Source organism: Geomonas silvestris (assembly GCF_014193515.1).
In the GTDB taxonomy this organism is placed as follows: Bacteria; Desulfobacterota; Desulfuromonadia; order Geobacterales; family Geobacteraceae; genus Geomonas; species Geomonas silvestris.
This window is the reverse complement of record NZ_BLXX01000001.1, coordinates 172468-287810: the sequence shown is the minus strand read 5'-3', so window position 1 is coordinate 287810 and position 115343 is coordinate 172468. Positions and strand designations below refer to the sequence as shown.

Below are 115343 nucleotides of genomic sequence, written 5' to 3'. Positions count from 1 at the left end.
CCTTGCGAAGGGGGGACAGGGGGGATTTGCCTTGCCCGTTGCACGACGAACTACATCGCCGCCTTGAAGATATCGATGACCTGCTCGAGTGTTGCCTTGCGCGGGTTGGTGAACTGGCAGGCGTCCTTCTTGGCGTTCTCCGCCATGACCTTCAGGTCCTCTTCCTTCACGTTCAGCGCTTTCAGGCCGGTCGGGATGCCGATTGAGGCGGACAGGCTGCGGATCCTGGCGATGGCCTTCTCGGCCGCTTCGGTTACCGAGAGCCCGTCGATGTTCTCGCCGAGGGCGACCGCGATGTCTGCGAACTTCTGCGGGCAGGCGATCAGGTTGTACGCGGAGACGGCCGGCAAAAGGATCGCGTTGCACACGCCGTGCGGCAGGTTGTAGAAGCCGCCCAGCTGGTGCGCCATGGAGTGTACGTAGCCAAGGCTTGCGTTGTTGAAGGCCATGCCAGCCAGGTACTCGGCGTAGGCCATCTTGTCGCGGGCCTCCAGGTCGTCGCCGTTGGCGACTGCCGGGGAGAGGTACTGGGCGATCAGTTCGATGGCCTTGATGGCGCAGGCATCGGTGATCGGGGTGGCGATGGTGGAGACGTAGGCCTCGACCGCGTGGGTCAGGGCGTCCATGCCGGTTGCCGCGGTGAGCGCCGCCGGCTTGCCGACCATGAGCAGCGGATCGTTGATGGCGACGCTCGGGGTGCAGCGCCAGTCGACGATGGCCATCTTCACGTGGGTGTCGGTGTTGGTGATGATGCAGAAGCGGGTCATCTCGCTGGCGGTGCCTGCGGTGGTATTGATGGCGATGAACGGGGGCATCGGCTTGGTGCTCTTGTTAACCCCTTCGAAATCGCGAATCACGCCGCCGTTGCCGATCACCAAGCCGATGCCTTTGCCGCAGTCGTGGGAGCTGCCGCCGCCCAGGGTGATGATGGCGTCGCAGCCGGTTTCCTGGTACACCTTCACGCCGTCGGCTACGTTGAGGTCAGTAGGGTTCGGCTCGGCACCGTCGAAGATCACCACCTGGACGCCGGCCGCCTCGACCTGCTCCTTGATCTTGTCGGCCATACCCATGGCCTTGATCCCCTTGTCAGTCACCAAAAGCGCCTTGGACGCGCCCAGCGCCTTCACCTGCGGGCCGGTTTCCTCGGCCGAACCGATACCCATGAGCGATACTGTCGGGATGAAAAAGCCGTACGTCTGTTTTCCTAATGCCATTGTGTCTGTCCCCCTCGTGTAGTTTCGGATGTCGCCACCCGTGTCTGTCCTGCGTGCTGTGGATTTGTGCATACGGTTTCGTAAAACGGTTTTCTAGGTTATCGCAAACCGCATACCAGAATGCCGTTTAGACGTACTGTTTATGAAAAACGTACAGTATGTCGGGTTGTTAGGTCGAGGCAAGGGCGGCAGGGTGGGGCGGTGGCCGAAAAGGTGGCGCTCCACAATAGAACACTCGCGCTGCTCCAAAGCGTAACGCCTGCTACATTGTGGAACGTTTGCTCTCCCCCTTGCTCCCGATCCGATTTCCCCTCCGGACTTTCCACCTTCCCTCGGATCAAAAAAAACGAAAACCGCGCTGAATAAGGTACCTGGACGCCCTGGCCCGGCCGTTCTCAGGCACCCTCGCGGGATTTTGGCTGCACCTTGGTATCGAAATTGCCATGTACAGGCGGACGACGGTCCGAATGGTCTGGCAGGGTAGGAGAGAGACTGCGGAGGTGCTGACATGGAAATGATCGATGGTTACGGCAGACGCATTAATTACCTGAGACTCTCGGTTACCGACCGCTGCAACCTGCGCTGCCGTTACTGCATGCCGGCGGACGGGGTAGCCAAGCTTGACCACCAGGAGGTGCTCTCCTACGAGGAGCTGTACCGGATGGCCTTTGCCAGCGTGGCCTGCGGCATCCGGAAGATACGGATCACCGGTGGCGAGCCGCTGGTACGCAAGGGGTTGGTGCCGTTCCTGAAGCGCTTGACGGAGATAAAGGGGCTGCGCGAGTTGGTCCTCACGACCAACGGCATCCTGCTTCAGGAGTTGGCGCTTCCTCTGCGGCAGGCAGGAGTGGCGCGGCTCAACGTGAGCCTGGACTCCCTTGATCCGGAAAACTTCTCCCGCATCACCAGGGGCGGCGACCTTTCCCGGGTGCTCGCCGGCATCGAGGCGGCCGAGCGGGCCGGCTTCCCCCCGGTAAAGATCAACATGGTGGTGATGCGCGGAGTGAACGACCACGAGATACTCGATTTCGCCGCCCTCACCAGGAAGAAGGCGTGTACGGTCCGCTTCATCGAGTACATGCCGACCCTTAGGGACGAGGACTGGGACGTCCAGTCGATGCCGGGCGCCGAGATACTGCAGCAGATTGCACAGCAGTATCCCTTGCTGCCGCTGGTGAGCGGCGAGATGGCCGGGCCGGCGCGGAATTTCAGGATCGAAGGGGCGCCCGGTGCCATCGGGATCATCACCCCGGTATCCGGGCACTTTTGCGAGAGCTGCAACCGTATCAGGATGAGCGCCTCCGGCCAGGTGCGCGGCTGCCTCTTCTCCAACCGGTCGGTAAACCTGAAGGCGCTTCTTGGCTACGGTGACTCGGGGCTGCTGCGCCAGACGCTGCGACGCATCGTGCGCGAGAAACCGGGGCAGCACAGACTGGCCGAAGAGGGCGTGCAGACGGCCAGCATCGCGATGTCGCGCATCGGCGGGTAGAGGCATTTTTTTTGCCACGGAGGCACGGAGATCACGGAGAAAGGCGAATAAACGGGGAAAGGCGATAAACGGGGAAAGTCTTTCTGCTGCAGGTCTTTGCCGAGTAGAGCGTTCGGCGCTTTCGATGCCACGGAGAGTACCTGAGAAAATAGCAGGCAAGGGAACACCTCGCCTTGCCTCTCCAAGGTTTAGTGCTTCCCCGAAGCTGGTTTTACTCCGTGTCTCCGTGGCAAAAAAAGATTTGGACGTTTCAGGAGGTCCGCATGCAGCAAGGACGCATCGTAGCGGTAAGTGTCAGCGAGTCGAAAGGGGAGAAGAAAACCCCGAAGGACGCCGTGCACCTGAGAGAGAACTACGGCATCATCGGCGACGCCCACGCCGGGGACTGGCACCGCCAGGTGAGCCTGCTGGCGCAGGAGAGCATCCGGAAGATGCAGCAGCTGGGGCTCTCGGTGGGGCCGGGGGATTTCGCCGAGAACCTGACCACCAGCGGCATCGATCTGGTGGCCCTTCCGGTGGGAAGCCGGCTGGCCGTGGGGCTCGTTGAGATGGAGATCACCCAGATCGGCAAAGTCTGCCATACCCGCTGTGCCATCTACTACCAGGCGGGGGACTGTGTGATGCCCAAGGAAGGTGTTTTTGCCAAGGTAGTGAGCGGCGGGATAATCCGGCCGGGAGACGAACTAATTCTGCTGTGACCACACGGCGTAATCAAAAAAGAGGAGCGGGACCATGGGAGTGCAGCGCAGGATCAAGAGCAATATCGTTTCGATCAGGATGAGCGAAGAGGAGTTCAGTGCTTTTCAGAAAATCATGAACGCAAGGAAAACGAAGGCATCGGCTGTTCTGCGCGAAGCCTTGATGCTTTTCAAGGAACAGTGGGAGCGCTCCAGGCGCCTGGAAACGGCGACAGAGAACTGATCGACCGTTCAGGAGGCAAGCCATGTACGTAGTTGCCTGTATCAAGCAGGTTCCCGACACCACGCAGGTGCAGATCGACCCGGTCACCAATACCCTGGTGCGCGATGGCATCCCGTTCATCGTCAACCCCTACGATAGCCACGCTCTGGAAGAGAGCCTGCGCATGAAAGACCGCTACGGTTTTAAAGCTGTGGCTCTCTCCATGGGGCCGCCCAATGCCGAGGCCACTCTCAGGAAAGCGCTGTCGCAGGGCGTGGACCGGGCGATCCTGCTCTCCGACCGCGCCTTCGGCGGCGCCGATACCCTCTCTACCAGTAACGTCTTGGCCGCCGCGATCAGGAAACTGGCCGAGCAGGACGAAGTGGGGCTGGTATTTTGCGGCAAACAGACCATCGACGGGGACACGGCACAGGTGGGGCCGGGAATCGCGGTGCGGCTGGGTATCTCGCAGCTCACCCTGGTGGACCGGATCGAGCACCTGGATTTCCTTGCCCGCAAAATTCGGGTGCGCCGCAAGCTTGAGGGGCGCTACGAGATCGTCGAGGCCAAGCTTCCCGCCATGATTACCGTGGTGAGGGAGTTGAACCAGCCGCGCTATCCGACTGTTCCCATGCGGCTCAAGGCCGTGCAGAGCGATGTCGATGTTTGGGACAACGGTGTCCTGAGGCTAGATGCCAACAGCATCGGCCTCAAGGGATCCCCGACCTGGGTGAGCCGGATCTTCTCGCCGGAACGCAGCCAGGGTGAGATCGTGGGCAACGGACTCAAGGACCCGTCCGGCACGGCACGCGACCTGGTCCAGCGTCTCCTGTCGCGGGACCTTTTAACCATCTAAAGTCCGATTCTGCCACGGAGGGGGGAGATTGCCGTTGACGTACTCCGTGAGCTCCGTGCCTCCGTGGCAATACAGATTGTAAAGAAGGAATCCCTATGACCGAGGTCACAACCAAGATCAAGAAGCCACGGGGCAAGGTGCGCCTTTTGGAAGGCAAATGCATCGCCTGCGGCGCCCGCTGCCAGGGGAGCTGCCCAGTAGACGGCATCGAGATGAACGCTGCGGGCGAGCCGGAGATCCTGCTTGCCAAGTGCATCGGCTGTCTGAAGTGCGTAAAGGCCTGTCCGGGCGGTGCGCTGGAGATCTTCTATTCGCCGGAGGAACTGGAGATTCTCGCGGCCCTGGACGGCCAAAAGGACCTGGCGGAGGAGGATGCGGACCCGGAGGAGAAGGCCCGTCGCGCACTGGTGGCTCAATACCGCGGTATCTGGGTCTTCGTCGAGCAGACTGACGGCGAGGCCGCCCGGGTCTCTTGGGAACTCCTCGGCAAAGGTGCCGAGCTCGCGACCAAACTCGGCGTCGAACTCTGCGCGGTGGTCCTTGGCGACCGGGTGGAGCACTTGTGTCAGGAGGCTATGTACTACGGCGCTCACAAGGTCTACCTCGTGGACCAGCCGGTCTTGCTGCACTACCGAACCTACCCCTATCTGGACGCCCTCTGCCACCTGATCGAGAAGTACCGCCCGGAGGTCGTCCTTATGGGAGCGACCGGCCTGGGGCGCGACCTGGCTGGTGCGGTGGCGACCAGGGTCGGGACCGGGCTCACCGCCGACTGTACCGGTCTCGACATCGATGAGAACCGCAACCTGATGCAGACCCGCCCGGCCTTTGGCGGCAACATCATGGCAACCATCATGTGCGACCGGTTCCGCCCCCAGATGGCCACCGTGCGCGCACACGTCATGACGCTCCCTGAACGCAGGCCGATCGCCAGCGGCAGTATCGTCCACGAGACCCTCCCCATCAACGAGGCGCTGGTCTTCACCAAGGTGCTCGAGGTGATCCGGGAGAATCGGGGCAACCAGGTGGACATCGCCGGCGCCGAGTTCATCGTCTCCGGCGGACGCGGCATGATGTCCAAGGAGAACTTCGGCATCCTGCAGGAATTGGCGGACGAGCTTGGCGGGGTTGTGGCGGCCTCGCGCAGCGCGGTGGACGCCGGGTGGATGCCCGCGGAGCGCCAGGTGGGGCAGACCGGCAAGACGGTGCGTCCGAAGATCTATCTCGCCTGCGGGATCTCCGGGGCCATCCAGCACCTGGTCGGCATGCAGGATTCCGACCTGGTCATCGCCATCAACCGCGACCCGCAGGCCCCCATCTTCGAGGTAGCAGGCTACGGTATCGTCGGCGACCTGTTCAAGGTTGTTCCGGCAATCACCAGCTACCTCAGGGAGCTGAAGGGCGTCAGGTGATATTGCACCGCGTCGCTCAGCCCAGAAAAAGAGGAACCCTATGCAACCTGATCCCATTGTCTTCGCACCACTTCTGATTTGCGCAAGTCTCCTGTTCTGCTGGAGTTGCTACACCCGCCTGGGGCTGGTCGCCCTGGGGGGCACTGAGGACCGCTTCTCCAACCCCGGGCAGCGGCTCAAGGCGATGTTCAGCCTCGCCCTATTGCAGCGGCGGGTGCTGAGCCGTCCCTTTGGCCTGAACCACCTGCTGATCTTCTGGTCCTTTCTCGTCCTGGCCCTGGCCAACGGCGAATTCCTGCTGGCCGGAATCTTCCCGCCCGCCCGCTTCTCGCTCTTGCCCGCCGCATGGTACGGGCCGCTTTTGACCGTCTTCGACCTGGTATCCCTCGCCGCCTTGGTTGCGGTGTGCGTCGCCGCCTGTCGCCGCGCAATCAATCCCCCCTACCGGGAAGCGCGCAGCCTGGAGGCCTTCGGCATCCTCGCCCTGATCGGCGTACTCATGATCGCCTACTTCGGTCTGCACGGCGCCGAAATAGCAGCAGGGACCGAGCCCGCAGCGGCCGCCATGCCGGTCAGTTCGGTCGCGGGGAGACTGCTCGGCGGCCACCTGGGCGCGAGCCAGCTGAGGTTCGTCGGAGCCTGCTTCTGGTGGCTGCACGCTGCAGCCCTGCTGTTCTTTCTCAACTATCTTCCCTTCAGCAAACACCTGCACATCCTGGCGGCGCTCCCCAATTGCTACCTCAAGGAGCTGGATGGTATCCCGGTACCGCCACGTGAGGAATTCGTTGAAGGCGGGCGGTTGGGTGCCGGTCGAATCGATGACTTCACCTGGAAGGATCTCTTCGACTCCTTCTCCTGTACCGAATGTGGTCGCTGCCAGCAGCAATGCCCGGCAACCACGACCGGAAAGCCGCTCAACCCGCGCCTGGTCATGCACAGCATCAAGGAAAACCTCCTGGTGAGCGGCCCGCTCATCAAGGCTGGTGGCTCCCGCTCCATCCCGCTGGTAGGAGAGGGGGGGCAGAGCGTGGCGGCTGATGCCATCTGGTCCTGTACTTCCTGTGCGGCGTGCCTGGCCGCCTGCCCGGTCTGCATCGAACAGTTACCCAAGCTCACCAAGCTGCGCCGGCACCAGGTCCAGATGCATGCCGATTTCCCCCAAGAACTGCTCTTGCTCTTCGAGAACCTGGAGCAGCGCAGCAACCCTTGGGGCATCGCTCCCGCTGAGCGGACCAAGTGGTCGGGCTCCCTGCAGGTGCCGACCTTCGAGGCGGGCCGGACCGAGTACCTGCTCTACGTCGGCTGCTCCGGTTCCTTCGATCCGAGGAGCAAACAGGTGACCCTGGCGTTGGCGCAGATACTGAACGCCGCAGGCGTATCCTGGGGCATCCTCGGCAAGGAGGAAAAGTGCTGTGGTGACAGCCTGCGCCGCCTGGGGAACGAGTACCTTTTTGACCAGTTTGCCCGCGACAACGTGGCCGCCTTCCATGAGAGAGGGGTGACCAAGGTGATCACTCAGTGCCCGCACTGCTTCACGACGCTTAAAAACGACTACCGGCAGTACGGCCTGGATATCGAGGTGATCCCGCACGCCGAATTTATTGAAGGCCTTATGCGTGAGGGGAGGCTCCAACTTCAGGAGGTCGATGCAGGGAGTGTGGTGTTCCACGACTCCTGCTACCTGGGGCGCCACAACGGCGTCTACCAGGCTCCCCGCGCGGTGCTCGAATTGGCCACCGGGAGCGCGCCGCTCGAGATGCGCAGAAACAAGGAACAATCCTTTTGCTGTGGTGCAGGTGGCGGGCGCATGTGGCTGGAGGAGCACCTGGGCGAACGGATCAACCTGAACCGTGTGGAGGAGGCACTCGATAGCCACCCCGATACCATCTGCGTTACCTGTCCCTACTGCATGACCATGATCGAGGACGGGGTGAAGGAGTTGGCCAGCGGCATGGTCGAGGTGCGGGACGTTGCCGAGGTAGTGGCGCGTGGGCTCGTGGTGACATCGTAAAGCGGGACTTGCCGCACGGTCTGGAAAAGGACCAGTCCCTTTCTGATGCTAAGGGGCAAGCGGTTGCCAAAACCTGGTAACCGTAGTGATACCCGACAACCTGGAGGCCAGGCAGAAGCTGTTAAAACGGCTACGCCTGGCCTTTTTTTGGGGAAAGAGGTCAGGCGTACCGAAACGGTATGGTCGCCGGATGGCCCCCGGGGACAAGCGGCCGGTGCTTGGCAGTTGAGTTGTTTTTACTCGGCTACTGGACGGCGGTCAGGGGGGGATTAATGAGTTGACTTTTCGCCGCCTTTGCTGTATAGACTACTTACCCAATAGGGTAATAGAGTATGGCCGCTGACCAGACCACTGGAGGCCGGGGAACCCTCCTTGGCCTCCTCTTGTCTGAGGCAGCTCAAAACAGTGCAGGGAGTCGGGATGATCACCATCAGTGGGCTTAACAAGCGGTACCGGACCGCACACGGACCGGTTGACGCTCTGTGCAACATCGAGTTGACGGTGGACAGCGGAGACATCTTCGGCATCATCGGGCTAAGCGGCGCCGGTAAGTCCACCTTGATCCGCTGCCTGAACCGGCTGGAAGAGCCGGACAGCGGCAGTATCGTCGTGGCCGGACGCGAGCTTGTTGGCTTGGACCGCGGGGCCTTGCGGGAGGCCCGCAAGAAGATAGGCATGATCTTTCAGCACTTCAATCTGCTGGATTCCCGGACCGTTTTCGACAACGTCGCCTTTCCCCTGGAACTGGCGGGTTGCCCGAAACGGGAGATAGGGCCGCGGGTGGACGAGATCCTCGAACTGGTCGGGCTCCATGGCCGAAAGCAATCGTACCCGTCCCAGCTTTCCGGCGGACAAAAGCAGCGGGTGGGGATCGCGCGTGCCTTGGCCAACCACCCGGACCTGCTTTTGTGCGACGAGGCGACCTCGGCGCTGGATCCGCAGACGACCGCCTCGATCCTGGATCTTCTGGCCGATGTGAACCGCAAGCTCGGGGTGACCATCGTGCTCATCACCCATGAAATGCAGGTCATCCGCCAGATCTGCAACAAGGTCGCGGTCCTGGACCAGGGGCGCATTGTGGAGTCCGGCAGCGTCGAGCAGGTCTTCAACGCCCCCCGAAGCAGCACCATGCAGCTGTTTCTGACGCACAGTGCCCCGCAGCAGGTAAACGGTTCCGGCATCTGATGTACAAATCCCGGCAGGCGCTTCATGCTCCGTCGTTCCCGGGAGTTTGACATCCGTGCCGTCTCACTTTACACGATGAGGTGAACAATGCAGGAAGATCTACTCCCGATGCTCGCATCGGGTTTCGCGGAAACCCTCTACATGGTGGTACTGTCCACGCTGGCCGCGGTTGTGCTCGGCCTGCCGCTCGGAGTCTTGGTGGTGCTCACCGCCCCTGGGCATCTGGAAGATTCCCCGCGTCTGCACCGGGCCCTCGGAACGATCATCAACATCGCGCGCTCTTTCCCTTTCATCATCTTGATCGTGCTTCTCTTGCCGCTCTCACGCTTCCTGGTCGGTACCACCCTGGGGGCCACCGCCGCCGTGGTGCCGCTCTCCATCGCCGCCGCGCCGTTTGTGGGGAGGCTCATCGAAAACAGCCTCAAAGAGGTGGAATGGGGGAAGGTGGAGGCCGCGCTCGCCATGGGTGCCAGCACCCTGCAGATCGTGGTGAAGGTCCTGATCCCCGAGGCGCTCCCCTCGCTGGTGCTCGGCCTCACCCTGGCCATCATCACCATCACCGGCTTCACCGCGACTGCGGGTGCCATCGGTGCTGGGGGACTCGGCAGCCTCGCCATCCGCTATGGCTACATGCGCTACCGCGAAGACGTCATGCTCGCAACCGTCGTGCTCCTGGTGATCTTTGTCCAGGCAGTACAGTGGGGCGGCGACCGGTTGGCCCGTAGAATCGATACCAAACATCACCGGTCTTCCAAAGATCGGATTTAACCCAATGGAGGGATGTTTCATGAAACAGAAGTTGACCGTTAAGACCCTGGGAATCACCGCACTGGCCCTTTCTTTGGCACTGGGTGCGCTCGCGGGTTGCAAGAAGAAAGAGAACACCCCGGCAGGCAGCAGCGCGGCACCGGCAGCAGGTGCTACCCTCAGGGTAGGAGCCGCAGTCGTCCCGCATGCCGACATCCTCAAGTTTGTGGTCCCCAAGCTCAAGGAACAGGGGGTAAACCTCGAGGTGGTGACGCTCGACGACGAGACCAGGCTCAACCCGGCCCTGGCCGAGAAGCAGATCGACGCCAATTACTGGCAGCACGTCCCGTACCTCGAGTCGGTGGTCAAGGAGAAGAACTATCAGTTCGCCGTCGCCGCTTCCATCCACGTGGAGCCGATCGGTTTCTACTCCAAGAAGCTTACCTCGATCAACGACCTGAAGCCCGGCGCCCAGATCGCGGTACCCAACAACCCCTCCAACGAGTACCGTGCCCTGGCACTTTTGGAGAAACAGGGGCTGATCAAGCTGAAGCAGGGGATTTCCAACTTCCAGGCGACCCCGAAAGACATCGTGGACAACCCGAAGAAATTCAAGTTCGTCGAGGTTGAGGCAGCCCAGTTGACCCGCACCCTCCCCGACGTCGACGGTGCCGTTATCAACACCAACTTCGTCCTCGATGCCAAGATTGACCCGCAGAGCGCCCTGTTCCGCGAGGACGCCAAGTCGCCCTACGCGAACATCCTCGTGGTACGTAAAGGCGAAGAAGGGCGCGAAGACATCAAGAAGCTGGTCGCCGCCCTGCAGAGCCCCGAGTTGAAACAGTTCCTGAAAGAGAAGTACGGCCAGGCCATCATCCCGGCCTTCTAGCCACCACTGGGTTGCCGAGCCGCAGGCCTTCAAACGGGGCTGCGGCTTGGCAACTGGCAGCTACGCAGACCGCCCCGGCTCACTAGAGGATCTCGACCCTTTTGGAGGTCCTTCCGCGAGTTCCGGGCATAGGTTTGTGGCATGTAGGCGAGTGATTATTCGCCCTTCTACACATCCCTCAGCGCCGTTTTCCCCTGTGCCTAAATAATTCCCCGCTGCCCCCGGAGGAACAAGTGATCCGCAACGCCGAGACGTCCGATGCTGCGGCCATCTGCCGCATCTACAACCATTATGTTCGTAACACCGTGATCACTTTTGAGGAACAGCCGGTCTCGGAGACGGAGATGGCCTCCCGGATCGAGGAGTACACCCGGCGCTGTCCCTGGATCGTCTACGAAGAGTCCGGCAAAATCCGTGGTTATGCCTATGCCGCTCCCTGGAAGGGGCGCTCCGCCTTCCGGTTCTCCGTGGAGAGCAGCGTCTACCTCGATGCGTCGGCGACCGGGGCCGGTCTCGGGTCGCTTCTGTACCGGGAACTGCTGGCCCGGCTGCGCGGCGCATCGGTGCACGCGGTCATCGCGGGGATCACGTTGCCGAACGCTGCCAGCGTAGCGCTGCATGAGAAATTCGGTTTCCGAAAAACCGGCGAGTTCCGCGAAATCGGCTGGAAGTTCGAGCGCTGGCTCGATGTGGGGTACTGGGAGTTGCTGCTGCCGCAGGAGGGGCACGGGCAACAGTAATCAGTGCCGGCACAGCTTCTTATTGAAATGGCCCGCAAAAGACCCTATAGTCACAGGCGCCGTCTACGCTTGGTACGCTACTACGTCTCGTTTTAGAAGGGCTATCGATGGGCATTTTCAGTAAGTTCTTTGGCTTTAAGCCAGATACTGCTAAGCCGGATGGGGCATCGAGTTCGGTTCCTGCCAGTGTACGGGACGATGTTCCCGCCGACGACCCGGGAAGGATCAAAGTCTTTGACGAATCGGGACGCGAGTTCTTCATCGGCAAGAACCAGTGGCTCGACAACGTGCTGCTGGCGAATCTGGACCGGCACCGCGATCAACCGGACGAGCTGCATTGCTTGCTGGTCAAGGCGCTGAACGACGGCTTCAGCGCGGAACTCATCCCCTACGCCGAACATCTCTACAACACGGATCCCTTGGTCGCCCGCGGGACTACGCTGCTGGGGCTTGTGTATCTGGCGAGCGACAGGGCAGTAGACGCTCAGTTGCTTCTCGAGGAGTACCTGGAAGAAGAGGGGGATGATGCCGCCGTCTCGACTGCGCTGGCCAAGGTGCGCTGCCATTTGAGCGATCGGGAGCGGGCGGAGGAGGATCCCTTCTGCGACTTGGAGTTCGTCTCCGAAACGGGTGACGAATTCTCCTCACTTCCCGAGCTGCAGCCCGAGCCCGATGAGGAACCGGCTCCCTTGGGCGCGGCCGCCGACCCGGTCGGAGCGGCAGGGTTGACGACACTGACCATTGAGGGCCCTCTGTGGATGCGGCAGCGTTCACCTTTTGCGAAGCTGCTGGCGCCGAAAAGCAGCACCGCGCCGCGTTTCATGGTCCTCGGCAGCACCGTGCTCGGAGCTGAGGCTGTTGAGACCGGCCGAGCCACCCGTTTGAGCCGTGCGCTCCCGCTGCTTTTGGCGGAGGTGATACATCTGGCTTCCGATGCCGTCGGCGTCGCCCTCATCCCGTGGGCACAAGGTGAGGGTTTCGCGGTGTTCGACACCCCGTGCAGTGACGACGTGCTCTGCAAGATGGCGGGAAGCGAGGGCGATGCCCCCGATTACCTCCTCGGCGTGACCATCGATCAAGCCTCGCCGAGGGGGACCTTGACCATTCGCCTGGTGCGGACGGTCGATGGCATGCGGCTGGCCGAAAAGACTGTCGCCGTCGATGAAAGGGGTGGGGACTGGATCTACCAGGTGTGCACCGAACTGACCAAGCTGCTTGCTGCGAAGGCCGGGGTGCGGATGACATCGGCACCTTCCTGGTATCATCTGCCGATTGAAGCTCACGTGGCCGACTATCTCATGCGCCTGGAGCAGCAGCTCAGCCTCTCTTGCCTTAACCTCGATTTTCTGGAGGGGGCCGCGCTGCGTGGCGAGCGGGACATCCTGGACGGCGTTTTCCGTCTCTGCATGGACCAGCCGCGCAACGCCACGGTGCGCATGCTCTGCGCGCAAACCCTGCGCCTGATGAACAAGGTGCGCCCGGAGCTGCTCCCCGCCTACCGGGACAGAGCCGGCCGGCTGCAACGTGACTATCCCGTTGCCAGGGAGATTACCGCACTGGTCGACGGGGCACTGTACGAAGTCTTCGGTTAACGGGTCGATTGTCAGGACAGAGGGTCACAGAGTGGGGCGAGAGGTCTTGGATCCGTTGGGGGATGACCATGCTCCCAGCCAAACCATGAAGGCCTGGTCTTGGATGCAAAAAACAAAGGGTCCGTTCCCCTGGGGGGCGGACCCTTTTGTTGTACGGGCTGCGGGCGAGCGGTTTAGCTGGTGAAGATGGAAGCCACCAACTGCTGCACCTCGTGCACGGCCTCTTCGAGTTCGTAGCGGAAACGCTCTTCGTCCATTTTCAGCTCGGGACAGCGCTCCTTCAAGAGTTTCCAGGCCGGCTCCGTGGCCAGGTTGAAGCTCACCCAGCCACCGTAATCGGGGAGGTGCATGCTCCAGAAAAGGTTCGCCAGGTTCACCAGCGCGCACAGCACGGGATCGAGGGTCGCCTGGTAGGGATCGTGGTGGCAGGCGATGACTTCGCAGTAGGCATCCGGGAAGTTCCAGCGCTTGGCCAGGCAGAGCCCGACCTCGCAGTGGCTCGCCCCGAATTCCTCCACCTCGGCCGCCAGGAGATCCGCTCCCTTGTCCAACCGGCTCTGCACCCGCTTGATCCCGTCTCCATGGTAGCTGCTCAAAAAGACGATCCCGATGTCGTGGATCACCCCGGCGATGTACGCCTTGTCCACGTCACGATAGCCGGCTTTCCCCGCGATGACCTTGGCGACCATCCCCACCCCGAAGGAGTGTTCCCAGAAGGCACTGAGCTCTCCGGCCGACCCGCCGTCGAAGATGTCGATGAGCGAGGTGGTCAGTATGATTTCCCGGATGTGCGCCACACCAAGGTAGACTACCGCGGCTTTCAGGGAGGTGATGGGGGTGCTGGGACGGAACACCGGCGAGTTGATGATCTTGAGTGCCCGCGCTGTCAGGATCTGGTCCGCCAGCATCAGGTCCGCCACCTCGTCGAGGTTCACCTCGCCCTGGTCCAAAAGTGCCAGGATCCGCGTGGCGACGGTCGGGATGGTGGGCAGGGCATCGGAATCCCCGACCAGTTGCTCGGCCTTGGCGGCCATCAGCGTTTCTTTCATGTGCAACCTCCTCGATGCATCTACTACTTACAGTAGGCAAAGCCTCCGGGAAAGTGAACCAGCTTGAACAGGTCGTTGACACCGTGCAGCGATTCCGATTGCCCGATGAAAAAGTAACCGTAGGGCTGCAGGTTGTTGTAAAAGTGCTGCACGACTTTTGCCTTGGCGGCCAAGTCGAAATAGATGAGCACGTTCGCGCAGAAGATGAGATCGAAGCTCTTCATAAAGATCATCTTGGTGTCATCGAACAGGTTCAGCTTGTTGAAGGTGACGAACTTCTTCACTTCGGCCGAGAGTATGTACTTGCCGCCGTCTTCCTTGAAGTACTTGCTTTTGAGGTGCGGCGGAACGTTTCGCACCGAGTAGGCGTTGTAGACCCCTTCTTTGGCCTGGGCGATCACCGTCTCGTTGATATCCGTGCCCACGATCTCGATGATCCAGTCCTTGAACAGCGTCGAGCGGTGCTCCAGGATGACCATCGCCAGGGTATAGGCCTCCTCGCCGGAGGAAGACGCGGCGCTCCAGATTCTCAACTTGCGGAAGCCGATCTTGTTCTTCTTCTCCACGATATCCGCGAAAAGTTTCTGTTCCAGCGCCTTAAGCTGAGCGGGATTTCTGAAGAAGTAGGTCTCGTTGGTGGTGATCTCATCCATGAAGAACTTGAGCTCAGTGGCTCCGGCCGGCGAGGAGAGCAGGGCATGGTATTCCGCCGCCGTCTTTATGCCGGTTGCCGCGAGCCGATGCGACACTCTGCTCTCCAGGAAATATTTTTTGGCAGCGTTGAAATAAATCCCGCAGTGGCGGTAGATAAAATCGCGAAGCTGCTCGAAGTCTTTATCGCTGATAGCCATATCCCTTCCTTTTAACTGCGACAACCCTGGCTCGGTTACACTGATTTAACTGAATCGGTGTCAGAGAGAGTCCGGGCGTGCTTTCTGGTAGTATCGGCTGGTATCGGGAAATAATTAGCTTATTGTCTGTGAGATGTGACGGGGCACGAAGTTTGACGTTCTCTGGCGTGAGGATGGTACTTGTCGGATAAGGGAATTGAGAGGTCAGAGGTCACACCGCGAAAGGCCGTAAGGGCTGGGTGAGGTTCCCGCGAAACCGGGGGGGCTCCCGGATGAAGACGTCTGACGCGCGAAACTGCAACGGCAAAGGGTCCTTCCCCTGTGCAGGTCGGACCCTTTCCTGATGTGACGATGCAGGTATCTCGAGCCGACCCGCGCCCTATCGAGGATGCGGTAGGCGCGCCGGCGGGTGCAGGAGGGGATCACCGAGACTGATCGGCTGGGCCATCCCGGGGTCGTAACCATTGCCAGATGGTGGGAAACCTCCTGGATGCCAGGAAGGTCAGGTGCACCGAGCCTTACCTTCGCCTCTAGAGCTTCGCGGCTTTCGGGAAGAGGATGTTGTTTTCCAGGTGGACGTGCTTGTGCAGGTCGTCCTCGAACTCCTCGAGTTTCTTGTAGGTCAGCGCAAAGGTGTTGCAGACGTCGTCCGGGATCTGGTACCCGCGGGCCAAGTCCCTGATGGTGTGGATGGCGGCGCCAATCTCGTCGTGTTCGTGGGTCAGCGCGACCAGCGATTGCTTCAATGCCCCTATCTCTTCCGCATCCTTCGCGGAGCCAGACTTCGCAAGCTCGCTGAGCCTTCTGATGGCAGGGAAGAGGACGTTTTCCTCCTCGCGCAGGTGGGCCCCCAGGTCGGTCGCTATCTTGCGGAAGATCCGGGCGATCTCGATCACCTCGGGGTGATGCGGGCCGTGTACCTCGGCGATCTTGTTGGCGTATCCCACGATGCGGGCGGTGTTCTCCTTCAGATAGGCGTGGTGCGTGTTGACGATGTAGTCGGCAAGGAACGGGAGTTCCCAGGCGCCGTAGTTCTGGCTGCGGTCCACCGGCGTCGAGGTCACCTCTTCAAGTTCCCGCTGCAGCTGTGCCTGATCGATCCCTTTCTGCCTGCAGATCTCCGTGATTTCCACGTTTCCGCCGCAGCAGAAATCGATGCCGAACTTCTCGAACACTTTTGCAGTGCGGTAATCCTGCGCTACCAGATCGCCCACCGTTTTCTTTGCCTTACCCGCTGATTCTGTCATCTCTATTCTCCTTGGTCGCTGGCCTGTTGCCGGTAACGGTCTCTTTGCAAGCTGCCTGCAGGAGGCTCGAGGCGCGCCGTCCCCCCATATCTCCTGTCGCTTATGAGTTCATCCTAGCACCATTCATTTTTTACATCATGATCCAGGTCAAGAAATGACACAAGACCGTGCGATGCGGATTCACGTAGCGGGCGCGAGGTTGCGGCCAGCCAAAAAAAATGTAGCACACGGTGTCCAGCGGCAGACCGACCCCTCCATTGCGCATCCGATGGTGTGTGTTAGCATTCTCCAATGTTTTCTGACTCCAATGGCCTGTCATTACCCAGCAAGGAGAAATGTCTATGAAAACCAAGGAAATGCTGAGTACCCACCCCCAACGCCCGCCCGTGGAAATCTCCGGCCTCACCCAATGCATCGAAGCACTCTGGGACTGCGCCGTCGTCTGCACCTCCTGCGCCGACGCTTGCCTCGGAGAGCGGAAGGTCCAGGAACTCACCCGCTGCATCAGGTTGAACCTCGACTGCGCCGACATCTGCCAGGCCACTGCGCGGGTCCTCGGGCGTCAGACCCAGTTCAATGTGCAACTGGTGCGCTCCCAGCTGGAATCCTGTGTCATCGCTTGCCGCGTTTGCGCCGAGGAGTGCGGGAACCACGCCGAAATGCACGCCCACTGCCGCATCTGCCGCAATGCCTGCCAGAACTGCGAAAGGATGTGCCAGGAGCTGATCTCCCGCTTCGCCGCCTGATCCTGTCCTCACCTGAACCAAACCCGCGTCTTGGCGTCCGAAAACGTGCCTGGAAAGGGGGGAGTCGGGCGCTGGCCTGGCTTCCCCCGACCGGCGCCGGCCGAGATCACACGCGGCGCTCAGGCCCGTGCCGGCGACCGCCGCAGCTCTTTGAGCCTGGCCGGCCCGGGGAGGGCCGTTTTCTTACCGCAAGGTGCCATAACTAACCAGAGGAGGTGTCACATGCCCAACTGCACCATATGGAACCTGATACGCGTAGCCGTTCTTAGCGCCGTCTTTTCCGCAGGGTATCTCTGCGGGTCGGTGACCCCGCAAAACGCCGAGGCCCAGTTGGGCGAAATCGGCAGCGACGTCATGAAGCGCGCCTCGGAGAGCGGCGGGACGGTCGGCACCGTGGCCAAGCTCGGTGGCGCCATAACCGACATGGAGAAGCATCTGAGCGCCATGCAGAAGAACCTGGATACCCTGAAATCGGTGCGTTCCGCCCTGGGTGGCGGAGTCAAAAAGTAGCCGGCAGGTCGTGCCGTACAAGGAGAGACCGCGATGACACGATTCGAGACCTCCAGGGTGAACGAGACTATCGGGATACACATCGGGATGGTGCAGCAGGCGGCGCGGAAACTGCGGATGGGAGATGAAATCCAGCTCATCGAGGCGGACCTGGCCGAGCTGGAAAAGTGCATCTCAGCCTTGAAGGAAGTCCTGGCGAGCGTGCCGCACTATGCCTGACACGGTCTGGGACCTCGATGGGGAGCAGCTGGCGCTTAAAAAGCGGGTGCGCACCTCTGCCGAGGCCGAGGTGCGTCCCGGTGCGGCGCAACGCGACCAGAGCGGAGAGTTTCCCGAAGAGCTGGTTAAGCAACTGCAGCGCATGGGGGTTTTCAGCCTCCCGTTCCCGACCCGGATGGGCGGGGGCGGGCGCGACCTGGCGAGCTATCTGGTGGCGGTCGAGGAGCTGGCCCGGGTCGACGCCTCCTTGACCATCATCCTCTTGTCAAAGCAACCGACGTCTACTTCGTCCCGGCCTGACCGCTGTGTGCTGATCTGAAAGAAGGCAAACGATCTTTCACCTGTCACCTGAAGGCCACTCACTCAAGCCGTTGAAAAGGTGAGACAGTGATGGTCCGCCTTTCCCTGCAAGTGGTTCACCACTGTTTCCGCTTGTCTCCCTCCAAAATGCTCTCTCCGTGTCCTCCGTGTCTCCGTGGCTAATCCCGCTGTTCCGAAAATAGCTGGCCTTGCCCGCGTCAAAAGCGTTACATTGAAGACAAAAGTAGTCCGAATTGCTAACCGAAGTACCGGGTAACGCTATGCGCAGGACTTTTTCTCTAGTGATAGCGCTTCTTTTGAGTGCGGCCGTCGCCCAGGCGGCCGACCTGCAGCAGGTTGGCCTGGTGAAATCGGCAACCGGCGAAGCCTTCATCGTGCGCGACGGCCACCGGTTGGGAGCGACCCCGGGGACGGGGCTTATGCAGGGCGATGCCCTGACAACCGGCGCCCACGGCTCCCTTGGGGTCATCCTGCGCGACGACACCGTGCTCTCCCTCGGGTCCTCGAGCCGTACCAGCATCGAGCGCTTCAGCTACGATCCCGCCCAGGGCTCCTTCGCGATGGTGCTGCGCCTAAGCCGCGGCCTCATCGAGTACCTCTCTGGAAAGATCTCCAAACTCTCGCCGGGATCGGTCCACATCGAGACGCCGGTGGCCACCCTGGGCATACGCGGCACCCACCTCATTGCGCGAGTCGATCCATGAACCCGCTCTCCCGCCGACTGCTTCCCCTTTTCCTCTTTTTCCTGACGCTGGTCGGCGGCTGCGCAGGGCCCAAGGCGTCGTTCATCCTCCTTCCGGAAGAGAACCGGCCCACCGGCGAGGTGACGGTCCAGAACCAGAAGGGGGCCGAACGCCTGACACGGCCTTTCGAGTCGGTTGCGGTCGAGGGGGGAGGCCGGGAGCCCGGCCGCCCGGTGCAACTCGACCCGGCCGCGGTGCGCGAACAGTACCGGGCCCTCCTGGAGGCCCTGCCGCAGCCCCCGGTGCATTACCAGCTCTACTTCGAGTTCGGCTCGGCGCGGCTTCTGCGGGAATCGGAACGACTCCTCCCCGAAATCGCCCGCGTGGTCAACGCCCGCCGCCCCGCCGAGATTTCCGTGGTCGGGCATGCAGATACCGTGGGAACCATCGAGTTCAACTACAACCTCGGCCTCAGGCGCGCTACGACGGTAGCCGAAAAGCTCACGGCGCTCGGGGCGGCTCCGGTCCGGGTTGATGCGGCATCGCGTGGCAAAAACGATCCGCAGGTGAAGACCCCCGACGAGACGGCCGAACCGCGCAACCGTCGGGCCGAGGTCACCGTGCGCTAGCCGGAGGTCCTTACGGTGGCAGCCAGGTCCAGCAACGACATCCCCGGAAACTCCCCCAGCACCGGCTGGCGTTCCCGCTATCCCGGCGGCAGGGCGCCGGCGCTTGCCTTAGGGCTCGCCCTGACCCTGTTCCTCACCCTGGTCTCCCTGCTGAAAATCCCCCTGGTCGGCAACCTGGACGGCCGCTTTCAGGATCACCTGATCCAGAAGGAGCGGATGCCGGCCGGATACCGGCTCCCCGTGGTGGTGGCCCTGGACGACGCCACCCTGGCCCGCTACGGCCGCTGGCCCTGGCCGCGCACCCGGGTGGCGGAGCTCCTGGAGCGGATCGCCGCCCAGCATCCCGCCAGTGTCGGCATCGACATCATCTTCGCCGAACCGGATGCGGCCGGGGCGGCGGGGGACCTCGCCCTGGAACACGCCCTGCGCGCCGGCCCCTTCGTCCTTGGCTACGAGATGGCCTTCGACGCGCAAGAGCGCCGCTTCAACGTCAGGCAGCCGCCCCAGCAGTTAAGCCTCGTCTCCCTCACCGCTCCCGGCGGGGCGAACCCGCTCTCCCGGCTCTGGGAAGCGCGCGGCGCGCTCACCAGCCGTCCCGATTTCACCCGGTGCGTGAGGCGCTCCGGTTTCCTGAACGCCTCCTTCGAGCCCGAAGGGGTCCTGCGCCGCATGCCGGTGCTGATCCGCCAGGCGGACCGCATCTACCCAAGCCTCGCCCTGGCGACGCTGTTACGATCCGACCCGGCGCTGCCGGAACCCGTGCTGAGCGCTTCCTGGTTGGGGGATCTGCAGCTCAAGGCCGGCACACGGATCATTCCGCTGGACGAGCGGGGGCGCCTTTTGCTGCGCTACCGCGGCTGGCAGGGGGTGCAGCAGCCGGTATCGGCCGCGGCGCTTCTCGACGGCACCCTCGCGCCGGATGTGCTCAGGGGGAAGCTGGTCCTGGTCGGTGCTACCGCGACGGGGATGGGGGAGACGGTCACCACGCCAGTCCAGGCGGAGTCGCTGCTCGCCGGGGTGCAGGTGCACGCCATTGCGGTCGAGAACCTGCTGAACGGCGACTTCGTCCGCGGTGCGCCCTGGTTGTTCCGCCCCCTGGCGGTCCTCAGTGCCGGCACGCTGGGGAGCCTGGCCGGCGCGGGGCTCCCGATCCTGGCGGGGACCCTGGTCACCGCACTCGCCGGCCTGGCCGCCTGGTTCGGCGCCGGGGCGCTCTTCCAGGCACAGGGCGTGCTGCTCTCCCCGGTTCTCCCGCTTATCGCACTGGCCGGCGCCCTCTGCGCCGCGCTCCCCGTGAGACTTTTCTTCGGGGAGCGCCGCGAGCTAGGCCAGACCCGCGACCTGGCCGCGACCCGTGAGTTCATCATGACCTCGCTCACCGCCTTGACCGAGATCCGGGACACCGAAACCGGCGCGCACATCCTGCGCACCCAGCGCTACCTTATGGTCCTTTGCCAGGAACTCAGGAATTTCCCGCGCTACCGGCTGCTGCTCGATCAGGAGACCATCGAGCTCCTCGCCAAACTCGCCCCGCTGCACGACATCGGCAAGGTGGGTCTCCCCGATCACCTTTTGCACAAGAGCAGCGCCTTTACCGCAGAGGAGTACGAGCAGGTGAAAAAACACACCGTCTACGGGAGGGACACCATCGCCCGCGCCGAAGAGCGTGCCGGGATGCGGGGCGACCAGCTGCTCGCCTTTGCCAAGGATCTCGCCTATTCGCACCACGAGCGCTGGGACGGCTCCGGCTATCCGCAGGGGCTCAAGGGTGAGGAGATCCCCTGGGCGGGGCGCGTCATGGCCATCGCCGACACCTACGACGCCCTCATTTCACGGCGGGTGTACAAGGAACCCATACCGCACCAGGTTGCGGTGCAGATCATCGTGGCCGGCAAAGGGAGTCTCTTCGACCCCGACGTGGTCGAGGCGTTTCTGCGGGTCGAGCCAGCCTGGTGGGAGATCGCCTGCTCCCTCATGGACGAGGTGCTCTCCACGGGCGCAGAGTAACCCCGTCACCTGAAAGGGATATCGCTTCTGCTGCCGGTAAATGCCACTTGCCTGTTACCGGGAAATACGGTAATAGAAACTCATGATGAACCGGGAAAGCTTGAGGCGGTTGCCACGGAGCCACCAAGCACACGGCGGAAAACTCCGCGACATATTAGGGGTGCGCACCCCATTTGAGTCTCTTTGGTGACAAACCTCAAAAGCGTTTGTTGTTGCTTCTCTCGAATGTGCGGGAGATGATGCCAGCTGCCACTTACTCAAGGTCTTCTCCGTGCCCTTGGTGGCTTCCGTGGCTCATACTGCCGTAGTTCGCTTTGGCAGCTGAAAACCGACCACTGTAACAAAAGGGGTTGCTGCTCAGGCTGCGGCCCCTTTATCATTTAAGAGCAGGCAGGTTATCGCCGATTTCAAAGTAAAGCCATGTCCGAACACGCACCCCTCATAGCCTGTCACGACTGCGACCTCTTGCAGCGCGAGATTCCGCTCAACCCCGGGTGCGCGGCGACCTGCCCGCGCTGCGGCGCGGTCCTGTACCGTAACGCCACCGACAGCGTCAACCGCACGCTCGCCTATTCGGTGGGCGCCGCGCTGGTCTTTTTGATCGCCAACTGGTTTCCCATCTTCGGCATCGAGGCCCAGGGGACGCTGAAGGGGATCACCCTCTTGGATGCGGTGCGCTCGCTGTGGGACCAGGAGATGCAGCTTGTCTCCACGGTGGTCTTCATAACCGCGATCGTCATACCGGCCCTGGAGATCCTCTCCCTGGTCTACCTCCTTTTGCCGCTTCAGTTGGGGATGCTCCCCTCGGGGTACAACCAGCTCTTGCGCCTGATGCGCCTTGCCGAGCCCTGGGGGATGGTGGAGGTCTTCATGCTGGGGATCCTGGTCTCTCTCGTCAAACTGACCGGCAACTTCCGGGTGGTCCCCGGGGTTGCCCTGTGGTCTTTCGCCGTGCTGACCCTGCTCATTGCCGCGGCGGCCGCCTCCTTCAGCACGCGGGACGTCTGGTGCTGCGTGGACCGGATCACCGGCCGCAAGGTGGCGCCATGAGCCCGCTTTCCGGAAGCGCCGCAAGCCTCGGGCTGCGTGCCTGCCACGTCTGCAACCTGGTCTCGCGGGTAAGCCATCCCAGGCAGGCCGCGCACTGTCCGCGCTGCGGGGCGCATCTGCACGCGCGTAAGGTCGGCTCGGTCACCAGTTGCTGGGCCTTTCTCATTGCCGGCTACATCCTCTACATTCCGGCGAACCTGCTCACCATGATGGAGACCGGGTCGCTGATAAGCTACCGCAAGGACACCATCATGAGCGGGGTGGTCCACCTCTGGAAGACCGGCTCCTGGGGGATCGCCGCGGTGGTCTTCATCGCGAGCATCCTGATCCCGCTTTTAAAGCTCATCTCGCTCACCGTGTTGCTTATCTCGGTGCAGCGCCGCTCCACCTGGCAGCCGCGCCAGCGCACCCGGCTCTACCGGATGGTGGAACTGGTGGGGCGCTGGTCCATGCTGGACATCTACGTGGTGACGCTTCTGGCCGCCCTGGTGCAGCTTGGGTCCCTGGCGACGGTCAAGGCGGGTCCCGCCGCGGTTGCCTTCGGCGCCGTCGTGGTGCTCACCATGTTCGCTTCCCTGAAATTCGATCCCCGGCTCATCTGGGATCCCCTGTACAAAGAGAGAGGTCATGAACGAGACGCCCAATAGCCCGGAACTCCCGGAGATCCCCGAGGCGGTCAGCGAACCGCGCCGCCGCTTCTCGATCCAGCTGGTCTGGATCATCCCCATCGTCGCCGCCCTGGTCGGCCTCTCCATTGCCGCCAAGGCGATCCTGGACCGCGGCGAGACCATCACCATCGTCTTCAAGACCGGAGAGGGGATGGAGGCGGGTAAGACCAAGATCAAGTACAAGGACGTGCAGATCGGCGAGGTGAAGGGGCTCGCCATCTCGAGGGACCGCTCGCACGTGGTGGTCACCGCCGAGATGAGCAAGGACGCCCGTGGGCTTTTGGTGAAGGACACCCGCTTTTACGTGGTGAAGGCCCGCATCTCCGGCGGCAGCGTGACCGGCCTGGGCACCCTGATCGGCGGCTCCTACATCGGGGTGGACGCAGGAACCTCCACCGAGCGTCGCGACGAGTTCGTGGGGCTGGAGGCTCCGCCGGCGGTCTCTCTCGAGGTCCCCGGGCGCCAGTTCGTGCTGCACGCCGAGGACGTCGGTTCCGTGGACGCCTCGGCACCGGTCTTCTTCCGGCGCCTGCAGGTGGGGCACGTGATCGGCACCGAGCTCGATCCCGACGGCAAGGGGGTAACCGTACGGGCCTTTATCAGGGCCCCCTTCGACCAGTACGTAAAGACCAATACGGTCTTCTGGCACGCCAGCGGTGTCGACGTGACCCTCAACGCGAGCGGCATCAAGGTGAACACCGAATCGGTGGTCTCCATCCTCTTGGGGGGGATCGCCTTCCAGACCCCGGACGACCGCTTCAACGCGCCGGCCGCCCAGGGGAACTCCGTGTTCCCGCTCTACACCACCAAGGAGGAGGCCTTCAAGCACGCCGAGGTGACTGAGCGCTACACGCTCATCTTCCAGGAGTCGGTGCGCGGGCTCGCGGTTGGGGCACCGGTCGACCTGCGCGGGGTGACGGTGGGCGAGGTGACCCGGATCGACGTCGCGATCAACGCCGCCAATTCGGATGTGGCGATTCCCGTCGAGATACAGCTCTACCCGGACCGGCTCAAGGCCCAGGGGCGCGACAAGAACCGCCAGGCGGTACCGCTCACCTCCCGTGCGCTCCTCGACGCCCTGGTCGCCCACGGCTTCCGGGCCGAGATCAAAAGCGGCAGCCTGGTCACCGGCCAACTCTACGTCTCGCTCGATTTCTTCCCGAAGACGAAAAAGGCCGGCATCGACTGGAGCTCCACCCCGCCGCGCTTCCCGACCGTGCCGGGGTCGATGGGCGAGCTGCAGAAACAGCTCATGCGCATCGTGCAGAAGTTCGAGAAGGTGCCGATCGAGGAGCTGGGGGGCGACGCGCGCAAGACCGTGCAGTCGCTCGACTCCACGCTGAAAAGCGCCGACCGGCTCCTGAAGAACGTGGACCAGGCGGTGGTGCCGGAGGCCCGCTCCACGCTCGTCGAGGCCCGCAAGTCGCTCGAGGACGTGCGCGCCACCCTGGACGAGCTCAAGCGCACCCTGGGGCAGGCGCGCGGCACGCTGGGGCAGGCAAACGGCGTGCTCGCCCCGGACGCTCCGCTGCAACTCGACCTGCGCGATACCCTGCGCGAGGTCTCCCGAGCCGCCCAGTCCCTCAGGGTCCTGGGCGATTACCTGGAGCAGCACCCCGAATCGCTGGTCCGCGGCAAACAGGAGGACAAGAAATGAGGCGCATCTTCTTCGCGGGGGCGCTGGCCCTCCTCTCCCTTGGCTGCTCCAGGTCTCCCCAGGTGAGCTTCTACACCCTCGAGCCGCTCGCCCCGTCGCTCGCCTCCCCGCGTCCCGCCGCCGCGCCGCCTGCCGCCGAGACCCCCGCACGGAGGCTTCCGGGGCGCCCGGTGCCGGCTCCTTTGCCGGCTGCGCCCCCCGTTTCGTCCGGCGCCGAGCCGAGGGTCGCGGTCGGCCCGGTGACCCTTCCCGAACTGGTAGACCGCCCGCAACTCGTGGTGCGGCTTGCCGGCAACCGCGTGGAGATCCTCGAGCAGCAGCGCTGGGCCGAACCGCTCAAGGGGGGGATCGCCCGGGTGGTCGCCGCGGATCTGGGGCGCCTGCTCGGCCCGGGACGCGCCTTCAGCTACCAGGAACATGCCGGCGTCAGCGCCGATTACCGCCTGCTCCTCGATGTGGAGCGCTTCGAGGCGCAACCGGGGCAGGGGGTTTCCCTGGAGGTGGCCTGGACCCTGCGCGGCGCCGCGGAGAGCACCCCGCGCACCGGCAGCGTTCGGCTCGACGAGACGGCGGGGGAGGGGTACGATTCCCTGGTCGCCGCCTTCAGCCGCGCCCTCTCCACACTGAGCCAAAAGATAGCCGATGCGATCATGAAAGCCCCTGCGCCACCCCCTTAAAACCCGCCGCCGCAGCGTGTCCCGCCAGGCCGTCAAAGCAATCGCTTTGGCGGCTTTTTGCTGTCCCGGCGCCACCTGGCGGGCGCTTGCCTTGCCGTTATTTGCCGTTATCATAACCAAGGCGAAGTCCAGCTAAAACTAATGATTGTCTGCCGGGGGGGCCGTATGGGAGAACAAGGGCAAGCTGCACCGGGGTGGCCGGGTGTCGCGGCGCGCTGGACCTCGAGCGCGAAATCCGGCGTGGGTACCGCGCTCAGCGGTGCCAGCCCGCTCTGGTTCACGGTGGGGCACGGAATCGTGAACGAGGTCTACTACCCGCGCATCGACCGGGCCTGCCTGCGGGACCTGGGGCTGCTGGTCACCGACGGGGCGCAGTTCCGCTCGGAGGAAAAGCGCGACACGGTCGCCGAGTTGAGCTGGCTCGCCCCCGGTGTGCCCGCCTTCCGGGTCGTTACCCGCTGCAAACAGGGGCGCTATCTCGTAGAAAAGGAACTTTTGAGCGACCCCCGGCGCCCGGTACTCCTGCAGCAGATCCGCTTCCAGGCGCTCGACGGGGCGCTGCAGCGCTACCGGCTCTTCGTACTCCTGGCACCGCACCTGGGGAACCGGGGGGGAGGGAACAACGCCCGGGTCGGCGAGTACAAGGGGGTGGAGCTCCTCTGCGCCGAGCGCGACGGCAGCGCGCTTGCCCTGGCCTGCTCGGTTCCCTGGCTGGCCCGCTCGGTCGGGTACGTCGGCAGCTCGGATGGCTGGCAAGACCTCATGCAGCACGGCTCGCTGTTCTGGTACTACGGCTGTGCCGACAACGGGAACGTGGCGCTCTGCGCCGAAGTGGACCTGGCCGCCAGCCAGGGATCATTTCTCCTCGCGCTGGGCTTCGGGGAAGGGGCCGCCGAGGCGGGGCAGCGCGCCCGCGCCGCCCTGTGCCAGGGGTTCCCGGCGGCACGCGACGAATACCTGCGGCGCTGGAGCGGGTGGCAGCAGGGGCTCCTACCCCTGGACGAGGTGAAGGACGCTCCGCTTCCCGCCCTGTACCGGACAAGCGCCGCGCTGTTGCGCAGCCATGAGGCCGGGCACTTCCCCGGCGGCATCATCGCGAGCCTCTCCATCCCCTGGGGGGAAAGCCGCGGGGACAACGACCTGGGGGGGTATCACCTCGCCTGGCCGCGCGACCTGGTGCAGGCGGCGGGGGGCTTTCTGGCGCTGGGGGCCAAGGAGGAGGCCGTTCGGGCCCTGGGTTTTCTCGAGGCGACCCAGGAGGCGGACGGGCACTGGGTGCAAAACCTCTGGCTGGACGGAACACCCGGGCAAAGCGGCATCCAGCTCGACGAGACCGCGCTCCCGGTGCTCCTGGTCGATCTGGCCCGGCGCGAGGGGGCGCTTAATGCCGGCTCCCTGGAGCGCTTCTGGCCCATGGTGCGCAAGGCCGTGGGGTACCTGGTGCGGGTCGGTCCGGTGAGCCCGCAGGACCGTTGGGAGGAGGATCCCGGCTACTCCCCCTTCACCGTGGCCGCCCAGGTGGCGGCACTTTTGGCCGGCGCCGAACTCGCCGAGGCCTGCGGCGAGGCGGGAGTGGCGCGCTACCTGCGCGAAACCGCCGACGTCTGGAACGACTCGCTGGAGCGCTGGATGTACCTGACCGACAGCGACTGGTGCCGCGAGTACGACCTCCCCGGCTACTACGTGAGGGTTGCGGTTCGGGATCCCGCCGTCGAGTCCGAGCGCGCCCCGGAACTCGTTCCGCTGCGCAACCGCCCCCCGGCCGAGGCGGCGCTTCCGGTGGCGCACCTGGTGAGCCCCGACGCCCTGGCTCTGGTCCGCTTCGGGCTGCGCGCCCCGGACGACCCGCGCATCGCGTCAACCCTGCGCCTGGTGGACGCGCTCCTTAAACTGGAGATGGACCAGGGACCCGTCTGGTACCGCTACAACGGAGACGGTTACGGCGAGCACGAAGACGGTGCCCCCTTCGATGGCACCGGCCGCGGCCGCCCTTGGCCGCTACTCACCGGAGAGCGCGCCCACTACGAACTGGCAGCCGGCCGCCCCGACGAGGCCAGCCGCCTCCGAAGAACCCTGGAGGCGCTTGCCTCGCCGGGGGGGCTGTTGCCCGAGCAGGTATGGGACGGCCAAGATCTCCCGGGAAGGGATCTCCATTTCGGGGGCCCGACCGGCTCCGCGCAGCCGCTGGTCTGGGCCCACGCCGAGTACCTGAAGCTGGTGCGTTCGTTAAGCGACGGCAGGGTCTTCGATCTCCCCCCGCAGCCGGTCAAGCGCTACCTGAAGGATCGCGTCCGGGCACCGCGTCGGACCTGGCGTTTCAACCACAAGCTGCGCTCCATGAAAGCCGGCCTCGATCTGCGCATCGAGACCCTCGCGCCGGCCCTCATCTACTGGAGCTGCGACGGCTGGGAGACGGTGAGCCACGCCGCCTCGCGCGCTACCGGTCTGGGGCTCGAGGTGACCGACCTGGAGACCGCCGGGCTATCCGCCGGCAAACGGGTCATCTTCACCTTCTACTGGCCTGACGCCGGCACCTGGGAGGGGACCGACTTCCTGGTGCGGCTCGAGGAGGCCGGTTAAAAGGGGGCGGACAAGGAGGCAGTCATGCTGATTCTCGCAGGAGATGTGGGAGGAACCTCGACCCGCCTCGCCTTTTTCCGGGTAAAGGACGGCGCACTCTTGGCGCTTGCCGAGTCCCACTACCCCAGTGCCCAGTACCAAACCCTGTACCAGATCGTGGCACGCTTCACGGCCGAGCACCGGCTCACCCCGGAGCGCGCCTGCTTCGGCATCGCCGGTCCCATCCTCGAGGGGACGGTTGAGACCCCGAACCTCCCCTGGCATATCGACGGCGCCCTGCTCGCCCGCGAGCTCGGGCTTCCCCGGGTACTGCTCGTGAACGATCTGGCCGCCAACACCTACGGCATCGCCGCGCTTAAGGAGGAGGACCTGCTCGTCCTCAACCCCGGCAATCCCGATCCGACGGGGACCATCGCTGTCGTCTCCGCCGGCACCGGCCTCGGTGAATCGCTTGCCTACTGGGACGGACAGCGGCACCGGCCGCTCCCAAGCGAAGCGGGGCATGCCGACTTCGCACCGCGCAGCGACGAGGAGGCGGAACTGTTGCACTACCTCACGGGGGAGTTCGGCCGGGTCAGCTACGAGCGCGTCATCTCCGGTCCCGGCCTGGTCAACATCTACCGGTTCCTGTGCGAGCGTCGGTACGCGGACGAAGAGCCTTCCGTGGCAGCGGCGCTCAGCCAGGGGGACCCGGCCCCGGTGATCACCAGCGCGGCCCTTTCGGGCAGCTCCCCCCTCTGCGCCCGGGCCCTGGAGATCTTCGTCGCCGTCTATGGCGCGGAATGCGGCAACGCCGCCCTGCGCTTTCTGGCCACCGGCGGCGTCTACCTGGGGGGCGGCATCGCGCCGCGCATCCTTCCCAAACTCAAGGAGCCGATCTTTCTTTATGCTTTTCGCACCAAGGGGCGCCTGGGGGATCTGCTTGCCACCATCCCGGTCAAGGTGATCCTCAACGACCGCACCGCGCTCCTTGGTGCTGCCTGTGCTGCGCTTGTCTGACCAATCACAGTATCTGGTTCGCCGCAGCTTGAGAGGAGTCGATTTCCAACTGACAATGGAGAATGAGAACGTTAGGCTAACAATTCTTTACAGCTTGTACCCTGTCAGAAATTTTCCCTTGTGACCCTCAGAGTCACCCGCTTTCGGATCCTGTCATGTATCAAAATGAACCATAGCGCTTCCACACATGGTATAAGCACGACACTCAATCAGCTCTTTGCCACCTCGTTGAGACAACTTTTTTCTTTCTACAGATCCTTTCTGACAGTTATTCTGCCAAATAGCTATTGACATTAGTTTTGTCGCTGTCCATAATCTTTCTCATATATTTTCTATATAAGGAGGGTAGCGGATGGCGACCTTAGTTGAAATCGCAGCACAACTCGTAGCATCGCACGCTTCCAGTACACCGATGACTTCCGACGAGCTTCTCGCCGAAATCGCCAAAGTACATGCAGCACTCAAAGGTCTTGAGGCGGGACAGCCGGTTGAGGGTACCGAGGAGGCCAAGCCGTCGGTGAGCGTCAAGGAGGCCTTCAAGAAGAATGAGGTCGTCTGTCTCATCTGCGGCAAGGGGGGCTTCAAGACCCTGGCCCGTCACCTGAGCACCGCCCACAGCATGAAGCCGGGTGCCTACAAGAAACAGTTCGGCATCTCCAGCAAGCAGGCGCTTTCCGCCAAGAGCTACTCCGAGGCGAGAAGGAAGATGGCCCAGGACCGCGGTCTGGCCGACAACCTGGCCAAGGCGCGCGAGGTCCGCATGGCGAACATCGAGGCCAAGAAGGGTGGGGCAGCCAAGCCCGCAGCCAAGGCCCCGAAAGCTCCCAAGGCAAAGGCCCCCAAGGCGAAGAAATAGCGCGAGCTTGGTAACCAGAACAAGAAAGAGCACCTCACGGGGTGCTTTTTTTACGCCTGGGTCGCTGCGTATCGTGTTTTCCGATTCTGCCGGGAGCACTAAGTACATCTCTACAACGGATAACAGGGCCCGAAGCGCCCCCCCCTTTGCGAAGGGGGGGACAGGGGGGATTTGCCTTTAGATTCTTTTACCGGCCCCCCCAAACCCGCGGCTACCTTTACACAGAGCCGCCGCTTGCTATACTTCGCTCTCATGCGTATGGCATAACTACTTTCATGACACTGGAGACCACGACAATGCGTTCACTCGTCACAGCAGCACTCGTAACGGTGCTGGCCCTGCCAGTATGTGCAGCCGGTCAGGATCAGAACTCGCTTCAAACCGATGATCAGAAGACTCTCTATGCCGTAGGCCAGGTCATGGCGCGCCAGTTGAGCGTCTTCGATCTCACTCCGCAGGAACTGGACATCGTGAAGCAGGGACTCAGCGACGGCATCATGGGGAACAAACCGCTCGTCGAGATGGAGGCCTACAAGAACAAGATCCAGCAGCTCGCCGTGGCGCGCCGCGATGCCCAGGGGAACCGGCTCGCAGCCAAGGCCAAAGAGGTGATCGACCAGGCGGCCAAGGAGAAGGGGGCGGTGAAGACCGCGTCCGGCATGGTCTACGTGCCGGTCAAGGAAGGGAACGGGGCCTCCCCGGCGGCGACCGACAAGGTGAAGGTGAACTACCGCGGGACCTTCGTGGACGGCAAGGAGTTCGACAGCTCTTACCCGACCGGTCAGCCCGTCGAGTTCCGTTTGAACCAGGTGATCAAGTGCTGGACCGAAGGGGTGCAGATGATGAAGCCCGGCGGCAAGGCGAAACTGGTCTGCCCGCCCGACCTTGCCTACGGCGAGCGCGGTTCCGGGGCGATACCCGCGAACTCCACGCTCATCTTCGACGTCGAGCTCCTCGAGGCCAGCAAATAGCACGCTCCGGGTCGCCCCAGCCACCCGGCGGGAAAAAAACGGCGACCCAGATTTTTTAATTGACAAAAAAGTCAGGCTCGTCTATAAAGGAAAACTCCTGAGGCGCACGACGGAAGCGCCGAAGGCCAGGTAATCATTATAAGTTTTGGCGGTTTAGCTCAGTTGGTTAGAGCATACGGTTCATATCCGTAGTGTCCGGGGTTCAAGTCCCTGAACCGCCACCATACAGAAAGCCCCGCAGCGATCATGCTGCGGGGCTTTCGTTGCTTTTGACTGTCAGTACGCTGTTCCCGCATCTCGTAGCCCAAGACGAATCCCGGCCCGCTCTTGTGTCATCTTGGGAGCACTCCATGGCTCATACTGCTCGTGTCTGTCTCTCTCCCTCTCTTCCATCCCTGCGCCACTGCACTAATCCACACACCCTTGACAACTGCCGGCGAGGCTCCTACCATTTTGTATGAAATCCAAGAAGCCGCGCATCGAGGCTCAGAAACCCTCGATGCGTGACTGGATAAGGAGGCATCATGAAGCGAACTGCCAGATTACTTTCAGTAGCGACGGCGCTTGGCATCTGGGCGCTCCCCGTCTGGGCTGCGACCGGGGACCCGGGACAAGCCGCTCCCCAGAAGGACGAATGCCTGCTGGTGGCGATGCTCGATAACGTCAACTGCCCAAACCGTGTGGATTCGGTCGACAACCGGATCGAACGGCTGCAAAAAGAGATCGCCAAGGGGAACCAGGTCTATACCCCGGATGAGTTGACCTACCTGAAGAAGGAATTGAAGCTGTACCAGTCGATGCAGGAGTACCTCGAACGGAACGCCCCCTACGGCGATTACTGAAGCTGTTTCCCGACGAGCAGACACAAAACGAGGCGGGGATGTCACTCCATCCCCGCCTCGTTCTTTTGGGCTCCCCTGCCGAATCTGTGCTGTTTTCTACCTAAGGTCCTTTGTCACTGCGCGCCGCGCGGTTCGGGCAGCGAGTAGATCTGCAGCGCCGCCTTGCGCGAGAAGGAGAAGGGCCCCCCCTCGGGAAACGCGACCACCGTGACCAGGCGCCGCTTTCCGTCGTTGGCCGCCTCCGCCACCCGGAAGTCGGCCAGGTAGTTTTTCTCGGGCTCGGTGTGCCAGGCCTCCTGTACGGTGCCGCCGCTTAGGACCAGCGCCTGCAGCTGGGACTTGGAAAAGCTCCTCACCCGGGAGAGCAGGCTCGCGGCGCTGTTGGCCGGCACCAGGACCTCCCCCCGCTCCGTCGCTTCGAACCGGGCCGGTAGGTAGACGACCCGGGTCTCCCCGCCGGTTTGCGCCTCTTCGTCCATTTCCAGGTGAGATTCGCTCCCTCCCGTTTTGTCCACCGTCTCCCCGAGCTCCCGCCCATCCGGCGTCACGATCTTAAGATAACCGTCGGCAACCAACCGCGCGAAGGAGATCCCGCCTCTCGAGGTTACCGGGGTGAAGTCGTAAAGGTTCGCCTGCGCCGGCCCCGGGATCGGGTCGCCTTCGGTAAGCCGGTCTTCCGCGAGAATCACCCGGAACACCGGGCCGGCGTACTCCCGTCCCTGGATCCCCATCTTCTGAGCGGCCAGAACGTTCCCCTCGCCCGGCAGCGTAATGCGGCGCAGGTGCCAGGGGATCTTGGCCCTGGTGATGCGGTAGGCACCGTCCCGCCAGGCGATGCTGAGCCCCGACGGGTTGCCGGAGCCGGTGACGGCGGAGAGGTAGAGCTGCATCCTGCCGCTCTTCTCGAGATCGGCCCCGTCCAGGTGGTACGCCCTGAGCGAGCGCTCGAACGGCACCACGGCCAGCTGTCGGAGCTCTTCGCCCGCCAGGCGGAAGATCTCAACGCGGTCCCCGAAGGCCACGGCAATCTCCTGCTTCCCGTCCCCGTCGAAATCCCCGATCTCGAGACCGACCGGAGTTCCCTTGAGTATCGGGCCGGTCCAGATGCGCTGCGCGGCTGCGGAACCGGCAGGGGAGGGGGCCGGCAGGCCCGCCGCTGCCACCGTGGCAGGTAGTGCAGCCGTGGCAGGACGCATCATAGGCTCCCCGTCACCGCGAAGAGCCAAGGGGTAGCGGTGCATGAGGGAAAAATCGGGGGCCCGGACCTCGAGTCCCGACCCCGTTAAGATGAAATAGAGCGAGGGCTGCTCGCTCGCCGCGACAGCCGGCAGGGGAGGGCGGCGCTCCTGGGTGGCGCGGTAGTCCTGCCACTGCAGCAGCGGCACCTGGGCCTGCAGCTCGCGGAAGAGGCTCTCGCCGTAACCGGTGTAGTCCCAGAACCTGGCGTCGATGTTCTGGAAGCGTCGGATGGGAGCGCCCCTTTTCAGGGCCGCCGCGGTCCCCACGGCGCGGCACTCGGAGTAGCCCGCCTTCACGCGGGTCACCTGCAAAAGCCCTTGTACCGTGTCCTCGCTGCCGACGAGCGCCTGGGTCACCGGGTGCACGATCGGCTCGCCCGGCGCTACCACGGCGAAGAGGTCGCCGACCGCGACCTGCTGCCGCGCGTCGAGGTCGATCAGGTAGCCATCCCCCGCCGCCCGTACCAGGTACCCGGAGCGCGGTGCGAAGTCGCTGGCGATCTCGGCGCTGATGTTTCCCGCCTGGACCGAAACCCCCGTCATCATGACCAACAGCAGTGCGAAAAGTGACCTCAGTGTGGTGCGCGGCATACTCTCTCCTGCCGGGGTGGCCGCCCGATGCCGGACGTTCTCCCCTCACGTGAAAAAAAAAGGCCCTTGAAGCCCGGGGAAAAAGGCCGGGGGGATCGCTCCCCCCGGCAACGAGGAGGCTCACCAGGGGTGAACCTTCGTGAAACGCGTTAGAAGGTCATCTCCCACTTGGCGCCGGCGGCATAGATGCGCGGCTCCTGCTGGCCCAGGCGGTTGGTCATGTCGTTCAGGAAGGAGAACTCCGGAACGATCCTCAGGTTCTTGGTCACCGCGAACTGGACGTTCGCGAAAGCCGCCATGCGCTCGTCGGCTGCGGTGAGACGGGTGTCGTTGGACTCGTAGGAGGCACCGGCGAACATCTTTACCTTCTCGTTCATCAGGTAGCCGACCTGGGCCCAGCCGCCGTAGGTATAGGCGTTGGCGGTCTGGCCTGCGGTGTTCCTGAAGTACAGGGAGCCGTTGGCCGCACCGGGGTTGCTCATCAGGTTGCCGATGTTCTGCCCGCTGTAGGCGTTGAGCTTGATCTCCACCGGGGCCAGATCGATCTTGCAGTGCGCGAAGGCGAGGTACGAGTAGATCTCGTCCTGGTAGGCGACGGCGTCGTTGGCGGAGGAGGTCACCTTGAAGTAGTTCCCCGCGACACCGCCGCCGTAGCTCACGATCCCCGATTTTCCCTCGTAGCCGACGATGGTCTTCGGTGCGAAGGTGTCGTAGTTCGTGTTGGCTGCCGCGTACTGGGTCGCCGTGTTGGTGAAGGCGGTCCCGTTCCAGTTGTTGCCGTTGACCGCGCTGTCGGTGCTGCCGGGAACCACGATGAGGTCGTTGCCGCCGCCTGCCGCCTTGCCGGTCCCCTGTTTCATCAGGGTGAGGTAGAGGCCGTTACTGGCAGTGACCTTGATCTGTGCGTAGCGCCCGTCCCACAGCGAGCCGTAGCCGTTGAAGCCGCCGTCGCTGTCGAAGGTCTGCTCCGAGCGGAAGACGTACGGGCTCGGGGCGTAGCCGACGCGCAGCTTGCCGGCACCGAAGTCCCATTCGCCGAACAAAAGGCGCAGCTCCAGTCCCGCGCTGCGGTTTTTCGGGTTGTAAGCCCCGATCTCCGCGACGCCGGAGAAGTCCCCTTCCTTGGCGCGGAAGCCGACCAGGCTGTCGCCCTGCAGGTCGAGGGTGAAGTCGCCGTCGTGCTGCGCGGTCCCGCGAGCAGGGCTCGTGGCGCTGGCGGCCGGATAGGCGTAGTAGGTGCTCGCGGTGTACCAGGTGCCGACCCGGACCGCGCCGTAGGGGGTGAGCTCCAGGGCCAGGGCCGGAGTGGACATGGCGAGGGCCGCTGCGATAACCGACGCGCTTAAAAATCTCTTTTTCATCTAGCTGTCTCCCGTATCTATAAAGTTGTGGTGTCCGCAAAAGTGTCGCTGTCCCCAAGGAGGGAAGCGGTGCAGTAAAACCGCCTGCCTAGGGCACGTCGAAGTTGAACGGCTGGTGGCACGGGAGACAGAAATTCTCCGATTTCTTGTGCTGGTGGTGGCAGATGTTGCAGTCGGCTTCGGTGCCGTAGTGCCTGTTTTCGTGCGGGTTGCGCGGCTTGACGTTGGCCGTCTTCTCGGCCAGCTTGCGGGTATCGCCGTGACAGCCCAGGCATTTTTCCATCGGTACCGGCGCGGGGTGTTTCGCGTCGACGTGGCACATGGCGCAGGCAACGCCGGCGCTTGCGTGCAGCTTGCCCAGATCCCCGCCTTTTGCGTCTGCCGCGTGGGCCGCATAGACCCCACCAGCACAGATACCGATCACCAGGGCAACCAGTGCAGGGGCAAACCTGAAGCCCCGTCTTTGTTTGATGTTGTTCTTCATTACTCCTCCCGATTAAATGTCGTCGACGGCTCAATCGACGTATGGCTCAACAAAGGTCAGGCACCCGTCGTTACAGCTTCGCCACGTGTTTTCCCGTCAGGTAGCCGAAGGTGTAGCAGCGCCCAAGCGACAGTCCGAACACGGTGAGCGGATAGTCGACACCGCCGTAAAAGCCGCCGCCCAGGTTGCCGATGGCGTACAGCCCCTTGATCGGCTTGCCGTCGGCATCGAGTGCCTGGTGGTTTTCGTTCACGAGGATCCCGGAGCAGATGGTCGAGACGCGCACCCTGCGGTGGATGCCGTAAAACGGTGCCTGAAGGACCGGGATCAGGCGGTCGGCGGGCTTGCCGAAGTCGCTGTCCTTGCCCGAGGCGACCACCTCGTTGTAGCGCTTCACGCTGGCCACGAAGTTCTTGGGATCGATCTCCAGTTTCCTGGCGAGTTCTTCGAGGGTGTCTGCCACGTGGGTGTTGATGAGGGAATCGAAGACCCCCTTCTTGGGGCTCGGATCGTCGGGCATGTAGTTTTTCAGCCCTTCGGGCGGGACCAGCTTGCCCGGCCACTTGGCGGCCTGGGTCATGTAGTTCGCGTCGAAGATCTGGCTGTAGTGGCCGGCGTTTTTGGCGTCGCGCAGGTAGTTGTTGAAAAGCGACATGTCGACGGTTTCATTGACAAAACGCTTCCCCTCGCGGTTCACGGCCAGAAACGGCATGTCGCACATCGAGGCGGGGCCCGCGTCGAAGTCGTGCAGCATCTTGGTGTGGCCGATGGGCTCGATCACCCCCCCCGCCCAGTACGCCATCGCGAAGCCGTCGCCGGTCCGGTCCATCTGCTTGCGCCCGAAGTGCTTCAGGTCGGGGATGAAGTAGTTGCACATCGCCTCGTTGTTCTGGTAGTCCCCGGTCGCCAGGATCACCCCTTTCTTGGCGAGGAACTTGGTGTACTTGCCGTCCCTCCCCTTGGCGATGACCCCGACGACTTCGCCGCTTTTGCTCTGCACCAGCTGCTGGGCCGGCATGTTGAAGAAGAACTTGACGCCGGCCTTCTCGGCGGTCTTCGCGAGGTGGCGCATCCCGTCGCCGGCGGTGTAAGGCTTCGGCCCGAAGAACGAGGTGACGTAGTTCAGGGTGTAGCCGTTCACCTTGGCGATACCGTGCTGCGGCCCGGTTCCCTGGTCGACCACCGGAGAGCCCGCCTGTTTGGCCCGGTTGATGACCCAGCGCACCGCCTCGCCCGAGTTGTAGGCCCACTGGCGCAACAGCGCGGGGTTGCAGCGGTGGTTGTTGTCTGCCATGAGTTTTGCGACCAGCGCCTCGATGCCGGCCTTCTCGCTGGTGGCGAGGTCGATGCCGGAACCGGTGTTCCCCTGCGAGATGGGCATCGGGTGCTTCTGGATCACCGCCACCTTGGCGCCGTTCTCCGCGGCGGAGAGGGCCGCCGGGACCCCCGAGGCCCCCGCGCCGACCACGATGACGTCGAAGGTCAGGGTGGTTTTGATCTCCTTGTCCGAGATCGGGTTCGGCTTGGGCAGGAAGGAGAGCGTCGCCCCCCCGTCGGAGCTCTTGGCGAACTCCAATGCCTCGGTCCCCTGGGCCGCCTCGGCTTTCTTCGTGCCTAAGCCGGCTACACCAAGCAGGCCGACGCCGGCTGCGCCGAGCGCCGTGCGCGACAGGAAGCTGCGCCGCGAAACCCCGCGCTCAAGAACTTCCTGGGTGTAGCTGTCCATCTCTTTTTCATGCTGCGGAGTGTCTTGATCCATTTTTTCCTCCCGTTTATTAATGACCCGCGTAAACTGGCCGGGTTACTCCACCTCGGACCCCCTTGCAGGCCGAGGCTCCCCCGCTCGCGACGGCTGCGACCGTTTGCCGCCGCGCCGGCTGGCTTGGGAAAACGGTAAGCTCCGTATCCCGGTTAAGAGACGGTGTGAACCGCGTACCGGCATTGCCGCGGACCCGCGCCGGTTCAAATTCCTACAAGGGGTGTTGAGAACAGAGGTAGCAGCAGCTGTGCCAGTGCGGGGTTTCTGTAGGTGCGTGTCTTTACAGTGGTTTCCAAATTTCCTATTGACGAGTTGCCTTAAATTTGCGAAAGGTTTTCTCAGATTTGAGAAGAAAGGCTTATAACCTTTCGTTATTACAAGGATGTCGTATACGCTAACGGGTGCAAACCGATGAAAACGTCCGATCTTGATTTCCGCGAGCTGCTCTCCTTCAACCCCAAGGGGGGCGTCATCCGGTTCCTCGGCCAGCGGGTCTATCTGATGGACGCGGCGGCCCAGAGCCTGTTGCGCAAGGACCTCCTCGAGGTCTTAGGGCCGGAGACCTTTCGCATCATCTTCACCAGGGCCTCGTACGCCCACGGCTGGCGGTTGGCCCAGACTGTCGAGAAAGAGATGCCGGAGGCCTGGGCTGAGGCCAAGCAGGGCGAACTGGGGCCCTTGCTCAGCGCCTGGCACGGCATCGGCGAGATCGTCGGCAGGCGCCGCACCGATGGCCTGGGCGACGAGCCGCTGGTCGAGACCATCATGAAAGACTCCTACGAAGCGGAGCAGCACCTGATGCTCTCGGGACTCTCCAAAGAGGCGGTCTGCTGGCGGCACGCGGCCTTTGCCAGCGGCTACGTGTCGTACCTTGAGGGGCGCGAGGTCTACTTCATCGAGGACAAGTGCATCGCGAAGGGGGACGAGTTCTGCAGGATCAGGGGGAAGTTTCGGGAACAGTGGGGACCGGAGCTGGAGCCGTACCTCCCCTACTACCAGATGAAGCCGGTGGAGTCGATCTGCGACGACCTGCGCAGGAAGCTCCTGGGCACCGAGAAGCGTCTCAGGAACTACCGGCACGACCTGGGCTACCTGCGCAACGAATGCGAGGGGAGCCACTACTATTCCATCTCGAGAAGTGTGGCGATGCAGAAGGTGCTCGAGTTCGCCTCACTGGTATCGGAGGTCGATTCCTCGGTGCTCATTACCGGGGAGAGCGGGGTGGGGAAGGAGCAGATGGCGCTGCAGGTGCACCGGCAATCGCGGCGGGCGAAGAAGCCGTTTCTGGCCGTGAACTGCGGCGCTCTTTCGGAGACGCTCTTGGACAGCGAGCTCTTCGGTCACGTGAAAGGGGCCTTCACCGGGGCCGACCGGGATCGCGTGGGGCTCTTCGAGGCGGCGGCAGGCGGGACCCTTTTCCTGGACGAGGTAGGCGAGGTCTCTTCGGCCATGCAGGTGAAGCTCCTGCGGACCCTGCAGGAAAGGGAAATCCGGCGCATCGGGGAGAACGCCTCGCGCAAGATCGACGTCCGGATCATCTCGGCGACCAACCGGAAGCTGAGCGAGGCGGTAGCCTCGGGGAGCTTCCGGCAGGATCTCTACTACCGGTTGAAGGTGATCGAGTTGAAGATTCCGCCCTTGCGCGAGCGCACCGAGGACATACTCCCCCTGGCCCGCTTCATCCTGGCGCCGCTTGCCAAGGGGATGCACAAAAGGGTCACCGGTTTCACCCACAAGGCGGCGGACAAGCTCCTTGGTTACCTGTGGCCCGGAAACATCCGCGAGTTGCAAAACGCCATCGAGTACGCAGTGGTCTTGTGCCGCGGCAACCAGGTAGAGCTCGAGGATCTGCCGCCCGAGGTGCGCGAGGCCACCTTCAGGCCGTCCACCGCCTTTGGCATCCGCTCCTTGGAGTCCGTGGAGCGCGAGTACATCCAGTCGGTGCTGCATGCGCTGGGGGACAACAAGGCCCGCACCGCGGAGCAGCTCGGCATCAGCCTGGCGACCCTGTACCGCAAGCTCAAGCTGGAGAGTCCCTAGGCACCATCGTTTCTCGGCCAAAGAGCGTCGCGGCAAATGAGCAACTAGCCCCACAACAATCCGTTGAGGGGCTAGTTTTGGTTTCTCCGCAAAAGCTCAGAGTACCCGCCATGAAACACTGCAGCTGACCTCGCGTTCCCCACTTTGAAAAAGGGGGGACAGGGGGGATTTGATTCTGCCCCGTGCCTGTCCCCTGTTGCTTTGCGCTGCCATGACCCAAAAAAAGGCCCCCTGGAAAACCAGGGGGCCTTTGACGTTGGCAAAGAGGACTTCTACTACAGCTTGAACTTCCCGACGATGCTGCGCAGGTTGCCGGCCATGTCGGAGAGCTGCGCGGCGGTGCTCGAGACCACCTGGGACTCCTGGGCGGTCTGCTGGATGATGCTGGTCACCTGCTGGATGTTGCCGGTTATCTCGTGGGTCACCGCGGTCTGCTCCTCGGCCGCGGTCGCTATCTGGTTCACCTGGGAGGTGACGGAGTCGACCTGCTCCAGGATGCTGCGCAGCGACTCTTCGATTTCGCTTGCCTCCTCGATCGCCCGGGCCGATTCGCTTACCCCTGCCTCCATGGAGGACATGGCGGACTTGGTCTCCTGCTGGATGGCCCGGATCATGTCGCTGATCTCCTTGGTCGCCCTGGTGGTCCGCTCGGCCAGGGCCCGCACCTCGTCGGCGACCACGGCGAAACCTCTCCCCTGTTCGCCCGCGCGTGCGGCCTCGATGGCGGCGTTCAGCGCCAGGAGGTTCGTCTGGTCGGCGATGTCCTCGATGGTGCCGACGATGGCGCCGATCTGCTCGGCACGCTCGCCCAACGAGGAGATGGCCCGTGCGTTTTGCTGGGTCAACTCGCCGCGCAGCCGGATGCCGTTCACGGTGCTGGAGACCACGCGGAAGCCTGCCTGGGTGCGATCTGCCACCTGACCCGCGTTGGTGGCGGCGCGGTGGCAGTTTTGGGCGATGTCCGAAGCGGTGGCCGACATCTCCTCGCTCGAGGTGGCCACCATGGCGGTCTGCTCGGCCACCTCTTCGGAACCGTGCGAGATCTGCCCCGAGATGCTGGAGAGCTTCTCGGCGTCGCTGGAAAGGGTAGTCGAGACCCCGGAGATCTGCACCACGATGTCGCGGATGTACTGGACGAAGTGGTTCAGTTCGTTGGCCAGGACGCCGATCTCATCCTTGCGCTCGCCCACGTCGATGCGCCGGGAGAGGTCCCCATCCCCCTGGGCGATGTCGGCGACGCGCTCGCAGAAAAAGCCCAGAGGCTTCAAGAGCCTGCCGATGAAGACGACCACGATGGCGGCGCCGATCCCCAGGAAGCTGAGGCCGATGGTCAACAAGGCCGCCAGCTGCTTGGAGACCGGGGCGAAGACGTCGGCCTTGTCGGTGGTGGCGCACAGGTACCAGCCGGTCGTGGGGATCTTGGCATAGGAGAGGATCTGGGTCTTGCCGTTCAGGTCGTACTGGGCGACCGCATCAGGACGGGCGGCGAACTTCTCGGTCATCTCCTTGAGGTCGGGGGAGAGATCCGCCAGGTTCTTTTTCAGCACGTGCTCCTGCTGGGGGTGGATCAGGATCTTCCCCTTGGCGTCCACCACGAAGGCGTAGCCGGACTTGCCGAGCTTTATGTCCATGACCCGCTTGATGATATCGTCGAGCGCGATATCCGAGCTGAGCACGCCGTTCAGGGTGCCGCCGGCCGACAGCGGGCTCATGAACGAGATGGTCAGTTTCCCGGAAGACGAGGCGATGTAGGGCGGGGTCAGTCCGGTTTTCGGCTCGGCCTTGGTCTGGGTGTACCAGGGGCGCTTGCGCGGGTCGTAGTCCTTCGGGGCGACCCAGTCGTCCGACCAGACCACCGAGCCGTCCTCGTACCCTGCGTAGACCTTCTTGAAGTTCCCGGCGGCGGTCAGCACCTTCACCTGGTTGTGGACGTACTCCTTGTCGGCGTGCGCCGAAAGGTCCGCACCGCCTGCGTCGATAATGGCGAGCTTGCTCTTGATCCAGGTGTCCACGTTGGCCGCGTTGTCGCGCACCAGACCCACCTGCTCGTGCTCGATCATGGTGCTCATGATGCTTCGCGAGCTGAAGAATGCCGCGACGATAAGGGTGAGTACCGTCACCGCAAAGACGATCACTACTGCTGCATTTACCTTAGTTCTTAACTTCATACCGTCTCCCTACTGATGTTGTGTGGCACCACTGGACCGTATCGGAATTCTCCTGCACTTCTTTAGCACTTAATGCACCCGGGCCGTATACTGTCGGAGCTACGCGGGGAAGGCTCGGCGAGGTGCCCGTTCCCCTTTGCTTAGCAGGGTTTCTGTTTCTCGCGGCGACCGGAATAGCAGTGAAATGTTCCGTTGTCGGAAGTGGGTTTTTTCTGACAGGCTCTGTCGGGGTGCTCACCGCAAGCTCCCAAGGTAACGGGTCTATCTCAACATCCCCGCCGGTCATGGGAAACACGAAGGGGACTGGCTCCGCAAGGTGCCAGTCCCCTTTTTGCTGCGACGCGACCAGAGCGCTAAGCCGCCGACCCGAAGCGCCGGCGGCAGAACTCTTTCCAGCCGGGCTTCGAGGTCAAAGGCTGTCCTTGCGGCCGCCTTTACGCTCTTTTCACCACGGGATTTCCTTCCGATCGCGGAACATCTTTCCGGTGACATTCTGATCCGCTTCGGCGGCGAGCCAGACGGCGGTGTCCGCCCCTTCGGCCACCGAGCGCGGGGCGGAGGCGCCGCCCATGTCCGTCTTGACCCAGCCCGGGCACATGGCGTTCACCGCAATGCTGTCCGCTTTCAGCGCCTGCGCGAGCATGATCGTGACGCCATCCAGTGCCAGCTTGGACAGGCAGTAGCTCGGCGCATTGGCCGAAAGCCCCTCGATCTGGCCGTAACCGCTGGAAAGGTTGATGACGCGTGACGGCGCAGCCTTTTTGAGATACGGCAGAAAAGCCTGGGTCAGTTCGAGCGGCCCCAAGGTGTTGGTCTGCAGTGTGGTGAGCATCTGCTCCCGGGTCACCGTGACAATGGAGACCCCTTCATCGGGATAGATACCCGCGTTGTTGATGAGGACGTCCAGTTTACCGATCTCCGCAAACTTTCCGGCAGCTCTGGCGATACTCTGCGCATCGCTCACATCGAGGACCAGAAGCGACACTCTTCCCGTCTTTTCCAGGTCATGCAGCGCCTTTTGCCCCTGTTGTTCGGAGCGCACCCCGATAACAACATGGAAGCCGCGCAGCGCAAGCTGCCGCGCCGTCTCGAAGCCGATGCCGCGATTTGCTCCGGTGATCAGGATCGTTTTCATTGCCCACCTCCCGTAAAGGCCAAACCCCAACGCTCTCCCGCGCCTGTAGCTCTCCAGGCAACCTTTCTCTATGGTACTCCTGCACCTGCAGTGGCACAATGGTGTCAAGAAGAGCGGTAAGGCGTCCTGCCCTTGATCGGTGAGGACTTACGCTGGAACGGATTCGAGCTTCGGGGCGATTCTCCGTTGTACCCGCCACGGGTCAGCTGGCTCACCCTCGCTCCGTTGGCGCCGGATTGCCCGTCCGTAGGATACCGGGTATAACAGTTAGTTGTTAGTTTAGATGGTCCCGGCAGAGACTGCAGCCCTCGAGCGGCAACGCGGCAGCAGGCTTATCCGATTCAGAACATGCGTTAGCAAGGTGTCGAGAAAGGAGGCTGGGATGAAGTTGTTGATGGTTGAGGATGATGACCAGTCACGCGAGCTCAGCTGCCGCCTGATCACCCACGAATTTGCCTATCTCACCATCCTTCAGGCGGACGACGGGAAAAGCGGGCTGGATCTCTTCCGGGAGCACTTCCCCGACATTGTCATCAGCGACATCACCATGCCGGGGATGGACGGTATCGCCTTGGCCGCGAAGATAAAGGCGCTACGGCCCGAAACGAAGATCATCCTGCTTACAGCCCACAGCGACAAGCGCCGCCTCAGCGTCTCGATGGAGTTGGGGATAAACGACTACATCGTGAAGCCGATCGATTTCAAGGCGCTCACCACGGCTATCCAGGCCTGCCTTGACGAAATCGGCCACGAAGTAAGGAGGGGGCACCGGTAGGATCTAAACGTTCCAAGAGGTGCGGCTTAAAGGTGTTCGCAAGGGGGACTGGCTCCGGAAGGTGCCCGTCCCTTTTTTTATCTTCAGGGAATTTCGGGGACGCCTGGCCGGCTTGTCGGTAAGAATCGGCCTGGGTATCTGTGACCTGTAGGGAGAATGGTCATTCGCACCTGCCCATCAAGCCACTGCTGGCTGGCATCACATTTAAGATCGGTGCGTCTGCGGGTTGGCTTCGCTTTGCAGACGTGGTATTGCTGGGAAGGCTTAGCCGGGCAAGGCAGGTTTGAAAGAAGGAAAGGACGCTTCCACGCCGGAAAAACCCGGTCCCAAAAGACTAGAAACGAAGAGGAGCATTTCGATGGAGGTTTTTGAAAAGCTGCAGGAGTTGCTGCAACGGGAGAACGCGCGGTTTAGGGTAATAACGCATTCAGCCGAGGGGAGTTCGGCCCGCGTTGCCGAGATCCGGGGCACCGCCCCGGGGCAGGGGGCCAAGGCGATGCTCTGCCAGGTAAAGGGTGTGCCGGGCCTTTTGGTCCTGGCGGTTCTCTCCGGTGATCGGAAGCTCGACTTCAAGAAGCTGGGGCAGGTGGCGGGAGGCAAGAAGGCGTCGCTCTGCCCGGCCGAGGAGGCGACCGCCACGACCGGTTGTCCGATGGGAGCCGTCCCCCCGTTTTCCCTGTGGCCCGAGGTCCGTCTCATCGTCGACCCGCAGCTCATCGAGCGGCACGAGGAACTAGCCTTCAACGCCGGCCGCCTCGACACCTCGATGGTACTCAACACCCAAGACTACCTGCGCATCGCGCAGCCTCTCCTGGCCGACATCGTGACCGACTGAAAATCGCGACGTGATCAGTGCATGCCGCCCAAGATAAGCGTGGAAATGGTGGCGAACATGAAGGAGATCGACAGCACCAGGATAACCGCGGCCACGATACCTACCGTGATAGCCCAGGTGTGAACCCCGCCGAGCTGCTGGAGGGCGGGGGAGAGGTTCTGCGGCGTCGAGGTCCGTTTCAGGTCGGAGATCTTGCCCAGCACGTGCCGGTAGTAGAGGTAGTTACTGACGATGCCGACAGCGATGTGGAGCAGGAGATTGACGCCGGGAACACAGAAGATCAGGAACGTTACCGCCGACTGCCAGTACATCTTTCGGTACAGCATCCAGACGAAGGTGAAGCCGAACGCCGACCAGTTCCAGGTAGGGGCAAACTCCTCGCGGCCCGTCACCGTGAACTTTTGGAACTGGGCGGTGTAGTAGTCGCAGTTCCTCCCGATGAAGGCGCGGAGTTCCGCGTCGTCCACCGATTCGGCGCTAGATCCGTAGGGCTGGGCGTTCAGCATCGAGCCACAGTAACGGCACTTGATGGCCCCATCGAGAATGGTTTCTTTGCAGTACGGGCAGATCATTGTCCGGAATCCTTTCCTTCCATCGTCCTGTGGGTATTCAAACTGGACGAGGTACTCATCGCATTATCTTCCCTCACGTCGCAAGCATGCAACACGCTATCGGAATCATTTCAGCAAGTCAAGTGTCGTACCTGAACTGGTCACCTTAGAGCCTGGCTGCGTAGCGCGGGCCATCCCCACCTCTGCTGTGCTTTTTTTTGAATTGACAACATGGTGTCAAAATGCCATGGTGCTGTCACAAAGGAGGCCCGATGAAGACCACCCCTTCCGGTATCAACTTTACCAACCTTGTCCTGGAAACGTTTCGCTTGAACGGTGCGCTCATCGCTGCCGGAGACCAGCTGGTCGGGGATCTCGGGCTGACCAGCGCGCGCTGGCAAGTGCTTGGGATTCTGAACCACGGCCCCGCCACGGTGTCCGAGATTGCACGCCGCAGGGGGCTTGCCCGGCAGAACGTGCAGAGGATAGCGGACTGCCTCGTGGAAGACGGGTTTGCCGAGACCACCGCAAACCCTGCCCATCGGCGGGCCAAGCTCTACCTGCTGACGCCGCATGGCAAAGAAGTTATGGAAGTGGTTGATGGCCGGCAGAAGGAGTGGGCCTCCGAAATTGCCGACGGGCTGGACTCGAAACAGATTGCTGAGGCTGTTTCACTGATGTCGACACTGGCGAACCGGCTGGTGCAGAGACTTGAGCAAGGAGAAGAGTGATGCCGATGACTCTCGACGCTTTATGCGCCATCATGGGACTCGATACCCGTCCCGTCGCTATCTACGACGCCCCCGACCCGAGCCGGTTTGCTCCCCTTGCGGAAGCCAAACGCTGCCTGTTCGATCACTACGACGATTGGCAAAGAGGGGAGACGATCGACATAACTCCTGCGACAGCCAAGTGCCCCGGCTGCAGCTATTGGTTGACCGACACCGGGAAATTCCCCAGCCGGGAGGTCTTCGTTAACTTCCTGACGGTGAAGGAAGGGGTCCGGGAGAGCGCCGCTCTCACCAACGCCTGGCTGGACGCCAATCCTGCCTATCGCCCGGAGCACGGCCATCTTCTTGTCGGACCCGTGCAACTGGCGCTGGCAGAGTATCTTAAGACGGTAACCTTCTTCGTCACTCCCGATCAACTGAGTGTGCTCATGTGGGGCGCTTTCCACCACGCTCACCCGGACGATCCCGCCCCGGTCACGGCACCCTTTGGTTCGGGTTGTGGTCTGATGCTTTCCCTGTTCCCCAGTCTTTCGGTACCTCAAGCCCTGATTGGAGCCACCGACATAGCGATGCGTTGGCTACTCCCTCCCGACCGACTTGCCTTTACCGTGACCGTCCCGATGCTCGACCGGCTCCTTTCCCTCGACATCGAACAAAGCTTCCTGGGCAAACACTTCTTGAAAAAACTAAAAGCCGCACGCGAGTCAACCTCGCTGAGCCAACGTTAGACCTCACTGTTGAAGCGACGGGGGGCATCAGGGTGTCCTTCGCCGCTCCCAACGTTCAGAAACATGGACGAGTATATAGGACTTTAGAGGGAATGGGGGCTAGTAGCGTTTCGGATAAACATGAATTGTGGAGCTTTGACCCTAAAGGTGAATCGCTGCTTGATCATACCTTTCTCTCGACGCGGAACAAAGCTTCCCTTGGCGACCACTTCTTGAAAAACCCAAGCACCTGCCGGTTTCAGGATCGCTTCCATCGGTTAGTCCCCGGGTGGGCCGCGCGGATTGTCCACAAAATCATGGTCTTCGAGATGGGATGCAGCTTCTTTGCGGGAAGAGTTCGGATTTTGTAAAAGGTAAAATGTGAAAAAACAAATTAGATTGTATTGACATGACGGCTGGCACTTGGTAACTTTTGCCCGTGGTTGGACAGCTGAGCCGCGAAGGAGGTGATAGTCTTGCTACCTGGTCTCGATCTTCTCGAAATCAACCTGCGGGGGCTAAGCCATGCCGAACTGATCGTAAAGGTGAACACCATCATCGAAATGAGCAGGAAACATCCGGGACTGCAAAACATCTCGCCTGACGTGCCGGGACCCGACCTGCTCGAAAAAATTAACGTCGATTATGCCGCATCGGTCCAAGCCGCCGCGAACGGGGGAGGGCGACGTGCCAACGAGGAACGCGATGAAAAGCGGCTCGAGGTGCTAGAACATGCCATGATGTGGGGGCAGCACGTCGTCATCCTCAGCAAAACGCGCAAGGACCCCAGCCTGCTCCAGGACAACGGGTTCGACCAGAAAAAGCAACAAGGCAGACAGAGCAAAAGCAAGAACGGCCCGACCCCGGTGCCGGAAGCCAGAGTAAAGCATGGCGACACGGGTGAGCTCATCCTTATCGTGAAGCAGATCGTCGGTCGCGGGACGTATGAGGTCCGTTATACGACCACTCCCAACGACCCCGAATCCTTCACCGATGGAGGGCACCATACCCTCTGCCAGATCGCACTGAAAGGGTTTGTGCCCGGAACCAAGTACTTCTTCTCCCTCAGGTATCATGGTCCCAACGGAACCAGCGCCTGGTCGGATCCCATCAGCATCATCGCACTGTAAGAAGTTGTCCCTCGTGGGAGTCGTTTTACGGCTCCCACGTTGTGCTTTTCCTCTCAAGCCTTTCCTACCTCACGTAGATCCCTCTGACGAATTTCCGTCTGTTACAAGGCCTTTTCCAGGTGCAATCGCGCAGGTTAAGCTGCCGATGGTACTGGTTGCGGTGTGGTTGCTACAAGCTGCTCCCCGATCATCGGTCGTTACCAGCGGCAGTTCGGTTGGTAAAAATCTGCTGCCGATGGTGCTAACGGGGAGGCAGTCGGTAATAATCTGCTGCCGATGGTACTAACGGGGAGGCAGTCGGTAATAATCTTCTGCCGATGGTACTAACGGGGAGGCAGTCGGTAATAATCTTCTGCCGATGGTACTAACGGGGAGGCAGTCGGTAAAAATCTTCTGCCGATGGTACTAACGGGGAGGCAGCTGGTAATAATCTTCTGCCGATGGTACTAACGGGGAGGCCGTCGGTAATAATTTTCTGCCGATGGTACTAACGGGGAGGCCGTCGGTAAAAATCTTTTGCCGATGGTACTAACGGGGAGGCCGTTGGTAATAATCTTCTGCCGATGGTACTAACGGGGAGGCCGTTGGTAATAATCTTTTGCCGATGGTACTGATGGCGAGGCCGTTGGTAATAATCTTCTGCCGATGGTACTAACGGTGGGGTAGTTGGTAAAAATCTTCTGTTATGCCCCAGGGGATTGGTCGAAATTGATGCTAGGCGTGATCAACTCTGACCATGATAGTTTCACATGGCTCTTCGTCAAAGTCCATCCAGGTCTTCATAAGAAAGCATGTCCCGTCCATGGCTTTCGCAACCAGGCCCGGTGTTTCTGAGGGTTGTTTTTAGTGTGAAAATGGCGTAATAGTCGAAGGTCTATTTTCCACGCGTGTGCGTGCCTGACCGTTGTGACTGTGCTGCCTGCAGTTCTTCCACTGTTTCCGCTAGTACGGGTTCCGCCAGCGCAGCGGTTCGGCGTAGATGGTTGTGGAAATCAAATCACCAGGAGGGAAGTTAGATGAAGAAAGTTGTTATGGCAGCAATGGGACTTTTGATGACCGCAACTGCCGCTCAGGCCGAGCACAAACTCCTCGTCACCGACGTTCTGGAGCCGAAGCAGGTCGAGATGCAGGCGCTCTACGAGTACTCGAGCATCGAAGGGAACTTGCATGACCCGGTGGAAGGGAACGGCAAGATCAAAAGTCACGCGAGCGAGGCCAACCTCTCCGTGGGCATCGGGCTTCTGCACGGACTCGAGGTGACGGCTTCGGTTCCCTACCTTTTCAACGAGCGCACGAGCGCCAGCTTCGCAAGCGGCGCCGCCGATACCGAAAAGCGCGACGGCATCGGCGACTTTGCCCTGGAAGGGAAGTACCGTCTTCTGGGTGGCGAGGAAGCTCCCGTTACCGTGGTGACCGGTCTGGGTCTCAAGTTCGATACCGCTGGCACCCGCAACGGCGGTACCGGCAGCACCGACGTCAGCCCGTTCATCGCCGCGAGCATGAACCTGCCGCGCCACCACACCCCGTACGCCATCTACCGCGCCAACCTCAGAAGCGGTGAGGCAAATCCGGATACCCACACCCTCTCCCTGGGCCTCGAGAAGGAGGTCAACCATACCTTCACCCTCGACGCGAAAATCGACGCCAACTTCAACACGGCAACGAGCCACGTTAGCTCCAACCAGGACTTCGTGTTCGAACTTTCCAGCTACATCCAGGTGGCGCACAACTTCTACGTGCTGCCGAACGTGGCATACCTGACCGCCACCGACCAGACGCTGAAAGTCACCGACACCAGGGTCACCGGGCAGGACGGCTATCGCGTCGGGGCTTCGCTCTACTACCTCTTCTAGACCGGCAAAAAATAAAGGCGAAAAGAACCCGCCCCTCAGCTCTCCTGCTGAATGGGCGGGTTTGTTTTTGGGGGCAGGAAGGAAGGCGAGGGGGAGCCGGTTCCCTGATCTCCCTTATTGACTTCATCAGCCGTGACCCTTATCTTAGGTGGCCTTCTGACAATGTGCCCTGAATGGGGAGAGCAGATCGCTCCCGTGGGATGACATCAGTCGGAGCAAAATGAAAACGGAAGTACCTCAACTATGACAAGAACTCTGATCGGAACGTCTCTGCAGCATTACGTACTTGGGCTGTTCGCGGTTGCCAATAACGTGGCCGCCATCCCCCTTTTTCTCGCTCTTACCAGGAACCTCTCGCCTAAGGAACACCTGAAGGTCTGCAATATCGCCACCTTGACCTCATTTGCCACGATGGTCGTCTCTCTTTTCACCGGTGTTGCGGTGCTCAACTTCTTCGAGATCGGCATCCCTGCCTTCAGAATAGCAGGAGGGCTGTTGCTGCTTAAGACCGGGTTCTCGATGATGAGCGTCAATAACGAGAAATTCGAGCCTTCGGTTGTGAACAACAGTCTCTCCGATGTGATCTCGACCGCGATCATTCCCATTGGTATTCCGCTCACGACAGGGCCGGGAACCATGTCGACCATTATCCTCTTTTCTTCCTCAAGTACCCGCGACCTCAATAGCCACCTGGTGATTCTGGTGGCGATTGCGATCGTAACAGCAGTAATCTGGCTTTCTTTCCTGAAGGCGCCGATTATCGCCAGGGTGCTCAGATCCACCGGTTTGGACGTGCTGACGAAAATATTCGGCCTCATTACCCTTGCTCTCGGCGTCCAGTTTATTTTGACCGGCCTGTCGACCACCTTTCCTAATCTGCTGGGATAGACCCTCCCCAGGCAATCGTCTCGGTGCTTGGCCTGGATCCTTACTCCCTGGCTTCCTTCAGCTCCGTCCTGGCTTGCGCCCTCTCGCCATTCCCTCGAGTTTCCAACACAGATAACTGTCTCAGGCGTTGCTGCCCTTTTTTGCAAAAAAAGGTTCTTCCGGGAATTCCGGGGAACCGCGAGCTTTCCTTTCCTCGAAGCGCTGTGGCAGATCTCTCGTCCCCCCTTCGCAAAGGGGAGGACGTCAGGCCGACAGCCGTGCTGTAGAGCAACCCTTTCCAGCTTCCCTGAATTTCCCGATGAACCTTTCCCAAGTGGGGGACGTTGGGCTGCCGGCAGTGGTTGATGGTAACCATGTCCACTCTTGCCGGAATTTCCGGCTAAAAAATTTTGCAGCGGCGGGAACCTTTTCCTGTTTTGCCGCATCTATGGTAGTGAGAGGGTTAAAAAGTTTGGAGGTTAGGCCCATGACGGGGAACGGCGGTTTCGACACAGCAGCAATTTCGGATGCGGAGATCGTCCGGCAGGTACTGGAGGAAGATCCACGCCGCTTCGAGCTGATCATGCGCAGGAACAACCGGCGCCTGTACCGCATCGCCCGCGGCCTTCTGCAAAACGACCCTGATGCAGAGGATGCGGTACAGGACGCCTATGTTCACGCCTACCAAAAGCTCGGCGAGTACCAGGGGAGGGGACCGCTGTCGGCCTGGCTCGCCAGGATCACGGTGCACGAGGCGCTGGGGCGCCTGCGCCGCGTAGCTGCCGGCTCCGGAGAGAGTGTTTCCTTCGACGACCCGACTCGCAGCGAGGAGGCGAATTATATGGCTGAACTTTCTTTCACGCCACCCAGCCCTGAGCTGCTCGCCGCCCGGGGAGAGATGCGCAGGATCCTGGAAAACGCCATTGACGCGCTTCCGGAGGCCTACCGCATGGCTTTCATCATGTGCGGCGTCGAGGAGATGTCGCTGGCGGAGACGGCCGAGTGCCTGGGGGTGGAACTTAATACGGTAAAGACCCGGTACCACCGGGCCAAGAAGATCCTGCAGCAGCAACTCCTGGGATTGTTCGATTCGACGGCAGGGGATGCCTTCTCCTTCGACGGCGTCAAGTGCGACCGTATCGTCTACCGGGTGCTGCAGCGGCTGGAACTGGCTGGCAGGGTAGGGCGCCCCGAGTGAGGCGCCCGACCGAAGACAGAAATGCCGGGGGCTGACACTGCCCCGGCATTGGTACAGAGGAGGAATAACCATGTTACGGCATGCTTTTAAAACTATCCTGATGCTGTCGGCGCTGCTGCTCATGGCGGTGTCGCCGGCGCTCGCCAAGGGGCAGGGAGCGGCTGAGTCTCCCACGCTCGTGGCAACCAAAATGGCGCTGCGCGATTTATGGACGGGGCATATCTTCTGGGTGCGCAACGTGGCGTACGCTACCAAGGCGGGTGACACGGCTGCCGCCAAGGTCGCCGAGGAGAACGTGGTCAAAAACGCCCGGAGTATCGCCGATGCCGTCCTTCCCTTCTACGGCAAACCGGCTGCCGACAAGCTGTTCGGGCTTTTGGCAGGCCACTACGGCGCCATCAAAGAGTACATGACGGCGTCCTACGCCGGGAACCAGGCAGGGAAGGACGCCGCGGTCGCCAAGATCAAGGAGAACGCCACGGAGATCGCGACCTTGCTGAACCAGGCCAACCCGAAGAACTGGCCCAAGGATACGCTGGTTGGCCTTCTTTTTGCCCACGGCGCTCATCACATGCAGCAGATAGATGCCTTCGCGACCAAGGACTACGCCGCTGAGGCCGAGACCTGGGAGATGATGAAAGACCACATGTACATGATTGCCGATGCCCTGGCCGGCGGTCTTTCCAAGCAGTTCCCGAAGAAGTTCTAGACAACAAGCCGTCACAAAAAGGAAAAGCCCTATCGCCAATGGTAGGGCTTTTCTCGTCCAGGCTGGTCTACTTGTGCTTTCTCATTACTACTTTTCGGACGATGTTGCCCCTTCAAGCCCCCTTCCTCGGTCTCGCTCAGGGTTTCCTCGATCATGTCGCCGATTTCCCCGGTGGCCTTCGTGGTGCGATCGCCCCCAGCCTGGCCGCCTAGGTGGACAGGAATTGCGGCCCCAGTATACTTCAAAGGTTTAAAAAAACCAATAAACGGAGGGGCTATGCATTGGGAACCCATGACCGTGGATGAGTACGCCGGCTACCGGCTGCGCGAGGGGCTCAAGCTGGTGAAGGTCGATGGCATCTGGTGGATGGAGCCTCGCCCCTGCTTCTTCCTGCCCCTTTTCCTGTTTCGCGAGATCAGTCCCTGGAGCCGGCGCTACCCCGCCAAGGCGCTCCTTGGTGGGGTGATGCACCTGGTACCCCCGGAGACCTCCAGCGCCGCCACCATGAACTTTCACGTCCACGACGACCTCCAAAACTACTCCCTCGACACCCTGAGCTCCCGCCGGCGCAAGATCACCCGCAACAGCCTTTCCCGCTTCACTGCACGGCCGATCGTCGATCTCGAGGAGTTCGTGGAGGCGGGCTACCGGGTGTACCAGGTTTTCTACCGGCGCACCGGGTACTGGTACAAGAAGGAGCGGATCGTCAAGGAGAATTTCCGGAGCTGGGCCGAGAACCTGTACCGCTTTCCGAAGATCTGCAAGCTGGGGATCTACCTGGAGGGGAGGCTGTGTGCGGTAGAGACCTCCTACCAGGTGGAGGACGTCGTCTTCGGCGACAACCTGTTCTCGGACGACGTGAGCCTGAAGCTCAACGTGGTGGACTTCATCACCCATGAACTGCGCCAGGGCGCCGCGCAGACCGAGGCCCGCTATTTCTTCGCAGGACTCCCCAGCGGGGTCCCGACCCTGGACAACTCCAAGTCGAAGAAGGGGTGCAAGCTTTTGACCCTGCCGGCCTACTGCAAGATCAACCCGCTGGCGCTTGCCCTGGCCCGCGTGGTCATGAAGGACGGCTACCGTAAGCTGGTGACCGTGTTGGCCCGCGAGGAGGGGCAAACCGCGCAATCACCGGGATTTGCTTGACAAAAATGCCGTATACCGCTACCGTGCCAGGGACCCTGCCGGGGGAGTTCGACGCGCCGCCCGGCCTTTCCCCGGTTCTCTCGTAGTAGAACGTGGAACCGACCTAAGGCCGTTTGGCACCTTTGCCGAGCGCCACGCCACCTTTTCCCTTTCCTTGAAAGGCCAAAGCTTAAGAAAGGAATCCCATGACCCAACTCGATGAGGCGCTGGTTGAACTGCGCCAGAATATGGACGACCCCAAGTGCCAATCCAAGTACTATGACCTTTTCCTCAACACGACCTTCTTTGTGCCGACCTGGGAGGACGATCAGGATCCCACGCAGGCTGCGGCCCAGGAGGGTGAGGGGCGGGTAGCGCCGCTTATCCTCGAGTACGAGGGGAAGGACTACCTCATGCTGTTCGACACCCAGGAGCGTCTGAACGATTGGGCGAAGAAGGAGGCAACCTACGTGGAGGTGCCGGGGCACGTCCTGGCTGCCACCAGTGCAGATCCGTTGCACTGGGCGCTCAACGTGGACACCGAGTTTGCCAAGCCGTTCATCCCCGAGGAGATCGCCTGGCTCAAGGAAGTGGTCCAGCAGTGCGAGAAACAGGCGGCAGGGAAGGGCGCCTGATAAAAAGTGGAGCACCCCGGTCCGGGGTCCCACGCATCGAAACAGTTGCCGAATTGCAAAGGCGTCTGCACCGTGATGGTTGCAGACGCCTTTTTTTATTTCGCCACGCAGGCACGGAGAACACGGAGAAAGGGGCAAATCGGGTACAAACTAAACACCTCAAAACCGGTTCGGCCTTGAGCGTTACCGCAAAAGGCCGAACCTGGTGGGAGATTAGGTTTTCTCCGTGCTCTCCGTGCCTCCGTGGCAAACATGGTTTTTTTGCTACATAAGGCTCGTCACCAGCTTCGTGAGGGAGGCGGCGGTGGCGCTTCCCAGGATCTTGTAGCGCACCACCCCGCTGCGATCCAAAATCACGGTCTTCGGGACGCCGACTACCTCGTATTCGCGCGCCGCACGGGCATCCTGGTCCAGGTAGATCGGGTAGCTTACCCCCAAACCTTGGAGATAGCTCTTAACCGCAGCGCGGGGTTGCCCCACGTTGATCGCCAGAACCGCCAGCCCCCGGTTTTGAAATTTCCGGTACAACCCCTCCAAGGCCGGCATCTCCTCTTTGCAGGAGCTGCAACCTGCCGCCCAGAAGTGGATCACCACAACTTTGCCCCGCACGTCATCGGGGATGCGCAGGGAGTGTCCCGCAAGGTCGGGGAGGCTCACCGCCGGCGGGGGATCGCCTACCCGCAACGGGGTCCGGGCGCTGGCCGCAGGGGAGAGCGTTCCGGCAAGAACCAGGAAGGCAAACAGTGACAGGGCGGCAGCGCCGAGGCGTCGGCCGCGTGACAGACATCCGAGGCTTCTTAAGCGTTTCCATTCCATGACTCATTCCTCATGCTCGACTCTTCTTTTCAATCTCCTACGGGATCCTTGCCTCCGGAAGGTTGCGGCTGGCCGACAATGGCAGCCAGTACCAGGTCGTCTGCGCTGAGCGCCTCTGCCGCCGGGGTCGCCTTGGCGACGGCACCCTTAAGCTCGAAGTGCCACTTCCAGATCTCGTAGAGTGCCGGGTAGACCAAGAGCTCCAGCAAAAACGAGGTGAAGATGCCGCCGATCATGGGGGCCGCAATGTGTTTCATCACGTCGGCCCCGCTTCCGGTCGCCCACATGACCGGCAACAGCCCCAGGAACATGGTGGAGGTGGTCATGAACTTGGGCCGGATCCTCTTGGCGGCCCCCTCGACGATCGCCTCGTGCAGCTCGGCCAGGCTGTTCAGCCGCCCTGCCTTCTTGGCCTCCTGGTAGGCAAGGTCGAGGTAGAGGAGCATGAATACCCCGGTCTCGGCATCGACCCCCAAAAGTGCGATGAGCCCCACCCAGACGCCGACGCTCAGGTGGTAACCCAAAAGCCACAGGAGCACGACGGCGCCCACCGCTGAGAAGGGGACCGCCAACAGGATGAGGGAGGTCTTCACCAGGCTCTTCGTGTTCAGGTACAAAAGCCCCATGATGAGCAAGAGCGTCACGGGGACCACCATGGCGAGCCGCTCCTTCACGCGCTGCATCGCCTCGTACTGCCCGCTCCAGGAGAGGGCGTAGCCCGGCGGGAGCTCCACCTGCTTGCGCAAAAGCGGTGCCGCCTCGTCGATGTACCCCTGGGGGTCGCGCCCCTGCAGGTCGACGTAGACGTAGCCGGTCAAAAGGCCGTCCTCGTTGCGGATCATGGAGGGGCCGCTTGCCACGCTCACCTCGGCGAGCTCTCCCAGGGGGACCTGGCGGGTGCCGCCGGCCACCGGTACGAGGACCCGGCGCAGCGCCGGGAGGTCGGTGCGGAAGTCGCGCTGGTAGCGCACGTTCACCGGGTAGCGCTCGCGCCCCTGGATCGAGGTGGTCACGTTGTCCCCGCCGATGGCGCTCTGCAGCACGGACTGCGCCTCGTCGATACTAAGCCCGTAGCGCGCCAGTTCCTCCCGGTTCCAGGTGATGTCCAGGAAGTAGCCGCCGCCGGTCCTTTCGGAAAAGACGCTGCGGGTACCCTTGATCGGCCTGAGCGCCGCTTCCACCTGGCCGCCGATCTGCTCCATCTCCACCAGGTTCGCACCGCTGATCTTGAGCCCGAGGGTGGTGCGGATGCCGGTGGTCAGCATGTCGATGCGCCCCTTGATCGGCATGGTCCAGGCGTTGGAGACGCCGGGGATCTTCAGGGCCTGGTTCAACTGGTCCACCAGCTCCTCCTGGGAGAACCGGTCCGGGGTGATGCGGCGCAAGAGCCTCTTGAGCGGCTCGGGCGCCCACCCGGAGTACCAGGTTTCGACCGGCCGCCACTGGTCGCGCGGCTTCAGGATGATCACCGTTTCCAGCATCGAGAGCGGAGCGGGGTCGGTCGGGGTCTCGGCGCGGCCCGCCTTGCCGAGCACCTGGTCCACCTCGGGAAAACCCTTGATGATCCGGTCGGTCACCTGCAGGAGTTTCTGGGCCTCCCCCACGGAGATGCCGGGCATGGTGGTCGGCATGTAGAGGAGGCTCCCCTCGTCCAAGGGGGGCATGAACTCGCTCCCCAGCTTGAGCGCGAGCGGCACGGTGAGGAGCACGAGGAGCAGGGCGGTCCCCAGGACGAGCTGCTTCTGGTTCAGGACCCAGCGCACCACCGGCTCGTAGACCCGGATCAGGGTGCGGCTCACGGGGTGTTGGTGCTCGTCCTTGAAGGGGGCGGCGGTGACTGCGTTCAAGAGCCGGCTCAAGGGGCGCGGACGGAAGGAGAAGTGCCGCGTGGTGGTCAAAAGGACGCGCAGCGCCGGGTCGAGGGTGATGGTCAGAAAGGCCGCGGCCGCCATGGCGAGGGTCTTCGTGTAGGCGAGCGGCTTGAAGAGGCGCCCCTCCTGGGCCTCCAGGGCGAAGACCGGGAGGAAGGCGACCGCGATCACCAGGAGGGCGAAGAAGCTCGGGCCGCCTACCTCTTTCAGCGCGGCAAGCACGATGGCCCGCTGGTCCCCCACCCGCCCGCCGGCCTCCCAGGCCTCGAGCTTCTTGTGGGTCTGCTCCACGACGACGATGGCGGCATCGACCAGCGCACCGATCGCGATGGCGATCCCCCCAAGCGACATGATGTTGGCGTTCACCCCCATCATCCTAAGCGGGATGAAGGAGATCAGCACGGCGCAGGGGATGGTGAGGGCGGGGATGATCGCACTAGGGGGGTGCCACAAAAAGACCACGATCACCAGCATCACGGTGAGGATCACCTCGACCAGCGTCCCCTTGAGGGTGTCGATCGCCCTGAGGATCAGGTCGGAGCGGTCGTAGACGGGGACCACCTTGAGCCCGTGCGGCAGCCCCGGTTCGATCTCTTTCAGCTTCGCCTTGACCCGGTTGATCACCTCGAGGGCGTTGCTCCCTTCGCGCATCACCACGATCCCGGAGACCGCGTCGCCGGTGCCGTTTAGGTCGGCGACGCCGCGGCGCAGGTCGGGTCCCAGGGTCACCGTCCCTACGTCCTTGACCCGGATGGGCGAGCCGCTCTCCTCGTTCACGGAGACGACGATGTTGCCGAAGTCCTCCAGGCTCTTCGCGTAGCCGCGGCCGCGCACCATGTACTCGGTGCCGCCGAACTCGACCAAGCGCCCGCCGCTTTCGGCGTTGCCGCCGCGCACCGCCTCGACCACCTTGTTGATGGAAAGCCGGTAGGACTGGAGCCGGTTCGGGTCGACGTTCACCTGGTACTGGCGCACGAAGCCACCGACCGGCGCCACCTCGGCGACGCCGGGGACCGACTTCAGGTAGTAGCGCAGGTACCAGTCCTGGTAGGAGCGGATCTCGGCCAGGCTGCGGCTCCCGGTAGTGTCGACCAGGGCGTACTGGAACACCCAGCCAAGCCCCGTGGCGTCGGGGCCGAGTTCGGTGCGCACCCCCTGGGGGAGGCGCTGCTGCACCGCGGAGAGGTACTCGAGCGTCCGGGATCGGGCCCAGTAGATGTCGGTCCCCTCCTCGAAGATCACGTAGACGAAGGAGTAGCCGAAGTCGGAGAAGCCGCGCACCGTCTTCACCTTCGGGGCGCCCAGCATCGAGGAGACGATCGGGTTGGTGACCTGGTCCTCGATGAGGTCCGGGCTGCGGTCCCAGCGCGAGTAGATGATCACCTGGGTGTCGGAGAGATCGGGAATGGCGTCCAGGGGGAGGTGCTTCAGGGACCACCAGCCGCATACGGCCAGGACGGCCGCCACGATGAGGACCAGGAAGCGGTTGTGCGCCGAGAATTCGATGACCCTGTCTATCATGGCTTGTGGTCCATCTGCCCCATGTCATGGCCCATGGTGCGGCCCATATCATCACTCATCTGGTGACCCTGGTGCTCCGGTTCGCGCCCCTTCGGGGCCGTCGGGTGCTCCTTGTGCTCCTTGGCCTGGGCGCCCGGCTTATCCGTTACCGCGCCGGGGGGCGCGGCCATGGGCTGCCTGGGGAGCGTTTTCCCGGCCGGGTTTTTCAGGAACTTGTTCATGCAGTCGTCGGAGCAGAAGTAGTAGGTGACCCCCGCGCGCTGGGCCAGGTGGCCGGCGGCCGTCGCCTTCGCCTCGTCGACGTACATGCCGCAGACCGGGTCCTGGTGCGCCACCGTCGCGATGCCGGCCGCCGCGGTCTTCATCCGGCTCTCGGAGTCGAGCAGGAAGGTGCCGGAAAGCGCGATGCGCTCCCCTTCCTTGAGGCCGGAGATGATCTCCACGCGCCCGCCGAAGCTCCTCCCGGTCTCCACCTCGCGCGGCTCGAACTGGCCGGGAGCCCGCTCCACGTAGACCACCTTCTTGAGCCCGGAGTCGAGAAGGGCCTCGGCGGGGACTGCCAGGAGGTTGGGGAACCGGTTGGGGAGCTCGACGTCCACGAACATGTCGGGACGCAACAGGTAGCGCGGGTTGTCGACCTCGACGCGGACCTTCAGGGTGCGGCTGGCGGGATCGAAAACGGGGGGGGTGGCGGAGACCTTCCCGGTGAAGTTCAGGTTGCGGTTGGGGAGGGAGACCTTCAGCGTGCTGCCGGGCTTCATCTGGTCCGCCTCGGCGCCGTAGGTGTCGACGAGCACCCAGATCCGGGAGAGGTCCGCAATCCGGTAGAGCTCCTTGCCGCGCTCGAAGCGCTGGCCGGGGGAGACGTTGCGGACCAGCACCACGCCGCTCCCCGGCGAGGCGATGTCCACGTTCTCCATGTACTTGCGGGTCTTTATCATGCGCTGGATCTGGACATCGCCCATCCCCAGGTTGCGCAGGGCATCGCGGTACTGCTTGAGACTTACGTTGAACTGCTGCATCTGGTCCTTCTGGGCCTGGGTGGCGGCGCTGGTCCCCATGGAGCGGTCCATGGAGGTGAGGGCGTAGATGAGCGCCTGGCCGGCCGAGAGGAACTCGGAGCTGTAGAAGGTGGCCAAAACCTCGTCCTTTTTCACGATGGAGCCGGTGGTGTTGCCCCCCACCCCGGTGATCCAGCCGTCGATGGTCGCGTTGATCACGTAGGTGCGCCGCTCGTCAGGCACCACCCGGCCGGCGAGCCTCAGGGTCTGGTTCGCTCCGCTGCGCTCCACCGTCCCGAGCTTCACCCCGATAAGCTGCTGCTGGCCGGCCGAGACCTGCACGGTCCCCGGCGGCAGCGCTTGCTTCCCTCCGCCGCCGGGCTTGCCGTCGGCGTAGACCGGCTCGAGCGGCATGCCGCAGTCGGGTGCTATCCCCGGCTTGTCCGAGGTGTAGGAGGGGTGCATCGGGTCGACCCAGTAGAGGACCTTGCGACCCGCGGCGGCCCCGGCCTGGGGGGCTGCGCGATGGCTCACCCAGGCGCCGGCCAGAAAGGACGCGGCGACCAGGACGAGCAGCGCGGCCACGGCCAGCAGCCGGCTCATGACACCTGACCCGCCGGTGCAGCGGCCTCGAGCTTCTCGATGTTCCAGACCAGCGCGTCAGCCTCCGGCACCAGGCACACCCGCTCCTCGCTGTAGGTCGCCATCAGCTTGTTGATCAGGATGGTGAGGTTCTCGGCCGAGGGGGCCTCGGGGGGGACGGAAAGGAAGGCGTCCACCAGGTCCTTGAGCGGACCGCCGCAGTCGATCGGTTCGTTGAGGTAGCGCTTGGCCTGCGCGATCAAAAGCGAGGCGTCCAGGATGATCTCGATGGGGGGGAGCTCCTCCTTGCCGAGGATCTCCTCTACAAGCGGCATGCTCTCCCGGATCACCCCGCACATCTCCTCGGGGAGGAGCTCCTGCTGCCAGTGGCAGACGAACCAGTCGCTGGCCGTGCTCAGGGCGGGGAGCATCGGCAGGAACTGCTTCTTGTTCGCCATGGCAGGGAACTGGCTGTTGGTGGCGAACACCGGATGGATCTTTTCGCAGAAGGTGGCGTGCCCCAGTTCGTGCAGGTGGTCGAGATCGCTGCTTTTGTTCTGCTCCTTGGCCGGGACGTACTTGAAGTGCGACTTGTTCTTGTGATCGGACAGGATGCGGATCATCGGCATGTCCGTCCCGCTTTCCAGGATGGGCCAGTCGAGGCTGTCAAAGACCTTCTTGAGCACGTTTTTGGTCGATTTTCGTGTCATGGCATCTCCGAGGCTGAGCTATACGTGGGGTAGATTGGGCTAATGAAAACAATATTGTTTTCATTCACATTTGTCAAGCTTAGTGTGCGGGAATCCAGGAAAAGGGGCCCCGATGCAGGAGCACCGGGGCCAACAGACCCAACCAAGGGGCGCGGGGGGCGCCGGGCGCCCGCCGCCAATGCTCATTAAGCTGTTATGGTGACCGAGGAAGTGAGCCCGGTCGTGGTGTCCGTGACGGTGTAGCTGAAGGTTCCGGCGGCGGCGCTGAAGTCGACGCTGAAGCTGTTCGCACTGTAGCCGATCGGTGCCGGGGCGCCAGCGCCCGGGGTGACCGTGAAGCCGGCGGACCCGGCAGGGAGGGTCACGCTGAAAAGCTGCACCGCCTTGGGAACCGTGCCGCCGGTGGGGACCACGTTGGGGCGCTGCGGGTTCTTTCCGGTTATGACCAACGGGCGCATCATGTCGTGCTCCTCGTGCTCGAGGATGTGGCAATGCCAGACGAACTCGTTGGCCTGGGCGATGATCGGAGCGGCGGCGCTCCCCATCGGACGGTCCGAGAAGGGGACGTCGAAGGGGACGGCCGCCATGTCCCACTTGAAGATCACCGTGGTCACCTCGCCCGGGTTCATCCGCACGGTCTCCTTCCACCCCAGTTCGTTGGGTTCCGGGCCGCGGGGCGCGCCGGTCGGGGTGAAGGTGCCGCTTATGAGCTTGAAGGGCTGGCGGGACACCACCTGGCAATTCTGCAGGTGAAAGTGGATCGGGTGGGTGTCCGCGGTGGTGTTGAAGATGCGCCAGACCTCGGTGCTCCCCTGGGCGATCACCTCGGTGGCCGGGGCCAGGTACTCCATGCCGAACTGCTTGTTGACGAGCCCCATGGCGGTGGTTCCCAGCATCTGGCGCAGCCGCCCGTAGAGGTCGAAGTCCTCGTTCAAGGTGAGGTTGCGGACCACCGCGCCCGCCGGGACGCTGAGCGGGGTCACCCCGCCGGTGCCGGCCGCCAGGGGGGGCGGGTCCATGGGGGGGAGCTGGACCGAGGCCGCCGGGGGCTGCGGGTCGGCGGCGCCGGCTGCCACGATCCTAAAGCGCAGGACGTTCCTGGTGTCCACGGTGGACCCGGCGACCGCCGCCGGGGTGGCGCCGTTGCCGGCGTAGTAGTCGTTGGTCGGGGCGCCGACCGGGTAGGGGCCCGGGGAGTCGCTGTAGAACACGAACTCGCTCCCCACCGGGTAGCCGGAGAAGTCGATGATGCAGTCGGCGCGCTCGGCGCAGCCAAGGACCAGGTTGCCGGCGAAGGTGGCCGGGTTGAAGGGGACGATGTTCCCGGTGGCAGCGGTTGGGGGGGTAGCCGGGAAGACCACCGGTTGCGGGAGGTAGCCCCCTTCGGTGCCGATCTGGATGATCTTGGGACCCGGTACCGGGAGCGTCGCCACCGCGACGTTGTTCAGGTAGTCGAACTGCCCGGAGGGGAGGCCGCTCTTCGGGTTGGTGGCCACCTCGCACCCCGGGTTCACCTGCAAAAGGTTCAGGTTCAGGAACCGCGCGTTGCAGGCGTTCAGCATCATGAAGCGGAAGCGGCGCGCCTGGACCGGCACCACCGGGGCCACGGTCCCGTTGCAGAGCATGGTGTCCCCGAAGAACTCCGGAACGCAGGAGGGGTTGGGGGGGGCCAGAAAGCCGCGGCCGTTTTTCAGCCGGTAGAGTTTCGGGTCGTAGACGTGGGCGTACCAAAGGCTCCCGTCGGCCCAGCTCTTGGTGGGCGCCGCGCTGGTCCAGGTCGGGTCGGTCGCGGTGGTGCCGGCGTTGACGAAGATCTTGTCCTGGAAGACCAGCGGTATGAGCTCGGTGAGCTGGGGGAGCTGGCCGAACTTCGGGCCGTTGGCGTTGCCGGTACTGCCGGTGACCAGGTCGAGCACCGGGCCTGCGGCAAAAGGGGCCTCCTGGGCCAGGTCCAGGCAGAGGTAGCCGGTGGCGACCCCTGCGTAGGCGTTGATCCGGGTGATCCCCCAGGCGTGGTCGTGGTACCACATGAGGCGGGTACTCTGGTCGTTGGTGTAGTAGTAGTCGGCCTGCCCCGGCTGCATGGTGTTGCCGGTCAGGGCGTCGAGGAAGCCCCCCTGGCCGTTTTGGAAGCCAAGGCCGGCGGCTCCGGTCCCCCTGAGCGCGCTGGTCCCGCTCGGGGTGAACCAGTCGAAGGGGCCGCCGTCGCTCACCCAGGGGATGAATCCGCCGTGCAGGTGGGTTGCGGTGCGGTTTTGGGCCTGGTTCGCGCCGGGGATGGTGGTGTCGACCGGGATGATGTGCTGGGCCGGGAGGTTGTTGGTGAAGCGCAGCCTCGAGGCGGTCCCGCGCGCCGCGATGATGATCCCCCCCAGGTGCTTTCTCGCGGCCGGGTTGTTGCTGTCGCGGTAGCCCCACAGGGTGGTGGGCCCCATCTTGGGGTGCAGCTGGTCCTGGAACTCCTCGAGGGTGATGTCGTACTTCATGGTGTTGGCGAAGTACGGGTCCGGGGTTCCGGAGAGGACCGGAATCCCGTTGGGATCGTTCGCGTAGAACGCGCTTTGCGGGATGCTCCCCAATACCGGCCCCGAGAAGGCGAGGCCGCGAAACGGCGTTGCATCCTTTTTCAGCAGGGGGAGGCTCTGGGCGAAGGCCTGGGCTTGGGTCGAACCGATCCAGCGCAGCGGGAGCAGGGTCCCTCCGGCAGCCAGGGCGGTTATCTGCAAGAATCTCCTGCGCGACATCTCCTTGATCATGGCGGTTCTCCTTTTGATGGCATGAAATGGCTACAGGTGCAGCAGGGGCTCCCTGATCCCGGCGCCGCGGGGCGTGCGGGGTCGGAGTCTGCCGCCGTAAGTACAGGAAATGTGCCAAAAGCGAGAAACAGGATCAAAAAGGTCTCTTGGTGCCGCTTCGCAGGCAGGAGGACGCCGGGAACGCTGGGAAAAGGGGTGCTCCGGATAGGCAACGGCCAAACCGGTTCGGCGCGGAAAACCGCGTGCGGCGGGGTAATTTTCGGGGCTGCTCTTTTTTTAGCGCTGTTGCAAAAAAGGTCAACCATTTCAGCCGGTTTGGGATCGGGTGGTGCCGCAGCCTCTCATGAAGGATTCAGGCGCAAAAGAAACCCCGGCGCGGGAAGCGCCGGGGTTTAACGTGCCGATCGGATTATGAAGCGTGCCTACACGGTTACGGTAACCGAAGAGCTGAGGCCGTTGGCCAGGTCCGTGACGGTGTAGCTGAAGGTGCCGCTGGCCGCCGTGAAGTCCACCGTGAAGGAGGTGGCGTTCTGGGTGGCCGGCGCCGGGGCGCCGGTACCCGGGGTCACGCTGAAGCTGTGGCCGGCAGGCAGGGTGACCGTGAAGAGTTGCGCTGCCTTGGGGAGGGTGCCGCCGGTCGGCACGATGTTAGGCCGCTGCGGGTTCTTCCCGGTGACGACCATGGGGCGCATCATGTCGTGCTCTTCGTGCTCGAGGATGTGGCAGTGCCATACGAACTCGTTGGCCTGGGCGATGGCGGCCCCGAGGGCGCCCATCTGGCGGTCGGAGTAGGGGACGTCGAAGGGGACGGCGGCCATGTCCCACTTGAAGACCATGGTGATGACCTCGCCCGGGTTCATCTTGGCGGTCTCTTTCCACCCCATCTCGTTCGGCTCGGGTCCGCGCGCCACGCCGGTCGGAACGAACAGGCCGTTCACCACCTGGAAGGGCTGGCGCGAGATGATCTGGCCGGTCTGCAGGTGGAAGTGGATCGGGTGCGTGTCGCCGGTCAGGTTGAAAATGCGCCAGACCTCGGTCGCCCCCTGGGGGATAATCTCGGTGGCAGGTGCGAGGTACTCGAGGCCGAAGCCCGAGCCGACCAGCGACTTCTTGGTGGTGCCGAGCACCTGGCGCAGGCGGCCCCAGGCGTCGAAGTCTTCGTTCAGGGTGAGGTCGCGCATGAAGGCGCCGGCCGGAACGGTGAGCGGTGCGCCCGGGGTGGTGGCGGTCGCCAGGGGCGGCGGGTCGAGGGGCGGCAGCTGGATCGCGGAGGCCGCGGGCTGCGGGTCGGTGGCGCCGCCGGCGATGATCTTGAAGCGCAGGATGTTGCGGGTGTCGATGGTCGACCCCGCTTGCGCACTCGGGGTGCTGGGGTTGCCGGCATAGTAGTCGTTGCGCGGATCGCCCAAGGGGTAAGGGCCTGCGGCGTCGTTGTAGAACACGAACTCGCTCCCCACCGGGTACCCCGAGAAGTCGATGATGAAGTCGGCACGCTCGGCGCAGCCGATGATCAGGTTCCCGGAGAAGGTTACCGGGTTGAAGGGGACGATGTTGCCGGTGGTCGGGGTCGGTGCCGTAGCCGGGAAGACCACGGGGGCCTGCAGGTAGCCCCCTTCGCAGCCGAGCTGGATGATCTGCGGCCCGACGCTGGGGAGGGCCGGCACGGCGACGTTGTTCTGGTAGTCGAACTGGCCGTTGGGCAGGCCGGTCAGCGGGTCGGTGCTGACTTCGCAACCAGGGTTCACCTGCAGCATGTTGATGTTCAAGAAACGGGCGTTGCAGGCGTTGAGCAGGACGAAGCGGAAACGCCTCGCCTGGACTTGGGCTACCGGCGCCACGGTCCCGTTGCAGAGCATGGTGTCACCAAAGAACTCGGGGATGCAGGAGGGGTTGGGCGGGGTCTTGAAGCCGCGGCCGGTCTTGATGCGCCAGCGGTTGGGCTCGTAGACGTGGGCGTACCAGAGGCTGCCGTCGCCCTGCACCCGTGCCGGTGCCGCGCTGGCCCAGGTGGGGTCCGAGGCCAAGGTCGTGGGGGTGACGAAGATCTTGTCCTGGAACACCAGCGGGATGAGCTCGGTGAGCTGGGGGACCTGGCCGAACTTGGGGCCGTTGGCGTTGCCCGTGGTGCCGGTCAGAATGTCGAGCACGCCGCCCGCTGCGAAGGGGGCCTCCTGGGCGAGGTCGAGGCAGAGGTAGCCGGTGGCGATACCGGCATAGGCGTTGATGCGGGTGATACCCCAGGCGTGGTCATGGTACCACATGAGCCGGGTGCTCTGGTCGTTGGGGTAGTAGTAGTCGGCCTGCCCCGCGGCCATGGCGTTGCCGGTCAGGGCGTCGATGAACCCGCCCCTGCCGTTTTGGAAGCTCATCCCGGCGTAGGCGGTCCCCCTGCCGGTGCTGCCGGTGCTGGTGCCGGCCGGCGAGAACCAGTCGAACGGCCCGCCGTCGCTCACCCAGGGGATGAACCCGCCGTGCAGGTGGGTCGCGGTGCGGTCCTGGCGCTGGATGGCCCCCGGGACCGAGGTGTCGACCGGGATGATGTGGGTCGCGGGGAGCTGGTTGGTGAAGCGCAGGCGCGAAGCGGTGCCGCGAGCCGCGATGATGAGGCCGCCCAGGTGCTTCTTGGCCGTCGGGTTGTTGGTGTCGTGGTAGCCGTACAGGGTGGTGGGCCCCATGCCCGGGTGCAGCTGGTCGGTGTACTCGCCTACCGAGATGTCGTACTTAAGGGTGTTGGCGAAGTACGGGTCGGGGGTGCCGGTCAATACCGGGATCCCGCTGGGGTCGTTGGCGTAGAAGGCGCTGGGCGGGATGGCGCCCAGGACCGGACCCGAGAAGGCCAGACCGCGCAGCGGATAGGCCGTTTTCTTAAGCAGCGGCAGGCTTTGCGAGAAGGCCTGCGCCGGGGAGCTCCCCAGCCACTTGAGCGGCATGGGGAGCATGCTGGCGCCGGCGGTCAGTGCCGAAATCTGCAGGAACTTTCTCCTGGATATATCTTTCATGTACGGCTCCTTTTCGGGCGGTGCCCGTAGCGGATGGAACGTTGGTGTCGTGAGTTAAGAGCTGCATCTGCCCTAGGCGGTGCGGCGCCGCAGGTAGCCGAGGCCGGCGAGGCCCAGGCCGAGGAGCAGGAAGGTGGACGGCTCGGGAACCGGGGCCGCCGCGTCTTCCACCGGGAAGTCGATGAGATTGCCGAGGATATCGGTGGCGAAGATATCCGGAACAAGGATGCTGCCGTAGACGGTGGTCGGGGAGGTGGGGAGGCCGTCGGGACCGTAGCTGACCGGCTGGCCGTTGCTGTCGATGTAGAGTTGGTTCACGTAGACGTTCCCGTTCGCCACCGGAAGCGCGTTGGACGCCACGACGCCGGGGTAGTTCGGGTCAGCGGGGAGCGCTGCGAAGGAGAGCTGCAGCATGTCGCCGGTGAGATTGCTCCCCAGGGTGAAGTTGCTGCCGGTCAGGTTGAAGTAGAACTTGTCGATCAGCGCGGAGCTGTAAAGGACGGCCGGGTTCACCAAGTTCCGGCTGCCGTCGCCGTTGGCGGCGAACAGGGTGAGGGAGGCGGAGAGGCTGGTGTTGTTGTTGCCGGTGAGATCGAGGCTGTAGTAGCCGTTTAGGCCGGTATCGCCGCCGAGCACGGCGCCGGTTACCGGGTCAGTGACCAGGAGCGAGGCGGTGTAACCTGTGATGGTGTAGTTGGTCGCCAAGGCCGGTGCGACCCATAGTGCACAGATCAGTGTTAACAGCGCTAAAACGGTTCCGGTGGTCTTCTTCATTTTTGCCTCCTGTTTTAGATGTAGTTCCTGCCGGTGACAACAGGACCGGGTAAGTACTGCAGAGATCGAATAGATGCCGAGAACTGTGAATACCAATCGATCCGAGAACGAGTAGAAGTTGCCAAACCCGAGCAAGTTCGGTGCCAAGTGTAAAAGTTCTTTTAATTGTATTGGGTTAAATGTAAGGAATGGTGTCCGGGAGGGCGCACTGGGCATCCGTACCGGGGGGGGTGTCAATTTCTCCGACAGTGGGTCTGGCCGCCTAGGCCGTACTGGTGCCGTTCTCTGGAAGTTTTCCTGCGAAGAATCAGCAAGTTAGTGGAGGGGCTTCTAGGGGGAGGACTGCTCTGTCTGAAAAGATTGGTGGGAGGACTCTTACGAATTGTCGATTTTCTTTACAAAGGGTCACGCCGGGAAAGTAGAGGTAAAAAACAGGGAGTAGGTAAATTCAGGATGCAACGATGCGCAGTATCTAATTAAAGTAATTAGAATTAGGAAATGCTTGGATTTTGGCGTGAGCGGTTGGTGAGAGGCCTCTGGAGACGTTCTTGAGGGCCTTTGCTGCGCTGTCGAAATTCCTTACACTGCTCGTGGTGCCGGGGGGATGGGGCGTCAGGGTCGAGGACCGGCGGGAAACGGGCACGCTGCTCAAACTACAACAAGCGTGCCATTGGCCGGTCGGTTCCTAATGGGCTGAAACTACGGGACTTTAATTTTCGTCTGCCTGTACTCCAACGGCGGGAGGGGTGTCTGTTCGGCGACGGCCGACCCTCCCTGAAGGCCGCTAACTCATGGCATTTCCGCGGTTTTTTCAGGTGCTCAAAAAAAGCAGCTGTCTCAAAAGGAGCAGGACCCCTCCCGCCGGCGGGTAGGGCGTTCCCGGCGGAGTCCTCTGGTACACTGAAGCTCGGACACGGGACAGGGGACCGCAGGCAAGGGGGAGAACCATGAAGCAGGGAAGCTTTGGAGGGACGTTGGGAAACCGTGGCCTGTTGCAGCTGCACAAGACGGCCTTTTTTGCCTCGCACGACGCCCCCGCCGGGCTGACCGTGCTGGCGCGGGGGTGGTTTGAGAGGTGCTGTGGGGGTGGGGGCTGTGTCATCTCCGGGTTCCAGACCCCCTTGGAGAGGACCCTGCTCGGCTGGTTGCTCGAGGCCGGGCACCCTCTGGTTTTGGTGCTGGCCCGCGGGCTCCCCCTCGCCTTGGCACCCGGGCTGGAACGCGCCTTGGAGCGCGGGGAACTGCTCGTGCTGACCCGTTATGCCGCGAGCGTGACCCACGCCTGCCGGGACAAGTGCCGCCAGAGAAACCGTCACGTTGTGGCTCTGGCCGACGCCGTGGTGGTGGCCTATGCTGCACCGGGAGGGGAGCTTGCGAGGCTGTGCGCAGAGCTCCCGGCGGGAAAGCCCGTCAGCTATCTCTGCGAAAGTCCAGGCGCCCCTTAAGCGGCGGCCGGTCTACGGGGAGGCGCCTGCTAGCAGGGAGCGCAGTTGCAGGGCGTTGCGCGGCGCGGCGCCGCCGGCATCGTTGTTGTAGTAGATGAAGACGTCCCGTCGGTCGGCCAGGTAGCGTCGGATGCGCTGCGCGTCCCGTGCCACCTCCTCCTGAGAGTACTCGCCGAGGTAGTTTCCCTGGGCGCCGTGCCGGCGCAGGTACACGAAGTCCGCAGTAACCGGCGGCGCATCGAGAAAGGGCGGGTGGTCCGCCATGCAGAGCCCCACCCGGTGTTCCCGGCACAGCGCCACGATCTCGGGCTTAAGCCAGCTCTCGTTGCGGAATTCGAAGACGTTACGTACCGGGTAGTTGGCGAGCTCGCCGAGAAACTCCCGCAATCTCTCCGGCTCGCACCTGAAGTCCGGCGGCAGCTGCCACAATACCATCTTCAGTTTTTCTTTTAAGTGCAAAACCGGGGTGAAGAAGCGTTCCAGCGAGTTTCCGGTATCGACGAGCCTTTTCAGGTGGGTTAGGTACCGGCTCCCCTTGACGGCGAAGCTGAACCCGGGTTCGCTTTCGGCGTACCACGTGTCGAAGGTCTCCTGGCGCGGGGTGCGGTAGAAGGTGACGTTGAGCTCGACCGTGGAGAAGACGCTGCGGTAGTGGGCGTACCAGTTTTTGGTCGGCAGCGACTCCGGGTAGAAGGTGCCGCGCCAGTGGCGGTAGCTAAAGCCGCTGCATCCGATGTAGAGTTCTGCCATGGGCTCACCTCCCGGGATTCCGGGGACGGCTTCGAGGGCGACCGCGCGCTTGGGGGCCCCCGGACGTGAGAGACCTGCTCAAGTATACGCGCGCCTGGGGGAACAGGCCAGCGAGCGGCCGGCGGTGCGGGGGAGGGGCAGAAACGAAAGAAGCGGGGCCCCTGGGGGCCCCGCTTCTTGGTGTCGAACCAACCTGATTCGCTCAGGTTACATCTTGTGGCACTTCTCGCAGTCGCCTGCGGCGCTGAAGGCGTCTTTGCCGTTGTGGCAGGCACCGCAGGACTTGCCGTGCTCCATGTCGCCCATGGTGAAGTGTTTCACGCCGTGCTTGTAGGGGAAGAGCTTGGTGTGGCAGTCGGCGCACTTGTAGGCTTCCAGGTGGAAGTCGTGGCTGAACTTGGCGTCGCCGCTGTCGGTTTTGAAGATCATGGCGCCTGGCTTGAACCCTTTGTGGCACTTGTTGCAGTCGCCCGCCACCGAGAAGGCATCCTTGCCGTTGTGGCAGGTCCCGCAGGACTTCCCTTTCTCCATCTCCGCCATGGTGTAGTGCTTCGCACCGGCCTTGAACGCGAAGACCTTGGTGTGGCACTCTTTGCAGCTGTAGGCGGAGGTATGGACGTCGTGGCTGAACACCGCCTGGTTTATGCCCTTCATCTTGAAGGCGATGTCGTGCGGCTTCATCCCTTTGTGGCAGTTGCCGCAGTTGCCGGCGACGGTGAAGGCCCGCTTGCCGTTGTGGCAGGCGCCGCAGGTCTTGCCTTTCTCCATCTGGGCCATGGTGACACGGCCGTCCTTGCCGGTGATGATCTTGCTGTGGCAGGCCTTGCAGTCGTTGTTGAGCTTGCCCAGGTGGTTTGCGTGGTTGAACACGATCTCGCCGGCACCTTTTACCTTGTAGGCGATGTTGCGCGGCTTTCCTTTGTGGCAGCGGTTGCAGCTCTTGGCATCAGCCACGCTGAAGGCCTTGACGCCGGTGTGGCAGGCGCCGCAGGATTTGGTCTTCTCCATCTCGGCCATGGTGTAGTGGTGCTTGTCCTTCAGATTGAAGATGGCGTTGTGACAGATCTTGCAGTTGTTGTTGTAGGCTTTGAGATGAACGTCGTGGCTGAAGGTGACCGGATCGGCGTTTTTGATCGGGAACTTGATATCTTTCGTCTCAAGGGCCCAGCCAGAAAGCGGCAAAGCACAAAGAATGAACAGCGTTAGAACGGAAAGGCGAAACTGCATGGTACACTCCTTCTGACGTTGATAGTAATATTTTGCTTTGCCGACCCGGGCAGAAGCCGCCATAATATACACACGGATCACAGCAGCGTCAATTTAAAAGTCTTTATCGTTTTTCATGTTTAGCCTGTTTTTTCTTTAACTGCTGCATCTTGGAGGGTGACATGAAACGTATCTTCGTCGTTATGTTGTTACTGTGGGGCTTTGCGACTTTGGGAGCCCAGGCCGCCTTCTACACCTGGGTCGATGCCCAGGGAGTCACCCATTTCACCGACAACCCCGAGCACATCCCCGCCAAGTACCGCCCCCACGCGAAGGAACTCGACATTGCCGATGAGCCGGCCGCAACGAAAGGGGCGCCCCCGGCTCGGCCTGTCATGCGCCCCCTGCAGGCCGCTCCCGCCCCCGGGGGGCAGCCGTCCAGCTACGCCGGGAAACCTGCCGGCTGGTGGCGCGACAGCTTCGCGATGCTGCGGGGGGAACTCAAGGCCCTGGAGAGCGGGCTTGCCGAAAAACAGAACAAGCTCGCCGAACTACGGCGCAAGCGCATTATCTACACCCGGGTTCAGGACCGGTTGGCGGTGAACAGCATGCAGGCCGAGGTTTCCGCCGACGAGCTGCGCATCGCCGAATTGCAGAAACAGTTGGCCGATCTCGATCGTCAGGCAACCCAGGCCGGGGTGCCCTCAGAGCTGCGTCAGTAGCGGCTTGCCCGACTCTATTAGCGGTTGCGGGCTTGGTTAAGCTGTGCTATAAAAAACTGCCGCTTTAGACGAGGGAGACGCCCAAATACATGAACGGAATTGACAGGATAATTGAAGTAGCACTCGCCGAGGACATTCACACAGGCGACATCACCACCCAAGCCATGCTCCCCCAGGCCCGCCGCATGCGGGCCCGTCTGGTTGCCAAGGAACCGCTGGTTCTTTCCGGCCTCTCAGTAGCCGCGCGCGTCTTCGCCCGGCTGGATCCCACCGTAACGTTTCAGGCCTCGTTCGAAGACGGCGCCCGGGTCGAGCCGGGTACGGTGATCGCCCGCATCGAGGGTGACGCCGCCGCGCTTTTGCAGGCCGAGCGGGTCTCGTTGAACCTCTTGCAGCGCATGTGCGGTATCGCCACCCAGACCGCGGCCTTCGTGAAGGAGCTGGAGGGGACCGGCGCCCGGGTGGTGGACACCCGCAAGACGACCCCCGGCTTAAGGGTACTGGAGAAGTACTCGGTCCGGGTGGGCGGCGGAACCAACCACCGCACCGGCCTCTACGACGGGGTGCTCATCAAGGAGAACCACATCGCCGCGGCCGGCGGGATCGCCGAGGCGGTGCGCCGGGCGCGCGCCTTTATCCCGCACACCCTGAAGATCGAGGTGGAGACCGAGACGCTTGACGAGGTGCGTCAGGCCCTCGAGGCTGGAGCCGACATCATCATGCTGGACAACATGACACTCGAGCAGATGGGCGAGGCGGTGGCGCTGATCGCCAAGCGCGCACTGGTCGAGGCTTCGGGCGGGGTGAGCCTGAAGACCATCCGCGCCATCGCCCTTACCGGGGTCGATATCATCTCGGTCGGCGCGCTCACCCACTCGGTCAGGGCCGCCGACATCTCCATGCTGATGGAGGAGTGTTGCTAGAGGAGAGCGTCGACGCGAAGATCCTGGAGATCATGCGCGCCGGTGACGGGTTCGCCTCGGGCGAGGCCCTGAGCCGGGAACTCGGGGTGTCGCGGACCGCCGTCTGGAAGCACATCAAGGGGCTGCGCGGCCAGGGGTACCGGATCGAATCGGTGCCGGCCAAGGGGTACCGGCTGGTGACCGCGCCCGACCTGATCACCCCGGCGGAGTTGACCCGCGGCCTTGCCACCAGGCGGGTCGGCGGCCGGGTGGTCTGCCTCAAGGAGACCGACTCCACCAACGCCGTCGCCTTCAAGATGGCCGAGGAGGGTGCCGTCGAGGGGACCGTGGTGATCGCCGACACCCAGTCGGCCGGGAAGGGGAGGCTGGGGCGCATCTGGCTCTCGCCCCCCGGGGTGAACCTGTACTGTTCGGTGGTGTTGCGTCCCCCGATCTCTCCGGTTGCCGCCTGCCAGCTTACCTTTCTGTCCGTGGTCGCCGTGGCCCGTACCATCGAGCGCGAGACGACGCTCATTCCGCAGATCAAGTGGCCCAACGACATCCTGGTTGCCGGGAAGAAGGTTGCGGGGCTTTTAAACGAGATGAACGCCGAGACCGAGAAGGTGAACTTCGTGGTGCTGGGGATCGGGGTGAACCTGAACATGCGCCTGGAGCAGCTGGGGAGCACCCTGCGCCACCCCGCCACGTCCCTTCTCGAGGCCTCCGGCACCCCGGTGCGCCGGATCGCGTTCGCCCGCACCCTCCTCGAGGAGTTGGACGGCCTCTACGACCGGTTCCTCATCGAGGGAGAAGCCCCGATCCGTGCCGAGTGGCTGGAGCGCTCGGCGATCGGCGGGCGGCGGGTCAAGGTGAATACCGGAAACGGCGAGTTCCGGGGAACCGTGCAGGGGGTGGATGCCTTCGGGGCGCTGCTGGTCCAGTCCGATCAGGGGGCGCTGGAAACCGTGCTTTCAGGCGACGTCGCACTGCTGGACGGGGATGCATAAACCCCACACCTTGAAAACCAAAGTAACAAGGATGAATGGGATACACGGGATGGAAACAAAAAGCCGTGAGAGTTTCTAAGGCTTAGACTGAGACTTAAGCTTTAAGCTCAAAGTTGCGATTTTCGTTTCCAAAGGTTCAGGTTTCATCCCATTCATCCCTGTTAAAGATCGTTCCCGTTTTTTTGTGTCCTATATATCCCTGTTTGGAGGGTTTTGTTTTGCTGCTGGTCATCGACGTTGGAAACAGCAATATCGTACTGGGTATCTACCACGAAGAACGTCTGGTCAAGGACTGGCGCGTATCTACCGACAAGTTCAAGACTGCCGACGAGTACGGCATCCTGTTCCACGACCTTTTCAGGCTCGCCGGGATCGGCTTCTCGGACGTGAAGGACATCATCATCTCCTCGGTGGTCCCGACCCTCACCGGGGTCCTCGAGAAGCTGTCCCGCCAGTACTTCGAGATCACCCCGTACGTGGTGGGCCCGGGGATCAAGACCGGGATGCCGATCCACTACGACAACCCGAAGGAGGTGGGGGCCGACCGCATCGTCAACGCCATCGCCGGGTACGAGAAGTACAAGACCGCCCTCATCATCGTCGACTTCGGCACCGCCACCACCTTCGACTACGTCAACAAGAAGGGGGAGTACTGCGGCGGCGCCATCGCCCCGGGGCTCATGATCTCCATGGAGGCGCTTTTCCAGAAGGCGAGCAAGCTCCCGCGGGTGGAAATAGCCCGTCCCGCCAGCATCATCGCCAAGAACACGGTGAACTCGATGCAGGCCGGTATCTTCTTCGGCTACGTGGGCCTGGTGGACGGTATCGTGCAGCGCATGAAAGGTGAGGGGAAGGAAAGCCCCAAGGTCATCGCGACCGGCGGACTTGCCTCGCTGATTGCCCCGGAATCGACCACCATCGAGAGCGTGGACGAGTTCCTCACCCTGGAGGGGCTGCGCATCATCTATCGCAGGAACAAATGACTGCGGTTCTAGGTGCTACGTTCTAAGTTCTACGTTGAACGACTCGAACCGGCTGTTGTTGGCTGACGGATATGATCTGCAAAGATCGGCACATGCTTGTAACGTAGAACCTAGAACCTAGAACGTAGAACTTGGAACTTAGAACCTTTCAAAGGAGGTCGCGGCAGGAGGCAAGTACCGGAAACTGGACGTTCGTTTCTCTCACAGCTCGTATTTCGTTCGAAGTAGGTCAGTGACTGATTAAATTCCAACGGGGGGCACTATGGGAAGGTATGAAACGGCAAAACTGCGCAATCTGGGAATTGTAGCTCATGGGGGTGCCGGGAAAACCTCGCTTGCCGAGGCTATCCTGTTCGACGCCGGGATGATCGACCGCCTCGGGCGCGTCGACGAAGGCACCTCCACGATGGACTATGAGCCTGAGGAGATCAAGCGTCGCATCTCCATCACCTCCTCCCTGGACCACTGCGAGTGGAACGGGCACTCCATTCACCTGGTCGACACCCCGGGCTACGGCAACTTCATCGCCGATACCCGCGCCTGCATGCGCGCCCTCGACTGCGCCGTGGTCATCCTCTCCGCCATCTCGGGGGTGAAGGTGCAGACCGAAGAGGTCTGGCAGTGGGCCAACGAGTTCGAGATCCCGCGCATCGCCTTCGTGAACAAACTGGACCGCGAACGCGCCAGCTTCTTCCGCGCCATCGACGACATGGAGAAGGCGCTGGGCGCCCGCGGCGTCGCGGTGCAGATCCCGCTGGGGCTCGAGGCCGACTTCAAGGGGGTCATCGACCTGATCCGGATGAAGGCCTACGTCTACAAGGACGACCTCTCCGGCAAGTTCAGCGAAGAAGAGATCCCCGGCGAGTACCGGGACGAGGCGAACCGGCTGCGCGAGATGATGGTGGAGACGGTCGCCGAGGCCTACGACGCGCTCACCGAGAAGTTCCTGGAGGTGGGGGAGCTGACCGAGGCGGAGATCCTGGACGGCCTGAGGGTCGGCACCATGCGCAACACCTTCACCCCGGTACTGTGCGGTTCGGCCGCCATGAACATCGGCGTGGCGCAGCTTTTGGACGCGGTCTGCGATTACCTCCCGTCTCCTTTGGACCGCACCAACGCGGTCGGCATCGATCCGAAGAGCCAGGAGATCGTCGAGCGCGCACCGTCCGAAAACGAGCCGTTCTCGGCCTTGGTCTTCAAGACCACGTCGGATCCCTACACCGGCAAGATCACCATCTTCAGGGTCTACTCGGGCGTGCTCAACTCCGACTCGACGGTTTGGAATCCGGGCAAAGGGGTTCAGGAGCGCATCGGTCAGATCTACGAGCTGGAAGGGAAGAAGCAGCACCCGGTGCAGCAGGCGGTTGCCGGCGACATCGTCGCGGTCTCCAAGCTGAAGGAGACGGTCACCGGCGACACCCTGTGCGCCGAGGCTAAACCGATCCTCTACGAGCCGGCACAGCAGCTCGCCCCGGTCATCTCCTACGCCATCGAGCCCAAGACCAAGGCCGATGAGGACAAGATCCACAACGCCTTGCACCGGATGATCGAGGAGGAGCCCACCCTCGAGTCGCACCGCGATCCGCAGACCAAGGAATTCATCATCTCGGGGATGGGGCAGGTGCACCTCGAGGTGATCGTCGAGAAGATGAAGCGCAAGTTCGGCGTGGAGGTGGTGCTGAAGACCCCGAAGGTCCCCTACCTGGAGACCATCAGGGGGAGCGCGAAGGTGCAGGGGAAATACAAGAAGCAGTCCGGCGGGCGCGGCCAGTACGGCGATTGCTGGATCGAGCTCTCGCCGCTGCCGCGCGGCGAAGGGTACCTGTTCGAGGACAAGATCGTCGGGGGCGTGATCCCGCGCCAGTACATCCCGGCCGTCGACAAGGGGATCCAGGATGCCGCCAAGGAAGGATTTCTGGCCGGCAATCCGGTGGTCGACATTAAGGTGGCGCTCTTCGACGGCTCGTTCCACACGGTCGACTCTTCCGAGATGGCCTTCAAGGTGGCAGGATCCATGGCCTTCAAAAAGGCGATGGAGCTCTGCAAGCCGGTGCTCTTGGAGCCGATCGTCAACATGAAGGTCACGGTCCCCGACGAGAACATGGGGGATGTGATCGGCGATCTCAACTCGCGGCGCGGCAAGGTGGTCGGGGTCGAACCCAAGGCCAACTCGCAGATCATCCGCTCGGTGGTCCCCATGTCCGAGGTGCTCACCTATTCAAACGATCTGCGTTCGATGACCAGCGACCGCGGCCTTTTCACCCTGGAGTTCTCGCACTACGAAGAGGTGCCGAGCCACCTGGCCCAGAAGATCATCACCGAGTCGGCAAACCTGAAGGGTAACGGTAACGGCGCCCACTAGCCCCGGGCTGGCTCCTCAACCAGCTCCAGGCACTACTGTGTGATTTACTACGGAACCCGGCCTCTCCCGGTCCCGTGCGGACCGGGCGGCCGGGTCAGGACGCCTCGCGCGCGTCTTTTTCCGGTTGAACATTGAGTACTACCATTTAAAACGAGGAGGATCAGCAACATGGCCAAAGATTTTAACCCGGATGCAGAGGATCAGCTGCCGGAAAAAAAGAGTTCACAGCAACTGCTCCTGCTCATCCTCCTGTTGCTCATCCTTGTCTTCGCCTACCTGTACTTTTTCACCGGTCTCATCAAGCCGCGCGGCGAAGAGCCCAAGCCGCAGCCTGCCCCGGCAGCCGAAGCGCCGGTGAAAAAACCGCTCCCCCCCCGCCCCGAGGCAGGCGCCGCGAAGCCCGAGGCGAAAGTGGCCGAGGCCGGCAAGCAGGCTCCCGCCGGCAAGCCGGAAGAGAAGAAGGGGGAGGCGGGCAAGCCTGCCGCCAAGCCTGAGGAGAAGAAACCCGCTCCGGCTGCCGCCAAGCCGGAAGAGAAAAAGGGCGCCCAGCCCCCTGCCAAGGCTCAGGCCGCCAAGCCGGCCGCCAAGCCGGGCGCCAAGGAAGCCGCCGAACCTGCCGGCAAGGAGGTTGCCGCCGCCAAGCCGGGACAGGCTGCCAAGGAGACCAAGCCCGCCGGCGCCGCCGAGAAGAAGGGCGCCGGCAAACCGGCCCAAGGGAAGGGGAAAGAGGCTGCCGCCGGGAAGGGCGCCGCACCTGCCAAGAAGGCACCCGCTGCCGCCTACGCCCTGCAGATCAACGACGACCTCGCCGAGAGCGAGGTGAACTCGGCCGTCGCGAAGCTGAAAAAGGCCGGCATCACCCAGGTGGTGAAGACGAAGAGCCAGAAGGGGGAGCTCATGCACCGGCTTTTCCTGGCCGACTTTGCCAACCGCGACGAGGCGCTCGAAGAACTGGAGCGCCTGAAGCTGGCTGCGCCGGACGCCTTCATGCTCAAGGAAAACGGCCGCTACGCCGTCTATGCCGGCTCCTACCTGCGCGAAACCAAGGCGACCAGCGAGCAGAACCGGCTCCAGGCCAAGGGGGTCCAGCTGCTCCCCAAGACGGCGACCCTGCCGGTTGCGGTCTACAAGCTGCGCGCCGGCGCCTTCGCCGATACGGCGGCCGCCGAGAAGGCTGCGAAATCCCTGAAAAAGGCCGGGCTGGACGCCGGCGTGGTTAAATCCGCCCAGGCGAAGTAATGAGCCAACCGGCCGAAAAGGTCACCTTCAAGGTCTCGGCGGCGGCTGCTCCGTACATCGGTGCGGACAAGCCGCTCGCCGAGCGTCTCAAGGCCGCCTCGGGCAAGGCGGGTCTGCCGCCGCGCGACGCCCTGCTCCTGGTCTTTTACCTCTGCCACGACGCCGACCCCGCAGTGAAGCGGACCGCCCTGGAGACGCTCAGGGGGCTGCAAACCGGCTTCCTGCGTCAGCTGCTCCAGGACCCCAACCTGCACCCGCGCATCCTGGACCTTTTGATCAAGCTGCACCGCGACAAGGGCGAACTGGTCCCCCTTTTCCTGGCGCACCCCTCGCTTACCCCGGCTGCCGCAGCGTTTCTGGGCCAAGAGGACACAGGCGGCGCGGCTCCCTCCGCCGCGGCAGGAGCGCCGGAGCCTGAATCCGGCGCCGGGCAGGTGCCGGATGCCGAGCCCCCCCAGGAACCAGGCCCGGAGCCGGTCGAAGAGGGTGAAACCCCAGCCGGGGGGGAGCCTGAGGGGGAGGAGGAACCGGCCGAGGAGGACTTCCAGTCCAAGTACCAGCAGGCCCAGGAGATGGGGATCGGCGACAAGATCAAGATGGCCATGACCGGCGACAAGGAGTGGCGCGGGCTTTTGATCAAGGACTCGAACAAGCTGGTTTCTTCGGCGGTGATGAAAAACCCGCGCATCACCGACGCCGAGGTGCTCACCATCGCCAAGTCGGCGGTGCAAAACGACGAGATCCTCAGGATGATCTGCGCCAACAAGGAGTGGGTGAAAAACGCCCAGATCCGCAAGGCGCTCGCCGAGAACAACAAGACGCCGCTTCCCGCGGCACTCCGCTTTGTGGCGACCTTGTCCGACAAGGATTTAGCCCTCATGGCCAAGAGCAAGAACATCTCGTCGGTGATCGCCAGCCAGGCGCGACGCATCCTGCTGAACAAAAACAAAGACAGGTGAATACCTAAGGAGTTCGACATGGCCTTGGTTAATCAGGCAAAAAGGGAGATCAACGCCAAGCTCGTCTTCTACGGGCCCGGCCTCTCCGGCAAATCCACCAACCTAAAACACGTGCACGGCAAGTTGAGGCCCGAGTTCCGCGGCGCCATGAAGGTGATGAGCGTCCAGGAAGCGCGCATGCTCTTCTTCGACTTCACCCCGCCCGGCGATGGTAACGTGCTCGGCTACCGGGTCCGCTTCCATGTCTACACGGTTTCCGGTGAGGTGGTTGAGCCGGCAGCCTGGAAGATGGTGCTCAAGGGGGTGGACGGCGTGGTGTTCGTGGCCGATGCCTCCCCAGGGCGTGCCGAGGCCAACCGCGAGAGCCTGGACCACCTGGACGCCTTCTTGAAGGGGTACGGCCAGAGCCTCTCCAGCGTGCCGCTGGTGTTCCAGTACAACAAGTCGGATCTCCCCGACGCCGTAGCGCAGCAGGACCTGGAGCGTATCTTGAACCCGTCCCGGCTCCCGAATTTTCAGGCCAGCAGCCAACGCGGGGAGGGGGTCTTGCAGACCCTGCTCGCCCTGGTGAAAACGGTCCTGAACGAGCTGCGCACCAAGGGTCTCGAGGGGGTAGCCGGGGCCGAGGCTCTGCAGGGGCTTGTGGAGCCGCCTGCCGGCGCTGCCGAGGCGGCGGTCCCTGTGGCCGCTCCCGGGGCGGGTGGAGGTGCTGACAGCGGGGAAGCGCTCTCCCTGGAGCTCGCCGGCACGGCGCGACCGCTTGCCGGCGGCAAGATCGAGGTCCCGCTCACCGTAAGCTGCGGTGCGCGCAGGAAAACCGTGCTGCTCACCCTCTCCCTCACCCTGGGCGAGGAGTAGCGCCCCATGGTTCCCGCCCTTGACGGGGGGCTCGTGCTGAGGCTTTTGCTCGCGTCGTTTCTGGGCGGGATGATCGGGCTCGAGCGCGAGCTGCACGGCCGTCCTGCCGGCTTTCGCACCCACCTTCTGGTTTCGCTCGGCTCCTGTCTCTACGCCTTGGCCTCGCTCGAGGTCTACCGCCAGTTCGGCAACTTCTCGGGTTCCGTAGCGGTGGGGGTGGATCCGGGGCGCATCGCCGCCCAGGTGGTGACCGGGATCGGTTTCCTCGGCGCCGGCGCCATCATCCGCGACAAGGCCGCCATCCGCGGCCTCACCACCGCGGCCTGCCTCTGGGTGGCCGCCGCCCTGGGCCTTGCCTGCGGGCTCGGGCTGTTCCAGTTGGCGCTGTGCGTCACGCTGATCGCCATCGCCTCGCTGTTGTTGCTCAAGCAGCTGGAAAGCAGGCTCCCCAGGGACGCCTACTTCTATGTGCAGATCTGGGGGGATAACGATTCCCAGCTGGTTAAGCGCGTCGACGCGGCGCTCTCCGGCCACTGCGTGCAGCCTCTGGCAGCCAAGTTCGACCGGGACCGGGTCGAGCACTCCTTTTTCATCGAGTACCAGGTCAAACTCGCCGGGAAGGCCGGCGCCGGCGAACTGGCAGAAGTCCTAAGCCACGTCGCCGGCGTGCGCCGGGTGAGAATCGAATAGCAGGCCAAGGCGTGCGATCAGGGCGCATCCGGGGGCTCGTTTTCACAACGTTTTGGAGCGTGCGACGGCCGGCCAACGGCGGTGTCGGGCGGCGCATCGGAAGGACCATCAAAGGAGGAAGTACATGGCAGAACTCAAGGGAAGCAGGACCGAGCAGAACCTGTTGGAAGCCTTCGCCGGCGAGTCGCAGGCGCGCAACAAGTACACCTACTACGCCGCTGTGGCGAAGAAGGAAGGGTACGAGCAGATCTCCGCGCTCTTCACGGAGACCGCCGAGAACGAGAGGGAGCACGCCAAACTGCACCTGAAGGCGCTCGGGGGGATCGGCGACACCCTCGCCAACCTCAAGGCGGCCGCCGCCGGTGAGTTTGCCGAGTGGACCGACATGTACCCCCGCATGGCCAAAGAGGCACGCGAGGAGGGGTTCACCGCCATCGCCGTCATGTTCGAGAGCATCGGCAAGATAGAGAAGGAGCACCAGGAGCGCTACAAGCTGCTGCTCGCCTCGCTCGAAGACGGCAGCGTCTTCAAGGCCGAGGAACCGGTGCGCTGGAAGTGCCGCAACTGCGGCCATATCCACGAAGGTACCGAGGCGCCGCAGCTCTGCCCGGTCTGCCTGCACCCCCGCGCCCACTTCGAGCGCGCGGCCGACAACTTCTAACGCCACCCCGGCGAGGGGAAACCTCCCCTCGCCGGACCTTCCATCCCCCCTGCATCACTAAGGTTTCCCCTACTTATCCTTACTAAACCCTTGTATACGAGCAACCTGGCGTGCTATGATGGCCGCGGTTTTCATTAGCAAAGGAGGCACGCATGGCAATCATCACCATTTCCCGTGAAATGGGCACCGGCGCCTACGCCATCGCCAAGGAGCTGGCCAAGAAGCTCAAATACACCCTGGTGGACCGGGTGAAGATCGAGGAACTGGCCCCTTCTTATGGACTGACCACTGAAATTTTGGAGAGGGTCGACGAAAAACCACCCTCCTACCGTACCGCCGAGGACCGGCTGCAGGCCGCTTACCTGAGCACCATGGAACTGATCCTTCTGGAGAGCGCCCGCAAGGGGAACGTGATCCTCTACGGCCGCGGCGGCCAGGACCTCATCGAAGGGCTCGATAACGTGGTGAAGGTCCGCTTCGTGGCCCCCTTTGAGGACCGCGTGGAGAAGTTCGCCGAGCGGGAATGGATCGACCCCGAGTTGGCCCGCGACCTGATCCGCAAGAGCGACCACCAACTGGGCGGGTTCATCCACTTCTACTTCAACCGCGACTGGAACGACCCGCTCGCCTACGACATCATGTTCAACACCACCCGCATCTCGCAAAGCGCCATGATCGACTGCGTGATGGCTGCCGTGAAGGACCCCCGGCTCAAGGAGAGCGAGGAGGAGTCCATGGCGCTTCTCGAGGACATCATCCTCGCCAAGCGGGTTCAGGTGGAAATCCTGCGCTCCAGCAGCGTGCGCATCCTGCAATCGCGGATCACCGCCGAAGACGGCGTGGTGACCATCTCGGGGCACGTGCAGTCCGAGGAGGAGATCGAGGAGGCGCTGCGCCTGGCCCGCACCGTGGACGGGGTGGCCGACGCGGAGAGCACGCTCGACGTGATCAGCTTCAAGCCGACCAAGGACTGACGAGCTGTTTTTTGAGAACGAGAAAAGGGCCCCGGAGAAACCGGGGCCCTTTTTTGTTGATTCGTCGGGGAATTCCAGGGAAGCTGTCCAACTGGGTCCCTCTCCCCTCGCGGGAGAACAACTGTGTTTATAGTCAAGAGGATTAACTAAAATCAGGAGTCCAGGGCTGCATCGCTTTAACCATGGCATTGAGAACCGTTAGCAGCTTTCTCATGCACGCCACCATTGCCACCTTGTAGAGTTTTCCCGCGGCAATGAGCCGATTGTAAAAAGCCTTGATTGCAGGGTTGTAGCGAACAGCAGATAGAGTTGCCATATACAGCATGGTTCTCACCGTTGCTCGGCCACCGAAAATCGCCCTTTTGCCACGCATGCCCACCGGTGGCCTCCAGCACGATTAACCTGGGATTAAGCTCCTTCAGCCGCGAGGCTAGATCGTTGCAGCCAGTTTCATCATTAGCGACACTGGTTTCTTTGCTGACGGGAAAGGTAGCTACATCAAGGGTTGCTTTACTGACATCAATACCAACAACGAGATCACTCATCTTCACTCCCTGCCTTGCGGATACGGGATCGTAGAAGTCCCTGGCAACTGTTCGGGATATTGAAGGAAGTCATGGCGCCTCAAGCTCTCCCACGGGCTCTGATCCCAGAGGGACGACGTGCTACCATGACTCAGGAAACAGTTGGTGACTTAACCTATACAAGCCCTGTGTAATATACAAGGGACAGGGTGAGGGGGAAAGTGCCACATCATTGCCGATGGCGGCTTCACACCTACCCCCCGGCCCCCTCCCGTCAAGGGAGGGGGTGGTGTGGTTACCGAATTCCCGGAAGAGCCTCTTTTGCCGAGGATACTGCGGCGCGGGTTTTAGCTGCTCAGCGGGCGAGCCGCCTGCGCCTGGCTCCGTTTCAGTGCCTCGACGCAGGAGTAGGGGACGGACATCGAGCCGCGGCCGCTTCCCATCATGATCCCCTCTTCGATGCCGTGGTAGTCGGAACCGCCGGTCCAGACCAGCCCCTTCTTCTCCGCGTAGTACCTGAGCCAGGCGCTATCCTGGTCGTTGCAGATGTTGTTGAAGGCCTCAACACCCTGAAGCCCCATGGCGCACAACTCGTCGAGGACCCCGGTGAGGATGGTCCGGTCCTGGGTGATGCTGGTCGGGTGCGCCAGCACCGCTACCCCCCCCAGTCTGCGGATGGTGGCGAAGGCCTCGTCCACCGGGAAGTAGCGCTTGGGGACGTCGCAGGGGATGAGGTAGCGCATGAAGGCGTCCTGCATGTTGGCTGCGTACCCCTTGGCGACCAGGACCTGGGCGATGTGCGGACGGCCGAGCGCACCGCCTGCCAGCGCGGCGGCCTCCCGGCTGTCGATGGGGGCCCTCCCCTCCAGGGCCAGCTTCTCGTTGATCTTGTCGACGATCGCCTCGCTGCGCCGCTCGCGCTTGTCGCGGAACTCCCTCAAGGTGGCGAGGAGTTCCGGGTCGCGGTGGTCGAGAAGGTACCCCAAAAGGTGCACGTCCCGGTAGGGGCCGAAGGCGACGGAGAGTTCCAGGGCGGGCAGCACTTCAAGATTGCAGGCCTTTCCCGCCTCGAGCGCCTCGTCGATGCCGTCCACCGCGTCGTGGTCGGCGAGGGCGATGGCGGAAAGCCCCAACCCGCAGGCCATGGCGACCAACTCGGCAGGGGTGCGCACGCCGTCGGAAAAGGTCGAGTGCAGGTGTAAATCGATCAGACCGTTCATGATGTCTCCTTTTTATAGCCCGCACATTATAGGGGTTTTGCCCCGATCTGCAACCTTATAAGCGCCGGCTCACTTATCAGTTGCTTGAGGCTGCCGCATCTTGTATAACGGGGCAGGCTGTAAGCGACATGCGCACCGCTTCGGTGTAAAGGGGAATTCGTGGTCAAGGACAAGAAGGGACTTATTCTGGGGATCAGCGCGCTGGTCACCTTTGTTGTGGGTGGTTTGGCCACCTTTGCCGGGCTCGCGCTGCTTGGGTTCATGAAGCACAAAGACGTGCTCGGCCTGGGAGACGGGCGCAGCATCGGCGTCTCCCTCATCATCATGGGGCTCTTCGGCTCGATCGTCGGCGTCCTCATGATGCGCTTTTGCCGCAACCGCTTCTAGCCGTGCAGGGGGACCAGATCCACCAGGCGATGGCGCTTTTGGCCGAAACCATCGAGGAGAGGGGATGGGCCACTCCGGCGGTCACCATCGTGGCGACGCAGGACCGCGACCCCTTCAAGGTACTGGTCTCCTGCATCCTTTCGCTGAGGACCCGCGACCAGGTTACCGCCGAGGCCTCGACCCGGCTCTTCGCCATCGCCGCCTCCGCGGAAAAGCTCGCGCTGGTGCCGGTGGAGCAGATAGAGGAGGCGATCTACCCGGTCGGCTTCTACCGCAACAAGGCCCGGCAGATCAAGGAGATCTCCCGGCTCATCGTGGAGCGCTACGCGGGACGGGTCCCCGACGACCTGGACGAACTGCTCACCTTCAAGGGGGTGGGGCGCAAGACCGCCAACCTGGTGCTTACCCTGGGGCACGACAAGCCGGGCATCTGCGTCGACATCCACGTGCACCGGATCACCAACCGCTGGGGGTACCTGAAAACCCGTACCCCCGAGGAGACCGAGTTCGCCCTGCGCGCCAAGCTGCCGCCCGAATACTGGATCGCCATCAACGATCTTCTGGTCTGCTTCGGCCAGAACCAGTGCACGCCCGTTTCTCCCCGCTGCAGCAGCTGCCCGTTGGCTCCCCTCTGCGACCGGGTCGGCGTGGAGAAATTTCGCTGATAAACGTTGCATAGTTAGGGTAATGCGGTTATAATGCAAACCCTGTTTTAAATTTCAACATAATCAGATCCGCCCCGGCGGGTTTGACTGTGATCCACTGATGCCGGCGCATCAGCCACCTTGGGGGAAGCTATGCTGAGAAAGATCGGTTTTGTAGGGCTGGGGACTGTGGGCGTACACATGGCGGCCAACCTTGCCAAGTCGGACTATCAACTTACCGTATTCGATGAAGACGCCCACGCGGTCGCCGAGCTCGCCAAACTCGGTGTGAAGGTCGGCCAAACGCCGGCGGAAACCGCCAAGGGGCAGGACCTGGTGATCGTCATCGTTCCCGAGAGCAAGTTCCTGGTCTTCGGAGAGAATGGCGTTTTGGAGGGGATCGATCCCGGTACCATCCTGGTGGATATGGGGACCCACTGCATCGAGACCATCGAGAAGATGAGCCAGGAGGCCGTGAAGCGCCGGGTGATGTTCCTGGAGGCGCCGGTCTGGGGGACCAAGGAGCACGCTTCCAACGGCCTTTTGACCATCATCGCCGGGGGCGACGAGTCGCTCCTGGGCCGCTGCCGCGAGCCGTTCTCCTACTTCGGCCTGAACATCATCCACGTCGGCAAGATCGGCGCCGCAACGAGGATGAAGCTGATCGTGAACCTTTTGCAGGCCGAGATGATGCTGTCGCTCTCCGAGGGGCTGGTGCTGGGCGAGAAGATGGGCTTCAGGGCCGACAAGATCCTCGAGGTGCTCGATTCCGGCGGGGTCGCCTCGCCGCTGTTCCACTCCAAGGGGCGCAGCATCCAGCGCGGCGACTTCAGCCGCAACCTGGCCCTCAAGTACGTGCACAGCCAGATGAACCGGGTCCTGGAGACCGCGGAGAGCCTCGGGCTGGAACTTCCCGCGGCGAAGACGGTGTGCGGGGTGTACGCCCAGGCGGTCGAGGACGGCAGGGGGGAGGAGGACTTCTCCGCCATCGTGAAACTGCTCCGCAAATAGCCGGTTTTTGACGGATCTTGTGTCGAAACGAAGGCGCCCCCAGGGGCGCCTTCGTCGTTTCCGGGACCCTTACTTCCGTTTCTAAGAGGAGAGGATGCCTCCAGGGTGGCCGGCGCAGCTTTCTCGCTGACTTCGCTGCCCCGGGTCCCGCAGAAACACCACGCGTTGGGGGTTGCTTTCCGGCCGCCCGCTGAGGGTGTTGCGCCGCGCCCCGTGGCGTAACCCACGCCCTGTGCGGTGGCTCCGCAAAGATGGTCGCATCATAATGAAAACGGAGCCGGGTAATTTACAATTTTTGTTTTATACTATCCGGGATTCGTTTTCCTGTTCCCGTATTTCGGCGCAACAGGTCGATCAGACTGATGATTCCGAGGTTGCCATGCAGAGGAAACACCCCCGTCCGAAGATCCTCATCATCGACGATGTCCCCGCCAACATCGGAACTCTCAATGAGACGCTCAAAGGCGATTACGATATCTACTTCGCGGTAAGCGGTGCCGAGGGGCTGCGGGTCGCCGTCGCCCTGATTCCCGACCTGATCCTCCTTGACATCATGATGCAGGAAATGGACGGCTTCGAGGTCTGCCGCAAGCTCAAGAGCATCGAGCAGACCGCCCACATCCCGGTGATCTTCGTGACGGCCGCGGTGAGCCACGAAGAGGAGGCGCGCGGGTTGCAGTGCGGGGCGGCCGACTACATCACCAAGCCGATCAGCCCGCCGGTGGTGGCGATCCGGGTGCGCAACCACCTGGAGCTGATCCGGCGCAGCCGGATGCTCGAGGCCTTGAGCGAGGAGTTGGCGCGCAAGAACCGGCAGTTGCAGATGCTCGCCCGCATGGACGGCCTGACCGGGCTCGCCAACCGGCGCTTTCTCGACGAGACCCTGGACTCGGAGGTGCGCCGGGCCCAGCGCTGCGGCACCCCCTTGTCGCTCATCATGTGCGACATCGACTTCTTCAAGCGCTTCAACGACCGGTACGGCCACCAGGCGGGGGACGACGCCCTGCGCCGCATCGGCGCCCTGCTGCAACGGGTCTTCCAGAGGGGGAGCGATTTTCCCTGCCGCTACGGCGGGGAGGAATTCGCGGTGATCCTGCCGGAGACCGGAGCGGAACAGGCCTCCCACCTGGCCGAGCACCTGCGCCGCTCCATGGTAGAGGAGGGGGTGCCCCATGCCTTTTCCGACGTGGCCGCCTGCGTCACCTTGAGCGTCGGGGTGGTGAGCGCGACCGCATCCGAAGAGCGCACCGCCCGCTGGTTCCTCGCCCAGGCCGATGCCGCCCTCTACCGATCCAAGGACGAGGGGAGGAACCTGACCACTGCGGTGGTGTTCGATCCCTAAGGCGCACCGGCCGGCCGCCCACCTTGCACCCCGTAACCCCTGGCAGTACCCGACGGAGTATTTGGCTATGGACCTGGAAACGCCGCTTTCTTGCCACCTGGAACCTTCCCTTGATGCCGAACATACCCGCGCCCTGGGCGAGGCCCTGGACCTTTCCCGTACCGTCATAAACGTCGCCACCTCGGGGATCATCGCCTATCGCGCAACAACCGGCGCCTGCGTATTAACGAACGAGGCGGCCGCGGCGATCCTGGAGACGGCGCCTGAAATCTTGCGCCAGCTCGAGTACCGCCACCTGGCACAGTGGCAGCCGGGCGGGCTCTTCCTCCCGGCCGAAGAGGTGCTTGCCAGCCCGGCACCGCTCAAGCGGCGGGTCCTCCTGGTGACCCCAAGCGGCAGGAAACGCTGGCTGGAGAGCGTCTTCACCCACTTCACGAGTTCCGGCGGCAGCCATCTCTTGCTGCTCCTTGAGGACATCACCGAGCAAAAGCAGGTCGAAGAGGAGCTCAAGCAGGCCAAGGAGGCGGCCGAGTCGGCCAGCGTCGCCAAGGGGCAGTTCCTGGCCAACATGAGCCACGAGATCAGGACCCCGATGAACGCGATCGTGGGCCTGGGGCAGCTTGCCCTGCAGACCGAGCTCACCGAGAAGCAGCGCGACTACCTGATGAAGATCCTGGCGGCTTCCCAGTCGCTGCTCGGGACGCTGAACGACATCCTCGATTTCTCCAAGATCGAGGCCGGCATGCTGGGGATCGAGTCGATCCCTTTTTCCCTGCACGACTCCCTTTCCCGGATCGCCGGGCTCATCACGGTCCGCTCGGCGCAGAAGGGGCTCGAGATCCTGTACCGGATCGCCCCCGGCGTGCCGGACCGCCTGGTCGGCGACCCGCACCGCCTCGAACAGGTACTGATCAACCTTCTGGGAAACGCCGTCAAGTTCACCGAGCACGGCCAGGTGATCCTCGCCGTGGAAGGGGAGCCGCTCGATGCGCAGGGGCGCCGGATCAGGCTCCAGTTTACCGTCTCCGATTCGGGGATCGGGCTGTCGCGCGGCGAGATCGACCGGCTCTTCCAGCCCTTCACCCAGTCGGACAGTTCCACCACGCGGCGCTTCGGAGGGACCGGGCTGGGGCTTAGCATCTCAAGCCGGCTCGTGCAACTCATGGGAGGGGAGATCTCGGTGCTGAGCGAACCCGGGCGCGGCAGCAGCTTCAGGTTCACGGCGGAGGTCGAGAAGGGGTCCAGCGCTCACCTCTCCTTCGCGCGGTTCCAGGGGGCCGACGGAGCGGCTCCCAAGGTCCTGGTGGCTGACGACAACGCGCTCGCCGCGCTGCTGCTCGCCGAGATGCTGCAGGCGCACGCCCTTCGGGTGCAGGTGGTCTCCAGCGGCCGGCAGGCCCTGGATGAACTGGTCCGCGGCGCCGGCGCAGGGCCCGGCGAAGCCTACCAGTTGGTGTTTCTTGACTGGCGCATGCCGGACCTGGACGGGCTGGAGACCGCCCGGCAGATCCGCGAGGCGCTCCCCGCGGACCAGCTTCCCGCCGTCATCGTCACGACGGCCTTCGAGAACGCCCGGGTGGTGGACCAGGGGGCCGCGTTCGGGGTGCGCGCCTTCCTCGCGAAGCCGGTTCTGCCGCGCATCCTGCAGAGCCGACTCGAGGAGGTCTTCGGACACTGCGCGGAGGGTCCGACCAGGAGGAACCCGCTCTGCGGCGCACGGGTGCTGCTTGCCGAGGATCACCCGATCAACCAGGAGATTGCCCGCGAGATCCTCACCACGAGCGGCGCGCTGGTCACCATCGCGGGAAACGGCCAGGAGGCGGTACAGGCGGTACTGCAGGCAACGCACCCCTTCGACCTGGTGCTCATGGATATCCAGATGCCGGTGATGGACGGCTTCCAGGCGACACGGCTGATCCGGGAGGAACCGGTGGGGCGCAGCATCCCGATCATCGCCATGACCGCCAACGGCTTCGGCGATGAGCGGGAGCGCTGTCTGGATGCCGGAATGAGCGACCACGTGGCGAAGCCGATAGATCTGGACGAGCTGTTCGAGGTACTCAAGCGCTGGCTTAGGCGTCCCGCCGAGCAGGTGAACCTCGACGCCGCCGTTTGCGAGCACACGCTCGGCGAGCGCCAGCAGGGTTTCGACCTTGCGGCCGGGCTCAAGCGGGTCGAGGGCAACCAGCAACTTTTGGCCCGACTGCTCGGCGCCTTCCGTGCCCAGCACCACGGTGTGGTTGCCGAGATTCGCGAGGCGATTGCCCAGGAACTTTCCGGCCAGGCGGCTGCGCTCATACACATGTTGAACGGTTTGGCCGGCAACCTGGGCGCCGAGCGGGTTTGTGCCGTGCTGGCCGAGCTGGACGGCGCCCTGCAGGACGGTAACCTGCAAAGCGTGGAACTGCTCCTGGAAGCCCTGCAAAGCGAGCTGCAGCTGGTCTTCGATGCGGCCCAGACCCTGGCGGGTGACGACTTCCCCCGGCAGAAAGTGGTGCTCAAGGGGGCGACCGAGGAACTGACCACCCTTTTCAGCGAGCTCTCGGGACACCTGTGCACCAACAACCTGCAGGCCCTCGAGCTCTACAACCGGCTGGTGCCGTTGCTGGCCCCTTCGGAAGCGGTCGAGCTCTTGAGGGAGCAGCTCGCGGCCCTCGATTTCCGCAGCGCCCAGCAGACCCTGGAAGACATTGCCCGCCAAGGGCTTTCCAAGGCCCGGTAGGCGTCCGGTTCCCCGTCCCCTCAAAACCGTTGCCGCTTTGGGCGCACCATGCTATGAATGGCGACAACGAAGCGCCCATTTTCAGATTCCGGAGTATTGATGACCAACAACGACGTACTGCGCAGGCTGCGTTACGCCCTCGATCTCAGCAATCCCACCACCTTGCAGATCTTTCGCCTGGCCGACCACGATATCAAACAGCCCGAGCTCCTTGCCTTTCTCAAGAAGGAAGGGGAAGAGGGGTACCTTGAGCTGAGCGGCGCCCTCCTGGAAGCCTTCCTGGACGGACTGATCGCCCTGCGCCGCGGCAAGCGGGAGGATGGCGCCGCGGTCCCCCGCACCGGGAAGATCGGCAACAACGACATCCTGAAGAAGCTGCGCGTGGCGCTGGAACTCAAGGAGGGGGATCTTCTCGAATTCTTCAAGCTGGCCGGTTTTCCGATCTCCAAATCCGAGCTGGGCGCCCTGTTTCGTACCAATGGGCATGCGAATTACAAGGAGTGCGGCGACCAGTTGCTCAGGAACTTTCTCAAAGGGCTCACCTTGAAGTACCGGGACCAGGCCGCCCAGAGCTGACCGCAACGGGCGGCCGTCGATCCGTTCCCTGCCTGACGAGGATATTTTGGACACCAACCAGAGTGAAACCCCAGCACCAGAAGTCATCGCCCACGGGCTGCGCCGGATCCGTCTCAGGCGCTGGATCCTGTGGGTGGTGCTGATCATCTATCTCCCGACCATGTGGCTCGCCCAGCAGGTCACCCGGTCCTTTCACGGCGCGCTCCCCGTGTTCTTTGCCTGGGTGCTCCTCCTGATCATTGCGACTGCCTGGTCGGCCGCGGTCCGCTGCCCGCGCTGCGGCAACTACTACCACGTAAACGGCATGATGCTTTTGTACCTGCGCCGCTGCCTGCACTGCCAGCTTCCTCTCACCGCCGATCGGGAAAAGAATTGAGGATACACGGTGCAAGCGTCGATTTCTCTAGACAACTCTCATTTGACGACTAAAATATCCAGCTGGTGATCACCCGACGGCGGGATCCCCCGGGTGATTCGCTCTCGTTTCCATTCTCCCACAGCGTGTTGCCTGCATGTTCTAAAAGAGCCGTTCCCGTTTCTCTAAACCCAGGGGGTAAACCATGAGAAGACGAGCGTTTCTGAAGCTGATGGGGCTTGCCGCCCTGTTCCACCAGTGGCTCCTCCGCACGGTGGCCGCAGCCGAGGGTCCGGTAGTGGCGGTTGCCAGCGGTAAGGATCACGCCCAGATCACCCGCAATGCCATTGCGGCCCTGGGTGGGATGCAGCGTTTCGTGAAGAGCGGCGACGTGGTCGTGGTGAAACCGAACATGGGCTGGGACCGCACCCCCGAGCAGGGGGCCAACACGAACCCCGTGGTGGTGCGCACCGTGGTGGAGGAGGCGCTCAGGGCGGGTGCGCGCAAGGTGAAGGTCTTCGACAGGACCTGCAACGACGACCGGCGCTGCTACGTGAACTCCGGGATGGTGGCCGCCTTGAAGGGGATGAAGAACGTCGAGCTGAAGTACATCGAGAACGAGCGTTTCAAGAAGGTCGACCTGAAGGGGAAGGCGCTTGACGAGTGGGAACTCTACGACGAGGCGCTCAACGCCGACGTCTTCATAAACGTCCCGGTTGCAAAGCACCACCAGCTCACCAAGGTAACCCTGGGGCTTAAGAACGTCATGGGGGTGATGGGGGGCAAGCGCGGCGCCATCCACAAGAAGATCGACGAGGCCCTAACCGACGTCAACAAGGTGCTCAAGAGCCACCTGGTGCTGGTCGACGCAACCCGGGTCCTGATCGCCCACGGCCCGCAGGGGGGGAGCCTCGAGGACGTGAAGTACCTGCACAAGGTGATCGCCTCCACCGACATCGTCGCGGCCGACGCCTACGCCACCACCCTCTTCGGGCACCGACCCGAGGAGATCGCCGTCACGGTTGCCGCCCACCGGCGCGGCCTGGGCGAGATGGACCTGAAGAAAATCCGCATCGTGAAGGCCTGAGTGGCATGAAACGACCGAGCACGGCGCGCCTGTCCCAGTGGATCTTCCTGCTTGTCTTCGCGGTCTTGTTCGTGAAGACCGAATACCGCGGCTCCGATACCATTTCGGCCGCCATCAACAGCTTCTTCCGTGCCGATCCGCTGGTGCTGGCAAGCTACCTGGCGGCCAACCGCACCTTCACCTGGCTCCTCTTCCCGGCGCTCCTCATGCTGGGGTTCACCCTGCTGTTGGGGCGCTTTTTCTGTGGCTGGATCTGCCCTTTGGGGACCGTGCTCGACCTGGTCACCGCTCGGATCAAAAAGACCGCCCCTCTTCAGGTTCTCAAGGGGAACCTCAAGTATTACCTCCTGCTGCCGCTGCTTTTCGCGGCGCTCTTCCACGTGAACCTCGCCGGGATCCTCGATCCGCTGGCCATCCTGGTGCGGGCGCTCACCTTCTTCTTGTACCCGCTCTTTGGGGATACTTTGCGCGGCGGTTGGGTCGGCCTTTACCGCCTGATCGGTGAGCGCCGGGACCTCCTGGAGCCCGGGTTCAACCTGCTGCGCAACCACCTGCTCCCTTTCCGGGAAACCTTCTACCCGCTCGCCTTTCTTTCCGCGCTGCTCTTTTTCGGCATCCTCTTTCTGGAACGCTACGAGACCCGCAACTGGTGCCGAAACCTCTGCCCGCTGGGGACCCTGCTCGGGATCTTCAGCAGGTTCTCTCCGTTCAAGCGGCTGCCGGGAAGGCTTTGCGGCGACTGTTCGAACTGCCGCTCGGTCTGCCCGACCTCGTTTGACAGCGACGAACTGCTCCAGGAGGAGTGTGTTCTCTGTCTTGAGTGCCTGACGGGGTGCGAAAAGGGGAGGGCGCGTTTTGCCTGGAAACCGGGGGGGCCGCGTAGTGCCGGTTTTGTCCCGCAGCGGCGCGTCCTCTTGGGGGGGCTGGCCTCCGGGTTCCTGCTCTCGGGGCTTTTCAGGTTCCGCCGGCCGGAGGCCGAGGCCCGGGTCCTGCGCCCGCCGGGGGTTCAATCCGAGGATGACTTCCTGAAGAAGTGCGTGCGCTGTGGCGAGTGCCTGAAGGTCTGCCTGACCGGCGCACTCTATCCTGCTATCGCGCAAGCCGGCGTCGAAGGGATCTATACGCCGGTGGTCACGCCGCGACTGGGCTACTGCGAGTTCAACTGCACCCTGTGCGGCCAGGTCTGTCCGACCGCAGCCATTCCGAGCCTTCCGGTCGCCGAGAAGCGCCGCGCGGTGATCGGCAAGGCGCACCTCGACAAGAACCACTGCCTCCCTTTTGCCCGTCGCACCAACTGCATCGTCTGCGAGGAACACTGTCCGATCCCCCAGAAGGCGATCCGCTCCGAAATCGTGGAAACGCTCGATCTCGAGGGGAAGCCGATCAGCCTGCAGCAGCCCTATGTAGTGGAGGAACTCTGCAACGGCTGCGGCATCTGTGAAAACGTCTGTCCCCTGGAAGGAAAATCGGGGATCGAGGTTTTGGCGGTGAAGGACCGCACGCCGTTGAAGCGCGCAGCCATCGCTCCCCCAGAGGCGCGATCGACCCACAAGAAAGAGAGTGGAACGGGGACTTCCGAAGATGCTGCAGGTGTAACGGAGGGTGGCGGGGGCGTTGGTGGAGGAGGGAAAGAAGACGCGCACCCAAGGAAGGAATCCCAAGGTGCAGTCAAGGCCGGCGGCGCAGCACAGGACGCCGCCGACCCCTACGGCAGCGACGCCTATCGTTGAGGGATGAGCGGGGCAGGGATCGGTGGTGCAGGAGGGAGCGGCTGCCTCCTGGCCAGCGTCGCCTGTGTCTCTTCGAGGGCCCCGAGTCCCCGCTCCAGAGCTTCCTGGAGACCGGTACTGTCTACCTGGGCCTTTTCAAAAATGGGCTGGAGCATGTCGACACTTGCCGGGGTCAGGAGGTGGCCCAGGACCTCGCGCAACTTAACCACGTCGAACTGAAAGGCCCGGTAGGCGCGTTTTATCTCGCCCCCCGCTTCAGATACCCTGTCGAAATCCTCTCCCAGATCGATCACCCGCTGTTCGTCGTTTCTCCCGGTACGCGGCAGGGCACACGCCTCGAGCGACCTTCCCGACTCGACCAGGTAGAACGTGCCACGATAAAACATCCCGTCCGCGTGCCTTAGCAGGCGCTCTCCCGCCTGAGTCATGAGTTCGGCGTTCGCCTGGTAAAAGCGGAAGGCCTGGCCCAGGTCTGCCGGGGGCGCGAGTGAGATTCCCAGGAACGCCTCCTCGGTTGCCTGGGTTTGATGCAGCGCCCACAGGTAGTCGTCTGAAATCCCCTGCAGGGTGGCACTGCCGTAGGGTGAGGTGCTGTGGGGGCGGGCCCCGGAACCGGCACAGCCGGAAGTGTGCACGGCGAAAAGAAGCGTCAGTGCTGCAAAGGCTTTCTTCGATGATCTCATGTGGGAACTCCTTGTGCTGGCAGGACAGGCACTGTTGCGACGGTGATTGGCAGCAGAAAACTCTCAGGGCGACGACTTCACCTGGTGCGCAGGGAAAGGGAGTGACCTGTAACTCCGCGGCGCTCACGATGGTTAAGAATATATAATAAAGCAAGAGAGTCAACGGACCCGCGTCAGGCACAAATGGTTTCTTCATGCTGCATCTCCCTGTTTCTTTGGTAAAATTCAGCCAGCGTTCTGTTTGAACGAAAGCCTTACCATGCGGAGGTTTAGCCATGAAACAGTGTCTGTTTGCCTTGATGATGCTCCTGGTCGCTCAGTCGGCGCAGGGCCGCCTGATAACGAAGACTGTCGAGTACAAGGAAGGAGAAACCACCCTCGAGGGATACCTGGCCTACGACGATGCCCTGAAGGGAAAGCACCCCGGAGTCCTGGTGATTCACGAGTGGACCGGGGTCAATGCGTATGTGAAAAAACGGGCCGACCAACTGGCCAGCCTCGGGTACGTCGCGTTTGCCGCTGACATCTACGGCAAAGGGGTGCGCCCTGCGACGCCGGAGCTTGCGGCTAAAGAGGCGGCCAAGTATCGCGGCAAGGATCGCAGCCTGATCCGTGCCCGTGCTGCCGCCGGGCTGGCCACGCTCGCGGCGAATCCCCACGTCGATGCCAACCGCCTGGCGGTGATGGGCTACTGCTTTGGTGGTACGGCGGCGCTTGAGCTTGCGCGCAGCGGAGCCAACCTGAAGGGGACGGTCAGCTTCCATGGCGGCCTCGACACGCCAGACCCGGGCGACGCCAGGAAGATCAAGGGGAAGGTTCTGGCACTGCATGGTGCCGACGACCCGTTCGTTACGCCGCCCCAGGTGGCAGCCTTCCAGGATGAGATGCGCCAGGCCAAGGTCGACTGGGAGATGGTGATCTACGGCGGTGCGGTGCACAGTTTCACCAACCCGGACTCCGGCAACGACAACAGCAAAGGAGTCGCCTACAATGCAGAAGCGGACCGCCGCTCCTGGACCGAGATGAAGCTGTTCTTCAACGAGATCTTCGGGAAATAACCCAACCTCGGACCTGACAACAAAGGGGGAGCTGCCCGGCAGCTCCCTTTTTTTATGCTGTACAGACCCTCCGGGAAAGCTTCATCTGGGGATCACGGGGATGCTGAGCTGGCTTTGTAGGTAACCATCGGCCTGTACACACCCAGGTATGCCAAACGGCAGCTCCTTCTGTAATTGACCCGGGAGCGAATAGTGTGATAAACGTCCCTTAACTTTGTCCGTTCGGCCGGCCCTTTTTCATCAACAGCGTTTCTTCCAGTTCGAGGTGTGGTAGTGGGAGTTCGGGAGTTTTTCCAGCGACTTTTGGAGAACAGCAGGAGTGACGAGAAACTCGCAGACGCGCTTCCTTTCAGTCACGCCGAGTTCGATCTGAAACTTGCCTGGAACCTCTCGATGACCGGGGGGGAGACGGTGCTGGCGGGAGTGGTGCAGAACCTGCGCTGGGCGCACCTGGAAGCGGGAGAACTCTGGGTAGCAGCGCTTGACTCATCCGAGGTAAAGCTGGCGCAGGAGGTCTGCTACCTACCGCACCAGATAAGGCAAGGGGACAGCGCCCGGTTCACCATCCGGCTCCCAATGGCGCTGCCGCCAGGCACCACGTTACAGTTCACCTACCGCTACCGCGGTTCCGACGGCGGAGATGGCGGCACAACCTGGTCGCAGAGCTTCGAGTTCCCGGTTCCGGCGCCTGAAGAGATCCCGCAGCCATCCCAAACAAGGAGATGATCATGCACTACCTGTTGTTTTACGAGGTTTCTGAAGACTACCTTTCCCGGCGCGGCGAGTTCCGCGGGGCGCACCTGCAGCTTGCCTGGCAGTCGCACGAAAAGGGGGAACTGGTGCTGGGGGGAGCGTTGGCCGATCCGGTCGACGGAGCGGTGCTGCTCTTCAAGGGGGACTCTCCCGAAGTGGCCGAGCGCTTTGCCCAGGCGGACCCTTACGTCACCAATGGTCTGGTGTCGAGTTGGCGCGTGCGCCCCTGGACCACGGTGGTCGGTGCGGACGCCGCCACACCGGTGCGGCTCTAGCCCCTCTGGGTACTGAGGGCACTCCCGAAAATAAGCTGGTGGCTCGGCCTCCCTTGACTTGAAGTTGCCCGACGCGTTATACCAGTACATCACCTTCCGGGAGTCTCCCTTTGCCGATCAGATTCATCCACACCTCCGACATCCACCTGGGAAAAACCTACCGCTCCGGCGGCGCCGCCGGCGAGCGTTACGGCGACTTCTTTGCCACCTTTGCGGCGATTGTCGCCGACGCCATTCGGGAAAAGGTCGATTTCGTGCTGATCGGCGGAGACCTCTTCCACACTGGCCAAATCCTCCCCAAGACCTTTGCGAAGACCATCGAGATCCTGCAGCCCTTGAAGGATGCCGGCATCCCCTGCATCGCCGTTGAGGGGAACCATGACTGGATCCACCGGCGCGACTCGGTCTCCTGGATGGAGGCGCTCTCCCAGCTTGGCTACATCTGCCTGTTACGCCCCTCGCGCACGACCGACGGCGGCTACCGCTTCGACCCTTTCGATGCGGAGGAGGGGAGCGGGGGCTATCTCGAAGTGGCCGGAGTCAACGTCTACGGGCTGGGCTATATCGGCTCCCAGGCGGGAACCCATATCGAGCGGATCTGCCAGGCGGTTGCCACGCGGCGCAACATCCTGCTTTTCCACGTCGGGGTCTGGAGCTACTCCCCGGTCGAGATCGGCAACATAAAGCCCGAAGAGGCGTTGCCGCTTGCCGATTGCTTCGCTTACGTGGCGCTGGGACACGGTCACAAGCCGTACATCGTCGAGACCCCGGAGGGGCGTCCCTACGCCTTCAACCCTGGTTCGCCCGAATGCGTCAACTTCGGTGAAGAGCGCTACGACAAGGGGTACTACCTCGTTACCATGGACGACGATGGGGTGAGCCACCTCTTCAAGGCGAGCTCTCCGCGCCCCATGCTGGTTTTGACCGTCGACCTCGATGGTGCCCTGGACGCAGGGGAGGCGCTGGAGCGCTTCGGCGCGCGGATGCGCGAGCGCCTCGACGCGCAGACCGACCAGCGGGCGCCGCTCATCGAGGCGCGCCTGATCGGCAAGGTCGCCTTCCATCCTTTCGAGCTGAGCCGGGACAGGCTGCGCTGTGCGTTGGAGGATATCCGCCAGCCGCTGCACCTCGAGATCAAGAACCACCTGTCGCAGATCTCCTCTTCGGGCGGCGAGGAAAAGGTGAAAAAGAGCCTCGCCGAGATCGAGCGGGACGTGCTGGGCGAGCTGATCCGGGCCAACAGCAGCTACCGCGACCGGGAGAGTGAACTTATCGAGCTCTCGCTGGCGCTGCGCGACCTGGTGCTGAAAGGGGATGTGGAAGGTGAGGAGCTCCTCGGGCTGCTCTTGCGCGGAGGTGGCTCGTGCGACTGATCTCCATCCATCTGAGGAACATCAAGTCGCACCGGGAGACCGATCTCACCTTCGCTCCGGGGATCAACGTCTTAAGCGGCGCCAACGGCTCGGGAAAGAGCACCATCTTCGAGGCGATCGGCTATGCCCTCTTCGGTGTCAACGCCCAGGACTTCGTTACCAAGGCCGAACGTTTTCTCTCCATCGGCGCCAAAAAGGGCGAGGTCGGCGTGGTATTCGAAGGCGCTGACGGCGAGACCTACCGGGTGACCCGAACCGTCGGGACTTCCGGCAAGTGGCTCCTTGCCAAGCTGCGCGGGGAGAGCTTCGAGATCGAAGACCATGCGAACCTGCAGGAGACCGAGGCGCGCATCGCGAAGCTTTTGGGACTATCCGGCAACCGCTCGCTCGCCGACCAGTTCAAGCTGGTGATCGGCCCCTTCCAGAACGACTTCCTGGGACCCTTCGTGATCCGCCAGCCGACCAAACGGCAGGACGCCTTCGACGAGATCCTGGGCATCGACGCCTGGCGCAAGACCTTCGACGGCACCAAGAGCCTGAACAGCGCCATCGCCGGCAAAATCGAGACCCTGCAGGCCGAGGTGGCCGGCAAGCAGGACCAGGTAGCCGTACTCCCCGCCAAGGAAGTTGAACTACGCACTATTTCGGCATCGCTGGCCGGCAAGCGTGAGGAGCTCGAACGGGAGCGTGCCGCACATGATGCCGTAGCCGCACAGGTGGCAACCTGGGATGCGCACAAGGTAAAGTTGGACGAGACGCAAAGCGGTCTCCAGGCGGTCCAGGAGCGGGTCCGATCCGGAAACGACCACGTGGCGAACCAGCAGCTCCTGGTGCAGCAGGCTGTCGAAGCCAGCGCGGTGGTGGAGGCGGCGCGTGCCGGCAAAGAGGCGTACCTCGCAGCGGAGCAGCGGCTCAAAGGGTTGCGGGAGGCGGAGTCGCAGAAAAACCGTCTGGAAAAGGAACTGGCTGCGCTGGAGAAGGAGCAGTCCGGGCTTACGGCTGCCTTGGGGATCGAGCAGCGCGAGATAGATGCGCTGGCAGGCACCATCACGGCGGAAGAACAAAAGCTGGCCCAGGAGGAACAGGAGCAGGTGAGCCTCCAGAGCGGGCTCATGGCTAAGGATAGTGCCGCACGTGCCGCTTTGGAGGCGGCTTCCCGGGACGAGTCACGCTTCCGGGAGCTTCCGGCCCAGCGCATCGAGAACACCCTGCCGTACCTCGAGGTCGCCCTGGACCGGCTCCAGTCCCTTGATGCGCAACTCGAGCAGAAGCAGAAACGCGTGAGTGCCGGAGCCGGACTGAAGGATCTTGCCGCAGCACTCGCCACCCGCAGGGAGGAGTTGGAGCGGGTGCAGCACGAAAAGTCGTTGCTCGCCGGGCGGCACCAGGCCCTGGTCGAAGGTTGCCAGCAGATAGGGGAGGGGGACTGCCCGTTTTTCCAGGAGCCCTGCCAGAACCTGCACGAGCTGGGAGGGACCGCGCTCTTCGCGTCGCGCATTACCGAGGCGGAAGCCGAGCTGGCACGTCTGGATGCCCTGGCGCGCGGGCTTGCAGAGCTGGTGCAGAAGGCCCAGGAAGCCGCACTCGAGCTGGCGGGGATCGATCAGGTCGCACGGGAATTGGAGCAGGGTATTCGGGAGCGTGCGGCGCTGGAAAAGGATTTTCAGACCCGTCTTGCCGAGATAGAGCCTGCGGAACTCCTTAAAACCCTGCGTAGCTTCCTGACTTCTGTCGACGTTCCTGAACCTTCGGCGGCGCCCCTTCAGCTGGCGCTTAGTGATACCCCCTCCGAGCGCCGTCAGCAGCTTGCCGACTGGAGCGGTGCCTGGGTCGAAACCCTGCGCACGGTTGAATCGGCCGTCGTTGCGCGCGTGAAAACGGCCGAAGAACCCGTGCAGTCCTGCCTCCTGAAACTGCGGGAAATCGGGGTGCGCGGCGAGGCCCTGGAGCGCAGGAAGCGCGATCTGCAAGGCAACCGGGAAAAACTCGCGCAGCGGCAGCAGGCAGTTGCCGCCCAGCAGCAGCGACTGGCCGAGCTGCAGGTGAGTTCCGGCCGAAAGCACGCCTCGCTGGAAGCCTTTGCCGGCCTGGATCGGCTAATCGAGGCGGCCGGAACCGAGCTGACCCGCTATCAGGCGGATCGTGACCGTTTCATCGCCCATGAACAGGCGGCCCTGGAGTTGGAGAAACGCCAGGAGACCCTGGGCAAGTACCGGGAGCGCCTGGCCGTGCTGGAGACGGATCTTGCGGCAAAGAGCGCCGAGGTGCGCGAGCTTCAGGATGGTTACCAGGCGGAAGCCCACGAGCTGGCAAAACGCGAGCGCGAGCGTCTGACGGCGGCTGTGGCCAGGTTGCAGGCAGAGATCGCAGCGGCGCACAACGAAGCGAAGAGGCTTGAGGGGGAGATAGCGGCGCTCACCCGGATCGCGGCAGAGATAGAAGAGAAACTGGCCGCTGTGGAGGAACTGCGGGACAAGGGGAACCTGGTCAAGTTCCTGCGTACCCAGCTTTTCAAGAACGTCTCCAGCCAGCTCTCGGAGCGGTTCCGCGAAGAGATCAGCTTCCGGGCTGACCGGATCTACCGCAGCATTGCGGAATCGGACGAGGAGCTCTTCTGGGGGGAAAACTACCAGATCATCCTGAAGGACATGGTGGATGGCGCCTTGCGCGAGCGCAGCGACGACCAGCTCTCCGGCGGCCAGATGATGAGCGCGGTCGTAGCCTTAAGGTTGGCACTCTTGCAGACCATCGGCGCCCGCATCGCCTTCTTCGACGAGCCGACCTCCAACCTCGACGCCGAGCGCAGGGAAAACCTGGCGCGCGCCTTCCGCGCCATCGACGTTGGAAAAGAAGAAGTTACCGAGCACTGGTACGATCAGCTCTTCCTGGTGAGCCACGATGTAAGCTTCACCGAGATTACCGACCAGATTATTCACCTGGATAATGGGAAGAATAACGGCGGGTAACCTCCTGAATCCTTATCAGGAGATCGCATCCTGGCGTGCCAACTGCACGTTGGAGAGGCGAAACGTCATGTTCCTCTGCGAACGTGCACTTTTAACCAAGAAGATGTCAATTTTGCGGATTGAAATAGCACTTCTTTGGTAAAAAACTTCACTTTTTTATAAAAAATGCAACTTTTTGACAAAAAGCTTCACTTTTTGCGAGGTCAGCTCCGCCTTTTGGCTGAAATATGCAACTTTCCGTCTAAAAAGCTTCACTTTTTTTGAAAAAGCTTCACCTTTTTTGAAAAAGCTTCACTTTTTCGGAAAAGCTTCACTTTTCGGAGACTGGTTTGTGCTGCAACGAATGACAATTCTTAAAGGAAGGACCTCTCTCATCTATGACTGACCAAAACCGCGGTGCCTGGTTCATCGTCGCATCAGCCGCCGGGTTTGCCACGCTTGGCATCCTGATCAAATTCGCCTTCCAGGGCGGCGCGAACATCACCACCATTTTGGCAGGCCGGTTTCTGCTGGCCGGAGCTTTCCTGTTCTGCATTCTGCGTTTGAACCGAACCCGACTCACCGTGAGCCGCAAGACCGCGGTGCAGCTCATCCTGATGGGGGCGGTTGGCTACGGTGGGATGTCAGGGCTTTACGCCAACAGCATCCACTTTCTTCCCGCCTCGCTCACCGGGATGTTGCTCTACACCTATCCGGCGTTGGTAACTGTCCTCGCCGTATTGACCGGCGTCGAGCATTTTAACCTGACCAAAGGGGCAGCGCTGCTTTTGTGCACCGGCGGGCTTGTGCTCCTGCTTGGGGCGTCGTTTGATGGGGTGCAGTTGGAGGGTGTATTGTCGGCGCTGGGGGCGGCCGTAATCTACAGCTGCTACATCCTGATCGGCAACCGGATCCTCAAGGATTTGGACCCACTGGTCACCTCGCTCTACGTCTGTACCGCTGCCGGTCTCGCCTTCTTGTGCTACGGAGCTGCGACTGGGGAGCTCATCTTCCGGGTGACCCCGAGCGGTTGGCTCGCCATTGTCGGCATCGCCGTATTTCCCACCATCTTTGGCGTCATCGGCTTCTTTGCCGGGCTGCGCCTCATCGGCGCCACCAACGCCTCCATCATCAGCACCCTCGAACCGCTCATCACCGTACTGCTCTCCGCCGTCCTCCTGGGCGAACGCATCAGCGCCATGCAAGGGCTGGGCGGCGCCACGCTGCTTGCCGGTGCGGTAGTCCTGCAACTGTGGGGCAATGGGCGCAGGGTAACGGTTAACGAAGCCTAGCTTCCTGGCGCCTGCTGATCGGACTGATCGGACCGATCGGTCTGATCGAAAACCTCCAAAAAATCAAAAGGGGATGCTGGGGTTACCCCCCGCATCCCCTTCTTTATTTGGCTAAAGCGCGTTCCCCTTACCCGTGTGACGCGGCGGCGTTGACCTCCTCGGCGCGCTTACGGTCCTTCTCGTGGTCCTTCGCGATCAGCATGTAGATCGACGGGATGATGAACAGGGTAAACATGGTGCCGATCGCCATGCCCCCCACCAGTACGAGACCGATGGAGTTCCTGGCGGCTGCGCCGGCACCGGTCACCAGGGTGAGCGGGAAATGGCCGGCGATGGTTGCTGCGGCGACCATGAGGATCGGGCGCAGACGGGTCATGGCCGCCTGGTGTACCGCCTCGAGCTTGCTCAACCCTTTCATCTGCAACTGGTTCGCGAACTCGACGATCAGGATGCCGTTTTTGGACACCAAGCCGACCAGCGTCACCAGGCCGACCTGGGAGTAGATGTTGAGCGTCGTGGTCCACCCCTTGGTCCAGAAGGGGGTGTTCGGGTCCGGTATCTTCAGGAAGGTGAAGAGCAGGGCGCCAAACATCGCCAGCGGCACCGAACCCGCCAGGATGACGAACGGGTCGCGGAAGCTGTTGAACTGCGCCGCCAGCACCAGGAAGATCAGGACGATGGCGAGGCCGAAGGCCGGCAGGAACTTGTTCCCCTCGGTGCGCAGCTGGCGCGATTCCCCGGTGTAGTCGATGAGGTAGCCCTGGGGGAGGACCTTGGCAGCCTCGGTTTCCATGAACTTGAGCGCCTCATCCAACGGCCGGATGGCGACGCCGCTGATCTTTACGGCGTTCTTCTGCTGGAAGCGGTTCAAGGAGCGCGGCACCACCGAGTCGCGCTGCTTCGCGATAGTGGAGAGCTGAAGTACGGAGTTGTTGGGACCGGTCACGTAGGTGTTCTCGATCTGGTCGGGGTTGAGCCGGTCGGTGCGCTGCACCTGCGGGATCACCTTGTAGCTGCGCCCGGAGATGTCGAAGCGGTTCACGTAGTTGCCGCCCACGAGCGCACCGAGATCGTTGGATACCTGGGAGAGGTTGAGCCCCAGCGACGCCACCTTGTCGCGGTCGATGCTGAAATCGGTCTGCGGTTGGTCGATCTTCACGTCGATGAGCGGCGGGAAGGCGAACATGCCGCTTGCCGCTGCCTTGGCCTGCAGCTGCTGGGCAAAGCCCAGGATCTCGGGTGCATCGGCAGTCGAGGTGATCAGGAATTCCACGGGGAAATCGCCGCCGCCGGGGAGGGCAGGGGGGGTAACCGGGAAGATCCGCACGCCGGGGATTGCCTGCAGCTTCGCCTGCACCTCGGGGAGGATCTGGAACACGGTACGGTGCCGCTCATTCCAGGGCTTGGTGACCAGGCCGCTGAACCCAGAGTTGGGCATGGTGATCTGGAAGGTGAACTCGCGCTCCGGGACCTTCATCAGGATGTCGTTGATCGCCGTGGCAAAATGGACGTTCTGATCGATGGTCGAGTTGGCCGCGGAGTCGAGGATGCCGAAGATGACCCCCTGGTCCTCCATCGGGGCGAGTTCCTTGGCCGACATGGTGAACATCGGGATGCTCAAAAGCGAGATCACCAGCCAGACGGTGTAGACCGCCGGGCGTGCCGACAGGGTCCAGCTGAGCATCCGGCCGTAGAGGTTTTTCAGCCGCTCGAAGTCGCGCGAGATGCGCCCGGCAAGACCGCGCTCCTCGGCGCCAGGCCTTAGCAGGGTCGCCGACATGACCGGCGAAAGGGTGAGGGCGACGACGCCCGAGATGGTCACTGCGCCGGCCAGGGTAAAGGCGAACTCGCGGAACAGGCTTCCGGTGAGTCCCCCCTGCAGGCCGATCGGGAGGTACACGGCGGCAAGCGTGATGGTCATCGCTATGATGGGGCCCACCAGCTCGCGCGCGCCGACGAGTGCCGCCTCGAGCGGTGTCTTCCCATCGCGCATGTGGCGCTCGACGTTCTCCACCACGACGATGGCGTCGTCGACCACCAGACCGACGGAGAGCACGACGGCCAGAAGGGTCAAAAGGTTCACCGTGAACCCGAAGAACTGCATCAGGAACACCCCGCCGATGAGCGAGACCGGGATGGCGACGATCGGGATCAGGACCGAGCGGAACGAGCCCAGGAAGAGGAAGATCACCAGCATGACGATCAAGAGCGTGTCGCCCAGGGTGCTCAAAACCTCGTGGATCGCGTCGGAGATGTAGCTGGTGCCGTCGTAGGCGATGCCGGCCTTAAGCCCGGTGGGAAGGTCGCGCTGGATGTTGGCCATCTCGGCGCGCACCGCCTTGATGACGTCCAGGGAGTTCGCGTTGGGGAGCGGCCAGATCCCCATGAAGACGGCATTCTGCCCCGAGAAGCGCACCTCGGTGTCGTAGTCCTCGGCGCCCAAGACGACGTCGGCGATGTCGCTCAGGCGCACGATGGTGCCGCCGGACTGGCGCACCGCCATCTTCCTGAACTCGTCCACCGTGCTTAAGTTGGTGTCGGCGGTGAGGTTCACCTGGATGTAGGACCCCTTGCTGCGCCCCAGGGCCGACAGGACGTTGTTGGCTGCCAGCGCCTGGCGCACCTGCGCCGGTGTGATGGCGAGCGCCGCCATCCGGTCCGGCTTGAGCCAGATGCGCATGGCGAAGGTGCGGGCGCCCAGGATGTCGGCACGCTGCACGCCGGGAACCGCGGAGAGGCGCGGCTGCACCACGCGCACCAGGTAGTCGGTGATCTCGTTGGCCTTCAGGATGTCCGAGTTGAAGGTGAGGTAGGCCGAGGCGAACTGGCTGTCGGCCGACTCGATGTTGAGGGTCGGCACCTCAGCTTCGGGCGGCAGGTCGCGGCGCACCTGGTCCACCTTCGACGAGATCTCGGCAAGGGCCTTGGTGGAGTCGTAGTTGAGTTTGAGGCGCACCGAGATGGTCGAGAGCCCCAAGGTGCTCTGGCTCGAGATGTACTCGATGCCGTCGGCAGCGGCGATGACGCGTTCCAGCGGGGTGGTGATGAAGCCGCGCACCAGTTCCGGGCTGGCCCCCACGTAGACCGTGCTGACGGTGATGGTGGCATTCTCGCTGCGCGGATACTGGCGCACCTGCAGGGTCCTGATCGCCTGCAGACCGGCAATGATGATGATGAGGCTCACCACCGCGGCCAGGACCGGGCGGCGTATGAAAAGATCGGTTATCTTCACGGCTAGTTGTTCTCCGGTTTGGGCGCCTTCTGGAAGTTCGGTGCCAGCTTGTTGTCGATGATGGCAGACTGCCCGTTATGCAGCTTGAAGACGCCGGTACTGACCACGACCTCGCCCTCTTTGAGGCCGCTGGTCACTACCACCAGGTCGCCGCGCTTCTCGCCCAGGCGCACGAACTGCTGGCGCAGCACCTTGCCGGTCTGGGCCTGGGGCGGGCCCTGCGGTCCCGGCTGCTTGCCCGGAACCTTGGATGCCTTGGCCTCCTTGGCCTCGAGCTCCTTCTCTTCCTTGGCGTCCACCACCAGGAATACCGAATCGCCGTACGGGTTGTAGAGGACCGAGGTGGTCGGGACGGTGAGCACCTTCTGGCGCACCGGAAGGCCTACGGCCACGTTGACGAACATCCCGGGGCGCAGCCTCTCCAGGGCATTCTCGATGGTCGCCTGCACCTTCACGTTGCGGGTATCGGCGTCGATCAGCGGGTTGATCGCCGAGATCCTGCCGGTGGTGCTGAGCCCGGGAATCGCGTCGCTGGTGACCCGGATGGTCTGGCCGACCTTAAGCTGTCCCAGTTGCTGCTGGGGGAGGGCGAAATCGACGAAGATCGGGTTGAGGCTCTGCAGGGTCACCACCGGGTCGTTCTCGCGCAGCATTTGTCCCAGGTTCACCTGGCGGATCCCGAGCCTCCCGGTGAAGGGAGCGCGGATGGTCTTCTTGGCGATGGTGGCGCGGATGTTCGCGACCTGGGCCTCGGCCTGCTCTTTCTGGGCCAGGGCGGTGTCGTAGTCGGCCTGCGAGATGATGCGTTCGGCGAGCATCTTCTTGTCGCGCTCCAGTGTGGACCGGGTGAGCTGCACCTGGGCAAGCGCCCCCTGGAGCTGGGCCTGCTCCGCGGCGACGTCCTGGGCTACCAGGATGTCGCCTTTTTTAACCAGGCTGCCGGGCTGGAAGCCGATGTTCACGATCTTGCCGGCGAGTTCGCCGGCCACCGTCACCCCTTGGACCGCGGTAAGCGTGCCGACCGCGCTCAGGCTGGAGTCCCAGCTGTCGGAGTGCGCGGTGGTCGTGGTGACCGTTTCCGCAGGCATGACGAACTTCTTGCCGCCTGCGATCATGGCTTTGATCTGCAGGGCCTTGATACCGGCAAGAACGGCGATGACGAGTACGAGGAGGATGATTGCGTATATGATCCGTTTCTTCATGTGCTACGGCTCCGAATGGTGAAGTAGTTAGTAGTGAGTAGGTGATTTACGGTGGTGCAGTATCCCATTCATCCCTGTTTGTTCAGGTTTTGCTTCTTGTTATCCCCTTGATCCCTGTTCCACCAGCCGCCGCCCAATGCCTGGAACAGCGCCGCCGAATCGGCTAGCCGTGCCGCCTGCGCCTGCGCCAGGGTGATGCGCGCCTGCAGGTACTGGCGCTCGGCGTCGAGCAGGAAGAGGTAGTTCACCGCGCCGAGTGTGTACTGCCTGCGGGTCAACTCCAGGCTCGCCCGTGCCGATTGTTCTGCCTCGGCCTGGGCCTTCAGTGCCTGGGCGTCCATCTCCAGCGCACGCAGGACGTCTGCCACGTTCTGGAACGCCTGCAGCACCGTCACGCGGTACTGTGCCTCCGCCTGCTCGTAGGCGGCATTGGCGGCGCGCCGCCGGGCCTGCAGTTCACCGCCGCGAAAGATCGGCTGCAGCACGTTGGCGCCGATGGACCAAAGCGGGGTGCTGGTAAACAGGTCGCCGAAGGTCGTCGCCTGCGGCCCGAAGCTCCCGGTCAGGGTGATCTTCGGGAAGAGGTTCGAGGTCGCCACGCCGATCTGGGCGCTCGCCTGGTGCAACTGCTCCTCGGCTGCCAGAACGTCCGGGCGCTGACGCACCAGTTCGGAGGGGAGGCTCAAGGGGAGTTCCTCGGGGAGCTTGAGCCCCGCCAGGTCGAATTCGGGGAGCGCCGCAGCCTCGGAGGGGAAACGACCGGCCAGGACCGCCATCTGGTGCCGCGACTGCGCCAGTTCCTTTTGCAACGGCGGCAGGTTGGTGCGGGTCTGGGCCAGTTGCGACTGCTGCGCCAAAAGCTCGGGACGCGTCCCGGCTCCCAGCTCCAGGCGCCGCTCGGTGAGGCGCACCTGCTCTTCCTGGGCCGCGAGCATCTCGTTGATCGCCTGGATGCGCGCCTTCAGGGAGGCCTGCTGCACCGCCGTGGTCACCAGGTTCGAGGTGAGGGTGAGATAGGATCCCTCCAGGAGGAAGCGCTGGTAATCGAGCTGCGCCTGGGAGGCCTCGAGAGCCCTGCGCGGTCCGCCGGTCAGGTCCAGGTTGTAGGCCACGTTGACCGAGGCGTTATAGAGGCTGAAGGTGCTGCTCGGGACGTTGGGCTGACCGAAGGATGCCCCGGAAAACTTCTGCCGCGTCGCCGAGAAGCCCGCATCGACCGTGGGGAACAGGGTGCCGAACTGGGCCCGGCGCAGTTCGGCCGCTTCGCGCAGCGCCGCCTGGGCAGCCGCGAGGTTCGGGCTCCGCTGCACCGCCTGCGTGATCAGGTCGTTCAGGGGCTGGCTTTGAAACAGCGTCCACCACTCGGCGGGAATGTCCCGCCCGCTGACGATGCGTTGAGCTTCGCCCTGGGGAATGCTCGCCGAGGCAGTCGTAGTAGGGAGGGGGAGCGCGGTGAAACTGGTCGCGGCGGGGGCGGCAGGCTTCCGGAAATCAGGCCCGACCTTGCAGCCCGAGAGGGCCAAGACGGCGGCAAGCATCGAAACGCTGCCGAGGGCGGTCGCTTTACTGATTCTTCTGGCTGTTTGTGCCGGGAGATGTGTCACTGAAGGGGTAGTGCCTTTATTGGTTTTCATTCCGGTAGTACCAGAGGATCCTTTCTGACAGTTAGGGGTTGCGCCGACAGTAAGCAGGCGTGTCAGACATCATATACAAAATCGGATTTCTTGCAAATACTTCTTCCGCTTACAGTTTCTGCCCAAGATCTCCCGCGTGAGCGACGAAGTTCAGGCTAACGGGCCGGTTTGGCGCATGAAATGCTGCAAAGAGTTGACTCAGGCGGCGGGTGTCTGTCTCGCGATCTTGTCAGTTGTTACCTGTCTGTTACAAAAGCGCCACCAGGGTACAGCATTATTTAAGCCCGCGTACGTCAGATACAGAGTTTCCGGCATTGAATCTGGCAGCTGCGGCTCGGGTTCGTTGTTATGACGGTGGGCCAGCTTTTTTCCGCAAGATCGCAAACGAGTTCGCGCGGGGCGGGAGGGCGCCCCAGTAGGCCGGGGCTTTCGTTGACTTTCCGACACCAATCTGCTAGAGGACTATGTTTGTACTCATTTTTGGCTAGGACTACATGGAACAATTCTTCGTAAAACTCTCCATCATGCTGGTGCCGGCATTGATGGCCATCACCTGCCACGAGGTCTCCCACGGCTACATCGCGGACAAGTTCGGTGACAGTACCGCGAGGATGCTGGGTCGGCTCACCCTCAACCCGCTCAAACACCTGGACATCTTTGGCACCCTCATGGTGTTCGTGGTCGGGATCGGCTGGGCCAAGCCTGTTCCGGTCAACTTTCACAACTTGCGCCACCCCAAGCGGGACATGATCTGGGTCGCGATTGCGGGCCCCATCACCAACTTCACCCTCGCGGTGGTTTCGGCCTTCGCCATGCGGGGGCTCATCGCGGCAAGCTCCGGCCTGCCCGACAACTCGCTTGCTTCCAGCATCGTCGACCCGGTCACCCTGATGCTCGCCTTCTCGGTCTACGTGAACCTGCTCCTGGGGGTCTTCAACCTGATCCCGGTGCCGCCCCTGGACGGGGGGAGGGTGGCGGTCGGCATTCTCCCGTACCGCCCTTCGGCTCTCCTGGCGCGGCTCGAGCCCTTCGGCATGATCATCATCATTGCCGTGGTCTTTTTCACCGATGCCTTCAGCTATGTCATCTTCCCGGCCCTCAACTTCGGCGTTCACCTCCTGGCCGGCCCGCACGCTAACCTAGTCTTCGGCGTAACCAAGTTGATGATGAGGTGATTTTCGGCCCCATCGTCGTAACGATAGCAACAGCCACAAAGGAGTCCGTATCCATGAACAACAAGCGTATCGTAAGCGGCATGAGACCCACCGGGAAACTGCACCTGGGACATTTCCACGGGGTGTTGTCCAACTGGCTTGAACTGCAGAAAAACTTCGAGTGCTTCTTCTTTGCAGCCGATTGGCATTCTCTGACCACCGAGTACGCGAACACGGACGGCATCAAGGACAGCATCCGGGAGATGGTGCTGGACTGGCTCGCCTTCGGCATCGACCCCGAAAAGAGCGTGATCTTCGAGCAGAGCATGGTGCCGCAGCACGCCGAGCTTAACCTGATCCTCTCCATGATCACCCCGGTCGCCTGGCTGGAGCGCAACCCGACCTACAAGGAGATGCAGGAGAACCTGGAGACCAAGGACCTCTCCACCTACGGTTTCCTCGGCTACCCGGTCCTGATGGCCTCGGACATCATCGTCTACAAGGCGGCCCGGGTGCCCGTGGGGCAGGACCAGATCCCGCACCTGGAGATCACCCGCGAGATCGCCCGCCGCTTCAACCACCTCTACAGCCCGGTCTTCCCGGAGCCGGCGGCGCTTCTCACCGAGACCCCGAAGGTGCTCGGCCTGGACGGCCGCAAGATGAGCAAGTCCTACGGCAACGCGATCTTTCTTTCGGACAGCGCCGAGGAGACGCGTAAAAAGGTGCTCTCCATGATGACCGACACCCTGCGCCCCTTCAAGAAGGACCCGGGCGAGCCGGATCGCTGCGTCGCCTTCACGCTGCACTCCCTGTACGTACCCCAGGAAAAGCGCGAGGAGATCGTGGTCAACTGCCGCAACGCGACCCTTGGCTGCGTCGACTGCAAGAAGATCCTGGCACAGTGCATGGTCGACACCCTGGAGCCCTTCCGCGCCAAGCGCGAGAATCTGGCCGCCAAGGATGGCCTGGTTCAGGAGGTGCTCGCCGAAGGGAGCCGCAAGGCGGAAGCCGTCGCCAAAGAGACCATGCGCGACGTTCGCGCGGCACTTAAGGTCTGAAGCGGTAACTGGTTGTATAAACGGTCGGGTCGTTGAGGAGGCTAAGCTCAAAAGAGAGTTAAGCCACCCAACGACCCAACCACTCAATGCCTTGCCCCGGAGTCACCCCTTGCCCCTGGAAAACATGCAATCAAACCTGTTTGCCGAATCCCTCGAGAACGCCTACCGGGTGCAGATCGAGGAGTTCGAGGGGCCGCTCGACCTCTTGCTCCACCTCATCAAGAAAAACGAGCTGGACATCTACAATATCCCCATCGCCTCCATCACCAAGCAGTACCTGGAATACCTCGACCTTATGAAGGAACTCAACCTGGACATCGCGGGGGAGTTCCTGGTGATGGCGGCCACGCTTTTACAGATCAAATCGCGCATGCTGTTGCCGGTCACCCCGGAAGAAGAGGATGCCGAGCCGGAAGACCCGCGCGCCGAACTGGTGCGCCGGCTCCTCGAGTACCAGCGCTACCGGGATGCCTCCTACCAGCTCTCCAGCCGGAACCTCCTGGGGCGCGAGGTGTTCGCCCGCAAGTTCGATTCCGACGAGATCTCGGAAAATGCCCCCAAGGAAGAGCCGATCGACGTGGAGCTTTTCGAGCTCATCGACGCCTTCCGGCGCGTGCTCGGCAAGGTGTCGGTGGAAACCTTCCACAGCGTGGTCACCGACGGCATCAGTATCGCCGACCGGATCAGCGAGGTGCTGACCCTTTTGCACGGCGGCAAGACCATCAGCTTCGATGCGCTTTTTCACGACGGGATGACCCGGGACCTCCTGGTGGTCACCTTCCTCTCCATCCTTGAGCTGTGCAAGCTTAAATTGATCAAGATCACCCAGGCGGAGAGTCTGGGATCCATCTGGCTCACCTCGGCCGCCCAGGCCGATGATCTCGAGGCGGAACTGGAGCAGGAGGAGATTCTTGCCGGCTAGATCGCTGAAGACCATCATCGAGAGTCTGCTCTTCGTCCACGACCAGCCGCTCACCCTGGACCGCCTGGCGCTACTTTTGGAGGAGTTCGAGCGCTCCGAAATCCGCAGCGCGCTCGAGGAACTGGTCCGGGAGTACGAAGAGGCGCAGCGCGGCATCGTGCTGGCCCAGGTGGCCGGCGGCTACCAGCTGCGCAGCCGCCCCGAGCATGCCGATTACATCCGCAGGCTCACCAAGAGCCGCGGCGTTAAGTTCAGCCAGTCGGCGCTTGAGACGCTTGCCATCATCGCCTACCGCCAGCCCATCACCCGGGCCGAGGTCGAGTACCTGCGCGGTGTCGACTCCGGGGGGGTCTTGAAAAGCCTTCTGGAGAAGAAGCTGCTGCGCATCCTGGGGAAGAAGGACGTGCCGGGCAAGCCGATCATCTACGGCACCAGCCGCGAGTTCCTGGAACTCTTCGGGCTTAAGGACCTGAACGCGCTCCCGAGCCTGAAGGAGATCCAGGAGCTCGCGCCCCCCGACCCCTTCGCGGACCAGCCGGCGCTGCCGCTCGATCCTGTCGAGGCCCAGTAAGTACGCTGCGCAAAATGGGATGCTGCCTGGCTCGTCCTGTGCGCTGAACTCTGTTAGAATATCCAGCATGCTCGGCGGCTTGAGGCAGCGCCATTATCGGTTTTACGGCACCAAGGGAGGCTTCTATGATACGTCAACCCGCAGTAGCCGGTAAGTTTTACACCGAAGACCCGGACCAGTTGCGCGAAGAGGTGAACGCCATGATTGCCCCGGGAGAGCCGACCCGGGTGCTCGGCATCGTGGTGCCGCACGCCGGGTATATCTACTCCGGCAAAGTCGCCGGCGAGGTCTACGGCGCCGTTGAGGTCCCGGAGACGGTGCTGGTGCTCGGCCCCAACCATACCGGCTTCGGCGCGCCGGTCGCGCTGGCTCCGGCAGGGGAGTGGCTCACCCCGCTGGGGCCGGTTCCCATCGACCCGAAGCTTGCCGGGCTGATCCTGAAACATGCTCCCAGGGTCCAGGAAGACCCCTCGGCGCACCGTTTCGAACACTCCCTCGAGGTGCAACTCCCCTTCCTGCAGCAGCGCAACCCACGAGTCAGCATTGCAGCGCTCTGCCTCTCGTTGAGCGATTACCCCTCGATCCAGGAACTGGGGCACGGCCTCGCCGGGGCGATCAAGGAGTACGGCGCTCCGGTCCTCATCGTGGCGAGTTCCGACATGACCCACTACGAAAACGCCCGCTCCGCCAAGGAAAAAGACGACCTGGCCCTCGCCGAGATCGCGGCGATGAACCCGGAAGGGCTCTTCAAGATCTGCCGGCAGCGCAACATCACCATGTGCGGCGTGGTGCCGGCCGCGGTCATGCTGGTGGCCGCCAAGGAGCTCGGTGCCAGCTCGTCGCGCCTGCTGCGCTACACGACCAGCGGCGAGGTGAACGGCGACCTGAATCGGGTGGTGGCCTACGCCGGAATGACGGTCGCTTGATGGAGATTATCACCACCCACGTAAACGCCGACTTCGACTGCATAGGCTCCATGGTCGCAGCGAAAAAGCTCTACCCCGAAGCCCTGTTGGTCTTCTCCGGGGCGCAGGAAAAGGGGGTCCGGGATTTCTTCCAGAAGCAGCCCGGCCCCCTTCCCGAGTTTACCCGCCTGAAAGAGATCGATTTTTCCCGCATCACCCGCCTGATCATCGTCGATTGCCAGCACTCCTCGCGCATCGCCCGCTTCGGCGAACTGGCCAAGGCGGGTGGGCTCGAGATCCACATCTACGACCACCACCCGCGCTCCACCGGGGACCTGAGTCCCGCAGGCGGCGTGGTGCGCCCCTGCGGCTCGACCACCACCATCCTGGTCGGGTTCCTCATGCAGCGCGGCATCGAGGTGACCCCTTTCGAGGCGACCCTCATGATGCTCGGCATCCACGAGGATACCGGCAACCTCACCTATCCCTCGACGACCGCGGAAGACTACGCTGCGGCGGCTTGGCTCTTGGAGCGCGGCGCCAACCTGAACGAGGTGGCCGATTCCATCGGCAAGGAGCTCACTGCCGAGCAGGTCTCGCTCCTAAACGATCTTTTAAACTCGCTGAAGACCACCTCCTACAAGGGGGTGGACATCTCCATCGCCCAGGCCTCGGTAGACCGCTACGTGGGTGAGATCGCAGGGCTTGCCCACATGATCCGCGACATGGAGAACCTGCAGGCGCTCTTTTTGGTGGTCGGCATGGGGGACCGGGTCTACGTGATCGCGCGCAGCCGGATCCCTGAGGTGAGGGTAGGGGAGATCCTGCAGGAGTTGGGGGGAGGCGGCCACGCCAGCGCGGCCTCGGCTACCGTGCGCGGCCTCACCCTGATCCAGGTGCTGGAGCGTTTGGAAACGGTGCTCAGGCAGCGCGTCGACCCGCGTCGCCTGGCTCGCGACATCATGTCCTCGCCGGTCAAGACCCTGCCGCCCACCTGCACCATCGAGCAGGCCCGGGAGCAGTTGGTGCGCTACAACGTGAGCGCCATGCCCGTGGTCTCGGGAAAGAAGGTGCGCGGCATCATCTCGCGCAAGATCGTGGAAAAGGCGCTCTACCACAACCTGGGGCAGGTGCCGGTTGCCGACTACATGCACTCGGAGTTCCTGACCGCCACCCCCGATACCCCGATCAGCGAAATCCAGGCGTACATGGTGGGGGGCGACGTGCGGCTGGTCCCGATCCTCTCTGACGCGCTCTTGGTTGGGGTGATCACCCGCACCGACCTGTTGCGTTACAGCCTGGGGGGGGAGGCGCTCTACGACCTGGCGCGGGACGCCCAGCAGGTGAAAAACCGCGAGATCGAGAGCCTGATGAACCGCAACCTCGACCCGCCCGCGGTGCGGATACTGCACGAACTGGGGCGGGTCGGGGACCGCCTGGAGCTCCCGGTGTACGCCGTGGGGGGCTTCGTGCGCGACCTGCTTTTGGGGCACGAGAATGCCGACATGGACGTCACCGTCGAGGGGGACGGCATCCTCTTCGCCGAAACATTCGCAGCCGAGCACGGCGGGCGGGTGAAGAGCCACCAGAAGTTCGGTACCGCCGTGATCGTCCTCCCCGACGGCGGCAAGATCGACGTGGCCAGCACGCGCCTTGAGTACTACGAGTCGCCGGGGGCGCTCCCGACCGTGGAGCACTCGTCGCTCAAGATGGACCTCTACCGGCGCGACTTCACGGTGAACACGCTGGCCATCCGCCTGAACTTAGCCTCCTTCGGGACGCTCATCGACTACTTCGGCGCCTACCGGGACCTGCAGGCCAAGGCGATCCGGGTGCTGCACAACCTCTCGTTCGTGGAAGATCCCACCCGGGTGTTCCGCGCCATCCGCTTCGAACAGCGTCTCAATTTCAAGATAGCGCGCCATACCGAGGACCTCATCAAGAACGCCGTCAAGATGGAGTTCCTCGAGAAGCTGGGGGGGCGCCGCCTGCTTACCGAGCTGATCCAGATCCTCAAGGAGAAGGAACCTCTCAAGGGGATCGGGCGCATGGCCTCCCTGGGCTTGCTGCGCTTCATCCATCCGGACCTGGAGCTCTCCCTCACCATGCAGGAGATGCTGGAAGACGCCCGCTACGTGGTCTCCTGGTACGACATGCTCTACCTCGAGGCGAGCTACGAGAGCTGGCCGGTCTTCTTCCTGGTCCTGTGCGACAGCCTCAATGACGAGCAGTTCCTTGCTACCTGCACCCGTCTGGCGGTGAGCGAGCACTTCAAGGAAAAGCTTGCGGTGATGCGGCGCCAGGGGAACGAACTGGTGGCGAGCCTGGAGCGCAAACTGATCCAGCAAGGGAAGCTGGACAACAGCGAGATCTACTTCTTTCTGCGCGGGCTGCCGGTCGAGGTGCTGCTCTACCAGATGGCGAAGAGCCGAAATGCCGAGCTCAGGCGCTGCATCTCGCTCTACTTCACCAAGCTGCAGGGGGTGCGCACCCTGGTCCGCGGCGACGACCTGAAAAAGCTCGGATTGGCCAAGGGGCCGCGCTACCGCGAGATTCTGGACGCGGTGTTGAGCTCCCGGCTGAACGGGTCGGTGAGCAGCCGGGAGGACGAGCTCCAGCTGGTACAGAGTCTGCTGGAAGACCTGTAGCAAAAACGCCACACCTCTCCGTGCTTTGACGTTTGTCTGTCAAATAGCTGAAAAATAGAGATATATTCGAGTCGTTTGGCGGTTGGTGAGGCGCAAAGAACACATGAGAACCCGTCGAGGCCCTCTTTTATAGTTACCTTTTATGCGGTCCCGGTTATATTTCCTGTAAATTCGGATAGATAAGGTTCTGTGGATTGTTGTTTTCTTTTTGTGGCCCCTTTCTTGCTAAAGAGGTGTGCGAAGTGCCACACCAGCAGACGAGGGGTTTTTTGCATGTACAAGCTTCAACGCAGCATCGCCATCGCGGTCACCCTGCTTCTTCTCGCTACGCCCTGCCTGGCTGCTGAGACGAGCCTCAAGTCATTCTTCGAGGACTGCCTCTATGGTGGTCTCTCCGGCGGCGTGGTCGGTGCCGTGGTGATGGCCTTCACCAAGAAGCCGAGCAAGCACTTCGATTACATCGGCTACGGTGCTGCAGGCGGGGTCCTTGTCGGCGCGAGCTACGGCGCGATCATGGCAACCCGTTCGCTGGCTGAGTACGATCATGGCAGGGTACACTTCGCCATGCCGACCATCCGTCCGGAGATCGGTGAGACGAACTCGAAGGGGCAGACCCCGATCATCGCGACGGCGGAACTGATTCGCGGTCGTTTCTAAGAAGTAGACAACCTGAGGAAACGGAAAGGGGGGGCGATTGCCCCCCTTTTTTTCGTTCGAACAATCCGAAGCAGGTTTCCAACGACGTGTGCAGTACTTATCCCGC

The 115343-nt window shown here is 62.7% G+C and carries 98 protein-coding genes, 1 tRNA gene and 1 pseudogene; 74 read left to right on the top strand and 26 right to left on the bottom strand.

Going from position 1 to position 115343, the window contains the following annotated elements; all coding sequences use genetic code 11:
* Window positions 1–50 precede the first annotated feature (50 nt).
* Window positions 51–1214: an iron-containing alcohol dehydrogenase gene (locus GMST_RS01205; RefSeq protein WP_183352775.1), complete on the bottom strand. Its 1164-nt coding sequence runs from the start codon at window positions 1212–1214 to the stop codon at window positions 51–53.
* Window positions 1215–1722: 508 nt separating this feature from the next.
* Here GMST_RS01205 and moaA point away from each other — a divergent pair.
* From moaA to GMST_RS01150, 11 genes are all read left to right on the top strand, one after another.
* Entirely contained in the window at window positions 1723–2703 is a 981-nt protein-coding gene (gene moaA / locus GMST_RS01200; RefSeq protein WP_183352774.1) for a GTP 3',8-cyclase MoaA, read from the top strand.
* A gap of 263 nt (window positions 2704–2966) precedes the next feature.
* Window positions 2967–3401: an MOSC domain-containing protein gene (locus GMST_RS01195; RefSeq protein WP_183352773.1), complete on the top strand. Its 435-nt coding sequence runs from the start codon at window positions 2967–2969 to the stop codon at window positions 3399–3401.
* 34 nt (window positions 3402–3435) lie between these two features.
* Window positions 3436–3624 carry a hypothetical protein gene (locus GMST_RS01190; protein WP_183352772.1) on the top strand — a complete coding sequence of 63 codons (189 nt, stop codon included), beginning with the start codon at window positions 3436–3438 and terminating at the stop codon, window positions 3622–3624.
* A 22-nt stretch (window positions 3625–3646) separates the two neighbouring features.
* Entirely contained in the window at window positions 3647–4459 is an 813-nt protein-coding gene (locus GMST_RS01185; protein WP_183352771.1) for an electron transfer flavoprotein subunit beta/FixA family protein, read from the top strand.
* A gap of 95 nt (window positions 4460–4554) precedes the next feature.
* Entirely contained in the window at window positions 4555–5871 is a 1317-nt protein-coding gene (locus GMST_RS01180) for an electron transfer flavoprotein subunit alpha (RefSeq protein WP_183352770.1), read from the top strand.
* 40 nt (window positions 5872–5911) lie between these two features.
* A complete protein-coding gene (locus GMST_RS01175) occupies window positions 5912–7882 on the top strand; it encodes a (Fe-S)-binding protein (protein WP_183352769.1) in 1971 nt (656 codons plus the stop codon).
* Window positions 7883–8302: 420 nt separating this feature from the next.
* Window positions 8303–9067, top strand: coding sequence for a methionine ABC transporter ATP-binding protein (locus tag GMST_RS01170; RefSeq protein WP_183352768.1), 765 nt, complete (start codon window positions 8303–8305; stop codon window positions 9065–9067).
* Window positions 9068–9154: 87 nt separating this feature from the next.
* Window positions 9155–9835, top strand: a complete 681-nt coding sequence (locus GMST_RS01165) for a methionine ABC transporter permease (RefSeq protein WP_183352767.1) — start codon at window positions 9155–9157, stop codon at window positions 9833–9835.
* Between the two features lie 19 nt (window positions 9836–9854).
* Window positions 9855–10703: a MetQ/NlpA family ABC transporter substrate-binding protein gene (locus GMST_RS01160; protein WP_183352766.1), complete on the top strand. Its 849-nt coding sequence runs from the start codon at window positions 9855–9857 to the stop codon at window positions 10701–10703.
* 233 nt (window positions 10704–10936) lie between these two features.
* Window positions 10937–11443: an arsinothricin resistance N-acetyltransferase ArsN1 family B gene (locus tag GMST_RS01155; protein ID WP_183352765.1), complete on the top strand. Its 507-nt coding sequence runs from the start codon at window positions 10937–10939 to the stop codon at window positions 11441–11443.
* 107 nt (window positions 11444–11550) lie between these two features.
* Window positions 11551–13035 carry a hypothetical protein gene (locus GMST_RS01150; RefSeq protein ID WP_183352764.1) on the top strand — a complete coding sequence of 495 codons (1485 nt, stop codon included), beginning with the start codon at window positions 11551–11553 and terminating at the stop codon, window positions 13033–13035.
* Window positions 13036–13208: 173 nt separating this feature from the next.
* On the opposite strand, the gene GMST_RS01145 is transcribed toward GMST_RS01150, so the two are convergent.
* From GMST_RS01145 to ric, 3 genes are all read right to left on the bottom strand, one after another.
* On the bottom strand, window positions 13209–14084 hold the full coding sequence (locus GMST_RS01145) for an HDOD domain-containing protein (protein ID WP_183352763.1): 876 nt from the start codon (window positions 14082–14084) through the stop codon (window positions 13209–13211).
* Window positions 14085–14107: 23 nt separating this feature from the next.
* The gene (locus tag GMST_RS01140) at window positions 14108–14935 is read right to left on the bottom strand and encodes a CheR family methyltransferase (protein ID WP_183352762.1); all 828 of its coding nucleotides are present in this window, start codon (window positions 14933–14935) and stop codon (window positions 14108–14110) included.
* A 530-nt stretch (window positions 14936–15465) separates the two neighbouring features.
* A complete protein-coding gene (gene ric, locus GMST_RS01135) occupies window positions 15466–16182 on the bottom strand; it encodes an iron-sulfur cluster repair di-iron protein (protein ID WP_183352761.1) in 717 nt (238 codons plus the stop codon).
* A gap of 341 nt (window positions 16183–16523) precedes the next feature.
* On the opposite strand from ric, the gene GMST_RS01130 reads away from it, so the two are divergent.
* From GMST_RS01130 to GMST_RS01050, 17 genes are all read left to right on the top strand, one after another.
* Window positions 16524–16928: a four-helix bundle copper-binding protein gene (locus tag GMST_RS01130; protein WP_183352760.1), complete on the top strand. Its 405-nt coding sequence runs from the start codon at window positions 16524–16526 to the stop codon at window positions 16926–16928.
* A gap of 222 nt (window positions 16929–17150) precedes the next feature.
* Complete coding sequence (locus GMST_RS01125) at window positions 17151–17438, top strand: hypothetical protein (protein WP_183352759.1); 288 nt, start codon at window positions 17151–17153, stop codon at window positions 17436–17438.
* Between the two features lie 33 nt (window positions 17439–17471).
* Window positions 17472–17657, top strand: a complete 186-nt coding sequence (locus GMST_RS01120; RefSeq protein WP_183352758.1) for a hypothetical protein — start codon at window positions 17472–17474, stop codon at window positions 17655–17657.
* Entirely contained in the window at window positions 17650–17976 is a 327-nt protein-coding gene (locus GMST_RS01115; RefSeq protein ID WP_183352757.1) for an acyl-CoA dehydrogenase family protein, read from the top strand. Before GMST_RS01120 ends, GMST_RS01115 begins: the two co-directional genes overlap by 8 nt.
* 283 nt (window positions 17977–18259) lie before the next feature.
* Window positions 18260–18682 (top strand): FecR family protein, encoded by a 423-nt coding sequence (locus GMST_RS01110; protein WP_183352756.1) that lies wholly within the window; start codon window positions 18260–18262, stop codon window positions 18680–18682.
* On the top strand, window positions 18679–19290 hold the full coding sequence (locus GMST_RS22365) for an OmpA family protein (protein ID WP_183352755.1): 612 nt from the start codon (window positions 18679–18681) through the stop codon (window positions 19288–19290). Before GMST_RS01110 ends, GMST_RS22365 begins: the two co-directional genes overlap by 4 nt.
* A gap of 15 nt (window positions 19291–19305) precedes the next feature.
* Entirely contained in the window at window positions 19306–21297 is a 1992-nt protein-coding gene (locus GMST_RS01100; protein WP_183352754.1) for a CHASE2 domain-containing protein, read from the top strand.
* Window positions 21298–21717: 420 nt separating this feature from the next.
* Window positions 21718–22347: a paraquat-inducible protein A gene (locus GMST_RS01095; RefSeq protein WP_183352753.1), complete on the top strand. Its 630-nt coding sequence runs from the start codon at window positions 21718–21720 to the stop codon at window positions 22345–22347.
* Window positions 22344–22994 (top strand): paraquat-inducible protein A, encoded by a 651-nt coding sequence (locus GMST_RS01090; RefSeq protein ID WP_183352752.1) that lies wholly within the window; start codon window positions 22344–22346, stop codon window positions 22992–22994. Before GMST_RS01095 ends, GMST_RS01090 begins: the two co-directional genes overlap by 4 nt.
* Complete coding sequence (locus GMST_RS01085) at window positions 22975–24672, top strand: PqiB family protein (RefSeq protein ID WP_183352751.1); 1698 nt, start codon at window positions 22975–22977, stop codon at window positions 24670–24672. Before GMST_RS01090 ends, GMST_RS01085 begins: the two co-directional genes overlap by 20 nt.
* The gene (locus GMST_RS01080; protein WP_183352750.1) at window positions 24669–25349 is read left to right on the top strand and encodes a PqiC family protein; all 681 of its coding nucleotides are present in this window, start codon (window positions 24669–24671) and stop codon (window positions 25347–25349) included. The genes GMST_RS01085 and GMST_RS01080 overlap by 4 nt, the downstream gene beginning before the upstream one ends.
* A 165-nt stretch (window positions 25350–25514) precedes the next feature.
* Window positions 25515–27929 (top strand): glucan 1,4-alpha-glucosidase, encoded by a 2415-nt coding sequence (locus tag GMST_RS01075; protein WP_183352749.1) that lies wholly within the window; start codon window positions 25515–25517, stop codon window positions 27927–27929.
* Window positions 27930–27953: 24 nt separating this feature from the next.
* Window positions 27954–28928: a glucokinase gene (gene glk / locus GMST_RS01070; RefSeq protein ID WP_183352748.1), complete on the top strand. Its 975-nt coding sequence runs from the start codon at window positions 27954–27956 to the stop codon at window positions 28926–28928.
* 352 nt (window positions 28929–29280) lie between these two features.
* Window positions 29281–29784, top strand: a complete 504-nt coding sequence (locus GMST_RS01065) for a Ros/MucR family transcriptional regulator (RefSeq protein ID WP_183352747.1) — start codon at window positions 29281–29283, stop codon at window positions 29782–29784.
* 296 nt (window positions 29785–30080) lie between these two features.
* The gene (locus GMST_RS01060) at window positions 30081–30755 is read left to right on the top strand and encodes an FKBP-type peptidyl-prolyl cis-trans isomerase (protein WP_183352746.1); all 675 of its coding nucleotides are present in this window, start codon (window positions 30081–30083) and stop codon (window positions 30753–30755) included.
* Between the two features lie 147 nt (window positions 30756–30902).
* Window positions 30903–30979: transfer RNA gene (locus GMST_RS01055), tRNA-Met, on the top strand.
* 300 nt (window positions 30980–31279) lie between these two features.
* Window positions 31280–31597 carry a hypothetical protein gene (locus tag GMST_RS01050; protein ID WP_183352745.1) on the top strand — a complete coding sequence of 106 codons (318 nt, stop codon included), beginning with the start codon at window positions 31280–31282 and terminating at the stop codon, window positions 31595–31597.
* Between the two features lie 113 nt (window positions 31598–31710).
* On the opposite strand, the gene GMST_RS01045 is transcribed toward GMST_RS01050, so the two are convergent.
* The 4 genes from GMST_RS01045 to GMST_RS01030 form a co-directional block, all read right to left on the bottom strand.
* Window positions 31711–33426 carry an FG-GAP repeat domain-containing protein gene (locus GMST_RS01045; RefSeq protein ID WP_183352744.1) on the bottom strand — a complete coding sequence of 572 codons (1716 nt, stop codon included), beginning with the start codon at window positions 33424–33426 and terminating at the stop codon, window positions 31711–31713.
* A 149-nt stretch (window positions 33427–33575) separates the two neighbouring features.
* Window positions 33576–34787 carry a hypothetical protein gene (locus GMST_RS01040; RefSeq protein WP_183352743.1) on the bottom strand — a complete coding sequence of 404 codons (1212 nt, stop codon included), beginning with the start codon at window positions 34785–34787 and terminating at the stop codon, window positions 33576–33578.
* A gap of 88 nt (window positions 34788–34875) precedes the next feature.
* Complete coding sequence (locus GMST_RS01035) at window positions 34876–35271, bottom strand: cytochrome c3 family protein (RefSeq protein WP_183352742.1); 396 nt, start codon at window positions 35269–35271, stop codon at window positions 34876–34878.
* A gap of 70 nt (window positions 35272–35341) precedes the next feature.
* Window positions 35342–37030 (bottom strand): FAD-dependent oxidoreductase, encoded by a 1689-nt coding sequence (locus GMST_RS01030; protein ID WP_183352741.1) that lies wholly within the window; start codon window positions 37028–37030, stop codon window positions 35342–35344.
* Window positions 37031–37441: 411 nt separating this feature from the next.
* Here GMST_RS01030 and GMST_RS01025 point away from each other — a divergent pair, with 411 nt between their 5' ends.
* Window positions 37442–39070 (top strand): sigma-54-dependent Fis family transcriptional regulator, encoded by a 1629-nt coding sequence (locus GMST_RS01025; RefSeq protein ID WP_183352740.1) that lies wholly within the window; start codon window positions 37442–37444, stop codon window positions 39068–39070.
* Between the two features lie 275 nt (window positions 39071–39345).
* Here GMST_RS01025 and GMST_RS01020 read toward each other — a convergent pair whose 3' ends face one another.
* Both GMST_RS01020 and GMST_RS01015 read right to left on the bottom strand, forming a co-directional pair.
* The gene (locus GMST_RS01020) at window positions 39346–41238 is read right to left on the bottom strand and encodes a methyl-accepting chemotaxis protein (RefSeq protein WP_183352739.1); all 1893 of its coding nucleotides are present in this window, start codon (window positions 41236–41238) and stop codon (window positions 39346–39348) included.
* A gap of 445 nt (window positions 41239–41683) precedes the next feature.
* Complete coding sequence (locus tag GMST_RS01015) at window positions 41684–42373, bottom strand: SDR family NAD(P)-dependent oxidoreductase (RefSeq protein WP_183352738.1); 690 nt, start codon at window positions 42371–42373, stop codon at window positions 41684–41686.
* A 382-nt stretch (window positions 42374–42755) separates the two neighbouring features.
* Between GMST_RS01015 and GMST_RS01010 the strand changes: the two genes are divergently transcribed.
* Entirely contained in the window at window positions 42756–43148 is a 393-nt protein-coding gene (locus GMST_RS01010; RefSeq protein WP_183352737.1) for a response regulator transcription factor, read from the top strand.
* 358 nt (window positions 43149–43506) lie between these two features.
* Window positions 43507–43983 carry a YbaK/prolyl-tRNA synthetase associated domain-containing protein gene (locus GMST_RS01005; protein WP_183352736.1) on the top strand — a complete coding sequence of 159 codons (477 nt, stop codon included), beginning with the start codon at window positions 43507–43509 and terminating at the stop codon, window positions 43981–43983.
* Window positions 43984–43997: 14 nt separating this feature from the next.
* On the opposite strand, the gene GMST_RS01000 is transcribed toward GMST_RS01005, so the two are convergent.
* Entirely contained in the window at window positions 43998–44555 is a 558-nt protein-coding gene (locus tag GMST_RS01000; RefSeq protein WP_183352735.1) for a hypothetical protein, read from the bottom strand.
* Between the two features lie 251 nt (window positions 44556–44806).
* Here GMST_RS01000 and GMST_RS00995 point away from each other — a divergent pair, with 251 nt between their 5' ends.
* From GMST_RS00995 to GMST_RS00955, 9 genes are all read left to right on the top strand, one after another.
* Entirely contained in the window at window positions 44807–45265 is a 459-nt protein-coding gene (locus GMST_RS00995; protein ID WP_183352734.1) for a MarR family winged helix-turn-helix transcriptional regulator, read from the top strand.
* On the top strand, window positions 45265–45993 hold the full coding sequence (locus tag GMST_RS00990) for a DUF169 domain-containing protein (protein WP_183352733.1): 729 nt from the start codon (window positions 45265–45267) through the stop codon (window positions 45991–45993). Before GMST_RS00995 ends, GMST_RS00990 begins: the two co-directional genes overlap by 1 nt.
* Before the next feature lie 455 nt (window positions 45994–46448).
* Window positions 46449–47102, top strand: a complete 654-nt coding sequence (locus GMST_RS00985; RefSeq protein ID WP_183352732.1) for a fibronectin type III domain-containing protein — start codon at window positions 46449–46451, stop codon at window positions 47100–47102.
* A gap of 1016 nt (window positions 47103–48118) precedes the next feature.
* Complete coding sequence (locus GMST_RS00980) at window positions 48119–48955, top strand: transporter family protein (protein WP_183352731.1); 837 nt, start codon at window positions 48119–48121, stop codon at window positions 48953–48955.
* A 243-nt stretch (window positions 48956–49198) separates the two neighbouring features.
* Window positions 49199–49843 carry a MarC family protein gene (locus GMST_RS00975; protein ID WP_198424525.1) on the top strand — a complete coding sequence of 215 codons (645 nt, stop codon included), beginning with the start codon at window positions 49199–49201 and terminating at the stop codon, window positions 49841–49843.
* A 466-nt stretch (window positions 49844–50309) separates the two neighbouring features.
* A complete protein-coding gene (locus GMST_RS00970; RefSeq protein WP_183352730.1) occupies window positions 50310–51020 on the top strand; it encodes an RNA polymerase sigma factor in 711 nt (236 codons plus the stop codon).
* Between the two features lie 70 nt (window positions 51021–51090).
* Window positions 51091–51729: a hypothetical protein gene (locus tag GMST_RS00965; RefSeq protein ID WP_183352729.1), complete on the top strand. Its 639-nt coding sequence runs from the start codon at window positions 51091–51093 to the stop codon at window positions 51727–51729.
* Between the two features lie 276 nt (window positions 51730–52005).
* Window positions 52006–52875 carry a hypothetical protein gene (locus GMST_RS00960; RefSeq protein WP_183352728.1) on the top strand — a complete coding sequence of 290 codons (870 nt, stop codon included), beginning with the start codon at window positions 52006–52008 and terminating at the stop codon, window positions 52873–52875.
* A 185-nt stretch (window positions 52876–53060) separates the two neighbouring features.
* Window positions 53061–53489, top strand: a complete 429-nt coding sequence (locus tag GMST_RS00955) for an SseB family protein (RefSeq protein WP_183352727.1) — start codon at window positions 53061–53063, stop codon at window positions 53487–53489.
* A gap of 264 nt (window positions 53490–53753) precedes the next feature.
* Here the strand turns inward: GMST_RS00955 and GMST_RS00950 are convergent, their stop codons facing one another.
* The 7 genes from GMST_RS00950 to GMST_RS22115 all read right to left on the bottom strand — a co-directional run bounded on the left by GMST_RS00950 (window position 53754) and on the right by GMST_RS22115 (window position 66519).
* Window positions 53754–54305, bottom strand: a complete 552-nt coding sequence (locus tag GMST_RS00950; RefSeq protein WP_183352726.1) for a TlpA family protein disulfide reductase — start codon at window positions 54303–54305, stop codon at window positions 53754–53756.
* 29 nt (window positions 54306–54334) lie between these two features.
* The gene (locus tag GMST_RS00945) at window positions 54335–57697 is read right to left on the bottom strand and encodes an efflux RND transporter permease subunit (protein ID WP_183352725.1); all 3363 of its coding nucleotides are present in this window, start codon (window positions 57695–57697) and stop codon (window positions 54335–54337) included.
* Window positions 57694–59301: an efflux RND transporter periplasmic adaptor subunit gene (locus GMST_RS00940; RefSeq protein ID WP_183352724.1), complete on the bottom strand. Its 1608-nt coding sequence runs from the start codon at window positions 59299–59301 to the stop codon at window positions 57694–57696. Before GMST_RS00940 ends, GMST_RS00945 begins: the two co-directional genes overlap by 4 nt.
* The gene (locus tag GMST_RS00935; RefSeq protein WP_183352723.1) at window positions 59298–59990 is read right to left on the bottom strand and encodes a hypothetical protein; all 693 of its coding nucleotides are present in this window, start codon (window positions 59988–59990) and stop codon (window positions 59298–59300) included. The genes GMST_RS00940 and GMST_RS00935 overlap by 4 nt, the downstream gene beginning before the upstream one ends.
* 185 nt (window positions 59991–60175) lie before the next feature.
* On the bottom strand, window positions 60176–62746 hold the full coding sequence (locus tag GMST_RS00930; protein ID WP_183352722.1) for a multicopper oxidase family protein: 2571 nt from the start codon (window positions 62744–62746) through the stop codon (window positions 60176–60178).
* 422 nt (window positions 62747–63168) lie between these two features.
* Entirely contained in the window at window positions 63169–65745 is a 2577-nt protein-coding gene (locus tag GMST_RS00925) for a multicopper oxidase family protein (protein ID WP_183352721.1), read from the bottom strand.
* A 72-nt stretch (window positions 65746–65817) separates the two neighbouring features.
* Window positions 65818–66519: a PEP-CTERM sorting domain-containing protein gene (locus GMST_RS22115; protein WP_246399152.1), complete on the bottom strand. Its 702-nt coding sequence runs from the start codon at window positions 66517–66519 to the stop codon at window positions 65818–65820.
* Window positions 66520–67466: 947 nt separating this feature from the next.
* Between GMST_RS22115 and GMST_RS00915 the strand changes: the two genes are divergently transcribed.
* Window positions 67467–67964 (top strand): SMF family protein, encoded by a 498-nt coding sequence (locus tag GMST_RS00915; RefSeq protein WP_183352720.1) that lies wholly within the window; start codon window positions 67467–67469, stop codon window positions 67962–67964.
* Window positions 67965–67976: 12 nt separating this feature from the next.
* On the opposite strand, the gene GMST_RS00910 is transcribed toward GMST_RS00915, so the two are convergent.
* Complete coding sequence (locus tag GMST_RS00910; RefSeq protein ID WP_183352719.1) at window positions 67977–68714, bottom strand: DUF72 domain-containing protein; 738 nt, start codon at window positions 68712–68714, stop codon at window positions 67977–67979.
* 207 nt (window positions 68715–68921) lie between these two features.
* Window positions 68922–69941 (bottom strand): cytochrome c3 family protein, encoded by a 1020-nt coding sequence (locus GMST_RS00905; protein WP_183352718.1) that lies wholly within the window; start codon window positions 69939–69941, stop codon window positions 68922–68924.
* 161 nt (window positions 69942–70102) lie between these two features.
* On the opposite strand from GMST_RS00905, the gene GMST_RS00900 reads away from it, so the two are divergent.
* The 11 genes from GMST_RS00900 (at window position 70103) to GMST_RS00850 (ending at window position 81277) form a co-directional block, all read left to right on the top strand.
* Window positions 70103–70642 carry a DUF4124 domain-containing protein gene (locus GMST_RS00900; RefSeq protein ID WP_183352717.1) on the top strand — a complete coding sequence of 180 codons (540 nt, stop codon included), beginning with the start codon at window positions 70103–70105 and terminating at the stop codon, window positions 70640–70642.
* An 89-nt stretch (window positions 70643–70731) separates the two neighbouring features.
* On the top strand, window positions 70732–71565 hold the full coding sequence (nadC, locus tag GMST_RS00895; protein WP_183352716.1) for a carboxylating nicotinate-nucleotide diphosphorylase: 834 nt from the start codon (window positions 70732–70734) through the stop codon (window positions 71563–71565).
* Window positions 71559–72551, top strand: coding sequence for a biotin--[acetyl-CoA-carboxylase] ligase (locus tag GMST_RS00890; RefSeq protein ID WP_246399151.1), 993 nt, complete (start codon window positions 71559–71561; stop codon window positions 72549–72551). Before nadC ends, GMST_RS00890 begins: the two co-directional genes overlap by 7 nt.
* A 218-nt stretch (window positions 72552–72769) precedes the next feature.
* On the top strand, window positions 72770–73534 hold the full coding sequence (locus GMST_RS00885) for a type III pantothenate kinase (RefSeq protein WP_183352715.1): 765 nt from the start codon (window positions 72770–72772) through the stop codon (window positions 73532–73534).
* Between the two features lie 262 nt (window positions 73535–73796).
* Complete coding sequence (fusA, locus tag GMST_RS00880; protein ID WP_183352714.1) at window positions 73797–75896, top strand: elongation factor G; 2100 nt, start codon at window positions 73797–73799, stop codon at window positions 75894–75896.
* 168 nt (window positions 75897–76064) lie between these two features.
* Window positions 76065–77135, top strand: coding sequence for an SPOR domain-containing protein (locus GMST_RS00875; protein ID WP_183352713.1), 1071 nt, complete (start codon window positions 76065–76067; stop codon window positions 77133–77135).
* A complete protein-coding gene (locus GMST_RS00870; RefSeq protein ID WP_183352712.1) occupies window positions 77135–78094 on the top strand; it encodes a hypothetical protein in 960 nt (319 codons plus the stop codon). Before GMST_RS00875 ends, GMST_RS00870 begins: the two co-directional genes overlap by 1 nt.
* An 18-nt stretch (window positions 78095–78112) precedes the next feature.
* Complete coding sequence (locus tag GMST_RS00865; protein ID WP_183352711.1) at window positions 78113–78952, top strand: GTP-binding protein; 840 nt, start codon at window positions 78113–78115, stop codon at window positions 78950–78952.
* Between the two features lie 6 nt (window positions 78953–78958).
* A complete protein-coding gene (locus GMST_RS00860; RefSeq protein WP_183352710.1) occupies window positions 78959–79642 on the top strand; it encodes an MgtC/SapB family protein in 684 nt (227 codons plus the stop codon).
* Between the two features lie 124 nt (window positions 79643–79766).
* Window positions 79767–80303 (top strand): rubrerythrin, encoded by a 537-nt coding sequence (gene rbr, locus GMST_RS00855; protein WP_183352709.1) that lies wholly within the window; start codon window positions 79767–79769, stop codon window positions 80301–80303.
* Between the two features lie 152 nt (window positions 80304–80455).
* Window positions 80456–81277, top strand: coding sequence for a cytidylate kinase family protein (locus GMST_RS00850; RefSeq protein WP_183352708.1), 822 nt, complete (start codon window positions 80456–80458; stop codon window positions 81275–81277).
* Between the two features lie 142 nt (window positions 81278–81419).
* Here GMST_RS00850 and GMST_RS00845 read toward each other — a convergent pair.
* Both GMST_RS00845 and GMST_RS00840 read right to left on the bottom strand, forming a co-directional pair.
* A pseudogene (locus tag GMST_RS00845) lies at window positions 81420–81647 on the bottom strand (IS110 family transposase); the annotation flags it as partial.
* Between the two features lie 501 nt (window positions 81648–82148).
* Window positions 82149–83021, bottom strand: a complete 873-nt coding sequence (locus tag GMST_RS00840; RefSeq protein ID WP_183352707.1) for a PHP domain-containing protein — start codon at window positions 83019–83021, stop codon at window positions 82149–82151.
* Between the two features lie 159 nt (window positions 83022–83180).
* On the opposite strand from GMST_RS00840, the gene GMST_RS00835 reads away from it, so the two are divergent.
* From GMST_RS00835 to GMST_RS00795, 9 genes are all read left to right on the top strand, one after another.
* On the top strand, window positions 83181–83408 hold the full coding sequence (locus GMST_RS00835; protein WP_183352706.1) for a hypothetical protein: 228 nt from the start codon (window positions 83181–83183) through the stop codon (window positions 83406–83408).
* 2 nt (window positions 83409–83410) lie between these two features.
* Entirely contained in the window at window positions 83411–84073 is a 663-nt protein-coding gene (locus GMST_RS00830; RefSeq protein ID WP_183353250.1) for an endonuclease III domain-containing protein, read from the top strand.
* A gap of 132 nt (window positions 84074–84205) precedes the next feature.
* Window positions 84206–85063 carry an NAD(P)-dependent oxidoreductase gene (locus GMST_RS00825; RefSeq protein WP_183352705.1) on the top strand — a complete coding sequence of 286 codons (858 nt, stop codon included), beginning with the start codon at window positions 84206–84208 and terminating at the stop codon, window positions 85061–85063.
* Window positions 85064–85442: 379 nt separating this feature from the next.
* Entirely contained in the window at window positions 85443–86405 is a 963-nt protein-coding gene (locus GMST_RS00820; protein WP_183352704.1) for a diguanylate cyclase, read from the top strand.
* 67 nt (window positions 86406–86472) lie between these two features.
* On the top strand, window positions 86473–89127 hold the full coding sequence (locus tag GMST_RS00815) for a response regulator (RefSeq protein ID WP_183352703.1): 2655 nt from the start codon (window positions 86473–86475) through the stop codon (window positions 89125–89127).
* Window positions 89128–89226: 99 nt separating this feature from the next.
* Complete coding sequence (locus GMST_RS00810; RefSeq protein WP_183352702.1) at window positions 89227–89703, top strand: YehS family protein; 477 nt, start codon at window positions 89227–89229, stop codon at window positions 89701–89703.
* 46 nt (window positions 89704–89749) lie between these two features.
* Window positions 89750–90079: a YgzB family protein gene (locus tag GMST_RS00805; RefSeq protein ID WP_246399148.1), complete on the top strand. Its 330-nt coding sequence runs from the start codon at window positions 89750–89752 to the stop codon at window positions 90077–90079.
* Window positions 90080–90263: 184 nt separating this feature from the next.
* Window positions 90264–91145 (top strand): DUF362 domain-containing protein, encoded by an 882-nt coding sequence (locus tag GMST_RS00800; protein WP_183352701.1) that lies wholly within the window; start codon window positions 90264–90266, stop codon window positions 91143–91145.
* A 5-nt stretch (window positions 91146–91150) separates the two neighbouring features.
* Window positions 91151–92875, top strand: a complete 1725-nt coding sequence (locus tag GMST_RS00795; protein ID WP_183352700.1) for a 4Fe-4S binding protein — start codon at window positions 91151–91153, stop codon at window positions 92873–92875.
* Here the strand turns inward: GMST_RS00795 and GMST_RS00790 are convergent.
* A complete protein-coding gene (locus GMST_RS00790) occupies window positions 92866–93558 on the bottom strand; it encodes a hypothetical protein (RefSeq protein ID WP_183352699.1) in 693 nt (230 codons plus the stop codon). The genes GMST_RS00795 and GMST_RS00790 overlap by 10 nt on opposite strands.
* A gap of 275 nt (window positions 93559–93833) precedes the next feature.
* Between GMST_RS00790 and GMST_RS00785 the strand changes: the two genes are divergently transcribed.
* The 6 genes from GMST_RS00785 (at window position 93834) to GMST_RS00760 (ending at window position 101254) form a co-directional block, all read left to right on the top strand.
* Window positions 93834–94616 (top strand): dienelactone hydrolase family protein, encoded by a 783-nt coding sequence (locus GMST_RS00785; protein WP_183352698.1) that lies wholly within the window; start codon window positions 93834–93836, stop codon window positions 94614–94616.
* A 273-nt stretch (window positions 94617–94889) separates the two neighbouring features.
* Window positions 94890–95342 (top strand): hypothetical protein, encoded by a 453-nt coding sequence (locus GMST_RS00780; RefSeq protein ID WP_183352697.1) that lies wholly within the window; start codon window positions 94890–94892, stop codon window positions 95340–95342.
* A 2-nt stretch (window positions 95343–95344) separates the two neighbouring features.
* Window positions 95345–95644: a YciI-like protein gene (locus GMST_RS00775; protein ID WP_183352696.1), complete on the top strand. Its 300-nt coding sequence runs from the start codon at window positions 95345–95347 to the stop codon at window positions 95642–95644.
* Window positions 95645–95754: 110 nt separating this feature from the next.
* Window positions 95755–97017, top strand: coding sequence for a metallophosphoesterase family protein (locus GMST_RS00770; RefSeq protein WP_183352695.1), 1263 nt, complete (start codon window positions 95755–95757; stop codon window positions 97015–97017).
* The gene (locus GMST_RS00765; protein WP_183352694.1) at window positions 97008–99983 is read left to right on the top strand and encodes an AAA family ATPase; all 2976 of its coding nucleotides are present in this window, start codon (window positions 97008–97010) and stop codon (window positions 99981–99983) included. Before GMST_RS00770 ends, GMST_RS00765 begins: the two co-directional genes overlap by 10 nt.
* Window positions 99984–100360: 377 nt before the next feature.
* Window positions 100361–101254, top strand: coding sequence for a DMT family transporter (locus tag GMST_RS00760; RefSeq protein WP_183352693.1), 894 nt, complete (start codon window positions 100361–100363; stop codon window positions 101252–101254).
* A gap of 127 nt (window positions 101255–101381) precedes the next feature.
* On the opposite strand, the gene GMST_RS00755 is transcribed toward GMST_RS00760, so the two are convergent.
* The 3 genes from GMST_RS00755 to GMST_RS00745 form a co-directional block, all read right to left on the bottom strand.
* Window positions 101382–104486 (bottom strand): efflux RND transporter permease subunit, encoded by a 3105-nt coding sequence (locus tag GMST_RS00755; RefSeq protein WP_183352692.1) that lies wholly within the window; start codon window positions 104484–104486, stop codon window positions 101382–101384.
* 2 nt (window positions 104487–104488) lie between these two features.
* A complete protein-coding gene (locus GMST_RS00750) occupies window positions 104489–105688 on the bottom strand; it encodes an efflux RND transporter periplasmic adaptor subunit (RefSeq protein WP_183352691.1) in 1200 nt (399 codons plus the stop codon).
* Between the two features lie 68 nt (window positions 105689–105756).
* Window positions 105757–107226, bottom strand: coding sequence for an efflux transporter outer membrane subunit (locus GMST_RS00745; RefSeq protein WP_198424524.1), 1470 nt, complete (start codon window positions 107224–107226; stop codon window positions 105757–105759).
* A gap of 590 nt (window positions 107227–107816) precedes the next feature.
* Between GMST_RS00745 and GMST_RS00740 the strand changes: the two genes are divergently transcribed.
* From GMST_RS00740 to GMST_RS00710, 7 genes are all read left to right on the top strand, one after another.
* Window positions 107817–108497, top strand: a complete 681-nt coding sequence (locus GMST_RS00740) for a site-2 protease family protein (protein WP_183352689.1) — start codon at window positions 107817–107819, stop codon at window positions 108495–108497.
* Between the two features lie 53 nt (window positions 108498–108550).
* Window positions 108551–109534 carry a tryptophan--tRNA ligase gene (gene trpS / locus GMST_RS00735; RefSeq protein ID WP_183352688.1) on the top strand — a complete coding sequence of 328 codons (984 nt, stop codon included), beginning with the start codon at window positions 108551–108553 and terminating at the stop codon, window positions 109532–109534.
* A gap of 124 nt (window positions 109535–109658) precedes the next feature.
* The gene (locus GMST_RS00730; protein ID WP_246399141.1) at window positions 109659–110456 is read left to right on the top strand and encodes a segregation and condensation protein A; all 798 of its coding nucleotides are present in this window, start codon (window positions 109659–109661) and stop codon (window positions 110454–110456) included.
* Window positions 110446–111027 carry an SMC-Scp complex subunit ScpB gene (gene scpB, locus GMST_RS00725; RefSeq protein ID WP_183352686.1) on the top strand — a complete coding sequence of 194 codons (582 nt, stop codon included), beginning with the start codon at window positions 110446–110448 and terminating at the stop codon, window positions 111025–111027. Before GMST_RS00730 ends, scpB begins: the two co-directional genes overlap by 11 nt.
* A gap of 125 nt (window positions 111028–111152) precedes the next feature.
* Window positions 111153–111953 carry an AmmeMemoRadiSam system protein B gene (amrB, locus tag GMST_RS00720; RefSeq protein ID WP_183352685.1) on the top strand — a complete coding sequence of 267 codons (801 nt, stop codon included), beginning with the start codon at window positions 111153–111155 and terminating at the stop codon, window positions 111951–111953.
* Complete coding sequence (locus tag GMST_RS00715; RefSeq protein ID WP_183352684.1) at window positions 111953–114580, top strand: A-adding tRNA nucleotidyltransferase; 2628 nt, start codon at window positions 111953–111955, stop codon at window positions 114578–114580. The genes amrB and GMST_RS00715 overlap by 1 nt, the downstream gene beginning before the upstream one ends.
* A 273-nt stretch (window positions 114581–114853) precedes the next feature.
* Entirely contained in the window at window positions 114854–115237 is a 384-nt protein-coding gene (locus tag GMST_RS00710; protein ID WP_183352683.1) for a hypothetical protein, read from the top strand.
* Window positions 115238–115343: the final 106 nt, after the last annotated feature.

Bases quoted from the DNA above. Each gene is read 5' to 3' on its own strand.
- GMST_RS01205 (WP_183352775.1), bottom strand. From the start codon at position 1,214: ATGGCATTAGGAAAACAGACGTACGGCTTTTTCATCCCGACAGTATCG.
- moaA (WP_183352774.1), top strand. From the start codon at position 1,723: ATGGAAATGATCGATGGTTACGGCAGACGCATTAATTACCTGAGACTC.
- GMST_RS01195 (WP_183352773.1), top strand. From the start codon at position 2,967: ATGCAGCAAGGACGCATCGTAGCGGTAAGTGTCAGCGAGTCGAAAGGG.
- GMST_RS01190 (WP_183352772.1), top strand. From the start codon at position 3,436: ATGGGAGTGCAGCGCAGGATCAAGAGCAATATCGTTTCGATCAGGATG.
- GMST_RS01185 (WP_183352771.1), top strand. From the start codon at position 3,647: ATGTACGTAGTTGCCTGTATCAAGCAGGTTCCCGACACCACGCAGGTG.
- GMST_RS01180 (WP_183352770.1), top strand. From the start codon at position 4,555: ATGACCGAGGTCACAACCAAGATCAAGAAGCCACGGGGCAAGGTGCGC.
- GMST_RS01175 (WP_183352769.1), top strand. From the start codon at position 5,912: ATGCAACCTGATCCCATTGTCTTCGCACCACTTCTGATTTGCGCAAGT.
- GMST_RS01170 (WP_183352768.1), top strand. From the start codon at position 8,303: ATGATCACCATCAGTGGGCTTAACAAGCGGTACCGGACCGCACACGGA.
- GMST_RS01165 (WP_183352767.1), top strand. From the start codon at position 9,155: ATGCAGGAAGATCTACTCCCGATGCTCGCATCGGGTTTCGCGGAAACC.
- GMST_RS01160 (WP_183352766.1), top strand. From the start codon at position 9,855: ATGAAACAGAAGTTGACCGTTAAGACCCTGGGAATCACCGCACTGGCC.
- GMST_RS01150 (WP_183352764.1), top strand. From the start codon at position 11,551: ATGGGCATTTTCAGTAAGTTCTTTGGCTTTAAGCCAGATACTGCTAAG.
- GMST_RS01145 (WP_183352763.1), bottom strand. From the start codon at position 14,084: ATGAAAGAAACGCTGATGGCCGCCAAGGCCGAGCAACTGGTCGGGGAT.
- GMST_RS01140 (WP_183352762.1), bottom strand. From the start codon at position 14,935: ATGGCTATCAGCGATAAAGACTTCGAGCAGCTTCGCGATTTTATCTAC.
- ric (WP_183352761.1), bottom strand. From the start codon at position 16,182: ATGACAGAATCAGCGGGTAAGGCAAAGAAAACGGTGGGCGATCTGGTA.
- GMST_RS01130 (WP_183352760.1), top strand. From the start codon at position 16,524: ATGAAAACCAAGGAAATGCTGAGTACCCACCCCCAACGCCCGCCCGTG.
- GMST_RS01125 (WP_183352759.1), top strand. From the start codon at position 17,151: ATGCCCAACTGCACCATATGGAACCTGATACGCGTAGCCGTTCTTAGC.
- GMST_RS01120 (WP_183352758.1), top strand. From the start codon at position 17,472: ATGACACGATTCGAGACCTCCAGGGTGAACGAGACTATCGGGATACAC.
- GMST_RS01115 (WP_183352757.1), top strand. From the start codon at position 17,650: ATGCCTGACACGGTCTGGGACCTCGATGGGGAGCAGCTGGCGCTTAAA.
- GMST_RS22365 (WP_183352755.1), top strand. From the start codon at position 18,679: ATGAACCCGCTCTCCCGCCGACTGCTTCCCCTTTTCCTCTTTTTCCTG.
- GMST_RS01095 (WP_183352753.1), top strand. From the start codon at position 21,718: ATGTCCGAACACGCACCCCTCATAGCCTGTCACGACTGCGACCTCTTG.
- GMST_RS01090 (WP_183352752.1), top strand. From the start codon at position 22,344: ATGAGCCCGCTTTCCGGAAGCGCCGCAAGCCTCGGGCTGCGTGCCTGC.
- GMST_RS01085 (WP_183352751.1), top strand. From the start codon at position 22,975: ATGAACGAGACGCCCAATAGCCCGGAACTCCCGGAGATCCCCGAGGCG.
- GMST_RS01080 (WP_183352750.1), top strand. From the start codon at position 24,669: ATGAGGCGCATCTTCTTCGCGGGGGCGCTGGCCCTCCTCTCCCTTGGC.
- GMST_RS01075 (WP_183352749.1), top strand. From the start codon at position 25,515: ATGGGAGAACAAGGGCAAGCTGCACCGGGGTGGCCGGGTGTCGCGGCG.
- glk (WP_183352748.1), top strand. From the start codon at position 27,954: ATGCTGATTCTCGCAGGAGATGTGGGAGGAACCTCGACCCGCCTCGCC.
- GMST_RS01065 (WP_183352747.1), top strand. From the start codon at position 29,281: ATGGCGACCTTAGTTGAAATCGCAGCACAACTCGTAGCATCGCACGCT.
- GMST_RS01060 (WP_183352746.1), top strand. From the start codon at position 30,081: ATGCGTTCACTCGTCACAGCAGCACTCGTAACGGTGCTGGCCCTGCCA.
- GMST_RS01050 (WP_183352745.1), top strand. From the start codon at position 31,280: ATGAAGCGAACTGCCAGATTACTTTCAGTAGCGACGGCGCTTGGCATC.
- GMST_RS01045 (WP_183352744.1), bottom strand. From the start codon at position 33,426: ATGCCGCGCACCACACTGAGGTCACTTTTCGCACTGCTGTTGGTCATG.
- GMST_RS01040 (WP_183352743.1), bottom strand. From the start codon at position 34,787: ATGAAAAAGAGATTTTTAAGCGCGTCGGTTATCGCAGCGGCCCTCGCC.
- GMST_RS01035 (WP_183352742.1), bottom strand. From the start codon at position 35,271: ATGAAGAACAACATCAAACAAAGACGGGGCTTCAGGTTTGCCCCTGCA.
- GMST_RS01030 (WP_183352741.1), bottom strand. From the start codon at position 37,030: ATGGATCAAGACACTCCGCAGCATGAAAAAGAGATGGACAGCTACACC.
- GMST_RS01025 (WP_183352740.1), top strand. From the start codon at position 37,442: ATGAAAACGTCCGATCTTGATTTCCGCGAGCTGCTCTCCTTCAACCCC.
- GMST_RS01020 (WP_183352739.1), bottom strand. From the start codon at position 41,238: ATGAAGTTAAGAACTAAGGTAAATGCAGCAGTAGTGATCGTCTTTGCG.
- GMST_RS01015 (WP_183352738.1), bottom strand. From the start codon at position 42,373: ATGAAAACGATCCTGATCACCGGAGCAAATCGCGGCATCGGCTTCGAG.
- GMST_RS01010 (WP_183352737.1), top strand. From the start codon at position 42,756: ATGAAGTTGTTGATGGTTGAGGATGATGACCAGTCACGCGAGCTCAGC.
- GMST_RS01005 (WP_183352736.1), top strand. From the start codon at position 43,507: ATGGAGGTTTTTGAAAAGCTGCAGGAGTTGCTGCAACGGGAGAACGCG.
- GMST_RS01000 (WP_183352735.1), bottom strand. From the start codon at position 44,555: ATGATCTGCCCGTACTGCAAAGAAACCATTCTCGATGGGGCCATCAAG.
- GMST_RS00995 (WP_183352734.1), top strand. From the start codon at position 44,807: ATGAAGACCACCCCTTCCGGTATCAACTTTACCAACCTTGTCCTGGAA.
- GMST_RS00990 (WP_183352733.1), top strand. From the start codon at position 45,265: ATGCCGATGACTCTCGACGCTTTATGCGCCATCATGGGACTCGATACC.
- GMST_RS00980 (WP_183352731.1), top strand. From the start codon at position 48,119: ATGAAGAAAGTTGTTATGGCAGCAATGGGACTTTTGATGACCGCAACT.
- GMST_RS00975 (WP_198424525.1), top strand. From the start codon at position 49,199: ATGACAAGAACTCTGATCGGAACGTCTCTGCAGCATTACGTACTTGGG.
- GMST_RS00970 (WP_183352730.1), top strand. From the start codon at position 50,310: ATGACGGGGAACGGCGGTTTCGACACAGCAGCAATTTCGGATGCGGAG.
- GMST_RS00965 (WP_183352729.1), top strand. From the start codon at position 51,091: ATGTTACGGCATGCTTTTAAAACTATCCTGATGCTGTCGGCGCTGCTG.
- GMST_RS00960 (WP_183352728.1), top strand. From the start codon at position 52,006: ATGCATTGGGAACCCATGACCGTGGATGAGTACGCCGGCTACCGGCTG.
- GMST_RS00955 (WP_183352727.1), top strand. From the start codon at position 53,061: ATGACCCAACTCGATGAGGCGCTGGTTGAACTGCGCCAGAATATGGAC.
- GMST_RS00950 (WP_183352726.1), bottom strand. From the start codon at position 54,305: ATGGAATGGAAACGCTTAAGAAGCCTCGGATGTCTGTCACGCGGCCGA.
- GMST_RS00945 (WP_183352725.1), bottom strand. From the start codon at position 57,697: ATGATAGACAGGGTCATCGAATTCTCGGCGCACAACCGCTTCCTGGTC.
- GMST_RS00940 (WP_183352724.1), bottom strand. From the start codon at position 59,301: ATGAGCCGGCTGCTGGCCGTGGCCGCGCTGCTCGTCCTGGTCGCCGCG.
- GMST_RS00935 (WP_183352723.1), bottom strand. From the start codon at position 59,990: ATGACACGAAAATCGACCAAAAACGTGCTCAAGAAGGTCTTTGACAGC.
- GMST_RS00930 (WP_183352722.1), bottom strand. From the start codon at position 62,746: ATGATCAAGGAGATGTCGCGCAGGAGATTCTTGCAGATAACCGCCCTG.
- GMST_RS00925 (WP_183352721.1), bottom strand. From the start codon at position 65,745: ATGAAAGATATATCCAGGAGAAAGTTCCTGCAGATTTCGGCACTGACC.
- GMST_RS22115 (WP_246399152.1), bottom strand. From the start codon at position 66,519: ATGAAGAAGACCACCGGAACCGTTTTAGCGCTGTTAACACTGATCTGT.
- GMST_RS00915 (WP_183352720.1), top strand. From the start codon at position 67,467: ATGAAGCAGGGAAGCTTTGGAGGGACGTTGGGAAACCGTGGCCTGTTG.
- GMST_RS00910 (WP_183352719.1), bottom strand. From the start codon at position 68,714: ATGGCAGAACTCTACATCGGATGCAGCGGCTTTAGCTACCGCCACTGG.
- GMST_RS00905 (WP_183352718.1), bottom strand. From the start codon at position 69,941: ATGCAGTTTCGCCTTTCCGTTCTAACGCTGTTCATTCTTTGTGCTTTG.
- GMST_RS00900 (WP_183352717.1), top strand. From the start codon at position 70,103: ATGAAACGTATCTTCGTCGTTATGTTGTTACTGTGGGGCTTTGCGACT.
- nadC (WP_183352716.1), top strand. From the start codon at position 70,732: ATGAACGGAATTGACAGGATAATTGAAGTAGCACTCGCCGAGGACATT.
- fusA (WP_183352714.1), top strand. From the start codon at position 73,797: ATGGGAAGGTATGAAACGGCAAAACTGCGCAATCTGGGAATTGTAGCT.
- GMST_RS00875 (WP_183352713.1), top strand. From the start codon at position 76,065: ATGGCCAAAGATTTTAACCCGGATGCAGAGGATCAGCTGCCGGAAAAA.
- GMST_RS00870 (WP_183352712.1), top strand. From the start codon at position 77,135: ATGAGCCAACCGGCCGAAAAGGTCACCTTCAAGGTCTCGGCGGCGGCT.
- GMST_RS00865 (WP_183352711.1), top strand. From the start codon at position 78,113: ATGGCCTTGGTTAATCAGGCAAAAAGGGAGATCAACGCCAAGCTCGTC.
- GMST_RS00860 (WP_183352710.1), top strand. From the start codon at position 78,959: ATGGTTCCCGCCCTTGACGGGGGGCTCGTGCTGAGGCTTTTGCTCGCG.
- rbr (WP_183352709.1), top strand. From the start codon at position 79,767: ATGGCAGAACTCAAGGGAAGCAGGACCGAGCAGAACCTGTTGGAAGCC.
- GMST_RS00850 (WP_183352708.1), top strand. From the start codon at position 80,456: ATGGCAATCATCACCATTTCCCGTGAAATGGGCACCGGCGCCTACGCC.
- GMST_RS00840 (WP_183352707.1), bottom strand. From the start codon at position 83,021: ATGAACGGTCTGATCGATTTACACCTGCACTCGACCTTTTCCGACGGC.
- GMST_RS00825 (WP_183352705.1), top strand. From the start codon at position 84,206: ATGCTGAGAAAGATCGGTTTTGTAGGGCTGGGGACTGTGGGCGTACAC.
- GMST_RS00820 (WP_183352704.1), top strand. From the start codon at position 85,443: ATGCAGAGGAAACACCCCCGTCCGAAGATCCTCATCATCGACGATGTC.
- GMST_RS00815 (WP_183352703.1), top strand. From the start codon at position 86,473: ATGGACCTGGAAACGCCGCTTTCTTGCCACCTGGAACCTTCCCTTGAT.
- GMST_RS00810 (WP_183352702.1), top strand. From the start codon at position 89,227: ATGACCAACAACGACGTACTGCGCAGGCTGCGTTACGCCCTCGATCTC.
- GMST_RS00800 (WP_183352701.1), top strand. From the start codon at position 90,264: ATGAGAAGACGAGCGTTTCTGAAGCTGATGGGGCTTGCCGCCCTGTTC.
- GMST_RS00795 (WP_183352700.1), top strand. From the start codon at position 91,151: ATGAAACGACCGAGCACGGCGCGCCTGTCCCAGTGGATCTTCCTGCTT.
- GMST_RS00790 (WP_183352699.1), bottom strand. From the start codon at position 93,558: ATGAGATCATCGAAGAAAGCCTTTGCAGCACTGACGCTTCTTTTCGCC.
- GMST_RS00785 (WP_183352698.1), top strand. From the start codon at position 93,834: ATGAAACAGTGTCTGTTTGCCTTGATGATGCTCCTGGTCGCTCAGTCG.
- GMST_RS00775 (WP_183352696.1), top strand. From the start codon at position 95,345: ATGCACTACCTGTTGTTTTACGAGGTTTCTGAAGACTACCTTTCCCGG.
- GMST_RS00760 (WP_183352693.1), top strand. From the start codon at position 100,361: ATGACTGACCAAAACCGCGGTGCCTGGTTCATCGTCGCATCAGCCGCC.
- GMST_RS00750 (WP_183352691.1), bottom strand. From the start codon at position 105,688: ATGAAGAAACGGATCATATACGCAATCATCCTCCTCGTACTCGTCATC.
- GMST_RS00745 (WP_198424524.1), bottom strand. From the start codon at position 107,226: ATGCTTGCCGCCGTCTTGGCCCTCTCGGGCTGCAAGGTCGGGCCTGAT.
- GMST_RS00740 (WP_183352689.1), top strand. From the start codon at position 107,817: ATGGAACAATTCTTCGTAAAACTCTCCATCATGCTGGTGCCGGCATTG.
- trpS (WP_183352688.1), top strand. From the start codon at position 108,551: ATGAACAACAAGCGTATCGTAAGCGGCATGAGACCCACCGGGAAACTG.
- GMST_RS00730 (WP_246399141.1), top strand. From the start codon at position 109,659: ATGCAATCAAACCTGTTTGCCGAATCCCTCGAGAACGCCTACCGGGTG.
- amrB (WP_183352685.1), top strand. From the start codon at position 111,153: ATGATACGTCAACCCGCAGTAGCCGGTAAGTTTTACACCGAAGACCCG.
- GMST_RS00715 (WP_183352684.1), top strand. From the start codon at position 111,953: ATGGAGATTATCACCACCCACGTAAACGCCGACTTCGACTGCATAGGC.
- GMST_RS00710 (WP_183352683.1), top strand. From the start codon at position 114,854: ATGTACAAGCTTCAACGCAGCATCGCCATCGCGGTCACCCTGCTTCTT.